Consider the following 113,419-nt stretch of genomic DNA (forward strand, 5'->3'; position numbering starts at 1 on the left):
ATTTGCTACACTGTCAGTCTTAGCCAGTGTGATTAAAGGTTCAATTACACGGCGTAACTCTTTCGCTTTAGGCAAAGTAGTTTTGATGATTTCATGTTTCACCAAAGAACCTGCCATATTGCTGAACATCGCTTTACGATGGCTACTGTTACGGTTTAATTGACGACCACTCTTACGATGGCGCATGACCCTATCCTTCTAACTAAACTAATATAGTGATTTAGATTATTCAGCTAGGCTTGCAGGCGGCCAATTTTCTAGGCGCATGCCTAGAGAAAGACCACGTGAAGCTAGCACGTCTTTTATTTCAGTTAGAGACTTCTTACCTAGATTAGGCGTTTTAAGAAGCTCAACTTCAGTGCGCTGAACTAAATCACCGATATATTGAATTTGCTCGGCTTTCAAACAGTTTGCTGAACGTACTGTTAGTTCAAGATCATCAACTGGACGAAGTAGAATAGGATCGAATTCTGGCTTCTCTTCTTTCTCTTCTGGCTCAGTTACATCACGTAAATCTACGAATGCATCTAATTGCTCAGCTAAGATAGTAGACGCACGGCGGATCGCTTCTTCAGGATCTAAAGTGCCGTTTGTTTCCATATCAATGATTAACTTGTCTAAGTCTGTACGTTGCTCAACACGGGCTGATTCAACCGAGTACGCAATACGTTCAACTGGGCTGAATGATGCATCAAGCAGCAATCGACCAATTGGACGCTCATCGTCATCAGAGGATAAACGACTAGATGCCGGCACATAACCACGACCACGTTCAACACGAATACGCATGCTGATCTCGCTGTTATCTGTCGTTAAATGACAAATAACGTGATCTGGATTAGCAATTGTTACATCGCCATCGTGCTGAATATCAGCCGCAGTCACAGGGCCTACACCAGATTTTGTCAGGGTCAGAAAAACTTCATCTTTGCCTTCTAACGTTACTGCTAGACCTTTAAGGTTTAGTAGTATTTCAATGATGTCTTCTTGTACGCCTTCTTTCGCGCTGTACTCATGCAATACACCGTCGATTTCAACTTCAGTTACTGCACATCCAGGCATAGATGATAACAGTATACGGCGTAAGGCATTACCCAGAGTATGACCGAAGCCACGCTCTAGTGGTTCTAAAACTACTTTAGAACGCGTTGGGTTGATAGCGTCGATATCGACTAACCTTGGTTTTAGAAATTCTGTAACAGAACCCTGCATTTTATCCTCTCTTAACTCTTAACTTTACTTAGAGTAAAGTTCGACGATTAGTTGTTCATTAATGTCCGCAGACAGATCTGAACGCTCAGGTAGACGCTTAAAGCTGCCTTCCAATTTCTTACCGTCAACTTCAACCCAAGTCGGCTTTTCACGTTGCTCAGCCAACTCTAGAGCAGCGATGATACGTGCTTGTGTTTTAGACTTCTCACGGATTACTACAGTATCTTCTGGAGCAATTACGTATGAAGGAATATTCACAACACGACCATTAACTAAAATCGCTTTGTGGCTTACTAACTGACGTGCTTCAGCGCGTGTGCTAGCAAAACCCATGCGATATACAACATTGTCTAAACGTTGCTCTAAAAGCTGTAACAAGTTTTCACCTGTATTACCTTTAAGGCGAGCAGCTTCTTTGTAGTAGTTACGGAATTGCTTTTCTAATACACCGTAGATACGACGTACTTTTTGCTTTTCACGTAATTGTAAACCGTAATCAGATAAGCGACCTTTACGAGCGCCGTGCTGACCAGGTGCAGTCTCAAGTTTACACTTAGAGTCGATAGCTCTTACGCCGCTCTTAAGGAACAGGTCAGTACCTTCACGACGACTCAGCTTGAGCTTAGGGCCCAAATATCTTGCCATGTTATTTCTCCTAACCTATTGTTAAACGCGACGTTTCTTCGGTGGACGACAACCATTGTGTGGTATAGGCGTCACGTCAGTAATGTTGGTGATACGGTAACCAGCAGCATTCAAAGCACGTACAGCAGATTCACGACCTGGACCTGGACCTTTAATGAAAACTTCTAGATTTTTTAAACCGTATTCTTGAGCAGCAGTACCTGCACGCTCTGCAGCAACCTGAGCAGCAAATGGTGTAGATTTACGTGAACCACGGAAACCTGAACCACCGGCAGTAGCCCATGATAGTGCATTACCTTGACGGTCGGTAATCGTTACAATAGTGTTGTTGAAAGACGCATGAACATGAGCCATACCATCAGCAACTTGCTTTTTAACCTTTTTACGACGAATTGGTGTCTTAGCCATAATACTATCCCCTTATCGCTTAATAGGCTTACGAGGACCCTTACGGGTACGCGCGTTAGTCTTTGTTCTTTGACCACGTAGTGGTAAAGAGCGACGGTGACGTAGGCCACGGAAACAACCAAGGTCCATAAGGCGCTTGATATTTAGAGTAACTTCACGACGAAGGTCACCTTCTACAGTGTACTTGCCAACTGCATCACGCAGTACGTCAAGTGTTTCGTCTGAAAGTTCACCGATTTTTGTGGTTTCGGCGATACCAGTCGCTTCTAAGATAGCCTTAGAGCGAGTCTTACCTATGCCATAAATAGCTGTTAAACCAATAACTGCATGTTTATGATCAGGGACGTTAATGCCAGCGATACGGGCCACTAACACATCTCCTATATTTGAATTTGGTAATCATAAGTTTGAAAAGCCCGTAAGGATACTCAAACGAAGACCAAATCACAACTAAAAACACAGGCCGAGAAATCTCAGCCTGCACGACTGTTTACTTAGCCTTGCCTTTGCTTATGCTTAGGCTCACTGCAAATTACGCGTACTACACCAGCACGTTTAATAACTTTACAGTTACGGCATATTTTCTTAACGGAAGCACGTACTTTCATTGCTCAACTCCGTAAACTGACCTTATCGACCGTAGCCTTTAAGGTTCGCTTTTTTCAGCACAGAATCATACTGATGAGACATCAGGTGAGTCTGTACTTGTGCCATAAAGTCCATGATTACTACAACGATAATCAAAATTGATGTACCGCCGAAATAGAATGGCGTTTGCCATGCCATAGTCATGAATTCGGGCACCAGACAGATAAAGGTTATATACAAAGCACCTGCCAATGTCAGGCGTGTCATCACTTTATCAATGTATTTAGATGTCTGCTCACCTGGACGAATACCTGGGATAAATGCGCCAGATTTCTTCAGGTTGTCTGCTGTTTCACGTGGGTTAAACACCAACGCTGTGTAGAAAAAGCAGAAGAAGATGATAGCTGCAGCTAGAACCATCGCATACAAAGGCTGACCTGGAGTCAACGTTGTTGCGATTGCTTGTAGCACATCAGCGACCGGACCTTCACCCTGGCCGAACCAGCTTGCAATTGTACCAGGGAACAGAATTATACTACTAGCGAAGATTGGTGGAATAACACCCGCCATGTTTACTTTTAGTGGTAAATGCGTGCTTTGAGCAGCAAATACTTGACGACCTTGTTGGCGTTTAGCGTAGTTAACAACGATACGACGTTGTCCACGTTCAAAAAACACTACAAGATAAGTAACAGCGAATACAATTACCGCAACCATCAACAGTACAAAAACATTCAAATCACCTTGGCGCGCCATTTCGGCTGTCGAACCAATAGCAGACGGCAGGTTAGCTACAATACCAACAAATATTAGAACTGAGATACCGTTACCGATACCACGTTCTGTTATTTGCTCGCCCAACCACATTAGGAACATAGTACCAGTTACTAAACTCACCACTGCGGTGAAATAGAAACCAAGACCTGGGTTAACAACTAACCCGTCCATCATGCCCGGTAAGCTTGTGGCAATACCGATTGATTGGATAGTAGCAAGCACAAGCGTGCCGTAGCGTGTGTACTGGCTAATTTTTTTACGCCCTTGCTCACCTTCTTTCTTAAGCTCTATAAACGGAGGATACATATGCGTTAATAGTTGCGTAATAATCGAAGCCGAGATGTACGGCATAATACCCAGTGCTAACACTGAAGCTCGCTCAAGCGCACCACCGCTAAACATGTTGAACATCTCAACAATGGTGCCCTTTTGTTGCTCGAAGAAATCGGCAAGTACAGCGGCGTCAATCCCAGGGATTGGCACAAATGAACCTAGACGGTAAATAATGATAGCACCTAAAACAAATAGTAATCGACGCTTCAATTCCGAAAGTCCACTTTGTGCACTTTGTGTATCTTGACCTGGTTTAGCCATTAGTACTTCCTTAGTCTTCTACCTTGCCTCCGGCAGCTTCAATAGCTTCGCGAGCACCTTTAGAAGCCTTAAGGCCTTTAACGGTAACAGCGCGTGAAACTTCGCCAGATTTAACAACTTTAACGAACAGAACGTTCTTTTTAACTAGACCAGCTGCTTGTAACGCGTTTAGGTCTACCACATCGCCTTCAACTTTAGCGATTTCAAAAAGGTTTATTTCTGCAGATACTAACGATTTGCGAGAAGTGAAACCAAATTTTGGTAGACGACGTTGCATAGGCATTTGACCGCCTTCAAAACCAACGCGTACTTTACCGCCAGAACGTGATTTTTGACCTTTGTGACCACGGCCACCAGTCTTACCAAGACCAGAACCGATACCACGACCAACACGTTTTGGAGCAGTTTTAGAACCTGCAGCAGGTGAAAGTGTATTCAAATGCATGAAATTAACCCTCTACCTTAACCATGTAAGAAACTCGGTTGATCATACCACGTACACATGCTGTGTCTTCTAACTCAACAGTGTGGTTGATACGACGTAAACCAAGACCGCGTAATGTAGCTTTATGTTTCGGTAAACGACCGATAGAGCTTTTTACTTGTGTTACTTTTACAGTTTGATTTGCCATGGTTACCCCAGAATTTCGTCTACGCGCAGACCACGTTTAGCAGCGATTGACTCTGGAGAATTCATGTTCTCTAGAGCTTGAATCGTTGCACGTACTACGTTGATCGGGTTGGTAGAACCGTAACATTTAGAAAGTACGTTCTGCACACCAGTAACTTCTAGTACTGCACGCATAGCACCACCTGCGATGATACCAGTACCTTCAGATGCTGGTTTCATGAACACTTGTGAGCCAGCATGACGTCCTTTAACAGGATGCTGTAATGTGTTGCCATTTAGGTCTACATTGATCATGTTGCGACGTGCTTTTTCCATTGCTTTTTGAATAGCAGCTGGAACTTCACGTGCTTTACCATAACCAAAACCTACTTTACCTGCGCCATCACCAACTACAGTTAGTGCAGTGAAGCTAAAGATACGACCACCTTTAACTACTTTAGACACACGGTTTACCGCGATTAGCTTTTCAGCTAAATCAGGCTGTTGTTGCTTTGCTTCTACGTTAGCCATTGTCTACTCCTAGAATTGCAAACCGGCTTCACGCGCAGCATCAGCTAGCGCCTTCACACGGCCGTGATATTTAAAGCCACTGCGATCAAAAGCAATCTTTTCGATGCCTTTGTCAGCCGCACGTTCTGCAACCGCTTTACCAACTGCTTGTGCAGCTGAAACGTTGCCTGTGCCTTTAACTGTTTCGCTAATAGCTTTCTCAACAGTAGAAGCAGCAGCCAGTACAGTACCCTCAGCATTAACTACTTGAGCGTAAATGTGACGTGGCGTGCGGTGGATAACAAGACGCGTTGTGCCTTGTTCAATATAATTTCTACGAGTGCGTTTAGCACGACGTAGACGAGCTGTTTTTTTATCCATCGTCTTACCTTACTTCTTCTTAGCCTCTTTACGGCGTACATTCTCATCTGAATAACGAACACCTTTACCTTTATAAGGCTCAGGTTTACGGTATGCACGAATGTTAGCAGCTGTTTGACCAACTAACTGCTTATCTACGCCCTTAACTAGAACTTCTGTTTGGCTTGGAGTTTCAATCGTAATTCCCTCAGGAACTTCGAAATTAACTGGGTGCGAGAAACCAAGTGTTAAGTCTAAAACTTTACCCTTAGCTGCAGCACGGTAACCAACACCTACTAACTGAAGTTTCTTCTCGTAACCTTCATGCGTACCAACAACCATGTTGTTGATTAGAGCGCGAGCAGTACCTGCTTGAGCCCATGCATTAGCTACGCCTTCACGAGGTAAAGTTGTAATAACGTTGTCATTAAGTTGTACTTCAACTGCATCGTTGATAGTACGCGTTAATTCACCGTTTTTGCCTTTAACTGTGATGTCCTGGCCTTTTAATGTAACTTCTACACCGGCAGGAACATTGATTGGTGCCTTTGCTATGCGAGACATAGTTCCCCTCCGATTAAGCTACAAAGCCAATGATTTCACCACCAACACCAGCACTACGTGCTGCGCGGTCTGTCATTAGGCCTTTAGAAGTTGATACGATAGCGATACCAAGACCACCCATTACCTTCGGTAATTCGTCACGTTTCTTATAGATACGTAGACCAGGGCGGCTAACACGCTGGATATTTTCAATTACAGCTTTGCCTTCGAAGTATTTCAACTCGATAGAAAGCTCAGGTTTCGCTTCGCTGTTTACAGCGAAATCTGCGATGTAACCTTCGTCTTTTAATACTTTAGCTACTGCTACTTTCAGCTTTGAAGTTGGCATCGTTACAGATACTTTCTTCGCTGATTGACCGTTACGGATACGTGTAAACAAATCCGCGATAGGATCTTGCAAGCTCATAGTCTTACTCCCGTGATACTATTACCAGCTAGCCTTTTTAAGGCCAGGAATTTCACCGCGCATAGCTGCTTCGCGAACTTTAATACGGCTCATGCCGAATTTGCGAAGGAAACCATGTGGGCGGCCCGTAATGTTACAACGATTACGTTGACGTGCAGGGCTAGAATCACGTGGTAAAGCTTGAAGCTTAAGTACCGCGTCCCAACGTTCATCTTCAGATGCGTTAACATCGCTGATGATAGCTTTTAGTGCTGCACGCTTTTCAGCGTACTGAGCAACTAGTTTAGTGCGCTTTGCTTCGCGCGCTTTCATAGAATTCTTTGCCATAACCCTACCCTTATTTCTTGAATGGGAAGTTAAACGCTTCTAACAACGCACGGCCTTCCTCATCAGATTTCGCAGAAGTTGTGATTGTGATATCCATACCGCGTACACGGTCTACTTTATCGTAATCAATTTCTGGGAAGATGATTTGTTCACGTACGCCCATGCTGTAGTTACCACGTCCATCAAAAGACTTAGCACTCACACCACGGAAGTCACGGATACGTGGGATAGCGATTGATACCAAACGCTCAAAAAAGTCCCACATACGCTCGCCGCGTAAGGTTACTTTACAGCCAATTGGGTAGCCTTCACGCACTTTAAAGCCAGCAACAGATTTGCGTGCTTTAGTGATTAAAGGTTTCTGACCAGAGATAGCTTCTAGATCCGCAACAGCGTTATCTAAAATCTTCTTGTCAGCTAGGGCTTCGCCCACGCCCATATTTAATGTGATCTTTTCGATCTGAGGGACTTGCATGACAGAGCTGAAACCAAACTTCTCTTGAAGCTCAGCAACTACTTTGTCTTTATATACTTCATGCAGTTTCGCCATCATTCTACTCCAACTATTAGATAGTTTTACCAGTAGATTTAAAGATACGTAATTTCTTACCATCTTCAATCTTGAAACCTACACGATCTGCTTTACTCGTTTCCGAGTTGAAGATCGCAACGTTTGATACGTCGATAGACGCTTCTTTCTCAACAATGCCGCCAGCTTGGTTCAATTGTGGAACCGGCTTTTGGTGTTTCTTGATTAAGTTAATGCCTTCGACAAATACTCGACCAGACTCGGTAACAACTGAAAGCACTTTGCCGCGCTTACCTTTGTCTTTACCTGCTAGTACGATTACTTCGTCATCACGACGGATTTTTGCTGCCATGATAGACTCCTTACAGTACTTCTGGGGCTAGTGAAACAATTTTCATGAACTTATCATTACGAAGTTCACGAGTCACAGGGCCGAAGATACGAGTACCAATTGGCTGCAAGTTATCATTTAAGATAACAGCCGCATTGCTATCGAAACGGATCAAAGAACCGTCTGGACGACGAACGCCTTTTTTGGTACGCACAACTACCGCGTTTTTAACATCACCTTTCTTCACTTGACCGCGAGGAATAGCTTCTTTTACAGAAACTTTAATGATATCGCCAACAGCCGCATAGCGACGGTGTGAACCACCAAGGACTTTTATACACTGCACTTTGCGAGCGCCGCTGTTATCAGCAACTTCCAGCTGAGTTTGCATTTGGATCATGTTAATGACCTCCGGTGTAGTAATTACAACTTGCCTTAAATTTGTTTAAAATCAAGGCACTTCGATTGATTCCCACTCAAAAAACAACAGAGTTGTCTCTTAAGGGCGGGCAATTGTACCAGCATTGGCTAGGGAGTGGTAGGTTATTTTTTAATTAATTTAAGAGAAGGGCAGATTAAAACTGAGTAAAAACCGCTATGTAGCTATTTTACAAGTGGTTATAAAACAAACAAGGCTCAATTAGCGCCCTGTTTATTTTTTTCTGGCGTAAATGGCTTTAGCCAAATAGTCCTTTTAGTTTATCTTTTACTTTGTCTTTGGCTTTCTCTTTTGCCTTTTCTTTGGCGTCATCGAGTTTTTGCTTGGCTTCATCTTTAAGTGCATTGCTAACATCGAGCTTAAAGCCAACGTCATGGAATGGGCCTTTTATTCGCAGTGGGATTTTAAAGCCCGTGCTATCATCTGTGGTACCTTGCCCTTCAATTGAGTCAACTATCCCCGTCACTAAACGATAATCAACCTTCGTTTGCGGCAAATCTACATCACCTTCTCCAGAGATACGTATTAACGGACTAATAAGTGAAAGGTCTGTATTGTTGCCTACACCATTGGTGAAGTTAAAGCTCCCTGTAAGCGCTGAAAAGTCTGTTTGCTCTGATTCTTCAAAGCCAGTATCTAATCCCTCACTTACTGCACCAAAGTTACCGGTAATAAGCTCTTTACCTTTACGAACCATTTCAGCTACGTTTGCGCCTTTTACGGCTCCATCTGCAAACTCAAATGCCAATTTGCCATTTAACGCATCGATAAATGTCTTTTGACTTTGCCCTGTAGTGGTTAGATTCCAATTTAATGACCCCTTACCCATTAGTTTATCGAAGCCTGCCGCATCAGTTAATAATGGCTGTGCGTCTATACCTGACAAATCAAAGTTAGTGGTTATTTTATAAGGTGTGTTTTGGGCGTTAATGTTAATAACCCCTTTACCAGTACCTTCATACGCTGAGAAACTATCAAGACTCAATTTCGCAACACTATTTTTAAGCGCGACAGTAAACTGATTTGCACCTAGCTCAATATCATTCGCTTTTAAACCGCTTGATCGAATAACTACATTGGCATCTAGTGTATTTAACGCACTTAAATCAATTTTTGTGTCATCCCAAACAATAGGCTGGGCTTCACTAGGTTCTTCACTCTGTGGCTCTTCCTGCTTCGCTACTGTCTCTGGTAAGTATGGATTTAAATCGAGCATACCTAAGTCAATATCGGCGTTTACGGCTAAGCGGTTACCTAGGTTAAGCTCACTTTTACCTTTTATCTCTAGCTCATCTAACGTAGCAATTAACTCATCAAAATTAAATTTTTCACCCGCTAGGTGCATTTTACCGTTAACACTAAAGGCATTAAACGCGTTTTGTTTAGCGTTTAAGTCTACGCCCTGCCAAGCTGCAAGCTCTTTGACCGAGTCACCGCTGAGTGCCAACTCACCCTTTATATCTTTTCCTTGCTGGGCAATACTGCCCTTAAAGGTAAGATCAACTAAGCGAGAGTCAAGGCTTTGCGTAACATCAAATGTTGCGCCTTCTATCGCTTTTGCAGGTGTATCTAGTGTTATATCAAGCTCAAAACGCTCCTGCATATAAGTAATACCACCCTTTACTTCTAATGTTTTACGAAGTGAAGGAAGTAAAATAGCCAGCTCTAAATCGCTAATTTGCTGCTTAGCGCCTGTTTGCCCATCTAGGTAAGTAAACGTACCGCCATAAATAGCGACCTCACCTAGCTCTATATCAAAGTTCTCTGGTAGTTTAACAGCCTCACCTGATTGAGTTTGCTCTGTGGGCTGCTCTGCTACAGCATCAAATAATTGCCAATTAGCTTTACCGTTTTTATCGGTTTCTAATAAAATGTTGGGTTCATTAATTACAAATTTATCAAGCTTAAACTCACCACCAAATAACGACATCCAAGGTATATGAACTGCTAGCTGCTGCATACTTGCCATGTCATCTCGCGAACCAGACTTCATGTTTGCAAAGTGCACGTCGTTAAGTTCTAACTTTAACGCAGGAAATACGCTAAGCGTTTTATCGCCATTTATAGTGAGCGTGCGGCCAGTTGTGCTTTCAACCTGCTGCGAAACTTTGTTAAAAATGGTATCAGTAGGAATTAAAAATGGCGCGGCAACAATTAATGCAATACAAAGTAGGAGTATTACACCAACAATTTTAAGTAAGGTCTTCATGATCATCCTTTCAAACGTGCAAATAATGTTCTTATCATAGCGAGTGTTAGCTTTAAAATCATTGTAGTTACAATAAAAAAGCTGTTTATTGTAATTTATTTAATTTGAAATGAATTTATGCTTAAAAGTAAACTTGGCGAAATTGGTGACTGAAAGTAAAGCTCATCAAGTTTAAATCTAGCCAAGTATTGAACCATACAACGTTGCATCCCTTGAATTGTTAGGTATGATGCACGGCCCTGTTGCTATTGGCGTATTTGCGCTAAAATAAAGCAGCTAAAAAATGTATCTACTCGGAGACTCTACAAGGCATGAAAAAACTGCTAATTTCACCGTCAAAAATGGCGCTAGGCGAACAAGAAAGTCAAATTTACCAAAATATTTTGAAGCAAGCTTCAGAACTAAGCCTAAACCTAATGGCCGTGAAAGTAGAAAACCACCCAGAGGACTTTTTAGGTTGGTGTTACGAGCTACTCAGCGCAAGTAAAGACCGTATAAATTACGACTTATTAGAGCCACAGCAATTACCAGTGCTAAAAAAGCTACATGATCAACTCATATCTGCAATTAGCTTTTTACAGCTTAAAACGCTACGAGTAGCCCCTTGGCCTGTAATTAGTATGTTTGTAGAGCAACACAAAGATATAATTGCATTAGAAGAGCAACTACGCCTTACTACGTATGTGCAAAATATTCGTAAGCAAGCGTTAAAAGATATGATCCCTGAGGACTTGTTGGCATTTAGTGGTAAACATACTGCCACGCTTGACCCAAGTACGTATAACTTCGACGTTGAGTGGTTTGCATCAACTAAAAGCGCTAAAGGTTTTCATCAAATGTTAGCCGACTTACCTGGTGCGTTTGACGATGCACTTGCCAACATCCCACTTGAAGGTGATGTAAGCCAAGGTGATTACCAACAATTTGTTGTTACTTATTTACTTGCCTTTAACGGCAGTGATGAAAAACCAACACTTGCCCCTGCTACACGTTTATTAGCAATGCGCCGCCCTGATGTATTTACACCTATTAGTAATAGCCGCCTTGATGCATTATGCGCAGCATTAGGTATTACAAAGTTAAATAATCGCGACTTTGAACGTTACTGGCAAGATGTGGTACAAAGCATTCATGCCATGTCGTGGTTTAAAATGGCAACCGGCAGCAATGAGCTAGAAGCGCAGCTTGTTAATATAAAAGCGTTGCTACCGTGCTTTTTTTATTACGCAGATAAAAACACAGCCGATAACTCAAATTATATTAAGCTTTTAAATAAACCGAAGCGCAGCACAACAAGTGCCGGAAAACCGCAGCGTAGAGGTAAAGAGTCAGCCGAAATACTTGTAGACCGCGCACTTGCAGCCGATGACATACCAGAGCACATTCGCAGTAAACGAGACTCTATTATTAGCGAAGTACAAAAAGGTCGCGGCGTAAACGAAACAATTAGTCTTATGCGCACTATATTTGGCTAAACATACCTAACCTAACTGTATTTTTCTGGTGCAGTTAGGTTAAATTATGCACCAGCAGCGTGCGTTTTTTAATTAACCACAACAACCCTCTTCCCTCCTAAAAACTCTCAACACATTGTTTTATAAAAGTAAAAAACTAGTTTTATACAAATCATTTTAAGCTGGCACATACAGTGCAATTGCATTCCCTGTTAAACAATAAAACACCGCCAGTCAAAGGGTTGCCAATAAGAGAATAAAAACCTAGGCGATAAAAATCATATAACGGGAAATGGACATGCTAAGACTAAAAAAAACCATCGCAATTAGCGCAATTGCATTAATGGGTGCTACATCTTTAACATCAACAGCCGTACATGCAGAAGTAACAGCAAACGCAGCGGCTACGTCTAACTACTTATGGCGTGGTCAAGAGCAAACTGGGGGCGATGCTGCTATTTCTGGCGGTATTGATTACGCTGATGAGTCAGGCTTTTATGTAGGTACATGGGCATCAAATGCTTCATGGGCCGACGAGATGACTTACGAGCTTGATGTTTACGCTGGCTTTGGTGGCGATATCAACGACACTTTTAGTTACGATGTAGGCTACATTTATTACGCTTACCCAGATGCAGCTTCTGAAGCTGATGCTGATTTTTCTGAGATTTACGGTAGCATTAGCGCCGAAGGTTTTACCTTTGGTGCAGCATTACTTGCTACTTCAGCGGCTGATGGCGATGGCACCGACTTTGGTGACTCATTATACCTAAATGCTGATTACAGCTTTGCTGTTGGCAGCAATGGTACTGAAGTTGCCCTGCACTTAGGTCACTATTCTGGCGACTTTATTGGTGACGATAACATTATTGATTACGGTATTTCTGTATCAAAAGATGGTTTTACTTTTGGCGTGTCTGACACCGACATGGATGAGTCAGATGTTAAAGTTTACGTAGGTTATGCGGTAGACTTTACGCTTTAAAACAGAATGTGTTACTTGCTGCAACACTAAGGGCCTTTTGGCCCTTTTCTCGTTTTTAGGGCAGCCTAAATACTCATAACGCCCTCTAAAGTTAGCAGCTAATACGCTCTATCATACGCCTCAGTTAATCAATCACGACCTCCTTGCTGTTAAATCATTTACCTATAATGCCAACTCGCTTAATTGACTAAACTATTTTTAGGCAAGAGAAACGTGGCGAAACCTAGCCGAAGTTCGCTATTTAATTGTTCTAAACAGAGGCTTTAACGCAGCCAGCTACTACGTTTAGACCTGAAGTGATTAAGTATTATTGAGGGTTAGAGTTATACACATTAGCTAAAACAAAAAAGGCCGCACTAAATGCGGCCCTTAAGTTAGTCGCTAATCATTAAAACTTAGCTAGATTGTTTTTACTGTCTTTATCTACAAGCTTAATGAACGGGTCTACCCCTGCGTACACGGGCTTTTCTTTTACTTTTAGCTCAATAGTATTAGTACCAGACACTATTTGATGCTTTTGCGAGTAAATAACAAAGTCTTCAGCGAGTAGGTTTTCAGGGTCATCGCTAAATAATGCAATATCAATTAGCTGATCGAGCGGCTGCTCGGTTTCTTCACCTTGTCCATCGGCATGCTGCTTAGTTGCTTCAACGCTCAGTGTTACTGTGTAAAAGCCTTCGCTATCAACATCATCTGTAACCGACACTTCTTTCATTTCAAGCTCATAAAGCGTTATATATTTAAACTGATCGTCAATAAAACGCTGTTCAGCTTGTGTTGCATCTCGCTTTAAATAACTAAGTAAATCAAGTGTGGTTGGGTATGGCGTTGATTGGTATTTAAACTCATTCAAAAACGCTTTAAGTGCGGCATTTAAGCGCTCTTCACCTAATCGGTCATACAAAGCCATCATCACAACCGAGCCTTTATTGTAATGAAGATATTGTTGAGACTGCGTTTTATACAGCGGCATTTCTTCAAAGGCTTCGCCAGTACGGCCCATTAAGTATCTATCTAACTCGTACTTTAAGAATTTACGAAGCTTCTCGGCGCCAAAGCGTTTTTTTAGCACCATAAGTGCGCTGTATTGGGAAAGCGATTCAGAAATAACCGCACTACCTTCTACATTAGCCCCCGATACTTGATTCACCCACATTTGTAACAATAAATAAACACGCTAGGTAATAATACTTGCCTCGCATTTATTCAGTCGGTATAAAAACCACACACACCATTTATAAGAAGCGTAAAGCCATGCAAAAACATCAAAGCCAACCACTAAACGACTTTATAGAATACCCTCACGATGAAATGCTAAAGCGTGCAAACGAATTTTTACAAACTAGTCAGCGCCGCCATAGTATTCGCAGCTTTAGCGACCGACCAGTACCTAAAAATATAATTGAAGCATGTATTAAAGCAGCTGGTACTGCACCAAGTGGGGCCAATCACCAACCGTGGCATTTTGTGGCTATAAACAGTAGCGATGTAAAAAAACAAATAAGAGAGGCCGCCGAAAAACTAGAGCGCTCTTTTTATGAAGGCAGAGCAGGAGAAGAATGGCTCGATGCGCTAAAGCCGTTAGGCACCGATGCTAGTAAACCTTATTTAGAACACGCACCTTGGCTTATTGCCGTATTTAGTCAAAAAAAGGGCGGCGTAAACACCGATGATATAAACACCAATTATTATGTGCATGAGTCTGTTGGCTTAGCTACCGGCTTTTTAATTCAAGCTCTACACCGTAGTGGTTTAGCAACACTTACCCATACCCCAAAACCAATGAGCTTTTTAACCGATATATGTAAGCGCGACAAAGACAACGAACGCCCTTACATGTTACTTATTGCAGGCTACCCAAGCGATGATGCAACAGTACCTGCCCATGCACTTGATAAAAAATCGCTTAATGAAATTGCGACCTTTATTTAAAAACACATTATTTAGCCGTACTTTGCTTGCAAAACCACTCGTAAAGTAACGTAATAATCGACTCAACTTTTGGGTCGATTAGCGAATAATAAATAGTGTGCCCATCGCGGCGAGTCGCTACTAGCTGCGCTTTGCGTAAACTCGCTAAATGCTGAGACAAAGCAGACTGGGCCAAAGGAATATTTTTATTTAACTCACCCACACTTTGCTCACCTTGCAACAAACTACATAAAATCATTAAGCGACTTTTATTAGCCATAAGTTTTAAAAATTGCTCTGCCTGCTGAGCGTTTTCGGCAAGTTGTTCAATATTCATTGTGATACTTAGTTATTTTGCGTGCTTTAATTATAGACTTTTACATTAGTAAGTTCTAATATAATTAACATTAGTGGTTACTAATGTTAATACCAATAGATGTAAATCATCGGTAATACAGTTTTTATTAGTGGCTGTGCCGTTACAATTTCGATGCTTTTAAACTACTTTGTTGAGAGTAGCTTTCAATTTTTAACACATTTATTGGCATTAACTTAGTGCAATCAAATTACACCGAGCGACGCCCGTAAGTGTCTTTTTCGCAAAAGAGGATTTACCTACTCATGCTTACTTCAATTCCTGATTTACTAAAAATTATCACACCTAACCAACGCCGTATTGATGCAGCGCAAGCAAAGCAAGAGCTTGAACAAAATAAAGGGCTGCTTATTGATGTACGCGAACCTGCTGAGCATGCCAATGTAGCTACGGTTGGGGCAATTAATATTCCTCGCGGATTACTTGAAATGAAGCTAATGGAAATAGAAAAAGACCCAGCCCGCCCTATTTACTTACATTGTGCCAGCGGCGCTCGCGCCACATTAAGCGCAGAAGCGCTAACCCGCGTTGGCTACGAAAACGTAACGGTTATAACTTGTAACGCAACGCAAGTAAGTGAAGTTTTTTAACTGCTTCATAAAAAAGTAACCTAAATTGCCTACACTTTGCTTTTTACACTTAACAGGTACAAAGCAATGGCATTTACACGGAGAAGTTTTTTAAAAGCATCGGCAGCAGGATTTGGCGCTGCCGTATTATCACTTGGTTTAACAGGTTGTAGGTTTGATGACGATGACGACACACCTGTTAGCTTTGATCACGGTGTCGCCAGCGGCGACCCGCTAAGCGATAGCTTAATTATTTGGACCCGTGTAACCCCACTTAATATAACAACTAAAACATTAAACGTGCAGTGGCAAGCCGCCACAGATAAAAGCTTTACTAATATTGTTCACGATGGTGAAGCACGCATAAGTGATACCACCGATTTTACGCTTAAAGTTGATTTACAAGGGCTCGATGCCAACACCGTTTATTACTACCGCTTTAACGCACACGGAAAAACCTCCCCTATCGGGCAAGGAAAAACACTACCTGTAGGTAACGTAGATAAAGTAAAACTAGCAGTTGTATCATGCGCAAATTACCCTGCCGGGTATTTCCATGTGTATGGTGAAATTGCTAAGCAAAGCGATTTAGATGCCGTATTACATTTAGGTGATTACATTTACGAGTACAGCAATACTGGCTATGCAACCGAAGACGCTGCGCAATTAGACCGACTTCTCCCCCTTGATAACAGCAGTGAAATTATCGCGCTTACCGATTACAGAAAACGCTATGCAAATTATCGCCTCGATGCCGACTTACAAGCAGCCCATAGCCACTGTGCATTTATAACGGTATGGGACGACCACGAAATTACCAACGACACATGGCGCGAAGGCGCAGAAAACCATAACGAAGGTGAAGGCGAATTTAGCCAACGTAAACTCAATGCACTCCAAGCTTACTTTGAGTGGATGCCAATTCGTAATGTAGCCGATAAAGAGCGTATTTATCGTCGCTTTGAATTTGGTAACTTAGTTTCTTTATACATGCTAGATACCCGCGTATTGGCCCGTGATGAACAGCTTAGCTATAGCGATTTTGATCTCACAACCCCTGCGGGACAAAGTGCATTTGCCGCAGCAATTGGTGCGAGTGATCGCGCATTATTAGGCAGTGAACAACTTACTTGGCTTAGCGATGCAATAACGACCTCAAGTACACAATGGCAAGTATTAGGGCAGCAAGTGCTAATGACCAAAATGCATTTACCTGTAGAAGTAATGCTGCTACTAGCTAGCTTACAAAGTACGCAAGCAAGTGGTGGCGATCCTAGTGTTTTACTCGCACAGGCAAATATTTTATTTGCAGAGCTGGCGCAAATTAAAGGCCGAGTATTAGCGGGTGACCCAAGCGTTACAGCCGCTGAGCTTGCACGGGTAGAAACTACCATACCGTATAATCTTGATGCATGGGATGGCTACGCCTACGAGCGAGAAGTGTTATTAGGCACCGCTATTGCTGCACAAAAAAACTTAGTGGTTTTAGCCGGTGATACCCATAATGGTTGGGCAGGAGAGCTTAAAACTGATGCCAATAACCCTATTGCAGCATCACAAAATGCAGGAGTTGAGTTTGCAACTGCCTCGGTTTCATCGCCAGGGCTTGAAAAGTATTTAGCGCTAAACACACAAGATGCGCAAACCGTGGCGCAAATAGAGCAAGTGATTGCTTTGTTAGTTGACGACCTTGCTTATAATAATTTAGTAGAGCGCGGCTACTTAACCGTTACTTTTACACCCACACAAGCCAGTGCTAACTGGAACTATATAAGCACAATTAAAGCACGTGAGTATCAGGTTGTTGAAAGCCGTACCAAAGAGCTTAGTATGCTTGCGGGGCAAGCTCAATTACAAAGCGTTTAACGCTTCGCCTCTAAAGCAGCCAAGCGCGTATCTATTCGTTCTACCACCTCAACTAAGCGGGCAAGTAATGCTTGGTTGAGGTGATCTTCAGCAAACTCTTCCATTTTAGGTGCTTGCGCAGCTAAGTTATCTTTTTGCTCAAGTATGGCTTCTCTAAACTCACTTGCCTTTACAACACCAAGTAATGACACCAATGCACCATGGCCAGATTGCCCGGCGGTTTCAAAGCTTAAGCGGTATAAGCCAAATAAACGCATCAACGGTCCTTGGCTCAGCCCAACATCGGTTATTTTTTCAAGTGGTATCGATTTTTCTTCTTTAAATAAAATACCGCGTTTAACAACCAGTTTTTGCGTGAGTAATTGCGCCGACATAGCCGCTAAAATTTTACCTGCCACCAGCCAAACAATAATTAACACCACAGGTATGAGCGGAATAGTCACCAGCGCTAAGGCGCTAAAAAGGCATGCCGTAGTCATCCAGTATTGCTTCACTTTGGGATCAAAGCTGGCACTTTTTAAAACAGGGTTGCTCATTGGTTTATCCTCATACCCATTTTATTAATCTAATCAAATGTGTGTCTTTATTTATTGAGATAGTTAAACACGCTTACTGTATTTAACTTACGTGATCAATGACTTCAATGCAATTTACCCACTTACATTCAAATATACTTTCACACACTCTCTTACAAACACCAACAGTAAAAATAGCTACACTAAAGCCTATTAGTTTTGAGATGCACTTAAATTGTCTCAAGCAATTTACCGTTTTTACTTATTTAACACCTAAGGCTTTTGATGAACACTTATATGAAAAACTCAATACGGATATTAGTTGGCACTCTAACGCTTTGCAGTATTACTGCTCAGGCTGAGTCGCAGTTTTCATTAGGGGGCGGCGTTATTTCTACCAGTTCCCCTTATGCGGGAACCGACAGTGAAACACTATTTTTACCTATCATTACCTACGAAGGTGAAAGACTTAGTTTTAGAGGTTTGTCACTTGATTATAAATTAGTGGAGGAGCAAGGTTTTAACTGGTCATTAGTTTTAGAGCCAGGCGATAATTTTGATACCTCAGATTCAGACCTTGCAGCTATTAAAGCCTTAGACGACAGAAAACTGTCTCTTTATGCTGGCACTAAGGTTAGCTACTCTGCGGGTTTTGGTAAAATAAGTGCAAGTGCTACTCATGATGTAATAGGCCACGGTGATGGCGCTAAATTTAAAACCAATTACAGTTACCCTATTAAGCTATCTAAGCAATTAATGCTTATTCCTTCTGTGGGTGTTGAGCTAAATAGCAGTGATGTATCTAACTATTATTATGGTGTCGCACCCGGTGAATCAACCACCTATGCGCCTTACGAACTTGGTTCTACAGTTAACTACAATGCGGGTTTATTTTTAATGTATTACATTAATAAAAACTGGAACGTAAACGCAATGGTTAACTATCAACAGCTTGATTCTGACATTGAAGACTCACCCATTATTGATACCGATAGCACCACTACCGTTATGATGTCGGTTAACTATCGTTTTTAATATTATTAGCGTGTGACAAATTGTCACACGCTAATAATTACTCGTATCGCCAGGGCAATAAATATAATCCCCAATATTTTATCAAGCCATGGGTTTTGCTTGGTAAAACCAAAGCGGTTTTTTGAAACCTCTGTCAGTAACGCCACTAGTAAATACCAGCCGGTATCAATTACAAATACCGTTAAGCACATAATAATACCAATGCTTAAAGTAAGGTTTTGCGGGTCAATAAACTGTGAGAACAAAGCTAAAAAGAAAATAGCGAGTTTTGGGTTTAAAAATGCAATGGCAAAGCCATCTTGTAATGCTTTAGCTGCACTTCCCTCACTTTTTTGTACTTCAAGTTCGTTATTACTTGGTTTTGCTAGCAATATTTTTATGCCTAAATACGCCAAATAGGCCGCACCTAAGTAAACAAGTATTTGATAAACAGTTGGAAACTGCGTCATTAAAGCGCCTAACCCTAATAACGATGCGCCGGCATACAAGCCAACGCCTGTACCATGGCTGAGTGCGGCAAGCATACCATTTTTCATACTGCCGTTAAGTGAGTGCTTTAAAACCACCGCCAAACTTGGCCCTGGCGACATTGCGCCCATCATGCAAATAGCCGCTAGGCTTAACCATACTGAAAATGTCATTTAAAGCTCGTCAGTTTCAATAAATAAAGTATAGCCATGCACTTGCCCATAAAAGCCTGTCAATGGCACTGCGTTTATTACTTTCCAGCCATCTTGATTTAATTCCTGTATGCGATCATTCAGCGCGGCTATATCTACGCTACCCAAAAAACGAGTCTTTCTAAATTCGATTACTTTTTGCATTTTAATCCTTGTGTATCTTATAACGTGTATTCAAAATCGTAGTGGTGAATCCCTTGCTCAATACGTATTTTCATACTGCCCGTTAACCCTTCTAGCTCATGAGTGCCTGAATCGGGAATTACGTTTAAAATTAGGCTATCTTGGCCTTTATCCATTGTACCAAAATGCTGCAATACAAAGCTGCCTTTTTTGCCTTCAAGCTCGCCTATTACTTGCTCCATAGCAACATAACCGGCACTGCCTTGAGTGGGTGTCATGGCGCTTAGCATTTCGCCTTGGCTGGTGGCAATTAAGCTACCTTTAAAAGTTTTATCTATCGACATACGCCCTAAATTAATACCATTTTGGCCGCTTGCGTAGCCTTCTATGGGGGCTAGATTTACATTAAATTCTCCACTTATGGTTGTAGTAGTCATAACGTTTCCTTATTGATGATTTAAACTGTACTTATATTTGAGCGTATTGATTTTTCTTATCTTAGTGCCATATCTATACCTTAACCTTTAAAAAGAATCCACTATGTCAAAAACAACACCTAAGCCCGAAAAAGCCGCCTTTAGTAGTTTATTACCTATTTTTGCGTTTATTAAACCGTATAAATGGATGGTCGTAGCGGCGCTTGCTGCCCTTTTAGTCACAGCCGGTGTTAACTTATCGTTAGGGCAAGGCGTTAAATTTGTTATAGATCATGGGTTTATTGCAGGCTCCCAAGCCCAGTTGCAACAAGCTGTATTGGTACTTATTGGTTTGATTAGCTTATTAGCCGTGGGCACGTTTAGCCGCTTTTATTTAATGTCGTGGATTGGCGAACGCGTTAGTAACGATATTCGCAAAGCGGTGTTTAATCGCATTGTTACCTTGCACCCAAGCTACTTTGAAGAAAACCGCAGCGGCGAGCTTATGTCGCGTTTAACAACCGACACCACTTTATTGCAATCGATTATTGGCTCATCGTTTTCTATGGCACTGCGTAGCGCATTAATGTTGGTGGGCGGCTTAGTAATGCTGTTAGTGACTAACTTAAAGCTTACCCTTGTCGTTGTTGCTTGTGTGCCACTTGTATTAGTTCCCATGATGGTATTTGGTAAAAAGGTGCGAAAACTTGCAAGTTCTAGCCAAGATGCAATAGCCGACATAAGCACCTATGCCGGCGAGATAATTCAAAACATTAAAGTAGTACAAAGCTATAGCCATGAAGCACAAGAGCAGCACGCTTTTGCACTTGAAACCGAAAAAGCCTTTAGTGTGGCCAAAAGCCGTATTAAGCAACGCTCGTTTTTAATTGCAGCGGTCATATTTTTAACTTTTAGTGCCATAAGCGCAATGCTTTGGGTAGGCGGTAGTGACGTATTAGCAGGTACTATGACTGGCGGTGAACTAGGAGCCTTTGTGTTTTACGCTATTATGGTGGCTATGTCGGTGGCAACCGTTGCAGAGGTTTACGGCGAGCTGCAACGTGCAGCAGGTGCTGCGGCGCGCTTACTAGAGCTACTTGCCGTTAAAAGCGAAATAGAAAACCCAATCACTTCACAAGACGATGAGCTATTAGTAAACACTAATAGCCCCGCTATCGAACTTGAAAACATTAGCTTTAACTACCCATCTCGTCCCGATGTAAGCGCGCTTAACAAAATAAGCTTAACTATAGAGCAAGGCAAAACCGTTGCCATTGTTGGCCCCTCTGGCGCAGGTAAAACGACGTTATTTGAATTACTACAGCGCTTTTACGACCCTGCTCACGGCGCGATTAGATTTCATGATGTAAATATTAAAGACTTATCGCTTAATGTCCTCAGAGGTAAAATGGGCATGGTGGCACAAAACCCTATTTTGTTTAGCTCAGACGTAATGCATAACATTCGTTACGGCAACCCTAATGCCACTGACGAGCAAGTATACGCCGCTGCAAAACATGCCCACGCTGATGAATTTATTAAACATTTACCGCAAGGTTATAACAGCTTTTTAGGTGAGCAAGGGGTAAGGCTTTCGGGCGGGCAAAAGCAGCGTATTGTATTGGCACGCGCTATTTTAAAAGACCCTGAAATACTACTTTTAGATGAAGCAACCAGTGCACTCGATGCGCAAAGTGAGCACCATGTTCAAGCCGCGCTTGAGCACTTAATGCAAAATCGCACCACGTTAATTATTGCCCATAGACTGGCAACGGTTAAACATGCAGATGTAATTGTGGTAATGGAAAATGGGGAAATAAAAGCGACAGGGAGCCACCAGCAATTGCTAGCAAGCTCCCCTTTGTATCAGCGTCTTTGTGAATTGCAGTTCAACAAAAACTAATCTTCAGTGTTTGGTACTATTTGAATTTCTACACGGCGGTTTTGAGCACGGCCATTTGCGCTATCGTTAGTCGCAATTGGACGTGTTTCGCCATAACCCATAGTACTTACACGCTCAGCCATAATTTGCTGATTAACTAAGTAGTTTTTAACGCTTTGAGCACGCTCACGCGATAGGTTCATGTTGTAGCTATTTTTACCTGTGCTATCTGTGTGGCCTTCAATACTCAGGTAGGTTTTTTCGTATTTGTTCATCACTTTAGCAATCGCATCTAAGGTGTCGTTAAAGCCAGACGAAATATAAGATTGGTCGGTCGCAAAGGTAATATTAGATGGCATAACTAAACGTAAGTTATCGCCTTCGCGTACAACTTCCACACCAGAGCCTGCAAGCTCATCACGAAATGCTTCTTCTTGCTTATCCATGTAGTTACCAACTGCTGCGCCTGCTAGTGCGCCAATGGCAGCGCCTATAAAAATACGTTTATCTTTGTGGTTACTTGTTGCTTTGCCTAATACGCCACCCGCTGCTGCGCCAATAGCCGCGCCTTTGCCGGTGTTATTCATTTCACAGCCGCTAAGTAATACTGCAATAACTGATGCACTTATTAGTGATTTAGTTAATGTCATGATGATGTCCTGTTCGTTCTAGAAATACCAAGAGTATGCAAACACATCTATGAACAAACTATGAAGTGTCTGTTAATTTTTAAGTAAAATTAACTTTAGCAACGCATAAAACGGTAAACTCACCAGTGTGTTTTTAATAAAAATGTCATACTAGTTTGTGACAATTTAATGAATTTTAAAAAAGGACTCTAGCTCAATGTTATTAGCTATTTTTAGGCAGTTTTTTTTACTTGGCTGCATGAGTTTTGGTGGCCCCGCCGCACATTTAGGGTATTTTAAACGTCACTTTGTAGATACATTAAATTGGCTAACCGATACTCGCTATGCCCAATTAATTAGTTTAAGCCAAGCATTGCCAGGGCCGGGCTCTAGCCAAGTTGGGTTTGCTATAGGAGTAGAACGAGCTGGCCTATTAGGGGGTATTACCGCATTTATTGCATTTACTCTCCCTTCCTTTTTAATCATGTTATTACTAGCTGTAAGTGCACATCAGTTTGACGCTGTTTATTTTGCGGTTATTGCGGGGTTAAAGTTATTTGCAGTAGTTATTGTGGCCGATGCCACGTTGAGCATGGCTAAAAGCTTTTGTACTAATTATGTTTTAAAGCTATTAGCAGTACTAAGTACATTGGCGCTAATATTTATGCCTATGCTGGGCACGCAAATAGCTATTTTAGTTATTGCAGCCACCGTTGGCGCTATTTGGCCTATGCTCAAACTTGCTCAATCAAGTCCCCCTGACAGTAATAAAAGTAAGGTAAATTGGATTGCTTTAAGCCTATTTGTACTCTTACTGGCTATTAGCTTTATACCCTTAGGTCAAAATGCCAATGTGTTTGCTGCTTTTTATCAGGCTGGTGCAATGGTGTTTGGTGGCGGACACGTTGTATTACCAATACTACAAGCAGGCTTACCCGCACTAAGCGACGATCCATTTTTAAGTGCTTATGCCAGTGCACAGGCAGTGCCTGGGCCTATGTTTACCATTGCGACCTATTTAGGCGCGCAGTTAACCACAGAGCAGCCATTAGTGGGCGCTATTATTGCTACGCTTCTTATATTTACGCCGGGCTTTTTATTAATGCTCGCGTTTCAAAAAAGCTGGTTAAACTTGGCTAATAAGCCGCGTTTTGCAAGCTCTATTGCTGCACTTAATGCTTCGGTAGTGGGGTTTTTAGCGGCTGCACTGTATTCGCCAATTTGGACATCGGCAGTACATAACTTATGGCAAGTAGGGTTAGTTATTGCTGCATTTGCTTGGCTACGATTTAAAAAGCCACCTATTTGGTGGCTTTTAATTACATTTATTATTGTGGGTCTTGCCCAGCACTATTTGCCATTACTTTAAACGTTGGCTTATCGGTTTGCTGCGTATTTGGCGGGCTTAACTGCCCGCTAACACTTTGGTACGCTCTTAGGCCAAACACTGGCAGTACTGCAAGCAAATGGTCCATAATTTCGGCTTGTAAGTGCTCGTAAGAAATCCAGCGTTTGTCTTCACTAAAGCAATAAAACTCAATAGGTAAGCCATGGTTCATTGGCTGAAGCTCACGCACCATCAGGGTAAGTGAGGTATTTATTCTGTTGTGCTGCTTTAAATAGCCCTCGGCGTAACGACGAAACAGCCCTAAGTTAGAAACCGGATCAGGCAGTGAGGCAACACGTATATATTCGTGCAGCGGAATAGCCGCATCAATTTGTTTTCTAAATTCATCGCTCACTAAGCAAATGCTGTGCATGTCTATGTTAAGAGAGCGCTTAATACGTCGGCCGCCTGATTCTTGCATTCCGCGCCAGTTTTTAAACGAGCCAGCTACCAGCATATAAGTAGGTATAGTAGTTATGGTGTTATCCCAGTTACGTACTTTTACCGTATTTAGGCCTAAATCTATTACTTCGCCATCTGCGCCGTAGTTTTCTACTTGGATCCAATCGCCGTAAGTAACCAGCCTGTTTGCCGCAATTTGAATACTCGCTACAAAGCCTAAAATGGTGTCTTTAAATACTAATAAGGTAACGGCGGCTATGGCACCAAAACCAGAGAGAATATAAGTAGGAGACTTTTCAAGCACTATGCTCACAATTAATATTGCACACACAATAAAAGTAATAAGCTTAACTACCTGCAATAGCCCCTGTATTGGTACTTCGCGGGCAAAATCTAATTGGTTATAAATAGCACCTGCAATGCTCACAATACTACTAAAAATAAAGCCTACATGAATAATAAGTATGCCTTGGCCTATTGTTTTTAGTATTTCGGCAGTAAGCTCATTAACCGGATACACGCTATCAAATGTTGCTAAAAAAAGTACACTACACAGCATGCCTGCAATGCGCTTATTCAGTTTGGTAAGTAAAGGCGAGAGTAAACCAATACGCTCTGGAGATAAGCGGGTTACAGCCTTTTGAATACCAGGAAGCATTAAACGGCGGGTAAATAAATACACCACTAACAGCGTAAAAATACCAATAGCGGCAGCTGCTAATGCGCTAAATAAATTAGCATCGGGGACTTTTTCAAACCAAGGAGCTATTAACTCCTGTAAATGCGTGTTGGTCATGGTGTTTCTATTTCCTTGCTGAGTAAGGGTTCTGGTGTGCTTTGTTGGGCATAAATAGCAGTAAGTTGCTGATCCTTACTTACCCATAGTTGATTAACATATTGCTGAAAAGACGCTTTAAATGCTGGGTCTGTTTGGTAACTGCCAATCATTTGCTCATTAATTGGGTGCACATCAACCGATACATAAATAGATTCTAACTCACCTTTTAAAATATTACGGCATACATGGCTTGTTTTACCCTGATACACCAAGCTGGTATTTAGCATGGCGTCAAATTGTGAGCTTAATACTTCTAGCGCAAAGGCAATGCCGCCAGCTTTGGGCTTTAATAAATGATTAAACGGGCTTTGCTGCTCAGTATGCTTTTGTGCGGTGTAGCGTGTACCTTCAACAAAGTTGATAATGGTGGTGGGATTAGCGCGAAAGTGACGGCAACTATTTTTGGTACGCTCTACATCAAGGCCTTTTAATTTAGGATTTTTTGCAAGCTGCGCCTTAGTTACACGCTTCATAAAAGGCATGCCCATGGCCCATGCGCCGGTGCCAATAAAAGGCACATATTTTAATTCATCTTTTAAAAAAAACTTTGGTGCTGGTAAAACATTAATAGAGCTAAGTACAACTATATCTAACCAGCTCATGTGGTTACTTATAAGTAAGTACCAGCTTTGCGCGTTTATATCGCCTTTTATATTAATGCTTATGTTAGGGCAGCCAAGCCACAACCCTAGCCGGTTGCCATTACACCAGCCACGATATGCTGTATGTAATAAAGTATTTGTTAGTTTAAAAGGCAGTACCAGCTTTACTAAACCCAGTAGTAAAACTAAGGAGCCAAAAATAATTACATTAAAAAATAATACGCAGCCTACAATTAAGCCATTTAGCCAATTTGGTAACCACTTTTTTAGCATAATTGTAAGCCCATTATATTTTCCTTATTACTTATTATTTTGTTCAAGCTGCTGAAGAGTTTGCTCTTTTTCTTCCCATAAACGGTTTAGCTCACTTTGAAAGCCCACTCTAAATTCAGAGTCGCCAGTGTAATCACCAATAAGCTCTTTGCTTACAGGGCGTATATCTACATGCACGTTAATTTGCTTTACTTTACCGCCTGCAAAATCCATAAATGTAGGAATGCTATCAGGGTAGTGAATAGTCACATTAACTACTTTAGAAATTTGCTCACCCATGGCTTGCATTACAAACGCAATACCACCGGCTTTTGGCTTAAGTAAATGAGGAAAAGGACTGTTTTGGCGTGCATGTTTTTGCTCTGTAAAGCGTGTGCCTTCTACAAAGTTAACAATACTTACCGGCATTTCTTTAAATTTTTCGCAGGCTTTACGAGTTGTCTCTATATCTTTACCGCGTAATTTAGGGTTCTTTTTAAGCTGCGCCTTGCTAGTGCGGGTCATAAATGGGAAGTCGAGCGCCCACCAGCATAAGCCTAAAATTGGCACGTAAATCAGCTCTTTTTTCAAAAAGAAGTTTAAAAATGGAATTTTACGATTAAATACGCGTTGCAGTACTAATATATCTACCCAGCTTTGATGGTTAGCAATAACTAAGTACCAGTCTTTTAATTTGGTTTCTTCAAGGCCGGTAACATTAATTTTTGTTGGCGTAAATAAACGTTGGTTAAGGCTATTAACCGACACCCAAATAGTGGCACACTGCTTAGCAACCCAGCTTAAAAGCTTTTGCATAGGCTGAATAGGAATTAACTTTAATAACCCACAAACAAAAATAGGCACAAACCAAATTAGTGTGTTTATTGTGTAAAGAATAATACTTAATACACTGCGAATAACTGACATTTATTTCTATTCCTTTAAACAATGCGCAACAAGCAGCCGCGCTTTTAATACTGAGTGTGTAAATTTAGTCTTCGAAGTAGGTGTAACCTTCAAGTCCGGCATTAAGCTCTGCTAAATAGCCCGCTTTACACTGCTCAGACACTGCTAGTTTGTTAATCAATAATTCAAAGTTTTGTGCCAAAATGGCGCTATCATAGTCAACAAACTTTAATACATCCTTAACGCTATCACCTTTAATGGCATTGGTTAATACATAACCGTCATCGTTTAGCTCAACATGTACTGAATCGGTGTCACCAAATAGGTTATGTAGGTCACCTAAAATCTCTTGGTAAGCCCCTACCATAAACATAGCTATATGGTATTGCTCACCATGTTGATACTCAGGTATAGGTAAGCTGGTTTCTATGCCCGCACCTTCTACGTATTCACGAATTTGCCCGTCAGAATCACAGGTAATATCTTGAATAATTGCACGCTGGGTAAGTGGCTTATCAAGGTTTTCGATTGGCATAACCGGAAATAATTGCTCAATACCCCATACATCAGGTAACGACTGAAATAGTGAAAAGTTAACAAATAGCTTATCGGCTAACTTTTCGTGAAGGTCGTCGAGCACTTCGCGATGAGCGCGCGCATTGTTACTTAATGAAGCACGCACACGGTGTAAAATAGTAAAATATAGCTGCTCAATTTTGGCCCACTCTAACATGCTCACTAAACCATGTACGTACTGGTCGTGCGCTTCGCTAAATAGGTGCATTGCATCATGGTAAATTTCCAGTGCCATGCGTGGGTTTAAGCGCTGCAAGCATTGCCACATTTCATCAAGCACTAACGCGCTATTTTTAAGTGGTGGCTCTGGGTTTGGATGATTTGGCGCTTTTTCTACATCTATTACATCGGTAATTAAAACCGCATGATGCGCCGTTAAAGCACGCCCAGATTCAGTAATAATAGCGGGATGCGTTAAGCTATGCTGATCGCACACCTCAGCAAAGGCATTGACTACGTTACGTGCGTATTCTTCTACGGTGTAGTTCATCGAGCACGCACTACGAGAGCCTGACCCTTCGTAATCAACGCCTAAACCACCGCCTACATCAACCGTATTAAGCGGCACACCTAACTGAGTAAGCTCAGCAAAGTGGCGCGCACATTCGCGCAGGGCACGGTGTATGTCACGTATGTTGGCAATTTGAGAACCTATATGAAAATGCACCATTTGCATTAAATGCAATTTGTTATGCTTTTTAAGCACCTCAACGGCACTTAGCACTTGGCCTGCGGTTAAGCCAAATTTGCCTTTTTCACCACCAGTATTTTGCCATTTACCTTTGCCTACCGAGTTTAAGCGAATACGAATACCAATAGCAGGCTCTATGCCTAGGTTATCTATTTCTTCAAGTAAGGTGGTAAGTTCTGATAGTTTTTCGACCACTATTTTTACGCTGTGCCCCATGGCTTGGCCTATACAAGCTAAGCGTAAAAATTCACTGTCTTTGTAGCCATTACATACAATCGTAATGGGTTTATCGGCAACGCCTAAAATAGCCATAAGCTCTGGTTTAGAGCCAGCCTCAAGGCCTACCAGCCCACTTGGGTGGGCAAGTAATTTACTTACAACAGAGCGCTGCTGATTTACTTTTATTGGGTAAACACAAGTATATTTACCTTGGTATTCACGGCTACTTTGCGCAAGTGTAAAAGCATTGGTAAGTGTATCAACGCGGTTTTTTAAAATATCGGTAAAGCGTACCAATACCGGCAAAGTTAAGCCTTGTTGCTTAAACTGCTCTGTTAGCTGCGTTAAAGAAATCGCATTTTTAGATTGGTCGCCATCTGGGTAGGCTACCAACTCGCCTTGTGCGTTAATATCAAAATAGCCATCGCTCCAATGAGCAACATTATATGTAGCGCGTGCTGTTTCTAAACCCCAAGTCATGGCAACTCTTCTTTAATCAATTAGCTATAAAGGCGCATTTTAATACGTCACTACCCCCTACGCTAACAAAAATTGAACTTTAACTCGATAGTGGCTAACTTTATTGCCAAAGCAGTTAAAATTTCATTGAGCAAAACGCCAAGCACTGGCAGAATTGCCCCTTTTTCATACTCAACTTAAAAAGTGTAAAAGCAACTATGGCAAATTTAGATCAAAGTAAGTGGTTTACAGAAATTAGCGACCGCGATGGCAGCGCATTTTCATTACGTATTAACAAAAAGTTAGATGAAAAACAGTCTCCTTTTCAAAAGGTAGAAATGTTCGAAACCACAGACTTTGGCAATTTAATGATCATCGACGGGTGTACTATGGTGACCACTCGCGAAAACTTTTTTTATCATGAGATGATCAGCCACCCTGCACTTTTAGCGCACCCAAATCCTAAAAACGTAGTTATTATTGGCGGCGGCGACTGCGGTACATTACGCGAAGTATTAAAACACCCAGGCGTAGAAACCGTAACGCAAATAGATATAGACGAAGTAGTAACGCAAATGTCGTTAAAATACTTCCCGGAGCTTTGCGAGTCTAATAACGATGCACGCGCAACCGTTATGTTTGATGATGGCATTAAATACATGCGCGAAGCCGCTGGTGAGTCTATCGATGTGGTTATTGTTGATGGCACAGACCCAGTAGGCCCAGGTGAAGGCTTATTTAACCATGCATTTTACACAAGCTGTTTAAATGCACTTCGCCCTGGCGGTATTTTAGTACAGCAAAGTGAATCGCCACTAATGCATATGCCATTACTAGTTGAAATGCGTGAAGCCATGCTAACTGTAGGCTTTAACGATTTACAAACACTGCCATTCCCACAACCTATTTACCCAAGTGGTTTATGGTCAGTAACACTTGCTCGTAAATCAGAGGCATTTAACGGCTTTAGAGAAGATGGCGCTGCACAAATTGCTGAGCAAAGCGAATATTACAACAGCGGTATACATCACGGTGCGCTAGCAACACCAAACTTTATGAATCGCGCTTTTGTTAAAAAATAATTTGCACTTTTAAAATCAAAAGGGAGCTTTTAAAGCTCCCTTTTTTAATGCCTGCTTAGCTCAGTTATATCAATTGGTTTAATTAAGTCATCTCTTTTGCGGATTGGTATTACACCTTAAAGCGATTTACTAACCTGTTTAGCTCATCGGTTAGCTGCTCCATTTTTCTAGATACATCTTCTGTAGAGCGAGCAAGCTGCGCACCTTGTACTGTTTGATCGTTTAACGATGATAAGTTTTGGCTAATTTCATCGGCAACAGTCGTTTGCTCCTCTGTGGCTTGCGCAGTTTGCATAGCCATATCGTTTACTTTGGTTGATGAGTTCTGCATTGCATTAAGTACATCATTCGTTTGAGTAAACGAGCCAACAGCATCATCCGCAAAATGCTTACCTTCATCTATTGCTTTAATTGACTGTTCAACGCTTGTGGCAAAATGCTCAATCATCTGCTGAATATCGTTGGTACTCTCTTGTGTACGTGTTGCTAAGGTTCTTACTTCATCTGCAACCACCGCAAAGCCTCGACCATATTCCCCCGCCCGAGCGGCTTCAATGGCTGCATTTAATGCTAATAGATTCGTTTGCTCAGCAATGGCTCTAATAACCTCTAGCACTTTAGCAATATTATCTGAGCTTTGCTGTAACTCAGTAGATCGCGCCATGGCTTGATCCATATTTTGCGAAAGCGACACGATACGTGAACTTGAATGCGCAACTGCTGTTAAACCTTGCTCTGCTAGGCTTAATGAATTGTCAGCTTCGCTAGAGGATTGCTGTGCTACGCCCGCAACCTCTCTGCTTGCTACACTCATTTCGTGTACAGCACTTACAATTGATTCCGAAGCTTGACCTAATGACTGGTTAACTACATTGTTTTTATTAGCAACTTGGCTGAGCTCGCCACCTAAGTCACTTAATTCTTTTGATTGCTCTAAAATGTCGCGAATAAGCTGCTGAAGATTATCTAAAAAGCGATTAAACTCCCTCGCCAAATCAGAAAATTCATCGTTAGACCTTACATTAATACGCCCAGTTAAATCACCATCGCCCGATGCAATGTCGTTAATTCTGCTCGTCAGGTAATTAATTTGATTAGTTAATTGTTTAGGTATTCGGTAACTAAACCAGCTTGCTATAAGCAAAATAACAATAACAAAGCTAATAACAGTAAACCTGGTGGTTGCAATAGTTTGCGAAAGGCGTGCTATTTCTTGTTCAGAGATTTGCTCTGCTAGCTCCCCTGCTTTATCAAGCGTGGTTCTTAATTCGCTAAAAGCTTGCTCTGAAAGCGATTGTTTAGACTCATTATTTTTATCTGCCATATAGGCTTTAGAGGCAGAGAACCACTCATTATAAGCACTGTCAAAACGCTCTAATTTAGTAGTTACCTCGGGGTAGTCACTGAGTACAGATTTATATTGCGCCAATCGCTGAGTTACTTGTTCAGCATTTTCAGTGTGCTCTTGTTGATACTTTTTAACATTTTTTGTGTGCGTAACTAGGTTTAACTCAGCCACTTTAGCTTGGTATAAATCACGGTCTGCACTTAACGCCAGTGATACAGCCTTAATAAACTTAGTTGATTGCACATCTAAAGCATTTTTTTGTAAATTAATTAAATAGCTATAGCCAATAATTAACGATAAAACGGCAATACCTAATATAACAATAGGAAAAGAAACCTTAACGCGGATGCTGTGCAAATTCATTTTTTACCTCAAGTAAGTTGCTTAACTAATTAAACAAACGCAAGTAAGCGTATTTTCTAAAATTTCCATTGCATATTAAGCATTATTTGCTGCTGCGAAATTCGCTTTTTAACGCCAATGGCTGCTCTATTTTTTACAAAGCTTTTAAGTGCAGACCCTTCAACGCCAATTTGTAACTGATTACTATATTGATAACGCCAAGTGGCAGTAGCCCCCTCACCGTTACTGGCATTGGGGTCAAACGCTGTGGTGTCATCATCGTCTACTTTAAAGTAATCATACCTTAGCGATAACCTGTACTTACCTTCTTTATGGCTGAGCATTAAGTAATGACTATAGAAAGAATTATAAATTAGCTTATTGGCTCCCATTTCGGTTTTACCGCTAAGTGCTTGAGCTATAAAACGGGTATTTCCTGTGAGTTTATATAACCACGCGGCACTGCCAAAACGGGTATGCCATGCGTATTGACCTGTTGCTACATTAAATACCGTTGGGTCTGCATTGTTATTATAGTAATAAATTCTAAATTGCGATTTTTTTAGGTAATCCCAATGTACGCCTGCGTAGTAGCCAAAACGTCCGTCAACTTCCTCAAAAGGCAGCACCTGATTAGCTTGCCAGCGAAGTTCGTATTCGTTCAGTGCTGCAATGAGAGCAAATTGTACACTTTCGTTAAAGGTAGTTTGCCTATCGTGTAATGCAAAACCCCGCCAAGAAAGCAGCGTTCCGGTAGGGTCATTACCTTTGTATAGCGCTGCGCTAACGCTAAAACTGTGTTTTGAATTAAAACGTTTTCCGGGGCGCTTAATCGTCAGCTCACTACCGACAGTGCGAAGCTCTTCGCCTATCCAGCTATTAATTGCCGAGTTTGTATAGTTATAGGGTGAGGTCCAGCCAATATCAGGGTTTTCGAGCGACATACTTGGGTAAAAACCACCTACCTTTACATGCCATTTATAGCGACTATTAACTAAAGGCTGGTACTGCAAATAGGCTTGAGTTAAACCCAGCGTTGTTTTTGGCTCTTGGTTTGCATTAAGCACAGCATGGGCGCTCCAGGCACTACTTAAATCGGCTTTAAAATCTATAATACCTTGTGATAGCAACAAATTATTACTGTTATCACCATGGCGATACAAACCGGTCCCGCCATCCTGAAAACTTTGCGTATCGTCACTTGCAACCGCTCGCACTTGAATAAGCCCCTTTACCTGCGCAAAGGTAGGAAAACTAATAAAAAAAGCTGCGAGTATTAAAGTAAATAGGGACTTAGTAGTCATCAAATTCATCCGTAGCAAAATCTATTTGCTCGGCTATAGGTTGCTTTACGTTGTAATTTATAGATGCTTCACTCACGTTTACAGTGTGTGTTTCTACTTGGCTTATATCACTAAATCCTGAATGCCACACGCTCATAGTGTATTGCCCATGTGGAGCTGATAAATTAACCCTACCGTTTTCGTCAGTAATTGCAAAAACAGCGCTATCAACCACCACAATATAACCCAGCATCCAGTCGTGAATATTACAGCCAAGCTCCACTACACCCGTTTGATCAAATATTATTGGCGCTTTAGGTTGTTCTTTATAAAGCTTAAGCTCAAATGTTTTGGCCTTAGAAAATGAATATACGTGATGCATAATTGAATCAGCATTTGGAAACTCCACCTTGGCGTTTTTTGGCACAACTAAAATACGCGGTGTGAATTCGCGGTCTTTTTGGCTCATTGCGTAGGTTTTGCTCATTTGCGCTTTAGGCACAGTTTGCGCACCACTTAACCATACAACAGCATTGGCTACAGGTTGGTTATCGGTATTTTTTAGGATTATTTGTGTAGCAAACGCCTGGGCGCTAACGCTTAGCAACAAAATACACAATAGTTTTTTAATCATAAAGCTTTTGCCATTTTCAATTTGTTTACATTATAGACCGATTAAACCGTTAAATTCTTTCTATTTTTTAAAACATTGAATACGTATGTAATAAGTCGTATTAACAAGTCAGTGTCATTATCCTTAAGGGTCACCACCGACTCATCTAAGGACACACAATGAGAATACCAGCACTTATGCTTTTAGCCTTTGCTAGCAACAGCTACGCACAAACGGTAGAGCTAAAATCGCCAGACACACACATAACGGTTACCATTTCTGATGAAAAAACCACTCCCAGCTACGCTATTAGCTTTAAAGACAAACCGGCTATAAACACATCGCGCCTAGGTTTTGAGTTTAAAACCCAAGCCGCATTTAACGATGGTTTTAAAATCACACATATAGAAAAGCAAAGCGTTAACACTCAGTGGCAACAGCCTTGGGGCGAACGCAAAACAATTAATGATAACCATAATGAAGTAGCGGTCACGTTTACAAAAAACGAGCCCCAAGGTGCAAAATACACAGTGCGCTTTAGAGCTTTTGATAGTGGCGTTGGGTTTAGATACGAAGTACCAAACCAAGCAGGCTTTGAGCAAACACACATCACCAAAGAGCTTACCGAGTTTGCAATTAGTAATAGTAACGATGCCACAGCATGGTGGATCCCCGCACGCGGCTGGAACCGATACGAATACGTTTATAACACCACCGCATTGAATGACGTACCGCTTGCGCACACTCCGTTTACTTTAAAAACCAATAATGGCACTCACATCAGCATTCACGAAGCTGCCCTTGTTGATTACGCAGGTATGGTGCTTAATCAGCGCCGCCCAGGTACATTTAATGCAGATTTAACCCCTTGGTCAGACGGCATTGCCGTGAAAAAACAAGGCGCGTTTAATACCCCTTGGCGTACTATTCAAATTGCCGACAGCGCCGTTGGCTTAGTCAATTCAGACATAATATTAAATTTAAACGAGCCTAATAAGCTCGGTGATGTGTCGTGGGTAAAGCCAGGCAAATACGTAGGTATTTGGTGGGGCATGCACATAAACACACAAACCTGGGGCAGCGGTAAAAAACACGGCGCTACAACACAAACCACTAAATACTACATGGACTTTGCCGCAGAGTATGGCTTTGATGGCGTATTAGTTGAAGGTTGGAACATTGGTTGGGATGGCGACTGGTTTTTTAATGGCGATGTATTTAGCTTTACACAACCTTATGACGACTTTGATATAGCCGCCCTCACTCAATACGGCAAGCAAAAAGGCGTACAGTTAATAGGCCACCACGAAACATCGGGTAATGTAAGTAACTACCGCGACCAAATGGAAGATGCCTTTGCCCTTTACGAAAAATCAAACGTAAGCCAAGTTAAAACAGGCTATGTAGCTGATGGCGGAAATATAAAACGCATAGATAAAAACGGCATTGCCCGTCATGAATGGCACGACGGCCAATTTATGGTTAATGAGTACCTTTACAACGTAAAACTGGCTGCTAAACATAAAATTAGCATTAACACTCACGAGCCTATTAAAGACACAGGCTTGCGCCGTACTTACCCAAACTGGATTGCGCGCGAAGGGGCACGCGGACAAGAATTTAACGCATGGGGCACACCACCTAACCCACCAGAGCATATTCCTATGCTGGCATTTACCCGTATGCTGGCAGGGCCTATGGACTTTACCCCTGGTATTTTTGATATGAGCTTTAATGGCTTAGGCGATGACACAAACCGCCCACAAACTACGCTTGCCAAACAACTTGCGCTGTATGTTGTGCTATATAGCCCGATTCAAATGGCTGCCGATTTACCTAAAAACTATTTAGCTAAGCCCGATGCATTTCAATTTATTCAAGATGTACCAACCGATTGGCAGCAAAGTATTGCGCTAGATGGCGAAGTGGGCGATTTTATTGTATTTGCCCGTAAAGAGCGCAAACGCGACAGCTACTCAGGAAACGATTGGTACCTAGGCGCCGTGACCGACGAAAAAGAGCGCACTATTGAGGTAAAACTCGACTTTTTAGAAAAGGGTAAAAAGTTTGAAGCCCACATATACCAAGACGGTAAAAATGCAGAGTGGAAAAACAACCCATACGATTTAAATATCGAAAAGCGCGTAGTTAGCGCAAACGACAAGCTAACTTTAAAACTAGCAACAAGCGGCGGCACAGCAATCCGCTTTAAAGCACTTTAAGGTTATTAGAGCGTCCCGTCTGTGTTTTACATTACAGACGGGGTTACTTTTATCGGCAAATAAATTTGTGCACTTAAGCCGCCCTCTGGGCGGTTTTCAAGTTTAACTTTACCATCGTGCATATCAATAATGCGCTTAATAATGGCGAGCCCTAACCCACTGCCTTCGCTGCCACGGGCTGCATCACCTTGCTTAAAAGGCTCAAACACCGACTCAAGCTCGCTTTCAGGAATACCAGGGCCATTATCGTTCACCGCTATCACAACGTATTTTTTGTTTGAATTAAAGTAGCTTAAAACTTCTATGTCGCCGTCAGAATAACGCAGGGCATTTTCAATCATATTCGTTACTACACGTTTTATAGCCACACTGCTTAACGGAATACGCCCTACGCTTGGGTTTTCTTTAAATGTAATAACACGTTGATGCTGCAACTCACAATTAACCACTTCAGCAACTAAGGCATTAATATCTTCGCAGGCGAGTTCGTCTGTTTTATGGTGACGTAAATACTCAATAAACTGATCAATAATGCCGTTCATATCTTCAATATCGTAAATGATGCCTTCACGAAGGTATTCGTCTTCATCGTTCATCATTTCGGTAGCCAAGCGAATACGAGTAAGCGGTGTACGTAAGTCATGTGAAACGCCAGCCATCAATAAACGGCGGTCGTTTTCAAGTGCAGCAATGCCTCGCGACATTTGGTTAAATGCACGGGTTACTTCTATTACTTCTGTAGAGCCTTCCTCGTCAAGCTTAGAACTAAAATCGCCCTTACCTACTTTTACAGCGGCTTGTTGTAAAGCCTTTAAGGGCCGGTTTAAGTGCCTCGCAAACAGCCAGCCACCTAATACACTTAAAAAACCAATACTTGATAAGTAAAACGTTAAAAATTCGAGGTTGTTTTCTTGGTAGCCGGTAAGCGGCACCTTTACCCAGTACCCTGGGGCTTGCGGCGCTTCTACCCAATATATTAAAGGGTCTGTTTGGCTAATACGCACCCGCGCCGAGCCGTTTAGCTGTTCAGACATACTGCGCGAAAGCATCGAATACTCGCGCGTTTGGCCAAGCCCTTGGCGCATTGCTTCGCGCTGGGTCATAACCTCTATACCGGTAATTTCAAAAAATTTTTCAGATACTTCGTCGTTTATTTCTACGCCGTCTTCCCAGTCTATAAAAACGGTTTTAATTTGCTTAGCGAGCATTAAGTTCACTTGCTCAATAGTCGGCTTTACCACATAAAAGCTAACCGTTACATACGACACTATTTGGTTTATTAGCAATAAAGCGGCAACTAAAAAAACGGTTTGCCCAAACGCACTACGCGGAAAAAATCCCATATAAATTACTTTTCACCGTCAGGAACAAACACATAACCTAAACCCCAAACCGTTTGAATATAACGCGGGTTGGCGGCATCTACTTCAATCATGCGGCGAAGTCGCGAAACCTGCACATCAATACTGCGCTCAAGAGCGCTATAATCTCGCCCTCGAGCAAGGTTCATTAATTTATCGCGGCTAAGTGGTTCGCGCGGGTGCGAAACAAGTGCTTTAAGTACCGCAAATTCGCCACTGGTAAGCGAAATAGTTTTATCACCCTCGCTCATTTCACGGGTGGCTAAATTAAGTGTAAATTGACCAAATGCAATGAGATTTTCTTCTGCAGCTGGAGCACCAGGCACTTCTTTAGCGCGGCGGCGTAAAATAGCTTTAATGCGAGCCAGTAACTCACGCGGGTTAAATGGTTTGGGAATGTAATCGTCTGCGCCAAGTTCAAGGCCAATAATACGGTCGACTTCATCGCCTTTTGCTGTAAGCATAACAATAGGAATTTCGTTTTCTTTTTGGCGTAACCGGCGGCAAATTGATAAGCCATCTTCGCCTGGCAGCATTAGATCTAGCACCATTAAGTGAAAGTTTTCTCGCTCAATGAGTCTATCCATTTGCTCTGAATTTGCGGCAGTTCTAACAATAAACCCCTGCTCTACTAAATAACGCTCTAGTAGACTGCGCAGGCGCATATCGTCATCAACAACTAATACTTTTGTGGTTTCGTGTCCCATTGTTTGTTTCTTATTTTTATCTCCAATTAATAGTTAATATAAATGAAAAACTTAATAATCAAAATCTAATTGCGCGCTTAGATTGTTACTGAACATTTCAAAGCTTAATTTTAATAAATTTTACACTCGACAAATTTTGGCAAGTTTAATAACGTGCACACCATTAGAGTTAATAAATAAACGCCGATGAAAACAAATTTAATTACCCGCGAAGGCTATTTGCAACTACAACAAGAGCACGACCACTTATGGAATGTTAAGCGCCCCGAAGTAACTAAAATAGTAAGTTGGGCTGCAAGCCTTGGCGATCGCTCTGAAAACGCCGATTACCAATATAACAAACGCTTATTGCGCCAAATTGACCGCCGCGTACGCTATTTACGTAAACGCTTACCCGATTTAAAAATTATTGATTACTCGCCGCAGCAAGCCGGCAAAGTATTTTTTGGTGCTTGGGTAGAAATAGAAAACGAGCAAGGTGAAATTAAAAAATTTAGAATTGTGGGCCCCGATGAAATTTATGACCGCAAAGATTATATTTCAATTGACTCACCTATGGCACGGGCATTAATTAAAAAGCAAGTAGATGACGATTTTGAAGTGCCCACCCCACAAGGAAATAAAGAATGGTACGTAAACAGTATTGAATACCAAAAATAACACCCCATTACATTAATAAGAGATAAAAACCTTGATTCAGATCATATTAACTTTTTATTGTGTAATCTAATTGAGTACGATATAAGAGAGTAAGCCAGGTTACTTGGTTAACCTGAATTTTTTAAGGTAGTGGTTATGTCAAACTTAGTACAGCGCATATTTAGTAATGCCGTATTGTTTGCACTTGTAATGAGTGTAAGTTTGTCTCTGCATGCCAATACCACTCAAGTAAGCTTAGATAACGCAACTGTATCTAATCATTTTATTGCTTGTGAATTTCCTGACCAAGCAACCCCCGACATTGACTTAGACTCCCACGTTAATGCCATTACTATTAGGCTGTTTCAACTGCTTCCTAATACCACTTTATCTTTTTACCAAAGCACAAACTTAGACCGCCCTTTTAGCACGGCGTACCAACGTGGACCACCTAGCTATTTAATTTAATTCACAATTTTTGCTTTTTGATTAAATTTTATAACGAATAAGGTGACTACTATGTCTAACTTTAAAGAATTACGTACCCAAAATATTTCTCATGGCGTTATTGCAAGCACATTCGAAGACGAACAACCATTAATTGATTTAACGTCTCCGGCGTTAAAAGTAGTTAATAACTTTACCCAAAAAACTCCTATTCGCGCACAGCACGAAACCACAATAGCACAAGCGCTTAAGCAAGTTATTGCTGAACATTCAGACTATGTGCTAGTAACCGACGACGAGAATAAGTTAATTGGTATTGTTTCAAGTGCTGACCTACAAAGCGCTAAAATTACGATTATTGCTCAGCGTTTAAATACAACGCGGGGTGAATTAAGCTTACGTCATATCATGACACCTATTAGCCAATTAACGGGTGTAAGCATGCAAAGTTTAAGCTATGCATGTATAGGCGATGCACTACAAACAATGGAACATCAAGGCAATATGTTTTTATTAGTGACTACAGCTAATAACGAAATTTGCGGGCTAGTGTCAGCGCGCCAAATAGCAAAAACGTTGCATATTCCGGTGCATATTACCCCTATTGCTCACTCGTTCAGTGATGTTTTAGAAAGCGTAGAACACCCGCACTAAAGGGTGCTTTTTACACGCCAGTTCCTAGCTCCAACCAACCATCTTAAAGCAAGAAAAATTGCTTGCTTTAAGAGCTTTTTATTACAACCTGCTGTGATATTATTCAACTAATAAATACCTGCCAACCTCATTAAATAACAACTTTAATAAGCTGGGTATAACAGTACCAGAGGGAACTTCTGGTTTTATTTTTTGTATTAAAAGGTTTTTGCATGAGCGATATCTCTGCACGTTTAGCCAGTGAGCTAAATGCACAACAGCAACAAGTTGTTGCTGCTACAAAGTTACTTGATGAAGGGGCAACCGTTCCTTTTATTGCGCGCTACCGTAAAGAAATTACCGGCGGTTTAGACGACACCCAATTACGTCTTTTAGAGCAGCGTTTATCGTACTTGCGTGAGCTTGAAGAGCGCCGTAGCTTTATTTTATCAACCATCGAATCGCAAAATAAATTAACACCAGAGCTTAGTGCCGACATTGCCAGTGCACAAAGCAAAACTGAGCTTGAAGATTTATACCTGCCTTACAAAGCTAAACGCCGCACTAAAGGCCAAATAGCCATTGAAGCAGGCTTAGAGCCACTTGCGGATGCACTTTTTAACGACGCAAACTTAGACCCTGAGCAACACGCGCAGCAGTTTATTAATGCCGATAAAGCCATTAACGATACCAAAGCAGCTCTTGATGGCGCTAAATTTATTTTAATGGAACGCTTTGCCGAAGATGCAAAGTTACTTGCTAAATTTAGAAGCCATATAAGCCAACACGGCGCGATTCAAAGCACATTAATTGACGGCCAAGAACAAGCGGGTAGTAAATACCGCGACTATTTTGATCATCAAGAACCACTTAAAAAAGTCCCTTCGCACCGCGCACTTGCTATGTTGCGCGCTCGTAATGAAGGCATTTTACAATTAAGCGTTAACCCAGAGCCAAGCAGCGAAAATGCAGCGCAGCTATGTGCACAAATGATTGCCGATCACTACCGCTTAGATGTTAAATACAAAGCAGCAAGTGCATGGTTATTAGGTGTAGTGCAGTGGGCATGGAAAATTAAATTAGGCCTTCACCTAGAAAACGAATTTTTAGCCGCTATGCGCGAAAAAGCCGAAACCGGCGCTATTGATGTATTTGCTAAAAACTTAAAAGATTTACTTATGGCCGCCCCAGCTGGGCCGCGCACTACACTTGGCCTCGATCCAGGTTTACGCACGGGGTGTAAAATAGCAGTAGTAGATAGCACAGGTAAATTGCTCACTACCCAAACTATTTTTCCGCATGCGCCACAAAATCATTGGGATAAGTCACTACGTACGTTAGAGCAACTTTGTCGCCAACATAAAGTAGAGCTTATTGCGATTGGTAACGGCACGGCATCACGCGAGTCTGATAAGCTTGTAAGTGAGCTAATTAAAGCTAATACAGAGCTTAAATTAAATAAAATAATGGTGAGCGAAGCCGGCGCATCTGTGTACTCAGCATCTGAGTTTGCAGCAAACGAATTCCCTAACTTAGATGTATCTTTACGCGGAGCTGTATCTATTGCCCGCCGCCTTCAAGACCCGCTTGCCGAGCTTGTAAAAATTGAACCTAAGTCGATTGGTGTAGGCCAATACCAACACGATGTATCTCAAAGTCAGCTAGGCCAAACACTTACTGCAGTAGTAGAAGACTGTGTAAACTCGGTAGGCGTAGACTTAAACATGGCATCGGTACCACTACTTACTCGTGTATCTGGTTTAAATAAAACCTTAGCGCAAAATATCGTTAATTACCGCGATACTAACGGCACATTTGCTAAACGTAGTGAACTTAAAAAGGTTGAGCGTTTAGGACCTAAAGCGTTTGAACAAGCTGCAGGCTTTTTACGTATTAATAACGGTAAAGACCCACTTGATAATTCTTCGGTTCACCCTGAGGCATACCCTGTAGTTAAATCTATTTGCGAGCGCAATAATCTTGACGTAAATAGCTTAATTGGAAACAGCGACTTTTTAAATAAACTTGCTGCAAATGACTACACTGACGAAAAATTTGGTTTACCAACTGTTACCGACATTATCAAAGAGCTTGATAAACCAGGCCGCGATCCGCGACCTGAGTTTAAAACAGCTGAGTTTAAGGCCGGTGTTGAAAAAATCAGTGACCTTAAACCAGGTATGATTTTAGAAGGTGTAGTCTCTAACGTAGCTAACTTTGGTGCGTTTGTAGATGTTGGCGTACACCAAGATGGCCTGGTGCATATTTCAGCTATTACTAATAAGTTTATATCTGATCCGCGCGAAGTTGTTAAAGCTGGCGACATTGTAAAAGTAAAAGTAGTTGAAGTAGACGCCGCGCGTAAACGCATTAGCTTTACTATGCGCTTAGACGATGAGATAGACACCAGCAATAAACCCGCAGCCGCACCACAAAAGCAACGTAATAATACGCAACAGCCTCGCGCAGCTAAGCCAAAGCGCGATAACGGTAATGCAATGATGGGCAACGCCTTTGCAGATGCATTTGCTAACGCAAAAACTAAAAAGTAGCCACGCTTACTAAACTAAAAAAGCCGCAATAGCGGCTTTTTTATTATTTAAATCTTTTAATACTCTCTGCTAGCTAATTATACCAATGCGCCTAATTGAGTGATGTATTTTCAGTGTAAAAAATTGTGTCGCAAAATAATTAACTATTACTGCAGATTGGTATTAGCCATATGCTGAAAAACCACTCTCATTTTGTGGTGAACTCGTCATTTGGTAAAAATTAGCAATACGCCCAGCTCGAGCGTCTACTTCTGGATCTCGATTTTGCTCGTTATTCACTTCATTTTCTGATTCTGCTGTACGCGTATCGTTTACAGATAAGGTATTTTGCGATTCATCGGCTTGCTCTTGTTCATCAACAGGTGTAGCAAGCTCAGCTTGTGCTGCGGCCATTTTTTGCGTTGCATCGGCTGCAATTGCTCTATCAGCACTTGAAGGTTCAGCAGGGGCAAGTGCGGCTGCGCGTACTGTTTGCATTTTATCTATAGTGGCTTGTGGGTCACCAGGGATTTCAGATACATCAATTTGCACCTCGCCACCTACGGCGTAATTAGTGCCATCTGGGCCGCGCTGATATTCATAGCTTGGTGAGCCTGCATATTGCCCGCCAACAGACGCATGAGCTTGTTCATGAACACGTACTTCTGTGTCACGTGCTTTAAGCTCTTTAATTTGCTGCTGTTCTATTTCAAGTTGTTGTTGCTCTTGCTCTTCCTCGGCGGTGTCTTCACTTGCTTGCTGATTTTGCTGCTCGGTATTTGAGTCATCAGCATTGCCTTCTTCGCGCTGCTCAACTGTTTGCTCGTCACTTAACTTACCAGTTGCATCGTATGTGGCTACCTCAGTGCTACTTGGTAATCTTGCTTTGTCTGCATCGCTTTGTGCTTTGGTTTCGGTATTGCTAGCGCTATTTGGCGCAGGGGCAGGAATAACTTCGCGCAGTTGGTTGTCACGCCGAGCGGTTTCCGTATAAACGTTCGCAGTGTTTATATTGATAGACGGAAATGGCGTGACAATATTCATAACAGCTTAAACTTTAATATCAACTAATGTGCCAAGCACTTCATCAGCAGTTTGGATAGATTGCGTGTTAGCCTTGGCATTAAACTCTTCAACTTTTAGGTTAACTAAGGCTTCATCAACTCGAGCTGGTTGTGACACCGGCGCTGTTACTGCTTCATCAGGGCTCGCTGCTGTTAACTGGCGTTGCTGTGCTAGTTGAGTATCGTCTTGCTCTTCAATGGTGGCACGGTTAATCTCAGCGCTTGCTCTTTCTATACCTTGGCTTGCACGATTAAACCCTTCTACACCACTATTAAATACAGAACCAATAGCCATGTTGTACCTCCAATAAATTTAATATTGTTTAATTATCGCTCACTTCATAGGCAAAATAAAGCTTTAAACCCCACGTTTATTAGCGCTATTTTAAAGCATTGATTTAACGGCAGATAAAAACTCTTTTTTATGAGATATAAATGGCGCATGCGAGGCTTTATCTAATACTGCGTATTCAAACTCAGTATTTAGTGCTGCCATTTTGCCTATTGCTTTATAAGGTACCAGTGCATCTAAACGGCCAAAGATGGCTTTTATAGGCACTGGGCAATGAGCAAATAAATTTCGTAAATCGTCGGTTTGTAAAATATCTAAACCGCCGCTCAATGCTTGCGTATTTGGTGGCTTATATTGATTTAATAATTGTTTTAGCTGCTTTATGTCGTCGCGGGCTGTCTCGCTGCCCATGGCTTGTATAGCCAAAAACCGTTCGATGGTTTTTTCTCGATGATTAATTAACTGCTCTTTAAATTGCTCAAGCACAGTGGCTTTTATACCAGGCCAATCATGCTGCTCAGCAAAAAATGGGGTTGAAGCTACTAAAATAACTTTTGAAACTTTTTCAGGCCAATGCTTAGCAATGTATAACGCAAATAAACCACCTAACGACCAACCCATTAATATAGAGCCTGTTTTAAGCTGCTCACTTAAATGCTTAGCTGCATCATGCAAGTTATAAGGGGTTGGGCAGCTACCGCTATTACCAAAACCTGGCAAGTCAATGCTGCGCACTACGCCGCTATACAAAAACTCTAACTCAGGCTGTACTAATTGCCACACACCTTGATTCATTCCCCAACCATGTAATAAAACTAACTCGCTTTGCATATTTGCCTAACCTTTACCAAACTTAGCCACATCATAACGCTTACATGAGCGAAAGCAACGCAAGGATTGCCAGTGCAACAGTCTATTATTAATTGGTTATTTCCCTCCTATTGCGTGCAGTGTCAGGAGGTTATTAATTCAGAAAATGGTTTATGCGAACATTGCTTATCTGATCTCACTGTATTTGATTTAAACAAACACACTAATTTATTACATCGACCAGATATTGTAGAAATGTTCCCAAACTGTGAGTTTGATAGATTATTTGCATGTGCTTTTTATCAGCCTCCTTTTGAGCACTGGTTAAAAAGGCTGAAGTTTAATAACCAAATACATTATAAAAAGGCGTTACAGCAAGTAATTACAAAGGAACTCGCCACCTTCTTTGAGCACTTATCTACTAAGCCTGACTTTTTTATTATTTTACCCCTACATAAAAAGCGATTTTTAAAACGCGGATTTAATCAAGTAAGCCAAGTATGGCAGCCCTGTATAGCAAAGCACGGTGATGTGAGTAATGCACTTGTTCGTAATAAAGCCACGCAAGCGCAGTCGCAATTATCTAAAGCAAAGCGCATTAAAAATTTAAAAAACGCCTTTATTTGCACCCAAGATATGAGCGGTAAAACAGTAGCGATTATAGATGATGTTATGACTACAGGCGCTACACTTAACGCCGCTACGCAGGTATTAAAGCAAGCTGGCGCTAAACAGGTATGGGCATTTACAACCTGTTTAACGCCACTTTAAGTGCTATTTAATTACCACTAACACGAAATGTATGACCGAAAAACAAAGCATTACTTAATAAGCGGCTTGTGCCATACCAGTAACCTCTAAATACAGGGTTATCAGTCATGGCAATGACACTTCCGCGCCCGTAAGAGTGTGCAATCATGGCTGCTGCACCTGCAATTTGCTGCTCATTTACGCCATCGGTAAAGCCTGCAAGCAGTGGCTTTTTGGGGTATGTGAGTATATTTACAAACGGCGCCTCTGATTTTTCTAATAACCAAGTGCTGTTTTTAAATACCGGTAACGTATCGCGATTTAGTGAAAACGTAAGCGGGTGCGTGGTATCAACATCGGTATTAAAAATGGCGCCGGCAATGCGTTGGCGTCCCGCTAAGTGATCTTTATCGGCGTAGCTCAAGCCCTTTGTTTTAAAAGCACTGGCTACGTCTTGTCTTGATAAATAATTCGCTTTAAGTAATTGTTGGTCGGCTAAAAACTTAGCGCCACCTTTGTGCCCCCAAATTACGCCGCCTTTTCTTACCCAACTTTTAATAGCGACTTTATCGCTATCGGGTAAACCTGAATAGTTGCCATTGGCCAATACAATATGACTGTAGTTTGCTAAATCAATACTGCCTAAGCGCTCCATTTCAACAATTGTTGGGGCAATACCTACAAAGCGATCTAGGTAGTACCAAACCTCGCCAGCTTCGTATTGGCTTACACCTTTACCGCCAACCAGTAGCACTTTAGGCTCTTTTAATACTGCCATAGTACGCGACCCTAAATCGGCACCTTTACTCGTTAGGCCTGTTGTAATGGGCTTAATCGCAATACCAAACTGCGACTGCGCTTTATTTAAAATAGCCACCCAATCGCTTTGGGTTTGTAGCCCTGCAGGTACAATAATGCTACCAGGCGCAAAGTTTATTTCTCCAGAGTGCGATTTAGCCGTTAAAGCACTGAGTGCAACTCGGGCTTTTACACCTTGCTTTAATAAGCTGTTTAACATTTTGGGGGCTAAATAATCATCCCATGCAAAGCCAAAAGCATATTCTGTTTTTAGCGTAGCAAATGAGGGCATTACCGCCTTTTGCCACGCCGTACTTGCCACTTCTAGGCCCCAACTGCTTTTTACTTGAGCAAACTCTAAGTTAAAGGCATGAGCAAGTGTCCAACCCGACACATCGTAAAATGTGTTGTCGGCAAAGCTTTTTTGCTCGCTAAAAATGGCTTTAACTAATCTAAACTGAGGTTGTGCCAGTGGAACAAAGTAACTATTTGTAGAAAAGTTTTTACCCTTGGCTTTAAGCGTTTTGGTAAGTGGGTAAGCATTTATTTGATGCTGCTTTAGTAGATTTAAAAATAGTTTAATTCGGGTGCTGTCTTTAGCGCCTTCCACTACGTAACCTTCAAAGCTTTCATCATGTGCTAAATCAATGACTTGGTTATAAAATTTAGCCTGATAAGTTAATAAGGCCTCGCGGTTATCAACAGCGGCTTTAAAGGTTGATAAGCTTGTTAGCAACTGATTTTTAATAGTAAAAGCAAAGGTGAGAGTACCATTTATGGTTTCTTGAACATGACCACGCGAGCTTGCTTGTTCAAATAAAATCCCAATACCGCCGTTTACATCAGGGTAGGTAGACCCCTTACCGTAGTAAAAGTCATCAAAGCTTTCTTCGGTAAAATAAAGTGCATTATTTTTATCTAACGTTTTTGCATGGTAGTTAGCAATAGCTTTAGTAAGCGTTACGTTTTCGTCAGGCGTAATTGGGTGTTTACGACTGGCAATACCGGGCTGAAAAAAGTAGCTGCTATTAGGCCCCATTTCATGAAAGTCAGTTAAAATATTTGGCTTCCAATGATGAAATTTAGCTATACGTGCACGCGACTCTGGGTGTTGTAGTAATAGCCAGTCGCGGTTTAAATCAAACCAATAATGGTTGGTTCGGCTACTTGGCCAGCTTTCTACATGTTCACGGGTTTTAGGATCGCTGGATAAGTTCATGCCTCGGTTGCTGTTTGCCCAGTTAGCAAAACGGGCAAGTCCGTCAGGGTTAAGTGATGGGTCGAGCAAAATAATGGTGTTGTTTAATAGCTCTTCTATTTCTGGGCCTTGCGCTGCAGCTAAATAATAAGCCACCAGCAAAGCTGCATTACTACCTGATGATTCGTTGCCATGCACACTATAACCCATCCAAACCACGGCCGGCTCATTTTGAATGCTTTTGGCTTGCTCATTATTGGCTAAACGCGCTAAATGTGTTTGGCGAATTTGCTCGAGATTAGCGAGCTTTTCTGCAGTACTAATGCTTAGCATAACCAGCGGGCGTTGTTCGTGGGTGCGCCCTATTATTTCAAAATTAATGCGGTCACTTTTTTGCGCTAATATTTCCATGTAACGTACAAGTTGGTCGTGCCTTACGTGCCACTCACCCACTTCAAAACCAAGTACCTCTTGGGGTGTAGGAATGGTTTTATCAAATTCTACATCTTGTTCAAAATAATACGAAAGTGGTTTTGCCATACTTGAAAAGCTAAGCATTGCCACCATTATAGTTACTATCCAGCGCATATAAATCACTCTAAAAATGTTTGTTATTTGCACGCTAGCATTGCTTAAAATAGATGCCAACTTTTTACGCTCAACACTAGCCGCAACACGATGAGCGGAGTATGATATGCAGTATCCGAGTAATTTAGTCAAGTATAGACGGTTTTATGATTTCAATTTCCGAAACAGCACAAGCGCATTTTGCTAAACTTTTAGCAGATCAAGCACAACAAACTAATATTCGTGTGTTTGTTGTAAACCCTGGTACATCACAAGCGGAGTGTGGTGTTTCTTATTGCCCAGAAGACGCTGTAGAAGACAGCGATATTCGCCTTAACTTTAATGGTTTTGACGCCGTAGTAGATACAGAAAGCGCACCATTTTTAGAAGACGCTGAAATCGATTTTGTTACCGACAAAATGGGGACTCAGCTAACGCTTAAAGCACCTAATGCAAAGGCTCGTAAAATTGGCGAAGACGCTACATTAAACGAGCGTGTACAGCACATGCTAGAAACTGAAGTAAACCCGCAACTTGCTAACCATGGCGGTCAAGTAAGCCTTGTGGAAGTAACAGCTGAGGGCATTGCTGTTCTTCAATTTGGTGGTGGTTGTAATGGTTGCTCTATGATCGATGTAACCCTTAAAGAAGGCATCGAAAAAGAGATGATTGCTAAATTTGAAGAAATCACCGGTGTTGCCGATATTACCGAGCACCAAGCGGGCGATCACTCTTATTATTAAGCAATAATGTTAAAGCCGCTTATATATCGCTTAGGGAGCAACCCTAAACTGAGCTTAAAGCGCTTTTTTCGCGGCTTAGCACTGTTTGTGCTAGCCGTGATATTTATTACCCTTGGTTATTACACCCACTTTAGTTTACAAATTATCGGCGTAGCTATTTTGATTCCGGCTTTGTTTTTTGCCGCATGGGGCTACAGCGGTATTTTTGCTAACCGATTTTCGCAAGTTTTAAAAGATATGGGCCTTAAAAATCACGACCCAGACTTGTGGAAATAACCTTTTAAAGCTTAATCTAGTAGCTGATTATTCGCTTTTAACTGCTGGTATTTAATAATTAACGTTACACCACGCATTAACATAAAGCAGCTCATCGCAAGCCATAACGCGTTATTTTGCCACTCTATAAACACCCAAAATACCCCAAAAAAGCCAACCCCCGCTGACAGTATCATGCTATTGCGCATATTTTTTGCCCGTGTAAGCCCTACAAATACACCGTCAAATAAAAAGCAGCTCATAGCTAACATAGGTAACACGATTACCCAAGGTAAGTAATGTGTGGCCTCTTGAATTACTTCTGGCACATTGGTTAAAAGCTTAATTATGGCACTACCAAACAAGGCAAAAAAGGCGCTATATAAAGCCCCAAAAAGCATGCCCCAAAACACACTTATTTTTACCCACATCCTTATTTTTTTGACGTTTTGCTGGCCTTTTGCTTGCCCTACTTTGGCTTCACTTGCGTAGGCTATACCATCTAAAGCAAAGCTCACTAGCATTAAAAAGTTCAGTAATACAGCATTAGCTGCAAGCGTTGTTTCGCCTATACGCGCGCCATAAAAAGTCATAAAGCTAAAACATAACTGCAGTATTAAAGAGCGAATAAATATATCGCGGTTTAAACTTAGTAACTCAGCCATTTTACTAATACTTAACCAGTTTGGAACACTTAGCTCAACCCCTTGCTTTTTAGCTAGTTTAACCACTAAAAATAAGGCAAATATTAAAGCGCTGTAATCTGCAATGAGTGAAGCCCAAGCAGCCCCTGCTACAGCCCAATCTAAATACACCACAAAATATATATCGAGCACTATATTGGTAATATTGGTCACAAGTAGTAAATAAAATGGCCCTCGACCATAATGCACACCTAACATCCAGCCTAATAGCACTAAATTACAAAGCGCTGCAGGCGCGCTAAAAATACGAATACTAAAATACTGATAGGCCTGAACAAGCACATCATTATTGGCGCCTGACAAAAATGCGATGGCCTGCTTTATGAGGGGGGAAAGTGCAATTAACGCCAAGGCCACACACACTGCTAACAATAAGCTGCGTTTTAAAAGTGCTGCTAACTGTGTTAAGTTATTTTGCCCGTATGCTTGGGCTACTAAGCCTGTAGTACTCATACGTAAAAAACCGGCAAGCCAGAACAAAATAGAAATAACAGCTGAGCCAAGTGCGATCCCCGCCAAGTAATGGGCACTGCCTAAATGGCCAATTACAGCGGTATCAACAATTCCTAACAGTGGGACAGTAATATTTGATAATATCATTGGACCCGCTAGCAACAGCAAGCTTTTATGGTGTGCCTTATTATGTTTAAGAAATTGTTTCATTTAGTTTTATTTACTCTCATTTGTGTATCTGTACGTGCTCATGCGGCTGTTATTTTACAGTATCATCATGTTAGCGAAACCCTGCCTGCCGTTACCAGTGTCAGTGCCAATACGTTTACAAAGCATATGAGCTATTTAAAAGAGCATAACTTTAACGTTATTCCTCTTAATGAGCTAATAACAGCACTTGAGCAAGGCAAAAATTTACCTGAAAAAACTGTCGCTATCACCTTTGATGATGGTTATAACAATAATTACGAGCAAGCTGCGCCGATTTTAGAAAAATTTGCTTACCCGTATACTATTTTTGTAAACCCAAGACTCATTGATGAAGGTAAAGGCTACGTAATGGGATGGGATAAATTAAAAGAACTTGCCGGCAAAGGCGCATTAATAGCGAACCATACCGCTCAACACGACTACCTACATATTAAGCTAGAAGGTGAGAGCGATGAACAATGGCATGCGCGTATAAAACAAGACATTCTAAACTCACATAAGCGTATTAAAGAAAAAGTAGGCCACGACTACAAGTACTTAGCCTACCCTTACGGAGAGTTTAATAAAAAGCTCCAAGCGCTAGTAAAAGAGCTTGGGTTTATTGGAATTGGTCAACATTCTGGTGCTGTAAATAAAGACTCTGATTTTACACGCTTACCGCGCTTTCCTGCCTCTGGCTTTTACAGCAAGTTAGATACCTTAATTACTAAGTTAAATTCACGTGCGTTTAATATTAAAAAACTTGATTACCAAGACAGCGTGACAGAGCAAAATCCACCTACGCTTAAAATTGAGTTTGAAATGGGGGATTTTCATAAAAGCCAGTTTGCGTGTTATGTATCGAGTGTGGGCCAAGCTAAACTAACTTGGATAAACGATTCTACCGTACAAATAGATTCACCAAAGGCGCTTAATAAAGGACGCTCACGCTTTAACTGTACAGCGCCTTCAATTGCGCATGCTGGCAGCTACTACTGGTTTTCGCAGCCTTGGGTTATTCAGTAGTTACCGCTTTGTAGCTATAAAAATCACACTTTTATAGCTTGATGCAACAAACGCTGCGTTACTTTATCTAGTGCAACTATTTCGTTAGCTGCACCTAAATCAACTGCCGCTTTTGGCATACCCCATACCACAGATGAAAACTCATCTTGCGCTAGGGTATAACCGCCCGCTTGTTTTATTGATAATAAGCCTTTTGCACCGTCGCTTCCCATGCCGGTGAGGAGCGCGGCAATTAAGTTTTTAGGTCCGCATTCTAATAACGAATTAAACAACACATCAACCGCGGGTTTATGCCGATTAACGGGCTCTGAGTCTTCGAGTTCGCAATACAAGCTAGCGCCTCTTTTTTTAATGCTCAAATGTAGTCCGCCTGGCGCTATATACGCACACCCAGCTATAAGTTTGTCGCCATGTTCGGCTTCTTTTACATTAATTGCGCATGTGCGATCCATCCGCTGTGCAAATGAAGTACTAAAAACAGGCGGTATATGCTGAGTAATAACGATAGGAGGGCAATTAGTCGGCATTTTTATAAGCACCTCTTTGATAGCCTCAGTACCACCAGTAGACGCCCCAATAGCAATAACTTTATTTAATAAAAATTGAGCGTTTGTAGGTAAAACCTCAGTGGCCGCTGTCGATTTTTTAAAGCTTCTTACTCGTGCACCTGCCGCAACCCGCACTTTTTGCTGAACCACAAAAGCATATTGGCTCATTTGCTCTTTAACATTCACGGTGGGTTTTGCAATAAAGTCAACAGCACCTAACTCTAGCGCTTCTAAGGTAATAGGTGAGCCTTGCTGTGTTAATGTTGAAATCATAACCACAGGCATAGGCCGCAGTCGCATTAAGTTTCTTAAAAAGCTAATGCCATCCATTTTTGGCATTTCAACATCTAAGGTAAGTACGTCGGGGTTAAGTAGCTTAATCATTTCGCGCGCTTGGTAAGGGTCTTCAGCGCAGCCGACTACTTCAATATCATTAGCCTGAGATAAAATTTCGCTAAGCAAACGCCTTATGAGTGGTGAATCATCAATTATCAGGACTTTAACCATTATGACTCCTAAAACAACTCTATATTGGTTTCGGTTGCTTTATCTTGTTGTTTAAGATTTTGTAGATAACGCACTTCACGTTTTTCGATCGTGTTGTTATGCAAGTTTTTAAGTTTTTTTACGTGTACTTTGCCCGTATGCGGATGAAAAAATATTTTTCGAGGCCATGGGCCTCCCATATCTTGAGCGACTACATTGAGCGCTTCTTCTTGAATGTAAGCATTTACAAAACTGATGTTGCCCAGCCCAATATCGGTCATGGCGCTAATAATTTTACCGCCACCAAACAGCTTTATTTTTAAGTTTTTCCGAGATCCGCCACCCTTTAAAACTTCATTGATTAAATATTCCATAGCCCAGTTACCATAACGACAACTTAAACTATGAGCACTATTAAGCTCTATCCCTTTTTTTACGGGCAACATAAAGTGATTAATGCCACCAATACCTGCTTTTTCGTCATAAATACACGCTGCAATGCATGACCCTAAAACAGTAGAGATGAGTTCATCATTTTTTGATACGTAAAATTCACCGGGTAGTATTTTAGCAACAACACTTGTGCGCCCCGCATCCCAATATCGCTTAATGTGCTCAAACCCGGGGATGACCGGCCTAAACTGTGCGTGCATTATGTTGCTTTTGGTACATAGTTTTTCCTAAATTTTTAAATTCAGAATGCTCTTTTCCCATACTTTCAGAGTGTCCTAAAAATAAATATCCACTGTTATTTAATGCGTTGGCGTACCGCTTAAATAACGTATCTTTAGTTTCTTTATCAAAATAAATAACAACATTACGACATAAAATTAAATCAAACTGGCCCTGCATAGGCCAATCTTGCAAAAGGTTAAGGCGTTTAAAAAAAATGTTTTTATTTAATTTTGGTTTTATTTTGTAGGTGTGGCCGTCTTTACTTTTTAGAAACCACTTTTTAAGGGTTTTATCCTCTAAACCGTTCACGTTAGCCGCGGTATATATGCCTGCTTGTGCTTTAGCTAGTACATTAGAATCAAGATCAGTGGCTAAAATTTTTACATCCCAAGAACTAGGAAATAAGTCGGCAAGCGTTATGGCTAAACTGTATGGCTCTTCGCCAGTTGAACACCCTGCAGACCAAACACGAACGCGTTTTGCGACTTTATTGCTGTTTAGCAGCTGCGGGACAATCGTGTGTTTTAAAAACTCAAAATGGTGAGGCTCTCTAAAAAAAGAAGTTAAATTAGTGGTAATTGCATTAATAAAGGCATCAAACTCTTTGTCTTTATTGCTGTTTAAGTAAGCTAAATATTCAGAAAAATTTTTTAATCTATGCTCTCTAACCCTTCTTGCTAGGCGAGAATAAACCATTTCGCGTTTATGCTCTCCAAGCACAATACCGCACGCGTTATAAACTAATGCTGCAATATCCTTAAAATCTTTATCGGTACATAAAAACTCTTTCATTGTTATACCATCCCTTGTAATGCAAGCTTGCTAGCGTATTAACTAGCAAGCTTATAGTGACTAAAACTCTTCCCACTCATCTGCAGAGTCGATAAAGTTTTCGCCTTTAGGTTGGGTATTTTTTAAATAGCCACTCGGTTTACGCGCTGGAGCTTGCTGGTGTTCAAAATGCGCACTTGGCAACGCTCCCATGCTTTGTTGCCCTAATGAGAAAAAGTGCAATAAGCGACGCATTTCATTTGCTTGTTCAGCCATTGACTCGCCCGCAGCAGATGCCTCTTCTACAAGCGCTGCATTTTGCTGGGTCATTTCGTCCATTTGCGCCACGGCTTTATTCACTTGTTCAATGCCTGCACTTTGCTCTTCAGAGGCCTCTGTTATATCTGAAATCATTTGTGTAACGCGCTGTACAGAAAGTACAATTTCTTTAAGTGTTTCACCTGACTCATTCACCAACACAGTGCCATCAGTTACTTTAGCTACGCTGTCTCTGATAAGCTCTTTAATCTCTTTTGCAGCACCCGCCGAGCGCTGCGCTAAGTTACGCACTTCACCTGCAACAACGGCAAAGCCACGCCCTTGCTCACCCGCACGAGCGGCTTCCACTGCAGCATTTAGGGCTAATAGATTGGTTTGAAAAGCTATTTCATCAATAACACCAATAATGTCGGCAATTTTTTTACTTGATTCATTAATGGCCGACATACTCGTTACAGCTCTATTAACTACCTCACCACCTTGGATTGCTTTATCGCAGGTTTCTTCTGCTAAATCGTTGGCAACTTTTGCGTTATCTGCATTTTGCCTAACGGTGCTGGTCATCTCTTCCATGCTTGAGGCTGTTTCTTCAAGCGATGAAGCTTGCTCTTCTGTACGTTGGCTTAAATCAGCATTACCTTGCGATATTTCCTCTGCACCACTGGCGACAAGCGTTGCTGATGAGTTTATGCGGTTTATAACATCTGTTAGTTTGTCTGCTGTGGTATTAGCATCCTGTTTAAGCTTATCAAACGAGCCTTGATACTCTTTTTCAATGCGTTTTGATAAATCGCCATTGGCCATAGCATCTAGCATTTGTGCTGTATCGCTTACAGCATCATCGACAATTTTAACAAAGCTATTTAAGCCTTGAGCCAGTCGTAAAAAGAAGCCTTCTTTGCCTTGCTCATCTACTCGAGTTTCTAAGTCGCCATTGCCTGCGGCGCTGACAAGTTGCGCTATTTCTTTTTCAATAGCCACTTCAGCTGTTCTGTCTTCCCACTCTACAACCGTACCAATTCGTTCTTGTTCAGGTGTGAAAATTGGGTTTGCAACAAGGCCAAAAGTACGCCCCCCGACTTTAATTTCTGCTTTGTAAGTAGTTGTTAACCTAGCCAGCAAGTTTTGTTGATGCGCTGGGTTTTTATGAAATATATCGATATTTTGTTTCATCAAGTTGGTGCTATCAAAATTTGGTAGCTCTTTTCTTAAATCATCTTGCGCAATACTCATCATCGATTTAACAGCGTTATTCATATACACAATAACGTTTGATGAATCAGCAATCATGGTATTTGTCGCTACCGTATCAAGCGCTTGTTTAACACGTAAGTTTTCTTGCGCTTCTGCGCGCTCTTGATCAGCTTTAGCTACACTTTCGGTAATATCTTCCCACTCAACAATCGTACCTAGGTGTTTTCCTTCGTGGTTAATCCAAGGCGATGCTATTAAGCTAAAAATAAGCCCTGCTAAACGCAGCTCGGCTTTGTGAGGCTGCTGTAAATTTTTTAATAATTCACGTTGGTGGGCAGGGTGTTTATGAAAATCATCGACACAGGTGCCAATTAGGTTATCAACCGAAAAATTAGGTAAAACACTTTGCAAAGCCGTTTCGCGTGCTTTAAGCATTAATTTAACCTGCTCATTCACAAACACGATATTAAGGTCTTTATCGGCAATCATTACATTCGCTTGGCAAACAGTTAACGCACTTGCAAGATCGGCTGCTTTTTTAGACTCTCGTTCAAGCTCTTTTTGCGCAGTAATATCTGTCGCGTACTTAATCACTTTATAAGGCTTACCATTTAAGTCATAAATTGGATTATAAGACGCTTGAATCCATATCTCTTGGCCTTGTTTACCTATGCGCAGGTATTCACCTGAGTCAAATTCGCCACGGCCTAATTTTTCCCAAAATTGCTTATACTCTTCTGATTTAGCATATTGCGGCTCTACAAATAATCTATGGTGCTGGCCTTTAATTTCATTAAGCTGATAACCCAAACCGTTTAAAAAGTTATCGTTTGCAGTAATAATTGTGCCATCTAAATTAAACTCTATCACCGCTTGCGACTTACCAATTGCTTCTAATTGGCCTTGTGCTTCGGCGGTACTTTTTTTCTGTGCGGTAACATCGGTTGCAAATTTTATAACCTTTAATACTTGCCCTTGGCTATCAATAATTGGGTTATAGGTTGCTTGGATCCATACCTCATGGCCACCATTGGCAAGGCGTTTAAATTCATCCGAAATAAACTCGCCATTGCGTAACCGCTGCCAAAAGTTTTTGTATTCATTACTTTGTGCTTCATCTGGCTCAACAAACATAGAGTGATGCTGGCCTTGTACTTCTTCTAGCCGGTATCCCATCGCATTTAAAAAGTTTGAGTTTGCGGTAATAATTCTGCCACTTGGCTCAAACTCAATAACCGCTAATGATTTATTTAATGCATTAACAATTAAATCGTTACTTGATTCTGACTGCTTCGGGTTACTAAACCATCCCATGCCCATCACCACCTTTATGTTTGTTTTTGTTGCTATATAGCCCGCGGGCTATATATCCATTGTTTTTTGTAAATCGATTAACGCGACCATTTTCTCGCCTACGTTGACCAATCCAGCTACATATTCACAATTATTTGAATCTGACAGGCTCGGTACCGGCTTCGCATCTTGTTCTGCGATACTGTAAACATCAGACACCGCATCCACCGCTATTCCTATTATTTTTGCGTCATTTTCAAACGTCACTTTAACTACAATAACCACTGTTAAAGGGCCATACTCAGTACTTGGTAAGCCAAAGCGTAAACGCAAATCTATAATGGGTACTATTGTGCCGCGCAGATTAATAACCCCTTTTACAAAGTCAGGGGCGTTTGGCAGTACAGTTATTTCTTCCCAACTGCGAATTTCTTGTACAGTTAATATGTCTACGCCGTACTCTTCTTCAGCCATAATGAAGGTTAAAAACTGTGTAACACCTTGCTCTTGCTGCAAGTTAATATTGGTATTTAGCTCACTTTGTTCAGAAATCATGAAGCCTCCAATGAAGTTTTAGACTCAATGATAAGCTCTTGGCTGCCAGGTTTTTTAAGCCCTGATAATTTAATTAAACCGCTAATATCTACAATCAACGAAACCCGACCATCACCCAAAATAGTCGCGCCCGACACCCCATCTACTTTTTGGTAATTAGCCTCTAAACTTTTTATTACCACTTGCTGCTGTGAAAGCAGATCATCAACTAACAACCCCACTTTTTGGTTATCGGTTTCGACCACCACAAGTAGGGTTTTATCAAGCGACTCTATGGCATTGTTATGATTAAAAATTTGATATAAACGTAAAATAGGAATGTATTCATCACGCAGCCTTAATACATCTAGGTCTTTACCTACTCGGCTTACTTTGGTGATGTCTATTTGAAGTGATTCAACAATCGAAATTAGCGGAATAATATAGGTATGCTGGGCCACTTTAACGAGCTGACCATCTAAAATGGCAAGCGTAAGTGGCAGCCTTATCGTAAAGGTAGAACCCACACCTGGCGCAGACGATACTTCAACTGAGCCATTTAACGACTGAATATTCCGCTTTACCACGTCCATGCCCACACCACGCCCAGATAGGTCGCTTACTGCATCGGCAGTTGAAAAACCGGGCATAAAAATAAGCTCATTAATTTCATCATCCGTTAGGTTACTATCAGCGGGGATGAGCTCGTTAGCAATCGCCTTTTCTTTTATTTTTTGAGTGTTTAAGCCTTGGCCATCGTCCATTATTTCGATGACAATATTACCGCCTTGATGAAATGCATTTAACGTAACGGTTCCTACTGGATCTTTTCCTGCTGCTACTCTTTGTTCAATAGTTTCTAATCCATGATCGAGGGAGTTTCTAACTAAGTGCACCATAGGGTCAGATATTTTTTCCATCACCGTTTTATCAAGCTCTGTTTGCTCTCCAATTAGTTTAAGCTCTACCTGTTTGTTGAGCTTTTGTGCAATATCGCGCACTAAGCGCGGAAATCGGCTAAACACAAAGTTAATAGGGAGCATGCGAATACGCATGACATTTTCTTGTAGGTCTCGCGTGTTGTGCGCAAGCTGTGCAAGCCCTTCTTGCAAAGATGTAATGGTTGACTCAGTAATATCTTGCTCGCTTAGTTGGTTTAACATCGCTTGAGTAATAACCAGTTCGCCAACCATATTTATTAATGAGTCAACTTTATCAATGCCGACCCTAATTGATGTAGACTCAGGCGTGGAGGTTGGCTTTTTATCAGTTGCAGGTTTAGCTTTAGGTTTGTCAGCAGCCTTTTTAGTGTCTGTACTTGGGACTGTTTCTGTAGAGCTTGCTTTGCTTTGCTCTAGCGGCTTTTCGGCTGTTGTTGTCTCATCTTCAAATAGGCCACCACATAGCTCTATTTTTATATCGGCATCATCCTCTACCCACTCAAAAACCTCTTTAATAGCAGCTTCTTTTTCACTGGTAATAAGGAAAAAGCGCCAATGTAAATAACACTCATCGCTGCTTAAATCTTTTATATCTGGGATATCATCTAAAAAAACCTGCTTTTCAAGCTCGCCCATTTCAGCCAATTCGCTGATCATAAATAATGGTTCGTTACCTGTTTTAAATAGGTGATGATGCGGTTTGAAATCAATTTGAAAGGTCGTTAACTCTGCCGTTTTTGTCGCTTCTTGAGGTTCGCTTTGAGGTGAACCAGATTGCATTTCTAGCACAACTTCAAATTGCTGTTTAAGTGTATTTGCCTCGGTTAAGTCGGGTTCTTGCTCTGATTGCAATGCAGCAAGTAAACCTCGTAAGCAGTCAACCGCTTTAAGAAGCAAATTAATATGCTCTGTTGTGAGCTCTCGCTCCCCTTGGCGTATTTGATCTAGCAAGGTTTCGAGCACGTGAGTAAAGTCAGCTACAGAATTAAAACCAAATGTTCCACTGCCACCTTTAATAGAGTGGGCAGCCCTAAAAATAGTGTTAATTGTTTCTAAGTCTTCTTCGCCAGGCTCTAAATTTAAAAGCTCGGCTTCCATGGTGTCGAGGCCTTCAAAACTCTCTTCAAAGAAAACTTCAAAAAATTGGCTTAAGTCTATACTCACGCGGCACTCCTCAGTTAACGAATTACTTTTTTAAGTACCGCTAATAACTGATCCGGGTTGAAAGGTTTTACTATCCAGCCTGTTGCACCAGCTGCTTTACCTTCTACTTTTTTATCTAATCCCGATTCGGTAGTAAGCATAAGTAGGGGAGTAAATTTGTAATCAGGCAGTCCTCTAAGCTCTCTAATTAAGGTAATGCCGTCCATAATCGGCATATTTACATCTGAGATTACAGCATCAAAGCTCTGCTGCTTGGCAATAGCTAATGCCTCACTGCCATCTTTTGCTTCGGTTACATCAAAGCCTGCGGTTTTTAGCGTAAAGCTCACCATTTGACGCATTGACGCAGAATCATCAACCGCGAGAATTTTTTTCATATAAACCTCTAACCTTTACTTTCGAGTGTTAAATATTGATTTAAGCCAAGTTGATTAATGGCGTTTTGCAGTGCATCACTACTGCCTACCCATACAATTTTATGATGTATGGTAAGGAGGTGTTTTTGTAGCGCACATAAAAGTTGAATTGAAGCGGTGTCGGCTGAAACAACATCACTTATATCTAAGCAAATATCATTGTTGCTATTGAGTTCTTGTAATAAATCTTGGTGAAGAGTCTCTACTTGCATAATGGCAAGTTCGCTAGGAAGTTTTAGCATTTTTTCAGGACTTTCCCTGTCAATTCAATTCATAACAAAAGCTTAGCCTTAGTTATTAAAATTGCCATAAAAGGGCCAAAAAAATTAATAAAACTTTTTAAAGTGGTGCTAAAAAGCAAAAAAGGAGCCTAAGCTCCTTTTAAAATTCATGAAATGTATAAAACTAGTTTTTATAGTAATCGGCTATTTGCTTAAACTCGTCTGCAAGCGTTGTAGCATTAATTAAAGGTACATTGCCTTGTTTAAATTCAGGTTTAAAAACAGCCCTTACAGAGCCTGTTGAGTCAACCAACGCAACCGAAGCGCTGTGATCAACAGCGTATTCCGCCTCTGAAGAATCGCTAATTGCGTAAATTAAACCAAGCTCTCTAACTAATGGAAACAAGTCTTTGTGCGGCCCTGAAACGGCTAAAAAATCTGGATTAAAATAATCAATGTAAGCTTTTCTTTTTTGTGCCGTATCGCGTTTTGGATCTACCGACATAAACCAAATTTGTAATGGGTACTCATTTTGCAGCTTTTTATAAACGCTATTTAATTTAGCTAATGTAAGTGGGCAAATATCAGGGCAACTTGTGTAGCCTAAAAATACTAAATTCCATTGCCCCATAAATTGCTGCTTTGTGACTAATTCACCGTTTTGATCGTTTAATTTAAAGTCAGATAGCGGCTTAGCCTGCTCATAAACCAATGCATCTACATCTGGTGCGCTATTTTGCTCAGAACATGCCGATATTAAAAGTGTAAAAACAACAATTAAGCTAATCCATAACTGCTTCATAAAGGGAGCCATTTATCTATAAATAAGATCACAAAGAGTACCATTAAATGAATAATTGAAAAGCGAAATAAGTCCATCGCAGTATCATCATTAGGGGCCAATTTTAGCTTAACTGCTTTATATAAAAATAGCGCATTAAGCACGCTCGCACCTACTAAATAAATTGCGCCCGACATACCTATTAAGTAAGGTAATACACACACTATAGTAAGCAAAATAGTGTAAGCAACAACACACGTTTTACAAAAATCAATACCATGAGTTACCGGCAACATAGGGATTTTAGCGCGCTCATAATCGCTTTTACGCGCAATGGCGAGCGCCCAAAAATGCGGTGGCGTCCATGTAAAAATAATCATAACCAGCAACCATGGTGCCGCTGCCATTTGATTTGTTTCTGACACCCAGCCAAGTAATGGCGGCATCGCGCCAGCTAAGCCACCAATTACAATATTTTGCGGGGTAGCGCGTTTTAAAAACGAAGTATAAATAAACGCATAACCAACGAGTGCGAATAAGGTCAGTATGGCTGTTAATGTATTGGCCCACACCATTAGCATCATAAACCCAGCTACACCTATCACAGCAGCAAAACTAAGCGCATGAGTTTTAGTTAATCGGCCCTTAGCAACTGGGCGATGGCGCGTACGTGCCATTTTTGAGTCAATTTCGCTATCTACAACATGATTAATTACCGCTGCTGCAGCGGAAAGTAACCCGATTCCTAATAAACTAATAAATTGCACGACGATACCACGGCCAACATCGGGAGCGAGCGCTAAACCAACCCACGCAGTAAGTACAAGCATTGCGACTACTTTAAACTTACTAATCGCTAAGTAATCTTGTAGTAAATTGTAAGCCTGATTAAGTAAAGGTGACGTACTTATAACTGGTAGTGCTTTTTTATCGATTGTAAGTGCCATAATAATTCTCCCTTATGTACGTACTTTTAGGTAGTAACAAAGCCTAACCATAGTTAATAACAATATGGCTGCCATTAAATTATGCGCCAGCGCAACGCCAAGCGGAAAATGCCAATGCACTACCGCAAGCCCTAAACTTATTTGACAAAGCAGCGCCACAAGTACGCTTACAGTGCAGTGTTTAATTTTATTTGATGTGGCTTGGCTATATATTCGCCACATAATTAGCGCGAGTACTATGCAAGTTACAAGTGCCCATATTCGATGCAGTAAGTGAATAGACATTCGTGCTTGTTGAGATAACACACCAAACTCATAATTACTGTGCTCAAGTGGTAACTGAAATACGCTACTGAGCGAAAATGGTTGTGCGTAACTACAAAGAGGTAAGCCATTACAGTGTGGCGCTGCATAATTTGCAGCAAGCCAACCACCCAGCGCTATTTGTATTACCAGTACTACCAATGCCACTATGCTTAAACTAAAGTAACGCTTTGCGCTGCTATCACCACCCACTATAGGCTTAGCCGTTAAGCGTAAATATAAAAGTGTAATCAGCGATAAAATACTAAAACCACCTAATAAATGACCCATTACAATAAGTGGCTGCAGGTTCATGGTAACGGTCCACATGCCAAGCGCAGCTTGAAATACAACTAATAACAACAGCGCTAAGGGAAGTTTAACGGGAGTAGTTGGTGATTGGCGTTTTATAAATGCCAATACAAATAAAGCTAATATGAGTATTCCTAAAGCGCCTGCAAAGTAACGATGAATCATTTCTTTCCATGCTTTTGCGGTTTCAAACATCATGTCTGGGTAGCTTTGTGTAGCAAGTGCTATATCAGCCTCGTGTTTTGGTACGGTTAAAAAACCATAACAGCCAGGCCAATCGGGGCAACCTAAGCCTGCATCACTTAAACGTGTATATGCGCCCAGACCAACCACTAACAAGGCTAATAATCCTGTTGCAAGTACCCAGTTTTTATAATTTTTATACATGGCAATCTCCCATTAAAGTGAGCTGTTAGCTCGAACGAGAATAGTTAAGTAATTTTTTTAGATCTTTTAATAAACCCTTTTGAATTAGCCTATTTTCTTGCGGTTGTTCTTTAAATGGATACTCAAGTACAACCAGTCCCATATGGTCAATTAAATATAAACTTGCGGGCTGTAAATTTTGCTGCGCATTAAAGGTTTTCCAGGGTAGGTTTTGAGCTTTAGGTGCACCCATTACCGCCATATCGACCTTGCCTTGGTTTTTACCGAGTGCCACATATAAGTTATTTAGCGCACTCAGTTGTTCACTGCATGAGCTTTTACATTCGTTAGAATAGTTAAGCGCAATAGTCCACTGTTTTGGATTATGTTGCTGCCAATTTTCAAGCTTGATCTCTTGCTGTAAAAATTCGCCATTATTCGTAATGGCTGTAGGTAACCAATCTAACTTTAAAGCTGTGTAGGCTAATATCAGCGGTACTGAACAGCACACTATAAAAAGTACTAAGGGATTATTTTTCATTGCGGTTCCTCTTTTTATTGGCAAAAAAAGCCACCAAAACGCACGCAAGCGCAATTAAAAACCATTGCACAGCATAAGCTTGGTGTTTTTGCGGGCTCATTACCACGGCTTTGTAGTGCGGAGTAGCAAGTGTATCTCCAGCGCCTTGGCGATAAGCCATAAACTTAAATAAGGGATGCTGGCTTTGCTTGCTCAGCGTTGTTAAATCGATTGTTTGAATTCGCTTTGGGAGGTCTTGAGGGTCGTTGTTGGTTTCTAAACTAAACCCACTTAAGTTCTGCTCTTTTATTTGCGCATTAAAAGTTATAAAGCCTTTAGGGAGCTGAATAGTTGGTAATTCGCTGCGCGATATAGGCGCCTTAACCCATCCCAAATTAACTAATAATGTTCGGCTTCCTTGGTTGGGTTTAAACAACACGAGTAAATCGTAACCTACTTGCCCTTGGTAAACTTGATTGTCTAATAGCCAGTACTGCTGATTTACTATTTTTCCGGTTAATTCAACTAGCACACCTGTTTTATTCCAGTTTGCAGGTAACGTAGTTAATTGCTGCCAGCTCATAACACCTTGAGTTTTCATTTTGGCTATAGCTGTTAACTGCTGTTCTTTTTGGGCGGCTCGCTCTAATTGCCAATACCCTAAACGCACACACACCAACACAACAATTGCCACCACACAAAGTGCAATATATGAGCTAAGCTTTTGTTTACGCCTTAAAATTAACTGCATAAAGGGTCAACCCAGTGATTATTAAAATTATTATTGTGCTGCTGTTATTGTTTATACTTTTTAACTTGTTTAGAGCGCTATTTATTATGGTGTCGGGTAAAACGGGCGAACGACCTATGTCACACTTTTTAGGCCGCCGCGTGTTATTTTCAGTCGTGGTGTTAATACTCGTGATAACCGCTGTAAAACTCGGCTTTATACAAACCAATCACTCGCCTTTAACTGCTACAGCACGTATACAAATACGAATAAACACAGCCACACCACATCTACAAAATGCCAATACCAAGCAGCAGCTTGAAATGCAAAGTGCTTATCTTTAGTGAAGTGGCCTTTTAAAATTCGTAAAAACACCACCAATAAAATCACAGTGCCAAGCGTTACATGCATGCCATGAAAACCGGTTAGCAAAAAGAAGGTATTACCATAAATTCCGGCATCAAGCGTTAAGTTTAAATCGTTGTAGGCATGAACATATTCCTCTACTTGCAGAGCCAAAAAGCAAACACCTAATAAAATAGTTGCCCCTAGAAATACTTTAAGTGGCGTACGTTTGTTGTTTTCTATTGCTACGTGAGCAAAATGCAAAGTAACCGATGAAGCGAGTAATATAAGCGTATTAATAAGCGGTAAGCCTTGCCAACCCATAGCTTGAGTTGTATCCCCTGCTGGCGTTGTCACCAGCGGCCAAACCGCTTCAAAGGTGGGCCACAAAACTTCATTAGTCATCGCATTGTTGCCAGCTCCACCTAACCAAGGCACAGAAAGCATTCGCGCGTAAAATAAAGCGCCAAAAAAGGCCATAAAAAACATTACTTCAGAAAAAATAAACCAGCTCATACCCTGTCGGAACGAGCGATCCATTTGCGCTGAATACAAGCCTTGAGCAGACTCGTTTATGACATTTTTAAACCAACTAAACAGCATATATAAAAGTACAGCTATGCCTGCATATAATAAATAAACCCCACTACCGCCTTCTTTTCCTACGTTCATTACGGTAAGAGCCGCCCCTACCGCAATAAAAAATAATGCCACAGCGCCTACTATTGGCCACGGGCTTTGCTCTGGTACGTAGTAATTTTCATATTCTTGATTCATGTTACTTGCTCCTAGTTTTACACTAGACATGCAGGCTAGTTATTACTCGCTACTAGCTGCTCACTAATATCAAATACGGTGTAAGATAAAGTTAGCTCTTCTATATCGCTTGGTAGAGCGGTATCAACGTAAAACAGCAACTTAAACTCAAGTTCTTCACCTGCTTTTAAAGGTTGTTGGTCAAAACAAAAACAGGCAATTTTATGTAAATATTTAGCCGCTTTACCTGGTGAAACTGAAGGTACAGCTTGCATTACTTTATCGAGGTTGCTGTTGTTTTTAGCGCTAAACATTACCTCGCGCATAGCGCCAGGTTTTACATCCACACTGTACTCTTTTGACTTAACAACAAATGGCGCGCCGCTTTGCGCATGGGTTGTAAAACTCACGCCAATTTCGCGGTTTTGAGTTACTTTTGTACTTTGCTCTGCTTGCTCAAGCGACGGCTTGCCATTTAACCCCGTTATGTCGCAAAACACGTCATAAAGGGGCACTAAGGCAAACGCAAAAGCAAACATACCTATACAAATAAGTACTAAGCGTTTAAGTAATGGCGCGTGAGTCATTACTTAATTTCCGGTGGGGTAGAAAAGGTATGATACGGCGCTGGCGATTCAACTTCCCACTCTAAACCTTCAGCTCCATCCCACACTTTTGCTGGTACTTTATCGCCACCACGGGCGCATTTAATTACCACGGCTACAAATAAAAGCTGTGATAAACCAAAGGCAAACCCACCAATACTTATAATGGCGTTAAAATCAGCAAACTGCAGCGCATAATCGGGAATACGCCTAGGCATACCTGCAAGCCCTACAAAATGCATAGGAAAAAACAATACGTTTACACTGACAAGCGATAGCCAAAAATGCCATTTGGCCAAAGTAATATTAAACATATTGCCGGTCCATTTAGGCAGCCAATAATAAGCCCCCGCCATTATCGAAAAAATGGCTCCGGTTACTAATACATAGTGAAAATGCGCCACCACAAAATAGGTATCGTGATACTGAAAATCAGCCGGTGTAATGGCTAACATCAATCCAGAGAACCCACCCAACGTAAACAGCACAATAAAGGCAATACTAAATAGCATGGGTACTTCAAAGCTTATTGAGCCTCGCCACATGGTAGCCACCCAATTAAATACCTTTACCCCAGTTGGCACCGATATAAGCATGGTTGCGTACATAAAAAACAGCTCGCCAGCCACCGGCATACCTGTAGTAAACATATGGTGCGCCCAAACAATAAAGCTTAGTAAAGCAATAGAAGAAGTGGCGTAAACCATAGAGGCATAACCAAATAGCTTTTTACGTGAGAAGGTAGGCACTATGGTCGATATAATGCCAAAGGCAGGCAAAATCATAATGTACACTTCGGGGTGACCAAAAAACCAAAATATGTGCTGAAGCATCACCGGATCGCCGCCTCCGGCAGCATCAAAAAAGCTGGTTCCAAAATATTTATCGGTCAATACCATGGTTACTGCACCTGCAAGTACGGGCATAACAGCAATTAGCAAAAACGCAGTTATTAGCCATGTCCAAACAAATAATGGTAGCTTCATCCATGTCATGCCAGGGGCACGCAAATTAACTATGGTCACAATAACGTTTATTGCCCCCATAATTGAGCTAATCCCCATAATATGCACGGCAAACACAAACATCGCGGTGTTGTCGTTACTGTAGGTTGTAGAAAGTGGGGCGTAAAAAGTCCAGCCAAATGCTGGGCCACCGCCTGGCATAAGTAATGATGCAAGCAAAATTAAAAATGCGAACGGTAAAATCCAAAAGCTCCAGTTATTCATTCTTGGCAGTGCCATATCGGGCGCACCAATCATCAGTGGTACCATCCAGTTAGCCAGCCCTGTAAAAGCAGGCATAACGGCTCCAAACACCATGATTAGCCCATGCACTGTAGTCATTTGGTTAAAAAAGTGAGGATCGACAAGCTGTAATCCGGGTTGAAATAATTCAGCCCTAATTACCATGGCCATTGCGCCACCAATTAAGAACATCGTCAGTGAAAAAATTAAATATAAACTGCCAATGTCTTTATGGTTGGTTGTGTAAAGCCAGCGCTTAAAGCCTTTTGCAGGGTGGTGGCCGTGGTGAGCTTCATTGGCGTTTGGTTGTTCTGCTATGCTACTCATTAGTTCGCCTCCCCATCAGCATCAAGTGCTGCCTGAATTTCACTAGGTTGAATTACATCACCCGTATCGTTACCCCACGCATTGCGTTTGTAGGTAATGACTGCCGCAAGTTGCTTTATTGATAGTTGTTTAGCAAAAGCTTGCATAGCAGTGCCAGGACGGCCATGAATTACAATATCTATATGATCTTTTATATCACCAAGCACAATGGGGCTGCCTTTAAGCGCAGGAAATACGCCCGGTAAGCCCATACCTGTTGGCTGATGGCACGCAGCGCAACTTGCCATATATACTTGCTCGCCCAAGGTCATTAACTCTTCTTTAGGAATTGTTTGATCAAGCAATGCTGCATCGGCTAATGCCGCTTTTTGCTTTGCTTGCTTGGCATCGGCAAGCCAAGCATTAAAATCTTCCTCTGATTTTGCCTCAACCACCACTGGCATAAAGCCATGATCTTTACCGCACAGCTCAGCGCACTGTCCGCGGTAAATGCCTTCTTCGTTAATGTTGGTCCACGTTTCGTTTATAAATCCGGGGTTGGCATCTTTTTTAACTGCAAAATCGGGTACCCACCAAGAGTGAATAACGTCATCTGAGGTCATTAAAAAACGTACTTTTTGATTTATTGGCAGCACTAAAGGTTTATCAACCTCAAGTAAATAATTAGGATTTTTATTGGCAAGGTTGGCTATTTCATCTTGGGGGGTAGACAAAATAGAGTAAAACTCTACATCTTCGCCCATATATTCGTAATGCCATTTCCACTGCGAACCGGTAATTTTAATGGTTAAATCGGCCTTGCTAGCATCTTCCATTGCAATAAGTGTTTTAGTGGCAGGGATTGCCATGGCAATTAAAATAACAAATGGAATGGCAGTCCAAAGTATTTCTACTTTAGTACTTTCATGAAACTGGGCAGGTACTGCCCCTTTAGATTTACGATGATGAATCAGTGCCCAAAACATAATTGCGAACACTATCACCCCAATCACACAACATATTAAAAATATGGTCATGTGCAGCTGATATACATTATTGCTTATATCGGTTACGCCCTTGCGCATATTGTATTGGCTATTGGCCATTACATGCTGTGGAAACACAATCAATATAAGCCACAAGGTAGAGGTCAGTTTACCCATGTGACGGCTCCTTTGATGCTATTGCTAATGCAAAGCGAAGAGGCATACGGCTTAAACGCCTATTCGTTATTTTTATTATTTAACCAACCTAATTTGTTTTGATTGGTATAGCTGCGCCAACAAAGAATGTGTATTTGTGTGTTCTCAAAACCGAAAAGCTGTGAGTTATTGTTAGCCCAGCAAATTAATAATTAGCTAAAAAACATACAACAAGCAAGTTTTAGTATAAAAAACAAACAAGTTATATTTTAAAATAAGTTTTAATTACGCCAGCTTAAACACAAGTTAATTGCTAAATAGCGAGTAAAACTAGGGGGTGTATCATATAAAAGAGGAGTTAAGTGCGAGTGCAAAAAAGTTTACAGCTTAAATAACTTTATGGCTGCTTTAGTATTACTAAAAGGTGGGTTTTAAAACAAAAATGCACACTAACAAGTGTGCATTTGTAAATTTATTGCTTAATGTGGCCTAAATTACATCCAATCGGCGTTTCTTATTACGCCTACGGCTAAGCCTTCAATATTAAACGACTCATTTTCAAGGTCTACTTCTATTGGCGTAAACTCTTCATTTTCGGCGTGTAATAATACTTTGCGACCTGCTTTTTCTAGGCGTTTTACGGTTACATCTTCATCAACTCGTGCAACCACAACTTGGCCGTTTTCAGCCGTTTGAGTACGGTGTACAGCTAGTAAGTCGCCGTCCATAATGCCTATGTCTTTCATGCTCATACCGTTTACACGCAGTAAAAAATCGGCTGCTGGTTTAAACATTAAAGGGTCAATTTTACAATGGCTCTCCACGTGTTCTTGCGCCAAAATAGGAGAACCCGCCGCAACACGGCCTATAAGTGGTAAGCCTAATTGCTCAGGCTCTTCTTCTTCAATTAACTGAATCCCACGGCTTGCGCCAGGTTTCATTTTAATTACGCCCTTTTTAGCAAGCGCTTTGAGATGCTCTTCGGCAGCATTGGCACTTTTAAAGCCTAGTGTTTGTGCGATTTCGGCACGTGTAGGAGGCATACCAGTATCTTTAATAAAAACTTTTATTAGTTCGAGTATTTGAGCTTGGCGTTTCGTTAATGGTCGCATACAACTGGTTTTCCATACAGTACATTTAACTGTGAGTATATACAGTTAAATAAAAATCGCAAATTTAAATTGTGTTTTAAATAGCTAAACTAAATACATATGTGTACATTTTAGGTAATTATAAAATTTGCATATTTAAAATGCTATAAACAAGGTTTTAATTCAAAGGAGTAGTTATGAGTATTTGGCACCAACCCATTACATTAGAGCTTTGCAAACAATTAGATGAAGGAATAAGCGGTCAAGGCACTTTAATGAAAACCATGGGGATAGAAATAACCGAAATAGGCGACGATTACCTAGTTGCCACTATGCCTGCAATTCCTGAGCACCATAACCCAATGGGAATGGTACACGGCGGCGCTAATGTAGTACTTGCCGAAACGGTTGCTAGTTATGCTGCCAATTTTGTCATTGATTTTACAAAGTTTTACTGTGTAGGGCAGGAAATTAGTGCAAGCCATTTAAAAGCGTCACGCAATGGGACGTTAACAGCAACGGCTCGTGCATTTCATATTGGTAAACGCAGTTCGGTTTGGGAAATAAAAATTACTAATAGCCGCAACGAGCTTTGCTGCGTATCAAAAATGACCGCAGCAGTGGTTGAGCGAAAGTAATAGCTTACTTATCAATCGGGTAAATTGTAATTTCCATACCTGCGCCAATTGCAGATATACGTAGTAATGTATCTGCATGTAGGGCTTGGTTAAAACACTTTGGTGATGTGCCCGACTCAAAGCCAATATCAAACGTTCTTCGCGAGCAACTAAGCCACTGTTTTAGCGCATTGCGCGAGCACGATTCTATTAGTTCACATAAGTGGTTAATTGCTTTATCTGGCGTGCTTATATCGCCCGCAGCTTCAATACGCGCCAATTGACGATATTCGTCTTTGTCATAATGCAAAACCATCGCGTTTTTCTTTAAGTCAGCCACTAAAACACTAATATCTTGTTTAGACTCAAGCTCCAGATCTACATTTAAAAATTGAATTTCTGACATTGTCTGCTTTTTACCCTCTTATAGTTTCACCGCAAACTTTAACGCAGTTTTACTTTTATACCAAATCAACTAAGCAGTAATCCTTACTTAATCCTCATAAACTCACTTTTTAATGCTTTTGGCACCTAACTTGCTCTTTTTAACAGAGCGAGCTTAAACGCTTAATAATGCGAATCAATAATGAAATTTATACACACTTTGTGTAAGTAACGGTTTTTAAGGAGAGCTAAAATGGTAGATCATGGTCCGCAAATTAAAAACGACGATCAGTACGATGCACTTCGCGATGAGGGCATGAGCAAACAAAAAGCCGCACGTATTGCCAATAGTAATACTCATAAAACAGCGGTAAAGGGCGGCAAAGCCTCTCAGTATGAGCAACGCACAAAAAAGCAGTTATACGATAAAGCAAAAGAAGTGGGTATTAGCGGGCGCTCTAAAATGAGCAAACAAGAGCTAATAAATGCCCTGCGTGAAAGCTAACATTAGCTAAAATCTATTGATGTAATTAAAGCCTCATATTTATAAACTTATGAAAAACTGCGACAAAATGCCGCAGTAAAAGCGTGGGAAGCTATAATAAACTAACGCTAAAAATAATAAGAAGATAAATATGAGCAAAAAAATATTTAAGCGTGCACGCAAATTACATAAGTGGCTAGGCTATTTACTTGCCTTACAAATTTTGGCTTGGCTTTTAGGCGGCCTAGTTATGAGCGCTATTCCACTTGAATATGTGCATGGTAAACACCTTGCTAAGCGCACACTTACAAACCCATTTACACAAGCCGACTACCCCACATCACTCGATAATATTACTGCCCAAGTGGCTAACCCCACTCAAATACTATTTGAAAACTTTTTAACTACCCCGCTTATTACTGTTATCAATAATACCGAGCAGCAAAGCTTTAATGGTTTAACGGGTCGCCCTTTTGAACCACCCACTAAAATACAAATTACCGCTAATGCGCAGGCTCATTTACTTATCGACGCTAAACCAATTAGCACCACACTTTTAGCACAAGGCACTCGAGAGGTCGGATACAAAGCAAATGTGTGGCAAGTACAATTTAACGACACCTTTAATACTACGCTGTATTTAAACGCAATTAACGGCAAAGTTATAACTGTTCGTAGCACACTATGGCGCATATTCGACTTTTTTTGGATGCTGCACATAATGGATTACGACGAGCGAGAAGATTTTAACAACCCGTTACTCATCAGCTTTGCAGCCACCAGCGTGCTATTTTGTTTATGCGGTATCATTTTATTAATACAAAACGTTAGGCTAAAAAAGCTTAAACATGTTGGTCTATCAAAATAGGATTGCCGTCTGGGTCGGTAATAATAAAGCTTTTATCACCCACGGGCTCAACGCTTATATGAGCGCTTTGAAAGTATTCGCTTAGCGCATCAACATCTTTAAAGTCTGTAACGGTTTGTGCATGCTGATCCCAACCAGGGTTGAAGGTCAGCATATTTTTATCAAACATACCCGAAAACAATCCAATTAAATGCTCACCATTTTCATTACTAGCCAGTTTTGTTCTACCTCACCTGCAAACTCGCTAAAACCCAGTTTTTCGTAAAACGCTTTTGAGACTTTAATATCTTTCACCGTTAAACTTATTGAAAAAGCACCTAGCATGGTCATCTCCTCTCTATTTTTTATATAAGTATAGAGTGTACTGAGCGTTGCAGATTAAAATTTACGCAGGCTTTATCTTTTAGCAGCAAAACTTTAGACTAGCGCCTCCTGTAGTTCACGTATGTGATGGATATGCTTAAATTTATTTTGGCCTTTGTGGCTTGTTGTATTTGTTTTTCTGCATCGAGTGAAGAGTTTACCCGTTTTTCAACGGCTAAAAGGCACTTAATTAAAACCCTACCCGATAACGCTAAAAGCCTTTACTGCGGTTGTGACATTAAAAAGCAGGGTAAAAAACTAATTCCCGACCCTAGCAACTGTGGCTATATTCCGCGTAATACTTTAACTTCCTCTGGCAAAGTTAATGTACGTGCTCTGCGTATTGAGTGGGAGCACATAGTGCCCGCGTGGGAGTTTGGCCACCAGCTACAATGCTGGCAAGACGGCGGGCGTAAAAACTGTCGAAAGATCAGTGCTAAGTTTAGAAAAATGGAAGCCGACATAAACAACTTAGCCCCCGCTATTGGCGAAATTAACGCAGACAGATCTAACTATCGCTTTGGTATGCTTAGCCAAAACGCCACACAATATGGCCGCTGCCAAGTAAAAGTTAACTTTAAACAACGCGTAGTAGAGCCACCATTTTATGCACGTAAGCGCATTGCCGACACCTACGCTTATATGCAAAAAACATACGGTTTAAAAATATCAGACAAACAACAAAAGCTATTTGATGCGTGGCAAAGGCAAGCGTTTGCTAATAAAAGTAGCGCAAGCAAACTTTAAAAACCGTGTTTTGTACACTCATTTACATAAAGCAGGGCCAAATACGTTGAATAAATAGGCGGGTGTTGTAGTATTTTAAACAACTTATTTACAAAAAGTAGTTTTGTATGTTTAAAAATAATAAAGCATCACTCGCTATTGTTGCTGCACTTTCAGGCCTAACGCTTGCTGGTTGTGGTGGCGGTAGCAGCATGAATGAAACGCCAGATCCAGTAATAACCCCTCCAACAAGCTCAGCACCAACGTGGACTGCCGGAGTATTTGAGCCATCGGATGATTTAAAAAACTTTTGCGAAACACCGCGCACAGGTAACGACCCGTTTAATAATAATGAGCCTTACCCAGACCAAGCAGGCTCAGCACTTTACGAAAAACTTTGGCTTCGCTCGTGGAGTGACGAAACCTACCTTTGGTATGACGAAATTGCCGATAACGACCCTGAGTCATTCGATACGGTAGCTGAGTACTTTGCTCAGCTAAAAACCGAAGAACTGACCGATTCAGGTGCTAAAAAAGATAACTTTCATTTTTCTGAGCCTTCTGAGGACTACTTTCAAGAAGCGCAATCAGGTGTTACCTCAGGTTATGGCATAAATTGGGCATTTATAGGCGACTCAGCCGATAGAATTTTACGCGTTGCCTACCTTGAAGATGACTCACCAGCAAGCCAAATTGGCTTTCAACGAGGCGATACCGTACTTGAAGTTGATGGCGTTAGTATAAACACCAACACACAAGCTGGCGTAGATACCCTAAACGAAGGTCTATTTAGCCCAACTAATGGCGATTCGCACACCATTGTTGTGCGCAGTAACGATGGCGCTGAAAAAACCTTTAACGTCACTGCTGGCAACATAGAGCAAACACCTGTTCAAAACGTTAAAACCATTACCACAGCAAATGGCACTAGCGTAGGGTACATGCAGTTTAATAGCCATATAGGGATTGCCCAAGAAGGCCTTATTGCTGCCGTAAATAAATTTAAAACCGATAACGTAGACGAGTTAGTAATAGACTTTAGATACAACGGGGGCGGTTTATTAGCGCTTTCTTCGCAGCTTGCCTACATGGTAGCTGGCAGTGCAAATGTGCAAAATCGTATTTATTACCAAACACAGCAAAACGATAAACAACCCGTTGAATCACCTTTCCCATTTATAGATGAAGAGATTGATTACTCAACCTTTTTTAGCACTGGTGAAAGCCTTCCTGATTTGAACCTATCTAAGGTGTATGTACTTAGTACATCGAGCACTTGTTCGGCATCAGAAGCCTTTATTAATGGTTTAAAAGGTATAGACGCAGAGGTTGTACTCATTGGCGATACCACCTGTGGCAAACCATATGGTTTTACCCCAACACATAACTGCGGCACCACTTATTACACCATTCAATTTAGCGGGATTAATAGTAAAGGCTTTGGTGAATATGCAGCAGGCTTTACGCCTACGCCTTCGCCGCAATTTGATGCTGATGTAAAAGGCTGTGTAGTGAGTGACGACTTTGACAGCCCATTAGGCGACCCAAGCGAAGGGATACTCTCTACTGCGCTTTACCATATTGATAATAACGGCACGTGCCCTATTAGCACTACCTCTGCGAGTAATAAAACGCAAGTACAAAGCGCTGCGGGCGATAGTAAGCAACTACTACCTTTAAACGCACCTGATAACTTTAACCGTGGCAATATGGATTTAACATGGCCTACGTTAAATAAGGATAAGTAATGACAAAGCTAGTGGCAGTATTAACATTATTATTTATTGGAGGCTGTAACAGTATGAATAATGCCACTGCAAAGCCTGCGCTACTAACAGAGGTAAACCCAGGCGTTATAGCTACGCTGCAACAAGCGATTATAAAAGCTAAAGGTGGCAAGCTAGTTACATTGGCCGACACTGTTTTTACCAAACGCAGTGAGCTGTTACTAAGCCATGGTACAAGTAAAGATCCAAATGGCATGCCCATAATGGGCGCGCATAATATAAAGTCTGAAAAATTTGTTTTACAAATAATCGGCGATCAGTGCGTGCTTTATTACCCTAAAAAAGATATGTCTATTGAGCTTAAAAACGTAAGTTGTAAATCGCAATAAAACGCTAAATAAGGCGCTAGGTATTTATATTAGCGCCTTATTTATTAAGGGCTATTAAGCGTTTGGCATTTTACTAAAATACGCTTTTAATAACCCAGCAAAAGCTTGCACTTTAGCCGTGCGGTGAACCAAATGATGAGTAACCAACCAAGAGTCAAACTCCCAATGCAGTTGATCATGAAGTATAGGGATTAGATCTGGGTTACCCTCAACAGCGCTTTTGTGCAAGCCACCAATGCCTAAACCTTTTATAACTGCGCGCGCTGCTTCTGAGGTTTCTGATACGCGTAACTTTATTTGCGACTGCGGAATAAACTCATCAACCCAACCAAAGTAAGGCACTCGCGCATTAAACCCCGCCAAACCCGATACAAAATTATGCTGCTTTAAGTCATCTAAGGTTTTAGGCATACCGTGTTTAGCAATATAACGTTTATGTGCATACAGCCCTGCCGATAATGTGGCTAAGTGCTGCGCTATATAATCACCCTCGTCGGGTTTAGGGCCAACTCGTAAAGCAATATGTGCTTGTCCGTGGTCAAGCCTTAAGCGCTTTTGCTCTAAAATCACCTCTAATTGCACTTGCGGATGCAGCGTTTGAAATTGCTCACACACATTACTAAGCATATCCATAAAACCGCTTACCGTGGTAAGTAGTAAACTGCCTCTTAGTTCGCTGTCGGCAGCAGCTATTGCGTTGTGTAAACCTTCTAATGAGTTATCAATTGCTTGTGCGGTTTCAAATAGCTTATCGCCACTTTCAGTTACTTTATAACCACGCGCATGACGATGAAATAGCCTTACATTTAAGTTTTTTTCAAGGTTATTAATACGTCTGAGCACTGTGCTATGGTGCACATTTAATGCCTCAGCAGCAGCTGTAAGCGTGCCAAGACGCGCCACCTCAAAGGCAACTTTTACATCTTGCCAATCATCAAATTTTATTGCCATGCTATCCGCCTTCTACTTATGTGCATATACGCACACAAGTGTTGCGTTAATTCGGGTTTTCTACAAGCAAAAATTTGCTACATTAGTTACGTCATCAAAAACTTTAAAAGGCCATTACCATGTCAGCACCAAAAATTATCGCGCTCGCGGGTAGCTTGCGTAAAGACAGCTTTAATCAAAAACTAATTAACGAAGCAGCTCGCTTTGCTCTGCAAACAGGTGCCGAAGTAGAAGTAATTAAACTCACTGATTTAGATTTACCCATTTTTAGCGAAGATATTGAAGCGCAAGGAACACCAGCCGACGCCCAACTTTTAAAAGATAAGTTACGCACTGCTGATGGTATTTTATTAGCAAGCCCTGAGTACAATGGCTCTATTACTGCGGCGCTTAAAAATGCAATTGATTGGGCGTCACGTACTGAGCAAGGCGCTGTGCCTGCGTTTCGCAATAAAGTAGTGGCGTTATTTGCTACATCGCCTGGTGGGCTTGGTGGCTTGCGCGGCTTAAACCATGTACGCGACATTTTAAGTGGGATTGGCTCATTAGTACTGGCTGATCAACTTGCTGTGCCTTCGGCATTTACTGTATTTGACGAAAACGGCCAAATCAGTGACCCAGCCACCGCAGAAAAAGTCACAGTGCTAACGCAGCAGCTCGTTTCTGTTGCTAGTAAATTAAGCTAACTTTTATGATGGTGTCGCCGCTATTTTAGCGGCGATGAAATCGGTATGCGCTACATATAAAAGCCCTGCTACTTTACGTATAACGTACTCTTCTTGTGGGTCTAACTCTCCATCGGCATACGCTAATTGCCATAATAGTTCAATTATTTCAATGCGCTGAGCTGCACTGCAATGATCGTTTATTTGCTTTGAAAACTGAAAGTAGTCAATCGCCCCATCTAAACTGCTCGCAGCATTTGTTGTTAGCTCATCTACTTCTGTATCAGTTAAATTAAAGTATTTTTTTAAGGTTACAGTCAGGGTGTGTTGTTCATTATGGTCGAGTTTAGTATCAGCACGCATCACTTCAATAAGCAGCGCTGCAACCGCTGTTTTTAAGTCATGTTGCTCTATACTTGGCTGTTGCTCGTCAAAAGCGGCAAACAGTTGTTTTATTTGTTTGAACATCACATATTCTCTTTTTGGGTGTTAGACTTAACTTAAATACATCGTGCTTAATGTTTTATTAATGGGTATTAAGTTCGCAAATTAAAGGATACATTTTTATGAAAGGCTTATACACACCGCATTTAATTGCTGGCGCTGCATTGCTAGCCTTTTCTGGTATAGGGACCGCCTTTGCAGAAGTGGGCGAAAAAGAAAAGTCATACGACTTTGACAATAAAGTGCATTATTACCAAACAAAAATTGGCGAAGACAACTATAAAATAGAAATACAATCAGACGATTACAAACACTTTGCTAATCAAAGTATGTTTTTACTGCGCCACGCAGACAGGCTATGCCGCGGCAGAACCTTTATGTTAAAAGTGCTTGAAGGCGTGCAAGAGTACGAACGCTTTCCTACTAAACCACGCGCTTATCAACCACCATTAAACGTTTTACTACAATGTGACGCACCCGAAAAAAAAGAGAAATAGTTTATTTTTCGTAGCCCCAAGGCGCTGCTGGTGGAGTAATTGGTTTAGTTAAATCAAAATCCACCTTAAACTCGCGCCCTTGGCGAATTAGCCTATAAGTAAATACCTCAGGGTAAATATACATTTGCCATGTATTACCTGCCGACTGTGCAATACCTTGCTCTACAAATAATTCTTTAGAGTATTGATCGGCTGGAAACGACTGCATTTGTGCAAAACCGGCATCAAGTGTATGACCGCCATACATAGTTGAGGCATCGTCAGTACCATCTTCATGGCGATGATCGTGCTTTAAGCTCAAACCACTGCCCGTTTTAGTAATAATCCACGTACGTGATGCATCATCTCCCACATGAAATGGCACTTGTAGCTCGCTATCAGTACATTTGCGTACATGCATAACTAGCTTTTTATTATCAAATGAGCTTGGGCCTTTTGCGTTATCTACGCTTACTTTGCCCTCAAACGCTTTACCACAATGCGCGGTAATATTATTAAAAAACGCATCATGTGTTGGTATAGATACCAAAGGCGCTGGGCGCGCGATAGCCGCTGATGAGGCAAGTAATAACGTTGCTGCCGTTAATAATTTCATAAAGTGCTCTTATAATAGTTTTTTAATACCATAGCGGTTTAAGCTAAAAATGGGAAATAGCTGCGACAAGTGGCTTTTCTGATCTATTTTTCATTAATGTTAAAAGTGAATGATGGAAGTCTTGAAAAATTACCTCACCCCATATTCGCGAATAAACACCAAAATTTGTATTATCTTGCACAGTCGTTTTTAAAGTTAAAATGGTATTGCCGCTTTTATCTTCACTTAACTCATACCCACCGTAAAGAGGTGAAAAGTATTCGCCGCCTAGTTTTACATGTTTATCGAGTGCATCATCGGGAATAGCATCAGGGTCTATCTCAAATCTATAAAGCATCTGTTTATTTGGCTGCCAATCCGTAATCACTTCTTTAAATATAACCCCTTTTTGCCATTTACTGGTTCTAATTGCACCAACACCCGTAGCATTCATATTTGCCTCTAAGGGTTTAGGTACACCTATTAACTGGGTAAGCGAAAATGGCAATTCTTGTGGCTCTATGGTGTTTACATTTGCAAGCTGCTGCCACACACGGTTTATAGGCGCTTCAATAATTATAGAGTTGGTGACTTCGTACGTTTTTGATAAGTGTAAATAATTTACCTCAATAGGTGAGAGCAATACAGGAAGTAAAGCTATTGAAAGTAAAGAACGGTTAGCGTTTTTTGTTTTGCGATTTTTGATAAAGCCTGCCAGTAAACCACCCATACTTGCAAAGAGCATAAAGGCAGGCAAAGCCATTACCACACAAATACTGCCTTCAAGTAACGTAATAACACTTACAAGTAAAAAAACAAAAATTGGCTGCCAAGCAATAGTTACCATTTGCCTTTTAGTTAATGTTTTTGAGCTTTTAAGTTCAAAATGAATACGAATATAGCCAATTGCAATCGGCACTAAAAACATAAAGGAAATAGACACAAGGCTACTTAAATTATAAGTATCGAATAGCTCTACAAACAGCCGCATAAATATGCCGTAAAGCGTACCGAGTAAAATACCAATTGATTTAGGGGATTGAATTTGCATTATATTTCTTATTATTTGAGTAACCATTGAACCTAGCAGATGCGCTATTTCAGTTCAATTAAAATACACAGACCACTACTTAGACTAAAGGATAACAGCCCTGCTTTTATAATGCTTCATCTAATTAGAACAAGCGAAAAACATATAAACACCTGATTTATAATAAAATAAAATTAAATTCATTTTATAACTAAAACTACCAACTCGCAGGTTTAGCATTAAATAAAGCCATACACGACCTTTTGCCTATACATTCCTGAGTAAAAGCTGATCTACCCTGCTCCTTCACTATTCATTTGCTTTAACAAAAGCCGTATTAATAAATAAGCAACGAGTAACAGGAGGGACTATGTCAGTAACCCCAAAGGGTAACGAGCCAGAAAAAACAAGCGCATCGCACGTAGATGATGCCAACAGCTATCAAAATAAGCATAAACCAAGTTCAGAGTTTAATACCCGTGACGAATATTTAGAGCACGAGCTGCAAATTATGCAGCCAAAGCGTTGGCGGCCTAATTTACCATTTAGAGACTACCGCTTTGAATTTGAAGACACGATTCCAGCTATGGCGGGCACCATCGGTAAAGTCGTTATGGTGGGGGCTATTGCCGCTACTTTTGCAGCGCCACTAGGTTTAAGTGATGCGTTTGTTTTAGAAAACGTACGCTATGAGTTACTCATTGTTTCTATTTTTATTATTTTGTTTTCGGGCTTTATTTTACCCACGGCTAACTTAGCCGGTACTCATGGCCCACTTATTCCTCTTATTCCTATTGTGGTTGCCGCTGGCGGCCACCCTATGGCGTTTGGCTTACTCATTGGTGCCTTTGGCTTTATTTTAGCGATAACCAAAGGAGGGAGTTTGCTGGCACGCTTAACCAGTAAAGGAGTGTGCGGGGGTTTACTCATATACTTAGGCTTTATTGGTACTATTTCGCAGGTTAAAAAGCTATTTGCATGGGCTGAGGCCATTGATATGGCGCACATTGCATTTATTGTTATTTTGGCCACCATTTTATTGTATGCGTTACTTGAGCATTTTAAAAAGCGCTGGCTAGCGGTGCCGCTTAGCTGCCTAATTGGCGGTGTGGTTGCATTTGCACTCGGTGCCCCATTTGAATTTCATACTGCACCAGGCTTACCAAATATGAACCCAGCTTATTGGTGGGGCGAAAACACGGGTTGGATGCTTGGCCTACCAACGCTTGAAAGCTTTGTGGTTGTACTGCCATTTGCGGTATTGGCTGTTGCTATGTGGTCACCGGATTTTTTAGGGCATCAAGTTTTTCAAAAAATTAGTTACCCACAACGTACTGAAAAAGTACAAATGAACATAGACGATACCATGCTAAGCGCATCAGTTAGACAAACCTTTGGCTCACTGGCCGGTGGTGCTAACTTTACCTCATCGTGGGGGACTTACATCGTCCCTGCCGCTATAGCTAAACGCCCTATTCCGGCGGGCGCCATTTTAACAGCCGTATTTTGTATTATTGCGGGTTTATGGGGCTACCCAATGGATTTAGCCATTTGGCAACCCGTGCTATGTGTTGCACTTATTGTTGGTGTGTTTATTCCGCTGCTTGAGGCGGGTATGGAAATGACACGCGAAGGTAAAACAACGCAATCGGCCGCAATAGTCGTATTTGCATCAAGCTTGGTTAACCCTGCTTTTGGTTGGTCACTAACTATGTTGCTTGATAACTTAGGCTTAATTGGCTGTAAAGAACGTAGTGCTAATTTAACTAAAATGAGCCGCTGGGTTATTCCGCTCATTATGTTTGTGGTTTTAACTACCGTTATGGCTATTGTTGGTATGCTGCCAGGTATACCTGCGCTAATGGCTGATTTTAGACATTAATAACTAAAAGCTTTTAGGATATAAAAAAGCGCGGCTTATTAACTAAGTCGCGCTTTGTTTTCATATGTAATTTTGCCTTACTGCCAAGGGCGCTCAGCAGCAAGTTGTTTTTCAAACGTATCAATTTGTGGATTTAGCGTTTCGGTCACACCAATAAAATCTAAGCCACTTAATAAACGCTCTTTTACGTCTTTACGAATATCAAAACTAATTGGCGCAAATTTATCGCTTGTTAGTGTTTGGTTTTCAAGATCAATTTGAATGTGTATATCGTCGTGCTGCTCGCTAAGTACAAACAATTGCTCAAGCGTGTCGGCAGGTAGCGCAATGGCTAACATTTGGTTGTTACCGCAGTTATTAAAGAAAATATCAGCAAAGCTTTCCGCTAAAATTACTTCAAAACCATATTGCTTAAGCGCCCACGGTGCATGCTCACGTGATGAGCCACAACCAAAGTTGTCGCGCGTTAATAATATTTGCGCGCCTTGGTAGCACGGGCGGTTTAAAATAAAATCAGGGTTTGGTTCGCCGTTTTCTAGGTAACGCCAATCGTAAAACAGTGCCGCATCAAAGCCATCACGGCTAGTAGATGTTAAAAACTGCTTAGGAATGATTTGGTCTGTATCTACATTGTTTTTATCAAGTGGGGCCATTAAGCCACTAAAAAATACGCTCATTAGGCTTCTCCTCTAATATCAACAAAGTGGCCATGTATTGCAGCAGCCGCCGCCATTGCAGGGCTTACTAAATGCGTGCGCCCGCCACGACCTTGGCGGCCTTCAAAGTTACGGTTAGACGTAGATGCACAGCGCTTACCCGCTTCTAAGCGGTCGTCGTTCATTGCTAAACACATTGAGCAGCCCGGCTCGCGCCATTCAAAGCCTGCCGCTTTAAAAATATCGGCTAAACCCTCGTCTTCTGCTTGCTTTTTAACTAAGCCAGAGCCCGGTACAATAAGTGCTTCAATGCCAGCTACAACTTGCTTACCTTCAACAATTTTTGCCGCTGCACGTAAATCTTCAATACGGCTATTAGTGCACGAACCAATAAATACCGTATCTACTTTTGCGCTTGATAATTTATCGCCCGCTTTTAAGTCCATGTATCTAAGTGCACTGCGTATAGCATCGGCTTTAATTAAATCAGGTTCTTGGTCAGGATCTGGAATGCATTCATCAACGCCAATGACTTGCTCTGGGCTTGTGCCCCAGGTAATTTGCGGCTGAATGTCGTTAGCTTCAAGCTCAACACTCAAGTCAAACTCAGCGCCGTCATCTGTTTTTAAGGTTTCCCAGTACTTAACTGCGGCGTCAAAATCAGCGCCTTTAGGCGCAAATGGGCGGCCTTTTAAATAATCATAGGTAATTTGATCTGATGCTATTAAACCCGCTTTAGCACCCATTTCAATGCTCATATTACATAGCGTCATACGGGCTTCCATTGAAAGTGCTTCAATGCCTTCACCACAAAATTCAGCAACATAACCTGTGCCACCAGCAGTACCTAATTTACCAATAACCGCCATTATTAAATCTTTAGAGGTTACCGTTGGGCGAAGCACACCGTTAATTTGAATTTTTAACGACTTTGCCTTTTTTTGCTGTAGTGTTTGCGTAGCTAATACGTGCTCAACCTCAGACGTACCAATACCATGTGCTAAGGCGCCAAACGCACCATGCGTAGAGGTATGGCTATCGCCACATACAATGGTAGTGCCAGGCAGGGTAATACCTTGCTCTGGTCCCATTACATGCACTATGCCTTGGTTAATTGAGTTTAAATCGTATAGTACAATGCCAAACTCTTTACAGTTTTTATCTAGTGCCATTAACTGGTTTTTAGATACTTCGCTTGCGGCGTCAAGTGATCGGCTTTTAGTCGATACGTTATGATCCATCGTTGCAAAGGTTTTTTCTGGGCAACGTACTTTACGGTTTTTTTCACGTAGGCCTGCAAAGGCCTGTGGTGATGTCACCTCATGCACTAAATGGCGGTCAATATAAAGTAAATCAGTTTGCTCATTTATGCTGGCAACAGTATGTGCTTGCCAAATTTTGTCGTATAACGTTTGGGCCACTTGCTAATTCCCTACTCTGTTAAGTCGCAGCATAACGGTGCTGCGCCTTTAATAATTAAATACGTGAAACGATGGCAGCTGCCACATCGCTTGTGCTGTATCCACCTTGTGGGTAGATATCTGGCGTACCAACGCCTGCTTCTACGGCTTCGGCTACGGCTTTTTCAATGGTGCGCGCTGCTTCGTCTTGCCCTAATGAGTAACGTAGCATAAGTGCAGCACTTAAAATTTGCGCAATCGGGTTTGCAACGCCTTTGCCTGCAATATCAGGAGCTGAGCCACCAGCAGGCTCATACAAACCAAAGCCCGACTGATTCAAGCTTGCCGATGGTAATAAGCCCATAGAGCCTGTGATCATCGCACACTCATCTGACAAAATATCACCAAATAAGTTATCGCAAAGTAGCACGTCAAACTGGCTAGGCTGTTTAACTAACTGCATCGCTGCGTTATCTACGTATATGTAATCTAGGCTTACTTCTGGGTAGTCTTTGCTTACTTCGGTAACGACTTCACGCCATAAAACGCTTGATGCAAGTACGTTGGCTTTATCTACCGAGGTTACATGGTTACTACGTAATTTTGCCGCTTCAAAGGCAAAGCGGGCAATGCGTTCAATTTCTTTACGTGAGTATGTTTGTGTATCGAATGCGGCCTCTTCAGCGCCCTCTCCACTTCGGCCTTTTTCACCAAAGTAAATGCCGCCTGTAAGCTCGCGCACACATAAAATATCAAAGCCTTTTTCGCTAATATCTGCACGTAATGGCGATGCTGCACTAAGTGCGGGTAAAAGTTGTGCTGGGCGTAAGTTACAAAACAAACCAAAATGCTTACGAAGCGGTAAAAGCGATGCACGCTCAGGCTGCTCGTTAGGTGGTAGGTTTTCCCATTTTGGGCCACCTACTGAGCCAAATAAAATGGCATCGGCGTTTTCACATGCGCTTAGCGTTTTTGGTGGTAATGCTTCACCAAATTCGTCAATGGCTGCGCCACCAATAGCATGATGCTGACGGTTCAGGGTAAAACCAAACTTATTGCTTACAGCATCAAGCACTTGCTCTGCTGCTGCCATTACTTCTGGGCCAATACCGTCGCCAGCTAATACTGCAACGCTGTAGTTTGTTTTACTCATCCTGCTTTCCTTTGTTGTTTTAAATCAGACACTTTTTGTGCACGATAAATTAAGTTGTAAACACGGATCATGGCGCGCACCGACGCCTCTACCACATCCGCAGCAATACCCGCACCGTGATAAGGGCGGCCATCGTATTTAGCAATAATGTTTACTTGACCAAGCGAGCTTGCGCCTTGGCCAGTGGCTTCTAAGTTGTATTCAATCATTTCAACGCTCATACCAGTTAAGCGCTCAATTGCCGCAAACGAGGCTTCAACAGGGCCATTACCTGTGGCAGCTTCTTGTTTTGCTTCGCCATCAATTAACATCCCAATGGTAGAGCTTGCTACCGACTGCGAGTTAGACGCTGAGTTTACAAACTCTAATTGGTATTTTTCGTCTTTGTCGTTAATTTGATTAAAGTAAATCATGGCTTCAAGGTCGTAATCGTATACGGTGCCTTTTTGATCAGCTAACGCTAAAAAGCTCTCGTATAAGCTGTCCATGTCGTAATCAGCTTTTTGGTAACCTAACTCTTCTAAACGGTGCTCAATAACATGACGACCCGAACGCGAGGTCATATTTAATTGGTTATTTGGCACACCTACGCTTTCTGGCGACATAATTTCGTACGTATTTTGCGCTTTTAATACGCCATCTTGGTGAATGCCCGAGCTATGTGCAAAGGCGTTTTCGCCCACAATGGCTTTATTTGGCTGTACCGGCATATTACAAATTTTTGCCACTTGGCGAGATGCGCGATAAATTTCTTCGCTTTTAATATCGGTATGTACGTTTAAGTGGTCTTTGCGCATTTTCATGATCATCGCCACTTCTTCAAGCGAGCAGTTACCCGCACGCTCACCAATACCGTTTATTGTACATTCAATTTGGCGAGCTCCTGCTTGTACAGCGGCTACCGAGTTAGCTACAGCTAAACCTAAATCGTTATGACAATGTACGCTTAAGCGTGCTTTATCAATATTTGGCACGTTATTCATTAAGTGGCGGATCATTGCAGCGTATTCGTCTGGTGTTACAAAGCCAACGGTATCTGGCAAGTTAATAGTAGAGGCACCCGCATTAATTGCCTGCTCAACAATTTTACATAAATCCCAATGCGGCGTACGCCCTGCATCTTCACACGAAAACTCAACATCATCAGTGTAGTTACGTGCTAATTTAATTGATTTAACCGCCATGGCCGTTGCATCATCTAGGCTCATGCGTAATTTGTGTTCAAGGTGCAAAGGGCTTGTGGCAATAAAAGTATGAATACGGCTTTGCTGTGCTGTGCGAAGTGCTTCGCCACAGGCTTCAATGTCTTTAGCAACAGAGCGTGCTAAACCACAAATAATCGGGCCTTTTACTTCGGTTGCTATACGTTGCACCGAGCGAAAATCAGCAGGGCTTGAAACCGGAAAACCCACTTCCATCACATCAACATTCAAGCGGCTAATAGTATGCGCTAACTGAATTTTATCGTCTTCTGTAAGGCTTGCTTTAAGTGCCTGCTCGCCATCACGTAAGGTGGTATCAAAAATCCATACTTTATCTTTGTCTTGCATAACTGCCCCTCATTCCTCTATTACCCAAATTTCAATTTATCCCAGCCGCGAGATAAAAAAAACCCCGCAATTGCGGGGTTTTTAATGTTCAACTCGATGCAAACACACTAATCCCCGCTCACTGACCATAGCAGTAAGAGGTTAAGTTTTAGTGTAATTAAACGAATATTTTGCATCTTGTTTCTTGTGTGTGTTCAGTGAGGCCTATTTTTAACATTACAGCGCAGTGGGTGCAAGCATAAATATTCTACACAACATATTTAAAACCGAATCAAATAGAAATTTAAATCTAACAAAAACCAATTTTAAGAATAAAAAAAGCAAGAATAAGTGAGCTTATGCTTAATTTAATAAGCGCTTTAGAATACTCTGCTTATATTAACTTTTTGCTATTTTTTTAAGCTACGCTTCTTTATTTGTTTCTCTGATGTAATGCCCTGCACCGCGAGTAATATAACGCAGCTGCCAAATAACACGCTCAATTAATTCATCACGTTGCTGGCCTTCAATGTCGAGTGCTTCAGCACCGGCATTAAATACCAGCGTAACCATGGCTTCGGCCTGAATATAAGCGTGGATTGAATCGCACTTGGTTTCACTTTCTAAATAATGCGCAAGTTCTAAAATAAAGTGTTTTACTTCGCGTGCTACAGCGGCTCTAAAGGCTTTTGAGGTGCCAGAACGCTCGCGCAGTAGTAATCTAAATTGGTTGCTTGAGTTATCAATAAACTCCATAAAGGTAACAACCGAAGTATTTATTACGCTGCCGCCACTGGCTATGCGTCTGCGGGCTTGGCGCATAAGCTGGCGAAGCGTTAAACCGGCTTCGTCGACCATGGTTAAGCCTAGCTCGTTCATGTCTTTAAAATGGCGATAAAAAGAGGTGGGGGCAATGCCTGCTTCACGGGCAACTTCGCGTAAGCTTAAATTAGAAAAACTATGATCAGCACTTAGCTGATTAAATGCCGCCTCAATTAAGGCTTGTCGTGTTTTTTGTTTCTGTTGCGCTCTAACACCCGACATCCACAGCTCCCTGAGTAATTTTATATGAAGTTTTAATGATAATTAGCCTAATTGTCTAGTCTAATACTTGACGACGAGAGATTGAAACACTATTTTAGCTTACAGTTGTACGCTGAGAGTAAATACGATGAATAAACCACCGATTATTTGGACAAACGTCCTATTTTTTAGCCTAACCTTTTTGGCGGCTGTCACACTTGTACCTTGGTACGGCATTAGTTACGGATTTACCAGCGCGCATTGGATTGCATTTATAGGCTGTATGTTTTACGCAGGCCTATCTATCACTGCCGGATACCACAGATTATGGGCGCATAAGGCCTATAACGTTCACCCTGCAATAGAATTTATTTTTGCACTTGGTGGCGCATTTGCTTTGCAAAACAGTGCACTACACTGGAGTAGCGATCACCGTATACACCACGGCCAAGTAGATGACCCAGTAAAAGACCCTTACGCCGCTACCAATGGCTTTTGGTACAGCCACATTGGCTGGATGCTGCGCGATTACCAAGGCGATAGTTATAACGATTACAGTAATTGTCGCGATTTACAACGCAATAAAATTGTTATGTGGCAACATAAACACTACTTAAAGCTTGCTATAGCCATGAATGTAGGTTTACCACTTGTACTTGGTTTATTAGTAGGCGATGTGTGGGGAATGCTTCTACTTGCAGGTTTACTACGTTTAGTATTAAGCCAGCACTTTACCTTTTTTATAAATTCACTGGCGCACATTTGGGGCTCACGTCCATACACTGAAAAAAATACCGCGCGCGATAATGGCTTTTTAGCATTATTTACTTATGGCGAGGGTTACCATAACTTCCACCATATTTTTGCAAGCGACTACCGTAACGGTATTAAGTGGTTTCATTACGACCCAACTAAATGGATGATTCGCTCTTTAGCTGCACTCGGTTTAGCCAGCAAATTAAAGCGCACGCCAGTTGAACGTATAGAAAAAGCCAAAGCCGAAACGCTGATGAGTAAAACGCAAACACGCCTTTCAAAATTGCCTTTAGCGCAAGATAAGCTTACATTATTACAACAAGAGTACGATTTACTGCTGAAAAAACTGCAAAATTACTGTTCATTACAAAAACAAGTGTTAGAAGCTAAAAAAAATAACATGGCAAAGCAGTGTGAACAATCAGCATTAATGACACAATACCATGAGCTGGAAGCCGCCTGGGAAAATCAAAAACAGGCATGGCTAGCACTTAATGCGAGGTTATTAAAAGCCTCTTTTAATTAATTTAGGAGTGGCTGTGGCCAAACAACCAGAACAAAAAAAAGCACCCGTAGTTTACCAATATGACGCAATAATTATTGGTACGGGCCCTGGCGGTGAAGGTACCGCCATGAACCTTTCAAAAAACGATAAAAAAGTAGCGGTAATTGAGCGCCAACAAGCTGTTGGCGGTGGCTGTGTACATTGGGGAACAATTCCTTCAAAAGCATTACGCCACTCGGTTAGCCGTTACATTGAATACAAAGCTAACCCTTTATTTAATGTAGGCGAGCGCCCTAGCCGCTTAACGTTTCCTGATATTTTAAGTCATGCTAGTTCTGTTATTTCTAAGCAGTCAAACTTACGTAGCAGCTTTTACGACCGTAATCGCATTCATATGTACCAAGGCGATGCGAGCTTTGTAGATAAGCACACGGTTGAAGTAAAACGCCTTGATGGCTCAGCAGAGCGTATAACAGCAAAAACGATTGTGATTGCTACCGGCTCGCGCCCATATCGCCCACCTGAGGTAGACTTTAGCCATTCACGTATTTACGACAGCGACACTATTTTAGGCCTAGAGCACGACCCACAACGCGTACTTATATATGGTGCAGGTGTTATTGGCTGTGAATACGCTTCTATATTTAAAGGCTTAGGTGCCAAGGTAGATTTAGTAAATACCCGCGACCGCTTATTGGCCTTTATGGATGCAGAAATCTCTGACGCGCTTAGCTATCACTTTTGGAATAGCGGCATTGTTATTCGCCACAATGAAGAGTTCGACCGTATAGAAACGCGCTCAGATTGCGTGGTAATGCATTTAAAATCGGGCAAGCGTGTAAAAGCCGACTGTATTTTGTTTGCTAACGGCCGTACAGGTAATACCGATACGCTAAACCTTGAAGCCATTGGCTTAAAAGCCGATGGTCGTGGCCAGCTTAAAGTAAACGAAATGTACCAAACTGAGGTAGATAACGTTTACGCAGTAGGTGATGTAATTGGCTACCCTAGCCTTGCCAGTGCTGCGTTTGATCAGGGCCGTATAGCTGCCGATGCAATTGCCTGTGGTAATTGCGAAGATAAGCTGATTATAGATATTCCAGCAGGTATTTATACCATTCCTGAAATGAGCTCAGTAGGTAAAACAGAGCAACAGCTAACCGCAGCGAAAGTACCGTATGAAGTTGGCCGTGCGCAGTTTAAACACCTTGCACGTGCGCAAATTGCAGGTACCGAAGTAGGTAGCTTAAAAATATTGTTTCACAGCGAAACCAAAGAAGTACTTGGCGTGCATTGTTTTGGCGAGCGTGCCTCTGAAATTGTTCATATTGGCCAAGCCATTATGGAACAAAAAGGCGCTGGTAATACCGTTGATTACTTTGTAAATACCACATTTAACTACCCAACTATGGCAGAAGCCTACCGAGTTGCGGCGTTAAATGGTTTGAATAGGTTATTTACATAAGCCTATAACCGCGCAGCAAAAAGCCCGCTAATTAGCGGGCTTTTTAGTAGCTACAATATCGCTATCATTATTTATGGTACTGCGCGCTTAGCTCATGTACTGCATTAATAAATACGCCAGCGTTTTCTGGGTCTACATCTGGTGTAATACCGTGGCCTAAGTTGAACACGTGGCCATTACCTGTGCCAAAGTCTTCTAAAATAGTGCCTACTTCTTGGCGGATACGATCAGGCGTACCGTGAAGCATTGACGGGTCCATATTACCTTGTAGTGCAACTTTATCGCCTACACGACGTTTAGCGTCGCCAATATTAATGGTCCAATCTAGGCCTACTGCATCACAGCCTGTTGCTGCAATTGCTTCAATCCACTGGCCACCATTTTTAGTAAATAGCGTTACCGGCACTTTACGTCCGTCGTATTCACGAATTAAGCCATCTACAATTTTATGCATGTATTGCAATGAAAACTCGTTGTAATCGCGCGGACTTAATACACCGCCCCACGAGTCAAATACCATTAGTGATTGTGCACCAGCTTTTACTTGCGCGTTTAAGTAATCAATAACCGAATCAGCAAGTTTATCTAGTAATAAATGAAGTGTTTGCGGCTCTGCAAACGCCATTTTTTTAATTTTACCAAATACTTTACTGCTACCGCCTTCAACCATGTAGGTAGCAAGTGTCCACGGTGAACCAGAAAAACCAATAAGCGGTACTTCGCCTTTTAGCTCACGACGAATAGTGCTTACTGCGTTCATTACGTAGCCAAGCTCGTCAGTTGGGTCTAGCTTTGGAATTTTTTTAACATCAGCAAGTGACGAAATAGGGTTTTCGAACTTAGGGCCTTCGCCTGTTTCAAAGTAAAGACCTAACCCCATTGCATCTGGAATAGTTAAAATATCGCTAAATAGAATAGCGGCATCTAATGGGTAGCGACGAAGTGGTTGTAGTGTTACTTCACACGCTAGCTCAGCATTACGGCACAGGCTCATAAAATCGCCCGCTTGTGCACGTGTAGCACGGTACTCTGGTAAATAGCGTCCTGCTTGGCGCATCATCCATACCGGTGTTACATCAACGGGTTGTTTTGCAAGTGCACGTAAATAACGGTCGTTTTTTAATTCACTCATAGCGTAATAATCCTGAGGCTTATAGAAATTGTTCAAGATTGTACCACCATATTCATTGCCTCTCTATCGATAAGCACGCAAAACCTAAGTTACGACTAGTCAAAGGCTTTTTGTTGCTTTTTTAGCCTCTTTTGACTACTAAATAACCAAAAAGAACTAACAATAAAAACTTTTTGTTAATATGTTTGCAACATAACAAAAACCTTGTTATTGTTTGTCCCGCGTTAACAAGAACAATAATAAAAATCTTAAACAACAATAATAAAAATATTTATAATAAAAATAACAAAAATCTTCTATAACAATAAGAAAGCTTGTATTAACAGGCCTAAACAAGAAATTAAGCCACCTTAACCGGTGGTTTTTTCTTGCCTGCCATAAAATAATAATTACCCACAATATATACAAACTTGTGTCAGCTCATACCTTTTACTTGTTGATATACACTTAAATTAAATATATCTTGATGCATAAGATAAATATTTATATTTAACCATAAAGAGTGACCCAGCTTAGGAGAACAGTAATGCTGACGCGCGTAGAAAAAGCTCAACAAAAATGGGGTGGTAGCCATACTGTCATTGATAAATGGTTAAACGAGCGCCAAGAGTTAATTGTACTTTATTGTAAAATGGCTGGGTTTTCGCCATACGATAACAAAGATCACGCTTTACCAGAGCCTGAGCAAATTCAAGCATTTTGCCAAATTTTGATGGATTACTTATCGGCAGGCCATTTTGAAGTGTACGATGACATTGCTAAAGCATGTGAAAATAAAGGCCCTGAAAGCCAGCAGCTAGCAAGTAACATTTATCCACGAATCTCAAGCACCACAGATATTGCTTTAGACTTTAACGATAAGTACGCTGAAGTAGACAAAGAAGATTTACTTAAAGAGTTTGATAACGACCTATCTGTACTAGGTGAAACACTCGAAGTACGTTTTGAGTTAGAAGATGAGCTAATTGATAACTTATTTGCCAATCACGCCGATTAGTAAAAAGTAACACATACTAAAAAGGGACCTTAAGGGTCCCTTTTTGCTTCATAAGCTAATGCTTATTGAGCTGGTGCTTCGTCATCTTGAATTTCAAGTAATTCTACTTCAAAAACAAGTGTTGAGTTAGCTGGAATTTTACCTAGGTCACGGTCGCCGTAAGCAAGCTCAGATGGAATAGTGAACTTGTACTTAGAGCCTACAGACATAAGCTGTAAACCTTCAGTCCAACCGGCAATAACGCGGTTAAGAGGGAATGTAGTTGGTTCGTTGCGTGCGTATGAGCTATCAAACTCAGTACCGTCTAATAAAGTACCTTTGTAATGTACTTTAACTACGTCTGTGGCTGCTGGCTTTTTGCCTTCGCCTTCGCTAAGTACTTCGTACTGTAGGCCAGACTCAGTTACTGTTACGCCTTCTTTTTTAGCGTTGTCAGCTAGGTATTGCTTACCTGCTTCTTTGCTTTTTTCAGACTCAACTTTTGCTTTAGCTTCTTGCTTAGCGCGTACAGATGTATCTAGCTCAGTAAGTACTTCACGAATTTTTTCTTCGTCAATTTTTGCATTACCAGCAAGCGCATCTTCAAAACCACGAATTAATAGTGCCTGGTCTAACTCAATACCAATCTCTGATTTGTCTGCTAGGTCTTTATTTAAAAAGTTACCTACAGATGCACCAATACCGTATGCTTGTTGCTGCTCTACAGTGTCTAGTTTAACTTCAGCTTTTTCTTGTTTTGCTTCTTGATTACAAGCTGTAAGCGCTAAAACCGACGCTGCAATCAGTGACAATCTAATCGTCTTTTTCATTTTAAATCTCCGACACACTTTGCAGTTGTCATTTATTGTATTATTACTAGTTAAAGATTAACGGCCTACATGATAGGCTGCTTGTTTAATAACTAACTAAATTAAAATTAACCTATATAGTGATTAGACAAATAACCTAGGCCTTCAACGTGACCTAGTCTAACCTCTCAGTCACTAAGAGTTAAGAGGAAATACCTGTAATATGTCGATATTTCGTACTTTTTTAGTCGCTTTTAGCTGTTTATTAGCCATAGCTTGTAGCGATCAAAAACAGCAAGCTGCACAGCGCTTTGAACACGCAGCACAAGGTGCGTTTTCATCGGCAGTATCTAACGATGGTAAATACAGCCTGATCTCCTCTATCCACCATGGGGTCGCCCTGTGGGATAATCAACAGCAGGTGTTAAAATATCAATGGTTTCAACAACAATCGCAAGAAAGCCTAGTGTACGCTGTAGCTATTGCTTTTGATAACAGCGTGGCCGTTACCGCTGAAAAAACCACGTTTGCCGTGTGGGACATAACCACCGGCGAAAACCGCGGCTATTATAAAATTCAACAAGCAACTATTCGCGATATAGCCATAAGCAATCAAGGTCGCAGTGTGCTATACGGCAGAAGCGATGGCGTAGTGGTATTTATAAACCTTGAAACCGGACGCCGCATTGAATTTTTAGGCCACCAAGACAAAGTAAATACCGTTGATTTATCGCCTAACGGGCGCTATGCCCTTAGCGGCTCTAACGATTACGTTGCCTATTTTTGGGATACGCGTACAGGACAAGTTATTCACCGCTTTAACCACCCTACTCGCGTAACTCAAGTAACCCTAGACCCACAAGGTCGTTATGCATTTACCGCCGATAGTATGAAGCAAGCACATGTATGGAAGCTGACTACAGGTGATCTTGTGAGTAAACTGGCGTATATTGCGCGTCAGAAAATTTTTACTGCGGTACGTTTTAACGAACAAGGTACACTGCTTGCAACGGGTTCGCCCAATAAACGCGTTGATTTATGGCAACTACCCAGCGGCGAAAAAATTCAAACTTGGCAAGTCACACCACGCGAAGGCAGTAAGCCTAAATCGGCAGTGGTGTTAGATGTAACGTTTATAGAAAACGGCAAGTCATTGTTAACCGAGAGCTCAAGCGGAATCGCAGAGCACTTTACAATACGAGAAGCAAATGAACACAATTGAACACCGCTTAATGGAGCTTGAAGCTAAAGTCGCTTTTCAAGACGAAACAATTGATATATTAAATGACGAGCTAAAAGCGCACCAACAGCAGCTTGCAAAAATGAAGCGCCAAACGGAGCTACTAGCAGAAAAGCTTAAAGAATCGCAGCAACCTTCGTTAATGTCGCAGCTACAAGAGCCGCCTCCGCCACATTATTAAAACGAGCTCAAAATAAAACCGGGTTAATCGCCCGGTTTAAATACACCAATCACTTGTTCAAATTGGCGAGTAGATGCCTGAACTGCGTTATCGGGCTGTGCCATTTTATGGCCGCACTCTACACACTCTACTTTTTCAACATCATGTTCTCTGTATAGCATCATGGTGTCCATGGCTTTGCACTCAGGGCACGATGCACCAGCAATAAATCGCTTCTTTTGTCTCACAACATTTTTCCTGTGGTTTGAACTGCACATATTTTATCGTATAACTTCCTAGGTTGATACGCTTGATAAGAGCAATACGTTCTATGGTATGATAGCGCCAACTTAACAAGGGCATAGCAAAGTAACGTATTCATGATCCAAATCTCAGAAATAGAACTACTTCGTGGCGGAAAAGCCTTATTAAAAAATGCCTCGGCTACTTTATTTCCACAACACAAAGTAGGCCTTGTAGGCGCTAATGGCTGTGGTAAATCTACGTTATTTAGTTTATTAAAGTCTGAGCTACAGTTGGATGCCGGTGATTGCAGCATTCCTAAAGATTGGTCTATTGCCTCTGTAAAACAAGAAACTCCCGCCCTTGAAATAAGCGCTATTGATTACGTACTGCAAGGTCACCCTGAGTATTACGCACTGCGTATTGCCCTGCGTGAAGCTGAGCAAACCAACGATGGCGACACACAGGCCAAAGTACATATTCAGCTTGAAAATATTAAAGGCTACAGCATAGAGTCAAAAGCGGGCGAGTTGCTCCACGGCTTAGGCTTTGCCAATCACCAAATAGAAAACCCAGTAAGCGCCTTTTCGGGTGGTTGGCGTATGCGCCTAAACCTAGCTCAAGCACTTATTCGCGATGCCGATTTACTGCTACTTGATGAACCAACAAACCACCTTGATTTAGACGCAGTGTATTGGCTTGAGCGTTTTTTACGTGCCTATACAGGTACACTAGTGCTTATATCGCATGACCGTGAGTTTTTAGATGCAGTGGTTGATCAAATTTGGCATGTAGATAAACAGCTTATTAATGTTTATAAAGGTAACTACTCGCAGTTTGAGCGCCAAAAAGCAGAGCGCCTATTACAACAGCAAGCTATGTTTGAAAAACAACAAGAGCAAATTGCTCATCTTGAGCAATTTATTACTCGCTTTAAAGCTAAAGCCAGTAAAGCTAAGCAAGCACAAAGCCGTGTTAAAGCCCTTGAGCGCATGGAAAAGCTAGCGCCAGCCCACGCCGACTCACCGTTCGATTTTGAATTTGCAGAACCCACAGCACTGCCAAACCCACTTATGAGCTTAGACAAAGCCAAGGCGGGTTACGGCGATGTCACTATTTTAAATAATATAGAGCTAAACCTAGTCCCTGGCAGCCGAATTGCGTTGCTTGGGCGCAATGGTGCGGGTAAATCAACGCTTATAAAGCTTTTAGCCGGGGAGCTTGAGCCGCAAGCGGGTAAAGTGGTGCAGCACCATGGGTTAAACATTGGTTACTTTGCACAGCATCAATTAGAGTCGCTAGACTTAAAAGCCAGCGCAGTGACTCATATTCAGCGCTTAAACCCACAAGCAAGCGAGCAATCACTACGTGACTTTTTAGGTGGCTTTGCCTTTATTGGCGATAAAGCACTTGAGCCAGTAGCGCCGTTTTCGGGCGGTGAAAAAGCCCGCTTAGTGCTTGCTATGCTGGTATATCAAAAGCCTAACTTACTACTGCTTGATGAGCCAACTAACCACCTTGATTTAGAAATGCGCCACGCGCTAGTAATGGCACTGCAAGGCTTTGAAGGCGCTATGGTTACCGTATCGCACGACCGCCACATGCTTAAAAACACCGCTGATGAATTTTATTTAGTAGATGATGGCAAAGTGACTCAGTTTGGTTACGATTTAGATGCCTATTATCAATGGCTACTAAACGCCAATAAAGAAGCTGCTAAAAGCCAGCAACCTGACGAGCCAAAAGCAAACCCGGGCGTTAACCGTAAAGAGCAAAAGCGCCTAGAAGCCGAATTTAGAAAAGCGATTCAACCGCTTAAAAAGCAAATTGAAAAACTTGAAAAGCAACTAGATAAGTACTCTGCAGAGCTTAGCGAGGTAGAAGTGGCACTTGGCGATAACGAACTCTACAACGACGAAAACAAAGCGCAGTTAAAAGAGTTAATTACCAAACAGGCTACACTCACGCCTAAACTTAACGACATTGAAGAAGCGCTACTGATGGCGCTTGAAGAAATGGAAGAAAAAGAACAGGCTTTTGCTGATGAACTTGCTTAATAGCGATAACTTTTGGCAATTTGCGTGCACCTTATACGCAAAGCCAGAGCAACAACACATCTTGCTGGCACTACAAAACCAGCAAGGTAAAAACGTTAATTTGTGTTTGTTATTGCTTTATTTAGACTCACTCAAGCTAAGCATTAACACCGACCAGCTCAGTGCTTTGATAGAGTCAATTGACGAATTTGATACGCAGGCACTTAATCCACTGCGCTCTGCCCGTAGCTATTTAAAAGAACATCAGCATACGATTAGTGACTACGCAGCAATACGTAAAGAGCTATTAAGCGCCGAGTTAAAGCTTGAAAAACAACAACAGCAAATACTGATTGATACTGCGAATAAATTTGAATTTTTAGAAGCTGTAAAACCAAACAACATTGAGCTGTATGTGAAAGCCACTTAGGCAGTCAGTTTTTATACTCTCTTCTAATGCTCATTCTATTTTCTTTGTACAAAAACCTTTAAGTAATTTATTCACAAAGAGGTTAAGAGACGCTGCACTTTTAGAGGGAAAATATAAGTATTGAGCAATTAGCTGGCTCAAGGAGTTTATTGCCTTCCCCCTAATTTATTTCTCATTCTTTTCTCTTTGTGCAAAAAACCTTTAAGTAAATTATTCACAAAGAGATTATGAAACGCTGCGCTTTTAGAGGAAAAAACTAGATTACTTAGACAAAATACAAATATTGAGCAATTATTTGGCTCAATAAGTTTATTGCTCCCCCCTAATTTAATCCCCATTCTTTTCTCTTTGTGTAAAAGGTTTTTAAGCCGATTGATTATAAAAAGCCTATAGGTGCTGCAGTAACTAACTAGCCCCTAAAACATGATCTACATCAACTTTACTTGGTTACTTTTTCCACTTAGGAAAATTGTTTGATCTCGATCACGTTACACCTTGCAAACTCGCTCTATGATTAATCCATCAACTGAACGAGGAGATTAATCATGAACGTATTCTTTAGAGACTTTTTTAGCGACCCTGTTTTATTTATGTCTTTTGGGATTTTAGGCGTAGTGATTTCTCTTTGCCTATTTTACGCTTTTTACTTTATTAAAAAGATTAGCGAGGCTGAAGTTCCCGAGCATCATTAAGCACGACGCACAAAGCGCCTACTCAGGTTACTGATTAGGCGCTTTTTATTTTATAAAGTGAAAAATTTGATACACTAACGTTTCGTTTTTTACATAGTGCGTAGTAAACACATGATCCATAAGTTCAAACCCGCATGGTGGATGACTAATCGTCACGTTCAAACCATAATGCCGCGTTTTTTCCGCCCATTTCACAATACGTCCTACGAACTAGCGCAACTTGATACACCCGACGGTGATTTTATTGAACTTGCATGGTCGCTACCACATAACGAAACCGCTCCACTTGCTATTGTTTTACATGGTCTAGAAGGCAACATTAATAGCTTTTATGCCAAAGGCATGATGAAAGCGCTAAAAAAGCAAGGCTATGCAGTGGTGCTTATGCACTTTAGAAACTGCTCTAGCGAAGTAAACCGGCTGCCGCGTGCTTATCACAGCGGCGATACTGCAGACTTAGCGTTTTTTATAAATCATTTAAGGGAGCAATTCCCCAGCCGCGCGATTATGGCTGTTGGTTTTTCACTTGGCGGTAATGTGTTAGCTAAATACTTAGGTGAAGAAGGTAAAAACTGCCCATTAAGTGCCGCTGCTGTTGTTTCTGCGCCTTATGATTTATCGTCATCGAGTGAAGTTATTCGTAAAAGTTTGGGCAAAATTTATCAAAAGTATTTACTCGATAGAATGAAAAAATCGATGCAGCGCAAATTGCCGCAAATTAAGCAGCAAATACCTATTACCACCGAGCAGCTCATGCAGATTGATGATTTGCTTGAATTTGACAACCAACTCACCGCGCCTCTGCATGGCTTTGAAAACGCACACGATTACTATCGCCAAGCCAGTGCGATGCCATATTTGAAACATATTGCGATTCCTACGCTTATTATTCACGCTAAAGACGATCCTATGCTGTCTATTAAAGCCGTACCGAGTAGGCAAGATGTAAGTGAGCATGTTACGCTGAGTGTCTCTGAAAAAGGTGGTCATGTAGGGTTTATTAGCGGAAACAATCCGCTTAGGCCGGTGTTTTGGTTAGAAAAAGCCGTGCCCCACTATTTTGGCCAATATGTCCCAAGTAAAGCGAGTAGTAAGCAGTAATGATAATCCCTTTTGAACAGCTCGATAAAGACACGCTATATAATTTAATTGAAAGTTACGTACTGCGTGAGGGCACTGATTACGGTGCGCAAGAAGTAAGTATTGAAAATAAAGTAGCACAAGTTAACCAGCAACTTAAAAGCGGTGAAGCTATGGTGTTTTTTTCAGAGTTACATGAGTCGGTCACTATTATTTCAAAAAGCGAATTTAAAGCCCTTCAAAGTGAAGAACACCAAGCGCAGTCATTTGATTAGCACTTGTAACTTTTTACGAGTACGTACACAATATCTTTTTACCCAAAGAGCCAAAACATGATAAAACTCAGCACTCTAGTGGTAGCCATATCACTAGCTTTAACACCCCAAGCCTTTGCAGAGCAAGTAAAAAGCCCATCAGACAAAGCCGTTAAACTCGCTAAAGATACTATTTTAATCGACACCCATATTGATGTGCCTTATCGAATTCACGAAAAGTGGGTTGATGTAACCAAAGCAACCAAGGGTGGCGATTTTGACTACCCTCGCGCTATTGAAGGCGGATTAAATGCGCCATTTATGTCGATTTATATTCCTGCTAATTTAGAATTTGAAGGTAAAGGTAAAAGCTACCAGCTTGCCAATCAAATGATTGATAGTATGGAATCAATCGCATTACGTGCGCCTAATAAATTTGCTATTGCCAGCTCTACCGCTGATATAGAAGAGCAGTTTAAACAAGGTAAACTTTCAATTGCGATGGGCATGGAAAATGGCTCACCAATTGAAGGCGATATGAAAAACCTTCAGCACTTTTTTGACCGTGGTGTTCGCTACATCACGCTTGCACACTCGCAAAGTAACCATATTTCTGACTCATCTTACGATATACGTCGTAAGTGGAAAGGGTTAAGCCCATTTGGTAAAAAGCTAATCACTGAAATGAACAACGTAGGCATGCTGATTGATGTGTCGCATATATCAGATGATGCGTTTTATCAGGTCATGGAGCTTTCTAATACGCCAGTTATTGCATCGCACTCATCTCTTCGTAAGTACACACCAGGTTTTGAGCGTAATATGAATGACGATATGCTACAGGCGCTTAAAAAGAACGGTGGGGTTATCCAAATAAACTTTGGCTCAAGCTTTGTAACCTCTCAAGCAGGGGCTTGGTACAAAGACCTTAAAAGCACTAAAGAAACCGTTAAAAAAGAAGGCACTAAGCCTAGTAAAGACTTTGACGCAGCGTATCGTGCTAAAAACCCATTCCCATTTGCAAGCCTTGAGCAAGTGCTTGATCACATTGACCACGTAGTTGAGCTAATTGGTATTGATTACGTGGGTATTGGCTCAGACTACGACGGTGTAGGCGACTCTTTACCTATTGGCTTAAAAGATGTGTCGAGCTACCCTAACCTAGTGCAAGGCTTAATGGATAGAGGCTACAGCGATACAGACATTAAAAAGATTTTAAGTGGCAATACACTAAGAGTGTGGAAGCAAGCTGAGGCATATGCGAAAAAACACTAGCGTGTAAGCTTTCAAAACTTAATTAATAGCACGGCATAGAGCCGTGCTTTTTTATGCCTGAATTATACCTAAGTCACTTAAACTTAAGCCAAGCGTAACCCTCTAGATTTAATACCGAGCAACTGATAGCTAACCACTTTCCTTCAGACATTAAAAAAGGCCACCTAAGTGACCTTTTTCTAATAATTAACTTAAACGTTAATTATTTCTCATTGAACGTTGCTACAAAGCACCTACGCCTAAGGTAAGAGCGCCACCTTCACATGACAGAAATTGCAGGCATTAAAAAACCCGAGGCTAAGCTCGGGCTTTTTTAGTATTAATTAGCTAGGCTAATTATTACTCATTGAACGTTGCTACAAAGCACCTATGCCTAAGGTAAGAGCGCCACCTTCATGTAAGCTAAATTTCAGGCATTAAAAAAGGCCACCTAAGTGACCTTTTTCTAATAATTAACTTAAACGTTAATTATTTCTCATTGAACGTTGCTACAAAGCACCTATGCCTAAGGTAAGAGCGCCACCTTCATGTAAGCTAAATTTCAGGCATTAAAAAAGGCCACCTAAGTGACCTTTTTCTAATAATTAACTTAAACGTTAATTATTTCTCATTGAACGTTGCTACAAAGCACCTATGCCTAAGGTAAGAGCGCCACCTTCATGTAAGCTAAATTTCAGGCATTAAAAAAGGCCACCTAAGTGACCTTTTTCTAATAATTAACTTAAAAGTTAACTATTACTCTACGATAGTTGCTACAACACCAGCACCTACAGTACGGCCACCTTCACGGATAGCGAAACGAAGACCTTCGTCCATCGCGATTGGCGCGATTAGAGTTACTGTCATCTTAACGTTATCACCAGGCATTACCATTTCTACGCCTTCTGGTAACTGTACGTCACCAGTTACGTCAGTTGTACGGAAGTAGAACTGTGGACGGTAACCTTTAAAGAATGGAGTATGACGACCACCTTCATCTTTAGAAAGTACGTATACTTCTGAAGTGAATGTAGTGTGTGGGTTGATTGAACCAGGCTTAGCTAGTACTTGACCACGTTCAACGTCTTCACGCTTAGTACCACGTAAAAGTGCACCAATGTTCTCACCAGCACGACCTTCGTCAAGAAGCTTACGGAACATTTCAACACCAGTACAAGTAGACTTAGTAGTCTCTTTGATACCAACGATTTCAACTTCGTCATTTACGTTGATGATACCAGCTTCAACACGACCAGTTACAACTGTACCACGGCCTTGGATTGAGAAAACATCTTCGATAGGCATGATGAATGGCTTATCGATGTCACGCTCTGGCTCTGGAATGTAAGAATCTAGTGCTTCTGCAAGCTCAACGATCTTGTCTTCCCACTGCTTTTCGCCTTCAAGTGCTTTAAGAGCAGAACCTTGAATTAGTGGTAAGTCATCACCTGGGAAGTCGTACTCAGAAAGAAGTTCACGAACTTCCATTTCTACTAGCTCAAGTAGCTCTTCGTCGTCAACCATGTCACATTTGTTCATGAATACAACGATGTAAGGTACGCCAACCTGACGAGAAAGTAGGATGTGCTCACGAGTTTGTGGCATAGGGCCGTCAGTCGCAGCTACTACTAAGATAGCGCCGTCCATTTGAGCAGCACCAGTGATCATGTTTTTAACATAATCGGCGTGACCAGGACAATCTACGTGTGCGTAGTGACGAGTTGGAGTATCGTACTCAACGTGAGAAGTTGAGATTGTGATACCACGCTCGCGCTCTTCTGGAGCGTTATCGATTGATGCGAAATCTTTAGCAACACCGCCGTATACTTTTGCAAGTACGTTAGTGATTGCTGCAGTTAGTGTAGTTTTACCGTGGTCAACGTGGCCGATTGTACCAACGTTTACGTGCGGTTTTACGCGTTCAAACTTTTCTTTTGCCATGACGGAACCTATCAGTTTTGTGTATCTAGATTACATATGAAAATAATCCACCAGAGGTAGATTAATTTAATTTTTTCAAATTTCAAATAGTTTTTTCTGACAGATAAAGGAAGTATTCAAGGAGATTCTAATGACTGGTGCTGATAGGCAGATTTGAACTGCCGACCTCACCCTTACCAAGGGTGCGCTCTACCAACTGAGCTATATCAGCAACACCATAATTGGAGCGGGCAGCGGGAATCGAACCCGCATCATCAGCTTGGAAGGCTGAGGTAATAGCCATTATACGATGCCCGCTTTAGGAACCTGTTCTTAAACTACCTCTAACCGTCAAGAATAAAGTGGTGGAGGGAGCTGGATTCGAACCAGCGAAGGCTGAGCCGTCAGATTTACAGTCTGATCCCTTTGGCCGCTCGGGAACCCCTCCACGATAATTCTTTACTAATTCACTTTCGGTAAAAGGAAAGTGGTGCCGACTAACCGAGTCGAACGGTTGACCTACTGATTACAAGTCAGTTGCTCTACCAGCTGAGCTAAGTCGGCACTGCTTTAGTACGGGGCGAGATATTAGAGTAAGGTTTATTGTGATGCAACAATAAAATTAAAAAAAATGTAATTTTTTAGCTTAAATGCTCACAATTCATGCAAAAGTGCTTAATTTTATAGTTTTTCGTCGTTTTTACTTAACTCATGCCAGTAATTTAATCCTTTCATAACCAGTAAAGAATCAAAAATACTGCCACTTATTTGTTGTTGTAACAGCAAACCATAGCCACCGGCACATATTATTTGTGGATTATGTGAGCCGGTTACTTGGTTTAAGTGAATTTTTGCCTGTTCAATAGCACCAAGCGTTGCCACCAGCGCGCCATTTTTTAATCCATTAGGGGTGTTTTTACCTAATTCATTTAAAAAGGGAGTGTTGGCATCGTCAAATACGCGCTGTGTATTTTGTGTCAGCGAGCGCGTCATTAAATCAAGGCCGGGTAATATCCATCCCCCTAAATGCTCTCCTTTTGCACTGAGCACATCGATGGTAGTTGCGGTGCCAGCATCAACAACAATACAGGGGGTGTTTGGGTAAAGCGTATAGGCAGCTATTATCGCAAGCCATCTATCTATACCTAAGTTGCTAACCTGCTCGTAAGCACAGGTAATTGCGCCAAGTTGTTTTGTAACGCTTGCCTCAAAACACGGTATGCTTTTTTGAGAAGCCACTGCAAGAACACTGTTTAATTGCTCGCTTTTCCCTACGCAGGCATATACAACTTCAGTTACTGACTGCCAAGGTAGCTCACTCAAATCAGTAGGCTGTATCTGTTGGTTATGCCACAACGCTGCTTTTAAAGAAGTATTACCTACATCTATCAGTAATTTCATAGTGCGGCCTTTCTGAGTGATATTTCGCCGCCATAATAGCTTTTTACTTCGCCGTCTTGGCGAATACGAATACCACCATGCTGATCTATTCCTTCACATATACCGCGCCAACTTCTGTGCCCAGTATTTAGCTCCACGCACTCTCCCGCAAAGGCATTAAGCGCGTTCCATTGTGCATACATGGTTTGCAAGCCATCTTGCTGGTACTGCGCTAAGCGTTGCTCTAGGTGATAGGTAAGCGATGCCACTAGCTGATTTTTATCAAGCGCGGTGGTGTGTTGGCTAAGGTCGGTCCAAGCTTGGTCAATATGTTGGCTGGTGTTTTGCGGCATATGTAAATTAATACCAATACCTATTACTAATTGGCACGGGCCTTGTGGCTGGCCATCTAACTCAACTAATACGCCAGCTAATTTTTGCTTGTTAATGTATATGTCGTTTGGCCATTTAAGCTCTATATTAATACCGTAAAGGGCTTTAATGGCATCGTATACTGCAAGCCCTACGGCAATTGATACGCCCATAGCGGCTTGTAGGCCATCATCTAAACGCCAAAAATAACTGTAATACAAGTTAGCCCCAAACGGAGATTGCCACACTCGTCCTCGCCTGCCGCGCCCTGCTTGCTGCATTTCAGCTACAACAACAGTGCCCGACTCTAGCTCAGATTTACTTTGAACGCGGCGCATAAGCTCGCTATTGGTAGAATCTATAATAGGATGTACTTCTACCTGCGCTGTATTAGCACCCAGTGCTTGGTAATGCTTGCTAATACTTGCTTGATTAAGTAAACCAACTTGATTATTTAAGCTGTAACCTTTGCCGGTTACTTTAAAAATATCTAGCCCCATATATTGCAAGGTTTGAATATGCTTACTCACTGCCGCACGGCTTATACCTAACTGCTCACCTAATGCTTGCCCAGATACAAAGCCACCTTGGTTAAGTGCATTTAATATAGCGAGTTTATTTCCATCAGGTGCTTTCATTACACATTCTCCGCAGTAATGTGGCATTCGCTTTTGCTATTTATTAGCCTTACCTCATGCTCAAGCTTTATATTGTAACGGTTTAGCACAACAGCTTGAATATGCTTAATCATCGCTATTAAATCAGGGCCTTGGCTTTGACCATGGTTTACCAGTACTAGAGCTTGTTGTTGATGCACCTCAATACCCGCCACTTTATGACCTTTTAAGCCTGCTTGATCAATTAACCAACCTGCGGCCACTTTGTGATGATTATCACCGTATTTGTAATGCGGTAAATCTACAAAGCGGCCAAGTAATGCAGCCAAGCTCTTATTTGTGATAATCGGGTTTTTAAAAAAGCTGCCCGCATTAGGTAATGTGTAAGGATTAGGAAGCTTGCTATTGCGCGTAGCGATAACATGTTCAAAAACCATTGTAGGTGTTGGATTTTTTAACGATTGCAATGGCCCATAATTTAAAACTGGCTGCCATTGCTTAGGTACTGCTAGGTTTACCCGAGTGATTACCGCTTTGTTTTTTAACGCATGCTTAAAAACAGAATCACGATAAGCAAACTCACATTGCTCATTAGTAAGTGTAACCATACTTTGCGTAGCTATATCAAAATACTCAACCGACTCAACAAATTTAGCCAGCTCTACGCCGTACGCCCCAATATTTTGAACAGGCGCAGCACCAACAGTGCCCGGTATTAATGCTAAGTTTTCAAGCCCTGCAATATTTTTCTCTAGTAAATAACGCACTAGGTTATGCCAATTTTCCCCTGCAGCTGCGGTTATTAAGCAATCACTTTCACGTTCTGTAATAGTTATGCCTTTGGTGGCCATTTTAATAACAGTACCTGCGTAGTCATCTAAAAAAATTGTATTACTACCCTCACCTAATAAGCAAAATGGGGCATTAAAGCCCTGGGCTTTAAGTTGCTCAAGTGAGGTTATTTCAACAAAGTTTTGGCATTGGCTATTTAGAGCAAAGGTATGTAAAGATTTTAATGAGTGCGCCACAAAGCTCTCTGAGTGTACTGGTAACTAATCGCAGTAGTTTACCTTATTGTCGCAAAGAATGTAAAAATCACTCAACCCACTGTGGCAATCATGATATAAAACCTGCACTTATTTATATGTGTTCAGGGTATTTATGAAAATCAAACCTCTTTTTTTAAGCCTCGCTATGGCAGGTATGTGCTCACAAGCAATGGCAAACGCGATTGACCAAAACTCATACGCCAACCTAGACGATGTAGTTACAACGCACTTAAACCTTGATTTAGATGTCGACTTTGCCGACAAGCAATTAGAAGGTTTTGTTGAGCACACGCTAAAGTGGAACAATACCAATAGCAAAAAGCTGGTACTTGATACGCGCGACTTAGACATTGATAAAGTAATGTACCAAGACACCTCGGGTGATTGGCATAAAGCTAAATTTACACTTGCCGAGCGCGATGATGTAAAAGGTTCAAAACTAACAATTACGCTGAAAAGCCAAGCACCTAAAGTACGTATTTACTATAACAGCCGCCCAGAAGCGTCTGGCCTTCAATGGTTAACACCAGAGCAAACAGCGAGTAAAACACACCCATTTATGTATAGCCAATCGCAAGCTATTCATGCGCGTAGTTGGTTACCTGTACAAGATACACCTGCAATGCGCGTAACATACTCGGCGCGTATTCATACACCAAAAGATATTCGTGCGGTTATGAGTGCCGACAATAAAGATGCACTTTACAAAGATGGTGATTACCACTTCGATATGCCACAGGCAATTTCTCCATACCTTATTGCCATTGGCGCAGGTAATTTAGAATTTAAAGCCATGTCTCATCAAACCGGTATTTTTGCAGAGCCTGAAATTTTAGACGCCTCTGTAGCTGAATTTAACGACACCCAAGCCATGATCGACAAAACCAACGAAATGTATGGTGAATACGCATGGGGCCGTTACGATTTATTAATGTTACCGCCTAGCTTTCCGTTTGGTGGCATGGAAAATCCGCGCCTTTCGTTTATTACCCCTACCGTAGTTGCAGGTGATAAAAGCTTAGTAAACCTTATTGCACATGAGCTTGCACACTCTTGGTCTGGTAACTTAGTTACCAACGCAACGTGGGAAGATTTATGGTTAAACGAAGGTTTTACCTCGTACGTTGAAAACCGCATTATGGAAGAGGTATTTGGCCGCGACCGTGCAGTAATGGAACAAGCACTTGATGCAGCAGGCTTACGCGCACAGCTTAAAACAATTGACGCGCCAGACACTCGCCTTAACTTAAAACTTAATGGCCGCGATCCAGATGATGCGTTTAGCTCAGTACCATACACAAAAGGTCAGCTATTTTTAATCTACTTAGAAGAAAAGTACGGCCGCGATAAGTTTGACCCGTTTGTAAAAACGTACTTTAAAGAGTTTTCGTTTAAATCACTGACTACAGCACAGTTTGTAACTTACATAAAAGCAAACTTAATCGATAAGTACCCTGGTGTTGTAAGCATGGATAAAGTAAACGAGTGGATTTTTGAACCTGGTTTACCAAGCGATGCACCAAACCCAACATCAGATGCGTTTGATAAAGTTGATACAGCTAGCGCCGCTTGGTTAAAAGGCGAAGCCACAGCAGCACAACTACCAACAACTCAGTGGACAGTGCACGAATGGTTACACTTTTTAAATAACCTACCACGTGATTTAAGCTTAGATAAAATGAGCGAGCTAGATAGCGAGTTTAACTTAACACAGTCAACCAATGCTGAACGTGCATTTGCATGGTTTATGCTTGCGGTAGGTAATGGTTATCAGCCAATTTATCCAGCGCTTGATAAGCATTTGTCGGGTATTGGCCGTCGTAAGTTAATAGTGCCGCTTTACAAAGCACTTATTACAAATGGTAAAAAAGAATGGGCACAAAGCGTGTACTTAAAAGCACGCCCAGGCTACCACCCTCTTGCACAAGGGACTATTGACGCGTTATTTGAAAAATAAGCAGTGTTAATAAACAAAAAAGGCCGATTTATCGGCCTTTTTTATTTTTAAACTCACTTACTTAACCTTTTCTAAAAAGGCTTTTCGCTCAGCGGGTGTTGCTTGTTGCCACCAAAACTCCAGCATTTGCGGCACACTAGGCATACCTTTACCATTAATTGGTGCAATAGGCTTAATAGGCTGACTTGGACGCGTAGGCCCAGCCGGCACACTATTTTGCATTGCAGGTTTTTGGCTGGCTAGCTGAGTCTCAGAAATAACACTCAAAGGCTGTGCAACAGATGCACCTTTAGGCATTAAGCTAACCTGCGGCGCTTCGGCAAATATTTTAGCTGATACCGCATTATCGGCGCGGTTAAACACCATGTCGTAATCTTTATTTTCATCAAGAGTAATATCAACCCAAAAAGGCTCTGACTCAATTACCTCATGATCGTCAAAACCGTGTTCGTACAAATCCGTGTACTTTAACTTTAATTGGTAAGACCCCGGTGCTAGTTCTATATCATCTACACGGCTAAATATAGAGCTTTCAATTACTCTATCGCCCACTTGTAAAGGAACTAACTCTTCAGGAAAGTGAATATTTCCTGCGCTTGCCGACATACTAAATAATAGTGCTGCAGCACTTGCTATTAACATTGATTTACGCATAAAAACTCCTTTGGTTGATTTCAGTTTGACACTGCTAGCAAAATTTGTCATTAGTGACTTTAAATTCAAATTGTTAAATTGAAACCACTATGAGCTCAGAGACTATTTTTACAAAAATTATTAACCGTGAAATTCCTGCCGATATAATTTACGAAGACGAAAACACCCTTGCGTTTAAAGATATAAACCCACAAGCCCCTTTTCATGTGTTAATTATTCCAAAAAAAGCAATTGCCACTATAAATGAAATAAATAGTGAAAATTCACATTTAGTTGGAAATTTATACGTTGTAGCTGCTAAATTAGCCAAGCAATTTAACTTCAGTGAAGACGGCTATAGGGTGGTAATGAACTGCAACGAACATGGCGGACAAACCGTATATCATATTCATTTACATATGCTTGCAGGCAAAGAAATGGGCTGGCCACCGTACCAAAACACAAAAAAATAAATAATTTAAAATAATTATTTACAAAAAAAATCAACATTTCACTGATTACAAATGTTATGGTTTATCATGTATATAAAGTGAAAAATAATTACTTAATTGCAACATTTTATGTTTAAATAATCGTAAAATCGTACTTGTAACCAAGGCGAAACCCGACTTTCTAATACAAAAGGTGTGGAAGTCGTGATAAACTTAACCAGTCAGCTTTATAAAAGAGTATAAAAACATGAGCAGTTCAGCCTTTTTGTTATTAGATCAAGAGCCAATTAACACCATTGGCATTAACGTTTTAGAACCTTTGTTAAAAACGCAAGGCCTTGACGTAACTACGGGTACAAACATTTTAGATGTACCAGAAGGGACTCGACTACTGTTCATTGAAACATCAAGCCAAGACGCATGGGGAAAACTAAAAGAACAACTTGTAAACCTGCGTACTAAGTGCGATATCGTGTTATTTAATTTAGACGAAAACCCAGAGCTTGCTAACCGCGCGCTTTTAAGCGGTATTCGCGGGGTATTTTATACAACAGATAACGCCGATGTTTTAATGAAAGGTATTCGCTTACTTTTAGAGGATCAGCTTTGGTATAGACGCGACATCATGTGTAATGCATTAAACCGAATGTTGCAGTTTAATAAAGACGCACTGCATAAGCTGACCGAAGGCGATATTGAACCAATCAAACTCACTAAACGAGAAAAAGCAATAATCTCGTTAATGAGTAAGGGTTCTAAAAACAAAGAAATTGCTGAAGACCTAAGCATCAGCCCACACACAGTTAAAACACATTTATACAGCGCATTTAGAAAAACTAAATGTCGTAACCGTATTGAGCTCTTATCATGGGCTCAGCAGAACATTCCTGACGAAATTCGATAAATTTAATTTCGTACATTAAAAACAGACACTTAGGTGTCTGTTTTTGTTTGTACTGGCCACTTGTTAAAGTTTTCACTTTTTATTACTCTAGTTAAAGTACCTATTGCTGGAACCTAGTATGCTCGATTCATTTACCCTCTTTTTTGCCAGCATTGCGGTTATTATTGTAATGACCCTCCTTAACTTTTTAACTTGGCGTACTAATAAAAACACACCCGGTACTTTGCTCTATATTTTTTATCCAGTTTTATTACTAGGTGCCGTGATTGGATTTACCCTTATTGGTAAAACCCACAACTTAATAGTAATAAGCATAGCAAGCAGCATGATGTTTGGTGCTTCCATTGTGCACAGCCTAGCAATATGCCAGTTTTTAAATTATAAAGGCATTGGCTTTAAGCTACTTTGCTCTTTTACAGCGTTTAGCGCGGTCATGCTTGGTTATTACTCGTTTTTTGACCCCTCTTTAAGAGAGCGCATTTACGTCTCCGATGTACAGCATATTGCTGAGGCCGCTTTTTTACTTTTTCTATTTATTAAATACGCCCGAAAGCCCTACCCTAACGGTACTATTGTTTATATTTTAATATTAACTTTAGTAGCGCTGAGCTTTATTAGTCGCTCATTATTTATGGTTAATATTGACCAACCAAGCCTACTGCAAAGTCCATGGTTTAGTAGTTTATTATTTTTAAATGGCATTATTGCACCTATGTTTTATGCCGCGGGTATGGCACTACTATGTAACGAACGACGAGAAAAAAACCTCAATAAACTCGCCGACAAAGCACAAAAAGATTTAGAAATAAGAGGGTTATTTTTATCGACTATTAGCCACGAAATTCGCACCCCCTTAAATGGTATTTTAGGTAGCGCACAACTGGTTATGAACCAAAGCACCAACAATCACAATAAAGCCTATTGCGAGGCTATTATTAATTCAGCCGAGTCATTAAATTTACTCGTAGATAAGGTGCTTGATTACGCGAGCTTAGATCAAAGCGACGAAGCGCTTTACGAAGAAGACATTGAATTTAAAACGTGGTTAAACAACTTATGTTTATTGCTTAGCCCGCTTGCAGAGCAAAAACAGCTTAAATTTGAGTTAATGTGTAATATTCCAGAGCAAGCTTGTTACTACTGCGATCAGCAAAAATTACGACAAATAATTATTAACCTTGTAGGTAATGCCATTAAATTTACTGACCACGGTACGGTAAAAATTCAGGTTGATTTAATTAGCGATAAACAGCTTGAGCACACTATAAAAATTAGCGTTAAAGACTCAGGCCCAGGTATAGAAAAAGACGAAATAGCCTACCTAACCGAGCCTTATGTGCAAAGTAGCGCTGGTAAAGAAAAAGGCGGCACAGGGCTTGGCCTTGCAATAACCAGTCGCTTGCTCGAAAAGCTAGGCAGCCGATTAGAAATAACCAGCCAGTTAGGCACAGGTAGCGTGTTTAGCTTTACGACCACCTTTACTTTAGGGGAGCTTAGCCTAGTAGAGCAGCGCCACCAAAATAAAGATTACTTAACAGGGCTTGATGTGCTGTTAGTTGAGGATTTAGATTTAAACCAAAAGATAGCCATAGAATTTATGGCCGATGATGAGCATAAGGTTAAACTTGCTAAAGATGGAAAAAGTGCCATTGAGTTGATGCAAGCTCACCATTTTGACGTTATTTTGCTTGATATGAATTTACCCGACTTAACAGGTCAAGAAGTGCTAAAAAGCTTGCAGCGCATGGAGCATAAAAACCAGCGCACACCTGTACTAGCCTTTACAGCGAGCTTGAGCCCTGATGAAGTTAAAGAGTATTTATCACTTGGTATAAAAGATATTGTTGGCAAACCGATTAAGCAACAAAAGCTTCGCCAAGCTTTAAGCGACTCGCAATCTAATCAATCAGCTAATATAGCTGTAGAGCTTATTGATACCTTATATGATGAAACCGCAGCCGAAACGCTCACCAGCTCCTTTAGTGAAGACGAAGTATCATCTATTTATAATGAATTTGTGCTCTCAGCACGTACTAAACTCACCCGCTGCCAAGAGCTTATTGATCATCAGCCTGAGCAATGCATTAAATTATTGCACCGCCAAGCAAGCACCGCTTTGCAACTCGGGTTTAACCGCTACGGCATTGAACTGAAAAAGATAGAGCGCCGATTGCTTGATAATAAACCTCACAATAACCTGCTTGATGAAGCGTTAGAATTATGGCAACGCAGTTTAGAGCAATACTTAAAATTTGTGCGTGGGCAGTTGGGGTAGCTAAGTTTTAGCTAGGGCTGCTTTACTCCCTTCCATACTTATCATCAAATCGCTCTATATCGCTTTCATCTAATACAGTGCCGGTTTGTACTTCAATGACTATTAAGGGCGCTTGTTGATTGTTAGCTAAACTGTGTATTTGCTTAGCGGCAATATAGCAAGATTGGTCGTGGTTTAGTGTTAGCAACTGCTCATCAATACGAACATCTGCAATACCCGATACCACTACCCAATGCTCTGCACGATGCTGATGGCGCTGCGTTGAAAGTTTAGCACCACTATTAACGGTTATTTTTTTAACTTTAAAACCACTACCTTCAACCAAAGTGCGATAGTTACCCCATGGACGATACACAACCTGATGGTGACTGAGTTTATCGCTTTGGCTCTGTGCTAATTGTTTAAGTAATAAAGGTAAACCATCGAGCTTATTTTTATCGGCAACCAGTGTGGCGTCGTGGGTGTGAATAATGGCTAAATCACTTACCCCAAGCGTTGCGATACTATGGTCGTGTTCGCTAATAACAAAATTATTAGTACTGTTTTGCGCTGTATGGTTTTGGTTTTCGTTATTACCGTGCGCATCTTGCTTAGTAAGGCTTGCAAGAGCACTAAAGCTACCTACATCACTCCACTTAAGCGCAACAGGCATAACCGCTACATTATTGCTGCGCTCTAAAATAGCATAATCAATAGAGTCACTTGGGCAGCTTTTAAGTGGTTCTATGTTTGGCCTTGTAAAGCCTAAGTCGTGTGAAAACTGAGATGCCGCTTTCACACTGTGCGCTATTTTTGGCGCAAAACGTTCAAGCTCATTTAAATAAGCACGTGGCGTAAATAAAAACATGCCGCTATTCCAACTATAACCGCCTTCAGCTAAGTATTTTTGCGCCGTAGCTAAGTTTGGCTTTTCTTTAAATTCAGCGACTTCAAAACAATTTGAGCCTGATATTTTACTGCCTTGCTTTATATAGCCAAATCCGGTGTGCGCCTTGGTGGGTGTAATTGAAAATGTAACTAGCATGCCTTGCTCAGCTAACTTAACCGCATCATTTAACTGAAGTGTTAGCTCATCAAAATTTTCAATATGATGATCGGCTGGCATCACCAACATTGGCTCTTCAATACCCTGCTGTAGCGCGTAATGCGCAGCTAACGCAATGGCAGGCGCCGTATTTTTACCCTGCGGCTCTAGTAAAAGCGCTTGAGGGTTAGCAATGGTGCTTTGTTCGGCGGCAATAAAACGGTGTTGTTCGTTACAAACAAGTATTGGCTTTGCAAACTGATCACCTGATACACGCGCTAACGTGCTTTGTAATAACGAGTGTGTGTTATCAAGCAAGGGTAAAAATTGCTTAGGCATCGCTTGGCGAGAAAGCGGCCATAACCGAGTACCAATGCCGCCTGCTAAAATTACCGGTGTAATAAAGGATGTATGCATAAAGCCGCCAATAAAAATATCAGCGGCTATTTTAGCACTTTATGGGCCAGGCGCTAATTTATACCAATGTAAAAGCGTCGGCATCTAAATAAGCGGGGAACGCGGCTTTAAAATCTTCCAGTGGCGCTTTTTCAAGCGTTACAGTGAGTAACTCTTGCGTATTATCTTTTGCTTTTGCGAGCGTATCGCCTTTAAAATCATATACGGCCGTGCCACCATTGTGCGCTACACCATTACCGTCATCGCCAATACGGTTTACAGCCACTACGTAACATAGGTTTTCCATTGCGCGTGCCATTAATAACGTATCCCAAATGTGGCGACGAACTGCAGGCCAATTGGCTACGTTTATCATTACATCGTAGTCGTTATTATTACGCTGAAACACCGGAAAGCGTAGGTCGTAACACACCTGTGGAAGTAGCTTAAAGCCATTAATTTCAAATGTTTTACGCGCTTGCCCTGCTACAACGTAATCGCCTTCACTTCCTAATCTAAATAAATGGCGTTTGTCATAATAATTCACCTCACCATCGGGTTTTACCCAATAAAAGCGATTGGCTTTTTTGTCGCCTTGCGCAACTAATACCGACCCTGCAATAACTGCGTTATGTTTATGTGCTTGCACTTTTAGCCAAGTAAGTACTTTGCCGTTTTCAGGCTCTGCACAATCAAGGTTAATTGCAAAACCAGTGGCAAAGGTTTCGGGTAAT

The 113,419-nt window shown here is 41.3% G+C and carries 121 protein-coding genes, 4 tRNA genes and 1 pseudogene (2 of these 126 only partly in view); 43 read left to right on the top strand and 83 right to left on the bottom strand.

Going from position 1 to position 113,419, the window contains the following annotated elements; all coding sequences use genetic code 11:
* The 18 genes from rplQ to PESP_RS15710 form a co-directional block, all read right to left on the bottom strand.
* Positions 1-186: the beginning of a 50S ribosomal protein L17 gene (rplQ, locus tag PESP_RS15625; RefSeq protein ID WP_004589197.1), read on the bottom strand. Its footprint begins 216 nt before the window's first position; only the first 186 of its 402 coding nucleotides appear in the window; it begins with the start codon at positions 184-186; its stop codon lies beyond the left edge, outside the window.
* A gap of 39 nt (positions 187-225) precedes the next feature.
* Positions 226-1,212, bottom strand: coding sequence for a DNA-directed RNA polymerase subunit alpha (locus PESP_RS15630; protein WP_089348850.1), 987 nt, complete (start codon positions 1,210-1,212; stop codon positions 226-228).
* Positions 1,213-1,236: 24 nt separating this feature from the next.
* A complete protein-coding gene (rpsD, locus tag PESP_RS15635) occupies positions 1,237-1,857 on the bottom strand; it encodes a 30S ribosomal protein S4 (protein ID WP_004589199.1) in 621 nt (206 codons plus the stop codon).
* Between the two features lie 21 nt (positions 1,858-1,878).
* A complete protein-coding gene (rpsK, locus tag PESP_RS15640; RefSeq protein ID WP_002959471.1) occupies positions 1,879-2,265 on the bottom strand; it encodes a 30S ribosomal protein S11 in 387 nt (128 codons plus the stop codon).
* 12 nt (positions 2,266-2,277) lie between these two features.
* Positions 2,278-2,634: a 30S ribosomal protein S13 gene (gene rpsM / locus PESP_RS15645; protein ID WP_004589200.1), complete on the bottom strand. Its 357-nt coding sequence runs from the start codon at positions 2,632-2,634 to the stop codon at positions 2,278-2,280.
* Positions 2,635-2,759: 125 nt separating this feature from the next.
* Positions 2,760-2,873: a 50S ribosomal protein L36 gene (rpmJ, locus tag PESP_RS15650; protein WP_002959476.1), complete on the bottom strand. Its 114-nt coding sequence runs from the start codon at positions 2,871-2,873 to the stop codon at positions 2,760-2,762.
* 22 nt (positions 2,874-2,895) lie between these two features.
* Positions 2,896-4,224: a preprotein translocase subunit SecY gene (gene secY / locus PESP_RS15655; RefSeq protein WP_089348851.1), complete on the bottom strand. Its 1,329-nt coding sequence runs from the start codon at positions 4,222-4,224 to the stop codon at positions 2,896-2,898.
* A 10-nt stretch (positions 4,225-4,234) separates the two neighbouring features.
* The gene (rplO, locus tag PESP_RS15660; protein WP_089348852.1) at positions 4,235-4,669 is read right to left on the bottom strand and encodes a 50S ribosomal protein L15; all 435 of its coding nucleotides are present in this window, start codon (positions 4,667-4,669) and stop codon (positions 4,235-4,237) included.
* Positions 4,670-4,673: 4 nt separating this feature from the next.
* Positions 4,674-4,856, bottom strand: coding sequence for a 50S ribosomal protein L30 (gene rpmD, locus PESP_RS15665; RefSeq protein ID WP_089348853.1), 183 nt, complete (start codon positions 4,854-4,856; stop codon positions 4,674-4,676).
* 2 nt (positions 4,857-4,858) lie between these two features.
* Complete coding sequence (gene rpsE, locus PESP_RS15670) at positions 4,859-5,365, bottom strand: 30S ribosomal protein S5 (protein WP_004589204.1); 507 nt, start codon at positions 5,363-5,365, stop codon at positions 4,859-4,861.
* Positions 5,366-5,374: 9 nt separating this feature from the next.
* Positions 5,375-5,725, bottom strand: coding sequence for a 50S ribosomal protein L18 (rplR, locus tag PESP_RS15675; protein WP_004589205.1), 351 nt, complete (start codon positions 5,723-5,725; stop codon positions 5,375-5,377).
* A 9-nt stretch (positions 5,726-5,734) separates the two neighbouring features.
* Positions 5,735-6,268: a 50S ribosomal protein L6 gene (gene rplF, locus PESP_RS15680; RefSeq protein WP_089348854.1), complete on the bottom strand. Its 534-nt coding sequence runs from the start codon at positions 6,266-6,268 to the stop codon at positions 5,735-5,737.
* A gap of 13 nt (positions 6,269-6,281) precedes the next feature.
* On the bottom strand, positions 6,282-6,674 hold the full coding sequence (rpsH, locus tag PESP_RS15685; RefSeq protein WP_004589207.1) for a 30S ribosomal protein S8: 393 nt from the start codon (positions 6,672-6,674) through the stop codon (positions 6,282-6,284).
* 21 nt (positions 6,675-6,695) lie between these two features.
* A complete protein-coding gene (rpsN, locus tag PESP_RS15690) occupies positions 6,696-7,001 on the bottom strand; it encodes a 30S ribosomal protein S14 (protein ID WP_089348855.1) in 306 nt (101 codons plus the stop codon).
* Between the two features lie 10 nt (positions 7,002-7,011).
* Positions 7,012-7,551, bottom strand: coding sequence for a 50S ribosomal protein L5 (gene rplE, locus PESP_RS15695; RefSeq protein ID WP_010392500.1), 540 nt, complete (start codon positions 7,549-7,551; stop codon positions 7,012-7,014).
* A gap of 16 nt (positions 7,552-7,567) precedes the next feature.
* Positions 7,568-7,882 carry a 50S ribosomal protein L24 gene (rplX, locus tag PESP_RS15700; protein WP_087532491.1) on the bottom strand — a complete coding sequence of 105 codons (315 nt, stop codon included), beginning with the start codon at positions 7,880-7,882 and terminating at the stop codon, positions 7,568-7,570.
* A gap of 10 nt (positions 7,883-7,892) precedes the next feature.
* Complete coding sequence (gene rplN, locus PESP_RS15705) at positions 7,893-8,261, bottom strand: 50S ribosomal protein L14 (protein ID WP_089348856.1); 369 nt, start codon at positions 8,259-8,261, stop codon at positions 7,893-7,895.
* 277 nt (positions 8,262-8,538) lie between these two features.
* On the bottom strand, positions 8,539-10,509 hold the full coding sequence (locus PESP_RS15710) for an AsmA family protein (RefSeq protein ID WP_089348857.1): 1,971 nt from the start codon (positions 10,507-10,509) through the stop codon (positions 8,539-8,541).
* A gap of 311 nt (positions 10,510-10,820) precedes the next feature.
* Between PESP_RS15710 and PESP_RS15715 the strand changes: the two genes are divergently transcribed.
* Positions 10,821-11,984 carry a hypothetical protein gene (locus tag PESP_RS15715; RefSeq protein ID WP_089348858.1) on the top strand — a complete coding sequence of 388 codons (1,164 nt, stop codon included), beginning with the start codon at positions 10,821-10,823 and terminating at the stop codon, positions 11,982-11,984.
* 277 nt (positions 11,985-12,261) lie between these two features.
* Positions 12,262-12,948, top strand: a complete 687-nt coding sequence (locus tag PESP_RS15720) for a TorF family putative porin (protein WP_089348859.1) — start codon at positions 12,262-12,264, stop codon at positions 12,946-12,948.
* 388 nt (positions 12,949-13,336) lie between these two features.
* Here PESP_RS15720 and PESP_RS15725 read toward each other — a convergent pair.
* Positions 13,337-14,107 (bottom strand): annotated as a pseudogene (locus PESP_RS15725) (hypothetical protein); the annotation flags it as partial.
* 95 nt (positions 14,108-14,202) lie between these two features.
* Here PESP_RS15725 and PESP_RS15730 point away from each other — a divergent pair.
* The gene (locus tag PESP_RS15730) at positions 14,203-14,880 is read left to right on the top strand and encodes a nitroreductase family protein (protein ID WP_089348860.1); all 678 of its coding nucleotides are present in this window, start codon (positions 14,203-14,205) and stop codon (positions 14,878-14,880) included.
* A 7-nt stretch (positions 14,881-14,887) separates the two neighbouring features.
* Here the strand turns inward: PESP_RS15730 and PESP_RS15735 are convergent, their stop codons facing one another.
* The gene (locus PESP_RS15735) at positions 14,888-15,196 is read right to left on the bottom strand and encodes an ArsR/SmtB family transcription factor (protein ID WP_089348861.1); all 309 of its coding nucleotides are present in this window, start codon (positions 15,194-15,196) and stop codon (positions 14,888-14,890) included.
* A gap of 284 nt (positions 15,197-15,480) precedes the next feature.
* On the opposite strand from PESP_RS15735, the gene PESP_RS15740 reads away from it, so the two are divergent.
* A complete protein-coding gene (locus PESP_RS15740; RefSeq protein WP_089348862.1) occupies positions 15,481-15,825 on the top strand; it encodes a rhodanese-like domain-containing protein in 345 nt (114 codons plus the stop codon).
* A gap of 66 nt (positions 15,826-15,891) precedes the next feature.
* The gene (locus PESP_RS15745) at positions 15,892-17,670 is read left to right on the top strand and encodes an alkaline phosphatase D family protein (protein WP_089348863.1); all 1,779 of its coding nucleotides are present in this window, start codon (positions 15,892-15,894) and stop codon (positions 17,668-17,670) included.
* Here PESP_RS15745 and PESP_RS15750 read toward each other — a convergent pair.
* On the bottom strand, positions 17,667-18,206 hold the full coding sequence (locus PESP_RS15750) for a PH domain-containing protein (RefSeq protein WP_089348864.1): 540 nt from the start codon (positions 18,204-18,206) through the stop codon (positions 17,667-17,669). The two genes, PESP_RS15745 and PESP_RS15750, sit on opposite strands and share 4 nt — an antisense overlap.
* Before the next feature lie 276 nt (positions 18,207-18,482).
* Here PESP_RS15750 and PESP_RS15755 point away from each other — a divergent pair, with 276 nt between their 5' ends.
* Positions 18,483-19,220 (top strand): MipA/OmpV family protein, encoded by a 738-nt coding sequence (locus tag PESP_RS15755; RefSeq protein WP_245852102.1) that lies wholly within the window; start codon positions 18,483-18,485, stop codon positions 19,218-19,220.
* A gap of 23 nt (positions 19,221-19,243) precedes the next feature.
* Here PESP_RS15755 and PESP_RS15760 read toward each other — a convergent pair whose 3' ends face one another.
* The 3 genes from PESP_RS15760 to PESP_RS15770 are packed head-to-tail and all read right to left on the bottom strand — an operon-like array spanning position 19,244 to position 20,460.
* Complete coding sequence (locus tag PESP_RS15760; RefSeq protein WP_089348866.1) at positions 19,244-19,861, bottom strand: LysE family translocator; 618 nt, start codon at positions 19,859-19,861, stop codon at positions 19,244-19,246.
* Positions 19,862-20,044 (bottom strand): hypothetical protein, encoded by a 183-nt coding sequence (locus tag PESP_RS15765; RefSeq protein WP_089348867.1) that lies wholly within the window; start codon positions 20,042-20,044, stop codon positions 19,862-19,864.
* Positions 20,045-20,061: 17 nt separating this feature from the next.
* Entirely contained in the window at positions 20,062-20,460 is a 399-nt protein-coding gene (locus PESP_RS15770; RefSeq protein WP_089348868.1) for a DUF3224 domain-containing protein, read from the bottom strand.
* Positions 20,461-20,563: 103 nt separating this feature from the next.
* Between PESP_RS15770 and PESP_RS15775 the strand changes: the two genes are divergently transcribed.
* On the top strand, positions 20,564-22,342 hold the full coding sequence (locus PESP_RS15775) for an ABC transporter transmembrane domain-containing protein (RefSeq protein ID WP_089348869.1): 1,779 nt from the start codon (positions 20,564-20,566) through the stop codon (positions 22,340-22,342).
* On the opposite strand, the gene PESP_RS15780 is transcribed toward PESP_RS15775, so the two are convergent.
* A complete protein-coding gene (locus tag PESP_RS15780; RefSeq protein ID WP_089348870.1) occupies positions 22,339-22,971 on the bottom strand; it encodes a YiaD family glycine zipper/OmpA-like lipoprotein in 633 nt (210 codons plus the stop codon). The two genes, PESP_RS15775 and PESP_RS15780, sit on opposite strands and share 4 nt — an antisense overlap.
* Positions 22,972-23,167: 196 nt before the next feature.
* Here PESP_RS15780 and chrA point away from each other — a divergent pair, with 196 nt between their 5' ends.
* A complete protein-coding gene (gene chrA / locus PESP_RS15785; protein ID WP_089348871.1) occupies positions 23,168-24,319 on the top strand; it encodes a chromate efflux transporter in 1,152 nt (383 codons plus the stop codon).
* Here the strand turns inward: chrA and PESP_RS15790 are convergent.
* The 4 genes from PESP_RS15790 to speA form a co-directional block, all read right to left on the bottom strand.
* Positions 24,279-25,535 carry a mechanosensitive ion channel family protein gene (locus PESP_RS15790; protein ID WP_089348872.1) on the bottom strand — a complete coding sequence of 419 codons (1,257 nt, stop codon included), beginning with the start codon at positions 25,533-25,535 and terminating at the stop codon, positions 24,279-24,281. The two genes, chrA and PESP_RS15790, sit on opposite strands and share 41 nt — an antisense overlap.
* Positions 25,532-26,452: an acetyltransferase gene (locus PESP_RS15795; RefSeq protein ID WP_089348873.1), complete on the bottom strand. Its 921-nt coding sequence runs from the start codon at positions 26,450-26,452 to the stop codon at positions 25,532-25,534. The genes PESP_RS15790 and PESP_RS15795 overlap by 4 nt, the downstream gene beginning before the upstream one ends.
* Positions 26,453-26,479: 27 nt before the next feature.
* Positions 26,480-27,358 carry an acyltransferase gene (locus PESP_RS15800; RefSeq protein ID WP_089348874.1) on the bottom strand — a complete coding sequence of 293 codons (879 nt, stop codon included), beginning with the start codon at positions 27,356-27,358 and terminating at the stop codon, positions 26,480-26,482.
* Between the two features lie 64 nt (positions 27,359-27,422).
* The gene (gene speA, locus PESP_RS15805; RefSeq protein ID WP_089348875.1) at positions 27,423-29,303 is read right to left on the bottom strand and encodes a biosynthetic arginine decarboxylase; all 1,881 of its coding nucleotides are present in this window, start codon (positions 29,301-29,303) and stop codon (positions 27,423-27,425) included.
* A gap of 197 nt (positions 29,304-29,500) precedes the next feature.
* Here speA and speE point away from each other — a divergent pair, with 197 nt between their 5' ends.
* Positions 29,501-30,364: a polyamine aminopropyltransferase gene (speE, locus tag PESP_RS15810; protein ID WP_089348876.1), complete on the top strand. Its 864-nt coding sequence runs from the start codon at positions 29,501-29,503 to the stop codon at positions 30,362-30,364.
* A gap of 109 nt (positions 30,365-30,473) precedes the next feature.
* Here speE and PESP_RS15815 read toward each other — a convergent pair whose 3' ends face one another.
* From PESP_RS15815 to PESP_RS15825, 3 genes are read right to left on the bottom strand one after another with little or no spacing between them, the layout of a single operon-like run.
* Entirely contained in the window at positions 30,474-32,075 is a 1,602-nt protein-coding gene (locus PESP_RS15815) for a methyl-accepting chemotaxis protein (RefSeq protein WP_089348877.1), read from the bottom strand.
* 56 nt (positions 32,076-32,131) lie between these two features.
* A complete protein-coding gene (locus PESP_RS15820) occupies positions 32,132-33,358 on the bottom strand; it encodes a hypothetical protein (protein ID WP_089348878.1) in 1,227 nt (408 codons plus the stop codon).
* On the bottom strand, positions 33,348-33,971 hold the full coding sequence (locus PESP_RS15825; protein WP_089348879.1) for a methylamine utilization protein: 624 nt from the start codon (positions 33,969-33,971) through the stop codon (positions 33,348-33,350). Before PESP_RS15825 ends, PESP_RS15820 begins: the two co-directional genes overlap by 11 nt.
* Positions 33,972-34,129: 158 nt before the next feature.
* Between PESP_RS15825 and PESP_RS15830 the strand changes: the two genes are divergently transcribed.
* Complete coding sequence (locus PESP_RS15830) at positions 34,130-36,172, top strand: glycoside hydrolase family 97 protein (RefSeq protein WP_089348880.1); 2,043 nt, start codon at positions 34,130-34,132, stop codon at positions 36,170-36,172.
* Between the two features lie 26 nt (positions 36,173-36,198).
* Here the strand turns inward: PESP_RS15830 and envZ are convergent, their stop codons facing one another.
* On the bottom strand, positions 36,199-37,515 hold the full coding sequence (gene envZ, locus PESP_RS15835) for a two-component system sensor histidine kinase EnvZ (protein WP_089348881.1): 1,317 nt from the start codon (positions 37,513-37,515) through the stop codon (positions 36,199-36,201).
* Positions 37,516-37,520: 5 nt separating this feature from the next.
* Entirely contained in the window at positions 37,521-38,240 is a 720-nt protein-coding gene (gene ompR, locus PESP_RS15840; RefSeq protein WP_089348882.1) for an osmolarity response regulator transcription factor OmpR, read from the bottom strand.
* Between the two features lie 186 nt (positions 38,241-38,426).
* Here ompR and greB point away from each other — a divergent pair, with 186 nt between their 5' ends.
* The 4 genes from greB to PESP_RS15860 all read left to right on the top strand — a co-directional run bounded on the left by greB (position 38,427) and on the right by PESP_RS15860 (position 42,511).
* The gene (greB, locus tag PESP_RS15845; RefSeq protein WP_089348883.1) at positions 38,427-38,900 is read left to right on the top strand and encodes a transcription elongation factor GreB; all 474 of its coding nucleotides are present in this window, start codon (positions 38,427-38,429) and stop codon (positions 38,898-38,900) included.
* A 135-nt stretch (positions 38,901-39,035) separates the two neighbouring features.
* Complete coding sequence (locus PESP_RS15850) at positions 39,036-39,347, top strand: hypothetical protein (RefSeq protein WP_089348884.1); 312 nt, start codon at positions 39,036-39,038, stop codon at positions 39,345-39,347.
* A gap of 51 nt (positions 39,348-39,398) precedes the next feature.
* Positions 39,399-39,980, top strand: coding sequence for a CBS domain-containing protein (locus PESP_RS15855; protein WP_089348885.1), 582 nt, complete (start codon positions 39,399-39,401; stop codon positions 39,978-39,980).
* 212 nt (positions 39,981-40,192) lie between these two features.
* Complete coding sequence (locus PESP_RS15860; RefSeq protein WP_089348886.1) at positions 40,193-42,511, top strand: Tex family protein; 2,319 nt, start codon at positions 40,193-40,195, stop codon at positions 42,509-42,511.
* A 162-nt stretch (positions 42,512-42,673) separates the two neighbouring features.
* Here PESP_RS15860 and PESP_RS15865 read toward each other — a convergent pair whose 3' ends face one another.
* The 3 genes from PESP_RS15865 to bioH all read right to left on the bottom strand — a co-directional run bounded on the left by PESP_RS15865 (position 42,674) and on the right by bioH (position 44,677).
* Positions 42,674-43,534: a putative metalloprotease CJM1_0395 family protein gene (locus tag PESP_RS15865; protein WP_089348887.1), complete on the bottom strand. Its 861-nt coding sequence runs from the start codon at positions 43,532-43,534 to the stop codon at positions 42,674-42,676.
* 6 nt (positions 43,535-43,540) lie between these two features.
* Positions 43,541-43,849: a hypothetical protein gene (locus PESP_RS15870; RefSeq protein ID WP_089348888.1), complete on the bottom strand. Its 309-nt coding sequence runs from the start codon at positions 43,847-43,849 to the stop codon at positions 43,541-43,543.
* 90 nt (positions 43,850-43,939) lie between these two features.
* Positions 43,940-44,677 carry a pimeloyl-ACP methyl ester esterase BioH gene (gene bioH / locus PESP_RS15875; protein ID WP_089348889.1) on the bottom strand — a complete coding sequence of 246 codons (738 nt, stop codon included), beginning with the start codon at positions 44,675-44,677 and terminating at the stop codon, positions 43,940-43,942.
* Positions 44,678-44,749: 72 nt separating this feature from the next.
* On the opposite strand from bioH, the gene PESP_RS15880 reads away from it, so the two are divergent.
* Positions 44,750-45,427: a ComF family protein gene (locus PESP_RS15880; protein WP_089348890.1), complete on the top strand. Its 678-nt coding sequence runs from the start codon at positions 44,750-44,752 to the stop codon at positions 45,425-45,427.
* A gap of 7 nt (positions 45,428-45,434) precedes the next feature.
* Here PESP_RS15880 and PESP_RS15885 read toward each other — a convergent pair whose 3' ends face one another.
* Entirely contained in the window at positions 45,435-47,990 is a 2,556-nt protein-coding gene (locus PESP_RS15885; RefSeq protein ID WP_089349192.1) for a M14 metallopeptidase family protein, read from the bottom strand.
* Positions 47,991-48,136: 146 nt separating this feature from the next.
* Between PESP_RS15885 and nfuA the strand changes: the two genes are divergently transcribed.
* Both nfuA and PESP_RS15895 read left to right on the top strand, forming a co-directional pair.
* On the top strand, positions 48,137-48,712 hold the full coding sequence (gene nfuA / locus PESP_RS15890; protein ID WP_089348891.1) for a Fe-S biogenesis protein NfuA: 576 nt from the start codon (positions 48,137-48,139) through the stop codon (positions 48,710-48,712).
* Positions 48,713-48,718: 6 nt separating this feature from the next.
* Positions 48,719-48,988 carry a hypothetical protein gene (locus PESP_RS15895; protein ID WP_089348892.1) on the top strand — a complete coding sequence of 90 codons (270 nt, stop codon included), beginning with the start codon at positions 48,719-48,721 and terminating at the stop codon, positions 48,986-48,988.
* Between the two features lie 11 nt (positions 48,989-48,999).
* Here the strand turns inward: PESP_RS15895 and dinF are convergent, their stop codons facing one another.
* Complete coding sequence (dinF, locus tag PESP_RS15900) at positions 49,000-50,334, bottom strand: MATE family efflux transporter DinF (RefSeq protein WP_089348893.1); 1,335 nt, start codon at positions 50,332-50,334, stop codon at positions 49,000-49,002.
* Here dinF and PESP_RS15905 point away from each other — a divergent pair.
* Positions 50,314-51,339 carry a polysaccharide deacetylase family protein gene (locus PESP_RS15905; RefSeq protein ID WP_089349193.1) on the top strand — a complete coding sequence of 342 codons (1,026 nt, stop codon included), beginning with the start codon at positions 50,314-50,316 and terminating at the stop codon, positions 51,337-51,339. The genes dinF and PESP_RS15905 overlap by 21 nt on opposite strands.
* 23 nt (positions 51,340-51,362) lie before the next feature.
* On the opposite strand, the gene PESP_RS15910 is transcribed toward PESP_RS15905, so the two are convergent.
* The 13 genes from PESP_RS15910 to PESP_RS15970 all read right to left on the bottom strand — a co-directional run bounded on the left by PESP_RS15910 (position 51,363) and on the right by PESP_RS15970 (position 63,841).
* Positions 51,363-52,394: a protein-glutamate methylesterase/protein-glutamine glutaminase gene (locus PESP_RS15910; protein WP_089348894.1), complete on the bottom strand. Its 1,032-nt coding sequence runs from the start codon at positions 52,392-52,394 to the stop codon at positions 51,363-51,365.
* Positions 52,395-52,402: 8 nt separating this feature from the next.
* Positions 52,403-53,026 carry a chemoreceptor glutamine deamidase CheD gene (gene cheD, locus PESP_RS15915; protein ID WP_089348895.1) on the bottom strand — a complete coding sequence of 208 codons (624 nt, stop codon included), beginning with the start codon at positions 53,024-53,026 and terminating at the stop codon, positions 52,403-52,405.
* Positions 53,010-53,840: a CheR family methyltransferase gene (locus tag PESP_RS15920; protein WP_089348896.1), complete on the bottom strand. Its 831-nt coding sequence runs from the start codon at positions 53,838-53,840 to the stop codon at positions 53,010-53,012. The genes cheD and PESP_RS15920 overlap by 17 nt, the downstream gene beginning before the upstream one ends.
* Before the next feature lie 60 nt (positions 53,841-53,900).
* Complete coding sequence (locus PESP_RS15925; protein ID WP_089349194.1) at positions 53,901-56,606, bottom strand: methyl-accepting chemotaxis protein; 2,706 nt, start codon at positions 56,604-56,606, stop codon at positions 53,901-53,903.
* Between the two features lie 48 nt (positions 56,607-56,654).
* On the bottom strand, positions 56,655-57,140 hold the full coding sequence (locus PESP_RS15930; protein ID WP_089348897.1) for a chemotaxis protein CheW: 486 nt from the start codon (positions 57,138-57,140) through the stop codon (positions 56,655-56,657).
* Entirely contained in the window at positions 57,137-59,224 is a 2,088-nt protein-coding gene (locus PESP_RS15935; RefSeq protein ID WP_089348898.1) for a chemotaxis protein CheA, read from the bottom strand. The genes PESP_RS15930 and PESP_RS15935 overlap by 4 nt, the downstream gene beginning before the upstream one ends.
* A gap of 14 nt (positions 59,225-59,238) precedes the next feature.
* Positions 59,239-59,601 carry a response regulator gene (locus PESP_RS15940; protein ID WP_029773320.1) on the bottom strand — a complete coding sequence of 121 codons (363 nt, stop codon included), beginning with the start codon at positions 59,599-59,601 and terminating at the stop codon, positions 59,239-59,241.
* Between the two features lie 8 nt (positions 59,602-59,609).
* Positions 59,610-59,882 carry an STAS domain-containing protein gene (locus tag PESP_RS15945; RefSeq protein WP_089348899.1) on the bottom strand — a complete coding sequence of 91 codons (273 nt, stop codon included), beginning with the start codon at positions 59,880-59,882 and terminating at the stop codon, positions 59,610-59,612.
* Positions 59,883-60,045: 163 nt separating this feature from the next.
* Positions 60,046-60,663, bottom strand: a complete 618-nt coding sequence (locus tag PESP_RS15950) for an SCO family protein (protein ID WP_089348900.1) — start codon at positions 60,661-60,663, stop codon at positions 60,046-60,048.
* Positions 60,660-61,589, bottom strand: a complete 930-nt coding sequence (gene cyoE, locus PESP_RS15955; protein WP_089348901.1) for a heme o synthase — start codon at positions 61,587-61,589, stop codon at positions 60,660-60,662. The genes PESP_RS15950 and cyoE overlap by 4 nt, the downstream gene beginning before the upstream one ends.
* 12 nt (positions 61,590-61,601) lie before the next feature.
* Positions 61,602-62,591 carry a COX15/CtaA family protein gene (locus PESP_RS15960; RefSeq protein WP_089348902.1) on the bottom strand — a complete coding sequence of 330 codons (990 nt, stop codon included), beginning with the start codon at positions 62,589-62,591 and terminating at the stop codon, positions 61,602-61,604.
* 25 nt (positions 62,592-62,616) lie between these two features.
* On the bottom strand, positions 62,617-63,111 hold the full coding sequence (locus PESP_RS15965; RefSeq protein ID WP_089348903.1) for a transmembrane cytochrome oxidase associated protein: 495 nt from the start codon (positions 63,109-63,111) through the stop codon (positions 62,617-62,619).
* Complete coding sequence (locus PESP_RS15970; protein ID WP_089348904.1) at positions 63,101-63,841, bottom strand: SURF1 family protein; 741 nt, start codon at positions 63,839-63,841, stop codon at positions 63,101-63,103. The genes PESP_RS15965 and PESP_RS15970 overlap by 11 nt, the downstream gene beginning before the upstream one ends.
* Positions 63,842-63,855: 14 nt before the next feature.
* On the opposite strand from PESP_RS15970, the gene PESP_RS20720 reads away from it, so the two are divergent.
* Positions 63,856-64,164, top strand: coding sequence for a DUF2909 domain-containing protein (locus PESP_RS20720; RefSeq protein WP_089348905.1), 309 nt, complete (start codon positions 63,856-63,858; stop codon positions 64,162-64,164).
* On the opposite strand, the gene PESP_RS15980 is transcribed toward PESP_RS20720, so the two are convergent.
* From PESP_RS15980 to lexA, 5 genes are all read right to left on the bottom strand, one after another.
* Positions 64,067-64,942 carry a cytochrome c oxidase subunit 3 gene (locus PESP_RS15980; protein WP_089348906.1) on the bottom strand — a complete coding sequence of 292 codons (876 nt, stop codon included), beginning with the start codon at positions 64,940-64,942 and terminating at the stop codon, positions 64,067-64,069. The two genes, PESP_RS20720 and PESP_RS15980, sit on opposite strands and share 98 nt — an antisense overlap.
* 35 nt (positions 64,943-64,977) lie before the next feature.
* Positions 64,978-65,508: a cytochrome c oxidase assembly protein gene (locus tag PESP_RS15985; RefSeq protein ID WP_089348907.1), complete on the bottom strand. Its 531-nt coding sequence runs from the start codon at positions 65,506-65,508 to the stop codon at positions 64,978-64,980.
* Positions 65,508-67,100, bottom strand: coding sequence for a cytochrome c oxidase subunit I (ctaD, locus tag PESP_RS15990; RefSeq protein WP_089348908.1), 1,593 nt, complete (start codon positions 67,098-67,100; stop codon positions 65,508-65,510). The genes PESP_RS15985 and ctaD overlap by 1 nt, the downstream gene beginning before the upstream one ends.
* Positions 67,100-68,242: a cytochrome c oxidase subunit II gene (gene coxB, locus PESP_RS15995; protein ID WP_089348909.1), complete on the bottom strand. Its 1,143-nt coding sequence runs from the start codon at positions 68,240-68,242 to the stop codon at positions 67,100-67,102. The genes ctaD and coxB overlap by 1 nt, the downstream gene beginning before the upstream one ends.
* 473 nt (positions 68,243-68,715) lie before the next feature.
* Positions 68,716-69,333, bottom strand: coding sequence for a transcriptional repressor LexA (gene lexA / locus PESP_RS16000; RefSeq protein WP_058547954.1), 618 nt, complete (start codon positions 69,331-69,333; stop codon positions 68,716-68,718).
* Positions 69,334-69,509: 176 nt separating this feature from the next.
* Between lexA and PESP_RS16005 the strand changes: the two genes are divergently transcribed.
* Entirely contained in the window at positions 69,510-69,950 is a 441-nt protein-coding gene (locus tag PESP_RS16005; protein WP_089348910.1) for a PaaI family thioesterase, read from the top strand.
* A gap of 4 nt (positions 69,951-69,954) precedes the next feature.
* Here PESP_RS16005 and PESP_RS16010 read toward each other — a convergent pair whose 3' ends face one another.
* Positions 69,955-70,335 carry a hypothetical protein gene (locus PESP_RS16010; protein WP_089348911.1) on the bottom strand — a complete coding sequence of 127 codons (381 nt, stop codon included), beginning with the start codon at positions 70,333-70,335 and terminating at the stop codon, positions 69,955-69,957.
* A gap of 231 nt (positions 70,336-70,566) precedes the next feature.
* Here PESP_RS16010 and PESP_RS16015 point away from each other — a divergent pair, with 231 nt between their 5' ends.
* Entirely contained in the window at positions 70,567-70,818 is a 252-nt protein-coding gene (locus PESP_RS16015; protein ID WP_089348912.1) for a DUF7218 family protein, read from the top strand.
* 130 nt (positions 70,819-70,948) lie between these two features.
* Positions 70,949-71,665 carry a hypothetical protein gene (locus tag PESP_RS16020; protein ID WP_089348913.1) on the top strand — a complete coding sequence of 239 codons (717 nt, stop codon included), beginning with the start codon at positions 70,949-70,951 and terminating at the stop codon, positions 71,663-71,665.
* Here PESP_RS16020 and PESP_RS20725 read toward each other — a convergent pair.
* Both PESP_RS20725 and PESP_RS20730 read right to left on the bottom strand, forming a co-directional pair.
* Positions 71,640-71,834 carry a VOC family protein gene (locus PESP_RS20725; RefSeq protein ID WP_307725820.1) on the bottom strand — a complete coding sequence of 65 codons (195 nt, stop codon included), beginning with the start codon at positions 71,832-71,834 and terminating at the stop codon, positions 71,640-71,642. The two genes, PESP_RS16020 and PESP_RS20725, sit on opposite strands and share 26 nt — an antisense overlap.
* 17 nt (positions 71,835-71,851) lie before the next feature.
* A complete protein-coding gene (locus PESP_RS20730; RefSeq protein ID WP_307725821.1) occupies positions 71,852-71,989 on the bottom strand; it encodes a hypothetical protein in 138 nt (45 codons plus the stop codon).
* A gap of 126 nt (positions 71,990-72,115) precedes the next feature.
* Between PESP_RS20730 and PESP_RS16030 the strand changes: the two genes are divergently transcribed.
* The 3 genes from PESP_RS16030 to PESP_RS16040 all read left to right on the top strand — a co-directional run bounded on the left by PESP_RS16030 (position 72,116) and on the right by PESP_RS16040 (position 74,870).
* On the top strand, positions 72,116-72,775 hold the full coding sequence (locus tag PESP_RS16030; RefSeq protein ID WP_089348914.1) for an endonuclease: 660 nt from the start codon (positions 72,116-72,118) through the stop codon (positions 72,773-72,775).
* A gap of 107 nt (positions 72,776-72,882) precedes the next feature.
* Positions 72,883-74,502 carry a S41 family peptidase gene (locus tag PESP_RS16035; RefSeq protein ID WP_089348915.1) on the top strand — a complete coding sequence of 540 codons (1,620 nt, stop codon included), beginning with the start codon at positions 72,883-72,885 and terminating at the stop codon, positions 74,500-74,502.
* Positions 74,502-74,870 carry a hypothetical protein gene (locus tag PESP_RS16040; protein WP_089348916.1) on the top strand — a complete coding sequence of 123 codons (369 nt, stop codon included), beginning with the start codon at positions 74,502-74,504 and terminating at the stop codon, positions 74,868-74,870. Before PESP_RS16035 ends, PESP_RS16040 begins: the two co-directional genes overlap by 1 nt.
* Before the next feature lie 54 nt (positions 74,871-74,924).
* Here the strand turns inward: PESP_RS16040 and PESP_RS16045 are convergent, their stop codons facing one another.
* On the bottom strand, positions 74,925-75,821 hold the full coding sequence (locus tag PESP_RS16045; protein WP_089348917.1) for a LysR family transcriptional regulator: 897 nt from the start codon (positions 75,819-75,821) through the stop codon (positions 74,925-74,927).
* Between the two features lie 119 nt (positions 75,822-75,940).
* Between PESP_RS16045 and PESP_RS16050 the strand changes: the two genes are divergently transcribed.
* Positions 75,941-76,507, top strand: a complete 567-nt coding sequence (locus PESP_RS16050; RefSeq protein ID WP_089348918.1) for an NADPH-dependent FMN reductase — start codon at positions 75,941-75,943, stop codon at positions 76,505-76,507.
* A 3-nt stretch (positions 76,508-76,510) separates the two neighbouring features.
* On the opposite strand, the gene PESP_RS16055 is transcribed toward PESP_RS16050, so the two are convergent.
* On the bottom strand, positions 76,511-76,954 hold the full coding sequence (locus PESP_RS16055) for a tellurite resistance TerB family protein (protein ID WP_089348919.1): 444 nt from the start codon (positions 76,952-76,954) through the stop codon (positions 76,511-76,513).
* Between the two features lie 98 nt (positions 76,955-77,052).
* On the opposite strand from PESP_RS16055, the gene PESP_RS16060 reads away from it, so the two are divergent.
* On the top strand, positions 77,053-77,427 hold the full coding sequence (locus PESP_RS16060) for a hypothetical protein (protein WP_089348920.1): 375 nt from the start codon (positions 77,053-77,055) through the stop codon (positions 77,425-77,427).
* A 1-nt stretch (position 77,428) separates the two neighbouring features.
* On the opposite strand, the gene PESP_RS16065 is transcribed toward PESP_RS16060, so the two are convergent.
* Together PESP_RS16065 and PESP_RS16070 are read right to left on the bottom strand one after the other, a co-directional pair.
* A complete protein-coding gene (locus PESP_RS16065; protein WP_089348921.1) occupies positions 77,429-78,022 on the bottom strand; it encodes a hypothetical protein in 594 nt (197 codons plus the stop codon).
* Positions 78,023-78,065: 43 nt separating this feature from the next.
* Positions 78,066-79,052, bottom strand: a complete 987-nt coding sequence (locus PESP_RS16070; RefSeq protein ID WP_089348922.1) for an SRPBCC family protein — start codon at positions 79,050-79,052, stop codon at positions 78,066-78,068.
* A 349-nt stretch (positions 79,053-79,401) separates the two neighbouring features.
* Here PESP_RS16070 and PESP_RS16075 point away from each other — a divergent pair, with 349 nt between their 5' ends.
* Positions 79,402-80,913 (top strand): DUF3360 family protein, encoded by a 1,512-nt coding sequence (locus PESP_RS16075; RefSeq protein ID WP_089348923.1) that lies wholly within the window; start codon positions 79,402-79,404, stop codon positions 80,911-80,913.
* A gap of 77 nt (positions 80,914-80,990) precedes the next feature.
* Here PESP_RS16075 and leuD read toward each other — a convergent pair whose 3' ends face one another.
* The 5 genes from leuD to fabR all read right to left on the bottom strand — a co-directional run bounded on the left by leuD (position 80,991) and on the right by fabR (position 86,695).
* A complete protein-coding gene (leuD, locus tag PESP_RS16080; protein WP_089348924.1) occupies positions 80,991-81,590 on the bottom strand; it encodes a 3-isopropylmalate dehydratase small subunit in 600 nt (199 codons plus the stop codon).
* Positions 81,590-82,990: a 3-isopropylmalate dehydratase large subunit gene (gene leuC, locus PESP_RS16085; protein WP_089348925.1), complete on the bottom strand. Its 1,401-nt coding sequence runs from the start codon at positions 82,988-82,990 to the stop codon at positions 81,590-81,592. Before leuC ends, leuD begins: the two co-directional genes overlap by 1 nt.
* 55 nt (positions 82,991-83,045) lie before the next feature.
* Positions 83,046-84,122, bottom strand: coding sequence for a 3-isopropylmalate dehydrogenase (gene leuB / locus PESP_RS16090; RefSeq protein ID WP_004589388.1), 1,077 nt, complete (start codon positions 84,120-84,122; stop codon positions 83,046-83,048).
* On the bottom strand, positions 84,119-85,672 hold the full coding sequence (gene leuA / locus PESP_RS16095; protein ID WP_004589389.1) for a 2-isopropylmalate synthase: 1,554 nt from the start codon (positions 85,670-85,672) through the stop codon (positions 84,119-84,121). The genes leuB and leuA overlap by 4 nt, the downstream gene beginning before the upstream one ends.
* 402 nt (positions 85,673-86,074) lie before the next feature.
* Complete coding sequence (gene fabR, locus PESP_RS16100) at positions 86,075-86,695, bottom strand: HTH-type transcriptional repressor FabR (RefSeq protein ID WP_058547975.1); 621 nt, start codon at positions 86,693-86,695, stop codon at positions 86,075-86,077.
* A 127-nt stretch (positions 86,696-86,822) separates the two neighbouring features.
* Between fabR and PESP_RS16105 the strand changes: the two genes are divergently transcribed.
* A complete protein-coding gene (locus tag PESP_RS16105; protein WP_089348926.1) occupies positions 86,823-87,956 on the top strand; it encodes an acyl-CoA desaturase in 1,134 nt (377 codons plus the stop codon).
* Positions 87,957-87,969: 13 nt separating this feature from the next.
* Positions 87,970-89,400 (top strand): Si-specific NAD(P)(+) transhydrogenase, encoded by a 1,431-nt coding sequence (gene sthA, locus PESP_RS16110; RefSeq protein ID WP_089348927.1) that lies wholly within the window; start codon positions 87,970-87,972, stop codon positions 89,398-89,400.
* Between the two features lie 67 nt (positions 89,401-89,467).
* Here the strand turns inward: sthA and hemE are convergent, their stop codons facing one another.
* On the bottom strand, positions 89,468-90,532 hold the full coding sequence (hemE, locus tag PESP_RS16115; RefSeq protein ID WP_055015496.1) for a uroporphyrinogen decarboxylase: 1,065 nt from the start codon (positions 90,530-90,532) through the stop codon (positions 89,468-89,470).
* Between the two features lie 526 nt (positions 90,533-91,058).
* On the opposite strand from hemE, the gene rsd reads away from it, so the two are divergent.
* On the top strand, positions 91,059-91,529 hold the full coding sequence (gene rsd, locus PESP_RS16120) for a sigma D regulator (RefSeq protein WP_089348928.1): 471 nt from the start codon (positions 91,059-91,061) through the stop codon (positions 91,527-91,529).
* 62 nt (positions 91,530-91,591) lie between these two features.
* Here the strand turns inward: rsd and fkpA are convergent, their stop codons facing one another.
* Positions 91,592-92,338 carry an FKBP-type peptidyl-prolyl cis-trans isomerase gene (gene fkpA, locus PESP_RS16125; protein ID WP_089348929.1) on the bottom strand — a complete coding sequence of 249 codons (747 nt, stop codon included), beginning with the start codon at positions 92,336-92,338 and terminating at the stop codon, positions 91,592-91,594.
* A 202-nt stretch (positions 92,339-92,540) separates the two neighbouring features.
* Between fkpA and PESP_RS16130 the strand changes: the two genes are divergently transcribed.
* Together PESP_RS16130 and PESP_RS16135 are read left to right on the top strand one after the other, a co-directional pair.
* Positions 92,541-93,539, top strand: coding sequence for a WD40 repeat domain-containing protein (locus tag PESP_RS16130; RefSeq protein ID WP_089348930.1), 999 nt, complete (start codon positions 92,541-92,543; stop codon positions 93,537-93,539).
* Positions 93,526-93,738: a SlyX family protein gene (locus PESP_RS16135; protein WP_089348931.1), complete on the top strand. Its 213-nt coding sequence runs from the start codon at positions 93,526-93,528 to the stop codon at positions 93,736-93,738. Before PESP_RS16130 ends, PESP_RS16135 begins: the two co-directional genes overlap by 14 nt.
* Before the next feature lie 23 nt (positions 93,739-93,761).
* Here the strand turns inward: PESP_RS16135 and PESP_RS16140 are convergent, their stop codons facing one another.
* Entirely contained in the window at positions 93,762-93,965 is a 204-nt protein-coding gene (locus PESP_RS16140) for a YheV family putative zinc ribbon protein (protein WP_004589620.1), read from the bottom strand.
* Between the two features lie 132 nt (positions 93,966-94,097).
* On the opposite strand from PESP_RS16140, the gene PESP_RS16145 reads away from it, so the two are divergent.
* The 6 genes from PESP_RS16145 to PESP_RS16165 all read left to right on the top strand — a co-directional run bounded on the left by PESP_RS16145 (position 94,098) and on the right by PESP_RS16165 (position 99,727).
* On the top strand, positions 94,098-96,017 hold the full coding sequence (locus PESP_RS16145) for an ATP-binding cassette domain-containing protein (RefSeq protein ID WP_089348932.1): 1,920 nt from the start codon (positions 94,098-94,100) through the stop codon (positions 96,015-96,017).
* Entirely contained in the window at positions 96,004-96,426 is a 423-nt protein-coding gene (locus PESP_RS16150) for a TIGR02444 family protein (RefSeq protein ID WP_089348933.1), read from the top strand. The genes PESP_RS16145 and PESP_RS16150 overlap by 14 nt, the downstream gene beginning before the upstream one ends.
* 545 nt (positions 96,427-96,971) lie before the next feature.
* On the top strand, positions 96,972-97,118 hold the full coding sequence (locus tag PESP_RS20480) for a hypothetical protein (protein ID WP_004589623.1): 147 nt from the start codon (positions 96,972-96,974) through the stop codon (positions 97,116-97,118).
* A 111-nt stretch (positions 97,119-97,229) separates the two neighbouring features.
* Positions 97,230-98,219, top strand: a complete 990-nt coding sequence (locus PESP_RS16155) for a hydrolase (RefSeq protein WP_089348934.1) — start codon at positions 97,230-97,232, stop codon at positions 98,217-98,219.
* Positions 98,219-98,473 (top strand): YheU family protein, encoded by a 255-nt coding sequence (locus tag PESP_RS16160; protein ID WP_089348935.1) that lies wholly within the window; start codon positions 98,219-98,221, stop codon positions 98,471-98,473. Before PESP_RS16155 ends, PESP_RS16160 begins: the two co-directional genes overlap by 1 nt.
* 57 nt (positions 98,474-98,530) lie before the next feature.
* The gene (locus tag PESP_RS16165; RefSeq protein ID WP_089348936.1) at positions 98,531-99,727 is read left to right on the top strand and encodes a dipeptidase; all 1,197 of its coding nucleotides are present in this window, start codon (positions 98,531-98,533) and stop codon (positions 99,725-99,727) included.
* Positions 99,728-100,462: 735 nt separating this feature from the next.
* On the opposite strand, the gene tuf is transcribed toward PESP_RS16165, so the two are convergent.
* The 8 genes from tuf to murB form a co-directional block, all read right to left on the bottom strand.
* Complete coding sequence (tuf, locus tag PESP_RS16170; protein WP_004589660.1) at positions 100,463-101,647, bottom strand: elongation factor Tu; 1,185 nt, start codon at positions 101,645-101,647, stop codon at positions 100,463-100,465.
* A gap of 135 nt (positions 101,648-101,782) precedes the next feature.
* Positions 101,783-101,858, bottom strand: a tRNA-Thr gene (locus PESP_RS16175).
* An 11-nt stretch (positions 101,859-101,869) separates the two neighbouring features.
* A tRNA-Gly gene (locus PESP_RS16180) sits at positions 101,870-101,944 on the bottom strand.
* 45 nt (positions 101,945-101,989) lie between these two features.
* A tRNA-Tyr gene (locus PESP_RS16185) sits at positions 101,990-102,074 on the bottom strand.
* A gap of 40 nt (positions 102,075-102,114) precedes the next feature.
* A tRNA-Thr gene (locus tag PESP_RS16190) sits at positions 102,115-102,190 on the bottom strand.
* 117 nt (positions 102,191-102,307) lie between these two features.
* Positions 102,308-103,027: a type III pantothenate kinase gene (locus tag PESP_RS16195; RefSeq protein WP_089348937.1), complete on the bottom strand. Its 720-nt coding sequence runs from the start codon at positions 103,025-103,027 to the stop codon at positions 102,308-102,310.
* Entirely contained in the window at positions 103,024-104,016 is a 993-nt protein-coding gene (gene birA / locus PESP_RS16200; RefSeq protein WP_089348938.1) for a bifunctional biotin--[acetyl-CoA-carboxylase] ligase/biotin operon repressor BirA, read from the bottom strand. The genes PESP_RS16195 and birA overlap by 4 nt, the downstream gene beginning before the upstream one ends.
* Entirely contained in the window at positions 104,016-105,023 is a 1,008-nt protein-coding gene (gene murB, locus PESP_RS16205; RefSeq protein WP_089348939.1) for a UDP-N-acetylmuramate dehydrogenase, read from the bottom strand. The genes birA and murB overlap by 1 nt, the downstream gene beginning before the upstream one ends.
* A gap of 133 nt (positions 105,024-105,156) precedes the next feature.
* Between murB and PESP_RS16210 the strand changes: the two genes are divergently transcribed.
* Positions 105,157-107,001, top strand: a complete 1,845-nt coding sequence (locus PESP_RS16210) for a M1 family metallopeptidase (RefSeq protein WP_089348940.1) — start codon at positions 105,157-105,159, stop codon at positions 106,999-107,001.
* A gap of 57 nt (positions 107,002-107,058) precedes the next feature.
* Here the strand turns inward: PESP_RS16210 and PESP_RS16215 are convergent, their stop codons facing one another.
* Positions 107,059-107,655: a DUF2057 domain-containing protein gene (locus PESP_RS16215; RefSeq protein ID WP_089348941.1), complete on the bottom strand. Its 597-nt coding sequence runs from the start codon at positions 107,653-107,655 to the stop codon at positions 107,059-107,061.
* A gap of 89 nt (positions 107,656-107,744) precedes the next feature.
* On the opposite strand from PESP_RS16215, the gene PESP_RS16220 reads away from it, so the two are divergent.
* From PESP_RS16220 to PESP_RS16230, 3 genes are all read left to right on the top strand, one after another.
* Entirely contained in the window at positions 107,745-108,107 is a 363-nt protein-coding gene (locus PESP_RS16220) for a histidine triad nucleotide-binding protein (RefSeq protein ID WP_089348942.1), read from the top strand.
* A gap of 226 nt (positions 108,108-108,333) precedes the next feature.
* Positions 108,334-108,990 carry a helix-turn-helix transcriptional regulator gene (locus PESP_RS16225; protein WP_089348943.1) on the top strand — a complete coding sequence of 219 codons (657 nt, stop codon included), beginning with the start codon at positions 108,334-108,336 and terminating at the stop codon, positions 108,988-108,990.
* 118 nt (positions 108,991-109,108) lie between these two features.
* Positions 109,109-111,265, top strand: coding sequence for an ATP-binding protein (locus PESP_RS16230; protein ID WP_089348944.1), 2,157 nt, complete (start codon positions 109,109-109,111; stop codon positions 111,263-111,265).
* Positions 111,266-111,287: 22 nt separating this feature from the next.
* Here PESP_RS16230 and PESP_RS16235 read toward each other — a convergent pair whose 3' ends face one another.
* Both PESP_RS16235 and PESP_RS16240 read right to left on the bottom strand, forming a co-directional pair.
* Positions 111,288-112,706: a mannose-1-phosphate guanylyltransferase/mannose-6-phosphate isomerase gene (locus PESP_RS16235; protein ID WP_089348945.1), complete on the bottom strand. Its 1,419-nt coding sequence runs from the start codon at positions 112,704-112,706 to the stop codon at positions 111,288-111,290.
* 58 nt (positions 112,707-112,764) lie between these two features.
* On the bottom strand, positions 112,765-113,419 hold the 3' portion of the coding sequence (locus PESP_RS16240; protein ID WP_089348946.1) for an amidohydrolase. It continues 119 nt past the right edge of the window; the window shows 655 of its 774 coding nt (coding positions 120-774); its start codon lies beyond the right edge, outside the window; the stop codon is at positions 112,765-112,767.

This window comes from Pseudoalteromonas espejiana DSM 9414 (assembly GCF_002221525.1).
GTDB lineage: Bacteria > Pseudomonadota > Gammaproteobacteria > Enterobacterales > Alteromonadaceae > Pseudoalteromonas > Pseudoalteromonas espejiana.

What these genes read in the sequence shown, in the direction of transcription:
- PESP_RS15630 (WP_089348850.1), bottom strand. Translation starts at nt 1,212, where the DNA reads ATGCAGGGTTCTGTTACAGAATTTCTAAAACCAAGGTTAGTCGATATC.
- rpsD (WP_004589199.1), bottom strand. Translation starts at nt 1,857, where the DNA reads ATGGCAAGATATTTGGGCCCTAAGCTCAAGCTGAGTCGTCGTGAAGGT.
- rpsK (WP_002959471.1), bottom strand. Translation starts at nt 2,265, where the DNA reads ATGGCTAAGACACCAATTCGTCGTAAAAAGGTTAAAAAGCAAGTTGCT.
- rpmJ (WP_002959476.1), bottom strand. Translation starts at nt 2,873, where the DNA reads ATGAAAGTACGTGCTTCCGTTAAGAAAATATGCCGTAACTGTAAAGTT.
- secY (WP_089348851.1), bottom strand. Translation starts at nt 4,224, where the DNA reads ATGGCTAAACCAGGTCAAGATACACAAAGTGCACAAAGTGGACTTTCG.
- rplO (WP_089348852.1), bottom strand. Translation starts at nt 4,669, where the DNA reads ATGCATTTGAATACACTTTCACCTGCTGCAGGTTCTAAAACTGCTCCA.
- rpmD (WP_089348853.1), bottom strand. Translation starts at nt 4,856, where the DNA reads ATGGCAAATCAAACTGTAAAAGTAACACAAGTAAAAAGCTCTATCGGT.
- rpsE (WP_004589204.1), bottom strand. Translation starts at nt 5,365, where the DNA reads ATGGCTAACGTAGAAGCAAAGCAACAACAGCCTGATTTAGCTGAAAAG.
- rplR (WP_004589205.1), bottom strand. Translation starts at nt 5,725, where the DNA reads ATGGATAAAAAAACAGCTCGTCTACGTCGTGCTAAACGCACTCGTAGA.
- rplF (WP_089348854.1), bottom strand. Translation starts at nt 6,268, where the DNA reads ATGTCTCGCATAGCAAAGGCACCAATCAATGTTCCTGCCGGTGTAGAA.
- rpsH (WP_004589207.1), bottom strand. Translation starts at nt 6,674, where the DNA reads ATGAGCTTGCAAGATCCTATCGCGGATTTGTTTACACGTATCCGTAAC.
- rpsN (WP_089348855.1), bottom strand. Translation starts at nt 7,001, where the DNA reads ATGGCAAAGAATTCTATGAAAGCGCGCGAAGCAAAGCGCACTAAACTA.
- rplE (WP_010392500.1), bottom strand. Translation starts at nt 7,551, where the DNA reads ATGGCGAAACTGCATGAAGTATATAAAGACAAAGTAGTTGCTGAGCTT.
- rplX (WP_087532491.1), bottom strand. Translation starts at nt 7,882, where the DNA reads ATGGCAGCAAAAATCCGTCGTGATGACGAAGTAATCGTACTAGCAGGT.
- rplN (WP_089348856.1), bottom strand. Translation starts at nt 8,261, where the DNA reads ATGATCCAAATGCAAACTCAGCTGGAAGTTGCTGATAACAGCGGCGCT.
- PESP_RS15710 (WP_089348857.1), bottom strand. Translation starts at nt 10,509, where the DNA reads ATGAAGACCTTACTTAAAATTGTTGGTGTAATACTCCTACTTTGTATT.
- PESP_RS15715 (WP_089348858.1), top strand. Translation starts at nt 10,821, where the DNA reads ATGAAAAAACTGCTAATTTCACCGTCAAAAATGGCGCTAGGCGAACAA.
- PESP_RS15720 (WP_089348859.1), top strand. Translation starts at nt 12,262, where the DNA reads ATGCTAAGACTAAAAAAAACCATCGCAATTAGCGCAATTGCATTAATG.
- PESP_RS15730 (WP_089348860.1), top strand. Translation starts at nt 14,203, where the DNA reads ATGCAAAAACATCAAAGCCAACCACTAAACGACTTTATAGAATACCCT.
- PESP_RS15735 (WP_089348861.1), bottom strand. Translation starts at nt 15,196, where the DNA reads ATGAATATTGAACAACTTGCCGAAAACGCTCAGCAGGCAGAGCAATTT.
- PESP_RS15740 (WP_089348862.1), top strand. Translation starts at nt 15,481, where the DNA reads ATGCTTACTTCAATTCCTGATTTACTAAAAATTATCACACCTAACCAA.
- PESP_RS15745 (WP_089348863.1), top strand. Translation starts at nt 15,892, where the DNA reads ATGGCATTTACACGGAGAAGTTTTTTAAAAGCATCGGCAGCAGGATTT.
- PESP_RS15750 (WP_089348864.1), bottom strand. Translation starts at nt 18,206, where the DNA reads ATGAGCAACCCTGTTTTAAAAAGTGCCAGCTTTGATCCCAAAGTGAAG.
- PESP_RS15755 (WP_245852102.1), top strand. Translation starts at nt 18,483, where the DNA reads ATGAAAAACTCAATACGGATATTAGTTGGCACTCTAACGCTTTGCAGT.
- PESP_RS15760 (WP_089348866.1), bottom strand. Translation starts at nt 19,861, where the DNA reads ATGACATTTTCAGTATGGTTAAGCCTAGCGGCTATTTGCATGATGGGC.
- PESP_RS15765 (WP_089348867.1), bottom strand. Translation starts at nt 20,044, where the DNA reads ATGCAAAAAGTAATCGAATTTAGAAAGACTCGTTTTTTGGGTAGCGTA.
- PESP_RS15770 (WP_089348868.1), bottom strand. Translation starts at nt 20,460, where the DNA reads ATGACTACTACAACCATAAGTGGAGAATTTAATGTAAATCTAGCCCCC.
- PESP_RS15775 (WP_089348869.1), top strand. Translation starts at nt 20,564, where the DNA reads ATGTCAAAAACAACACCTAAGCCCGAAAAAGCCGCCTTTAGTAGTTTA.
- PESP_RS15780 (WP_089348870.1), bottom strand. Translation starts at nt 22,971, where the DNA reads ATGACATTAACTAAATCACTAATAAGTGCATCAGTTATTGCAGTATTA.
- chrA (WP_089348871.1), top strand. Translation starts at nt 23,168, where the DNA reads ATGTTATTAGCTATTTTTAGGCAGTTTTTTTTACTTGGCTGCATGAGT.
- PESP_RS15790 (WP_089348872.1), bottom strand. Translation starts at nt 25,535, where the DNA reads ATGACCAACACGCATTTACAGGAGTTAATAGCTCCTTGGTTTGAAAAA.
- PESP_RS15795 (WP_089348873.1), bottom strand. Translation starts at nt 26,452, where the DNA reads ATGCTAAAAAAGTGGTTACCAAATTGGCTAAATGGCTTAATTGTAGGC.
- PESP_RS15800 (WP_089348874.1), bottom strand. Translation starts at nt 27,358, where the DNA reads ATGTCAGTTATTCGCAGTGTATTAAGTATTATTCTTTACACAATAAAC.
- speA (WP_089348875.1), bottom strand. Translation starts at nt 29,303, where the DNA reads ATGACTTGGGGTTTAGAAACAGCACGCGCTACATATAATGTTGCTCAT.
- speE (WP_089348876.1), top strand. Translation starts at nt 29,501, where the DNA reads ATGGCAAATTTAGATCAAAGTAAGTGGTTTACAGAAATTAGCGACCGC.
- PESP_RS15815 (WP_089348877.1), bottom strand. Translation starts at nt 32,075, where the DNA reads ATGAATTTGCACAGCATCCGCGTTAAGGTTTCTTTTCCTATTGTTATA.
- PESP_RS15820 (WP_089348878.1), bottom strand. Translation starts at nt 33,358, where the DNA reads ATGACTACTAAGTCCCTATTTACTTTAATACTCGCAGCTTTTTTTATT.
- PESP_RS15825 (WP_089348879.1), bottom strand. Translation starts at nt 33,971, where the DNA reads ATGATTAAAAAACTATTGTGTATTTTGTTGCTAAGCGTTAGCGCCCAG.
- PESP_RS15830 (WP_089348880.1), top strand. Translation starts at nt 34,130, where the DNA reads ATGAGAATACCAGCACTTATGCTTTTAGCCTTTGCTAGCAACAGCTAC.
- envZ (WP_089348881.1), bottom strand. Translation starts at nt 37,515, where the DNA reads ATGGGATTTTTTCCGCGTAGTGCGTTTGGGCAAACCGTTTTTTTAGTT.
- ompR (WP_089348882.1), bottom strand. Translation starts at nt 38,240, where the DNA reads ATGGGACACGAAACCACAAAAGTATTAGTTGTTGATGACGATATGCGC.
- greB (WP_089348883.1), top strand. Translation starts at nt 38,427, where the DNA reads ATGAAAACAAATTTAATTACCCGCGAAGGCTATTTGCAACTACAACAA.
- PESP_RS15850 (WP_089348884.1), top strand. Translation starts at nt 39,036, where the DNA reads ATGTCAAACTTAGTACAGCGCATATTTAGTAATGCCGTATTGTTTGCA.
- PESP_RS15855 (WP_089348885.1), top strand. Translation starts at nt 39,399, where the DNA reads ATGTCTAACTTTAAAGAATTACGTACCCAAAATATTTCTCATGGCGTT.
- PESP_RS15860 (WP_089348886.1), top strand. Translation starts at nt 40,193, where the DNA reads ATGAGCGATATCTCTGCACGTTTAGCCAGTGAGCTAAATGCACAACAG.
- PESP_RS15865 (WP_089348887.1), bottom strand. Translation starts at nt 43,534, where the DNA reads ATGAATATTGTCACGCCATTTCCGTCTATCAATATAAACACTGCGAAC.
- PESP_RS15870 (WP_089348888.1), bottom strand. Translation starts at nt 43,849, where the DNA reads ATGGCTATTGGTTCTGTATTTAATAGTGGTGTAGAAGGGTTTAATCGT.
- bioH (WP_089348889.1), bottom strand. Translation starts at nt 44,677, where the DNA reads ATGCAAAGCGAGTTAGTTTTATTACATGGTTGGGGAATGAATCAAGGT.
- PESP_RS15885 (WP_089349192.1), bottom strand. Translation starts at nt 47,990, where the DNA reads ATGCGCTGGATAGTAACTATAATGGTGGCAATGCTTAGCTTTTCAAGT.
- nfuA (WP_089348891.1), top strand. Translation starts at nt 48,137, where the DNA reads ATGATTTCAATTTCCGAAACAGCACAAGCGCATTTTGCTAAACTTTTA.
- PESP_RS15895 (WP_089348892.1), top strand. Translation starts at nt 48,719, where the DNA reads ATGTTAAAGCCGCTTATATATCGCTTAGGGAGCAACCCTAAACTGAGC.
- PESP_RS15905 (WP_089349193.1), top strand. Translation starts at nt 50,314, where the DNA reads ATGTTTAAGAAATTGTTTCATTTAGTTTTATTTACTCTCATTTGTGTA.
- dinF (WP_089348893.1), bottom strand. Translation starts at nt 50,334, where the DNA reads ATGAAACAATTTCTTAAACATAATAAGGCACACCATAAAAGCTTGCTG.
- PESP_RS15910 (WP_089348894.1), bottom strand. Translation starts at nt 52,394, where the DNA reads ATGGTTAAAGTCCTGATAATTGATGATTCACCACTCATAAGGCGTTTG.
- cheD (WP_089348895.1), bottom strand. Translation starts at nt 53,026, where the DNA reads ATGCACGCACAGTTTAGGCCGGTCATCCCCGGGTTTGAGCACATTAAG.
- PESP_RS15920 (WP_089348896.1), bottom strand. Translation starts at nt 53,840, where the DNA reads ATGAAAGAGTTTTTATGTACCGATAAAGATTTTAAGGATATTGCAGCA.
- PESP_RS15925 (WP_089349194.1), bottom strand. Translation starts at nt 56,606, where the DNA reads ATGGGATGGTTTAGTAACCCGAAGCAGTCAGAATCAAGTAACGATTTA.
- PESP_RS15930 (WP_089348897.1), bottom strand. Translation starts at nt 57,140, where the DNA reads ATGATTTCTGAACAAAGTGAGCTAAATACCAATATTAACTTGCAGCAA.
- PESP_RS15940 (WP_029773320.1), bottom strand. Translation starts at nt 59,601, where the DNA reads ATGAAAAAAATTCTCGCGGTTGATGATTCTGCGTCAATGCGTCAAATG.
- PESP_RS15945 (WP_089348899.1), bottom strand. Translation starts at nt 59,882, where the DNA reads ATGCTAAAACTTCCTAGCGAACTTGCCATTATGCAAGTAGAGACTCTT.
- PESP_RS15950 (WP_089348900.1), bottom strand. Translation starts at nt 60,663, where the DNA reads ATGAAGCAGTTATGGATTAGCTTAATTGTTGTTTTTACACTTTTAATA.
- cyoE (WP_089348901.1), bottom strand. Translation starts at nt 61,589, where the DNA reads ATGGCACTTACAATCGATAAAAAAGCACTACCAGTTATAAGTACGTCA.
- PESP_RS15960 (WP_089348902.1), bottom strand. Translation starts at nt 62,591, where the DNA reads ATGTATAAAAATTATAAAAACTGGGTACTTGCAACAGGATTATTAGCC.
- PESP_RS15965 (WP_089348903.1), bottom strand. Translation starts at nt 63,111, where the DNA reads ATGAAAAATAATCCCTTAGTACTTTTTATAGTGTGCTGTTCAGTACCG.
- PESP_RS15970 (WP_089348904.1), bottom strand. Translation starts at nt 63,841, where the DNA reads ATGCAGTTAATTTTAAGGCGTAAACAAAAGCTTAGCTCATATATTGCA.
- PESP_RS15980 (WP_089348906.1), bottom strand. Translation starts at nt 64,942, where the DNA reads ATGAATCAAGAATATGAAAATTACTACGTACCAGAGCAAAGCCCGTGG.
- PESP_RS15985 (WP_089348907.1), bottom strand. Translation starts at nt 65,508, where the DNA reads ATGACTCACGCGCCATTACTTAAACGCTTAGTACTTATTTGTATAGGT.
- ctaD (WP_089348908.1), bottom strand. Translation starts at nt 67,100, where the DNA reads ATGAGTAGCATAGCAGAACAACCAAACGCCAATGAAGCTCACCACGGC.
- coxB (WP_089348909.1), bottom strand. Translation starts at nt 68,242, where the DNA reads ATGGGTAAACTGACCTCTACCTTGTGGCTTATATTGATTGTGTTTCCA.
- lexA (WP_058547954.1), bottom strand. Translation starts at nt 69,333, where the DNA reads ATGCGACCATTAACGAAACGCCAAGCTCAAATACTCGAACTAATAAAA.
- PESP_RS16005 (WP_089348910.1), top strand. Translation starts at nt 69,510, where the DNA reads ATGAGTATTTGGCACCAACCCATTACATTAGAGCTTTGCAAACAATTA.
- PESP_RS16010 (WP_089348911.1), bottom strand. Translation starts at nt 70,335, where the DNA reads ATGTCAGAAATTCAATTTTTAAATGTAGATCTGGAGCTTGAGTCTAAA.
- PESP_RS16015 (WP_089348912.1), top strand. Translation starts at nt 70,567, where the DNA reads ATGGTAGATCATGGTCCGCAAATTAAAAACGACGATCAGTACGATGCA.
- PESP_RS16020 (WP_089348913.1), top strand. Translation starts at nt 70,949, where the DNA reads ATGAGCAAAAAAATATTTAAGCGTGCACGCAAATTACATAAGTGGCTA.
- PESP_RS20725 (WP_307725820.1), bottom strand. Translation starts at nt 71,834, where the DNA reads ATGTTTGATAAAAATATGCTGACCTTCAACCCTGGTTGGGATCAGCAT.
- PESP_RS20730 (WP_307725821.1), bottom strand. Translation starts at nt 71,989, where the DNA reads ATGCTAGGTGCTTTTTCAATAAGTTTAACGGTGAAAGATATTAAAGTC.
- PESP_RS16030 (WP_089348914.1), top strand. Translation starts at nt 72,116, where the DNA reads ATGGATATGCTTAAATTTATTTTGGCCTTTGTGGCTTGTTGTATTTGT.
- PESP_RS16035 (WP_089348915.1), top strand. Translation starts at nt 72,883, where the DNA reads ATGTTTAAAAATAATAAAGCATCACTCGCTATTGTTGCTGCACTTTCA.
- PESP_RS16040 (WP_089348916.1), top strand. Translation starts at nt 74,502, where the DNA reads ATGACAAAGCTAGTGGCAGTATTAACATTATTATTTATTGGAGGCTGT.
- PESP_RS16045 (WP_089348917.1), bottom strand. Translation starts at nt 75,821, where the DNA reads ATGGCAATAAAATTTGATGATTGGCAAGATGTAAAAGTTGCCTTTGAG.
- PESP_RS16050 (WP_089348918.1), top strand. Translation starts at nt 75,941, where the DNA reads ATGTCAGCACCAAAAATTATCGCGCTCGCGGGTAGCTTGCGTAAAGAC.
- PESP_RS16055 (WP_089348919.1), bottom strand. Translation starts at nt 76,954, where the DNA reads ATGTTCAAACAAATAAAACAACTGTTTGCCGCTTTTGACGAGCAACAG.
- PESP_RS16060 (WP_089348920.1), top strand. Translation starts at nt 77,053, where the DNA reads ATGAAAGGCTTATACACACCGCATTTAATTGCTGGCGCTGCATTGCTA.
- PESP_RS16065 (WP_089348921.1), bottom strand. Translation starts at nt 78,022, where the DNA reads ATGAAATTATTAACGGCAGCAACGTTATTACTTGCCTCATCAGCGGCT.
- PESP_RS16070 (WP_089348922.1), bottom strand. Translation starts at nt 79,052, where the DNA reads ATGCAAATTCAATCCCCTAAATCAATTGGTATTTTACTCGGTACGCTT.
- PESP_RS16075 (WP_089348923.1), top strand. Translation starts at nt 79,402, where the DNA reads ATGTCAGTAACCCCAAAGGGTAACGAGCCAGAAAAAACAAGCGCATCG.
- leuD (WP_089348924.1), bottom strand. Translation starts at nt 81,590, where the DNA reads ATGAGCGTATTTTTTAGTGGCTTAATGGCCCCACTTGATAAAAACAAT.
- leuB (WP_004589388.1), bottom strand. Translation starts at nt 84,122, where the DNA reads ATGAGTAAAACAAACTACAGCGTTGCAGTATTAGCTGGCGACGGTATT.
- leuA (WP_004589389.1), bottom strand. Translation starts at nt 85,672, where the DNA reads ATGCAAGACAAAGATAAAGTATGGATTTTTGATACCACCTTACGTGAT.
- fabR (WP_058547975.1), bottom strand. Translation starts at nt 86,695, where the DNA reads ATGTCGGGTGTTAGAGCGCAACAGAAACAAAAAACACGACAAGCCTTA.
- PESP_RS16105 (WP_089348926.1), top strand. Translation starts at nt 86,823, where the DNA reads ATGAATAAACCACCGATTATTTGGACAAACGTCCTATTTTTTAGCCTA.
- hemE (WP_055015496.1), bottom strand. Translation starts at nt 90,532, where the DNA reads ATGAGTGAATTAAAAAACGACCGTTATTTACGTGCACTTGCAAAACAA.
- rsd (WP_089348928.1), top strand. Translation starts at nt 91,059, where the DNA reads ATGCTGACGCGCGTAGAAAAAGCTCAACAAAAATGGGGTGGTAGCCAT.
- fkpA (WP_089348929.1), bottom strand. Translation starts at nt 92,338, where the DNA reads ATGAAAAAGACGATTAGATTGTCACTGATTGCAGCGTCGGTTTTAGCG.
- PESP_RS16130 (WP_089348930.1), top strand. Translation starts at nt 92,541, where the DNA reads ATGTCGATATTTCGTACTTTTTTAGTCGCTTTTAGCTGTTTATTAGCC.
- PESP_RS16135 (WP_089348931.1), top strand. Translation starts at nt 93,526, where the DNA reads ATGAACACAATTGAACACCGCTTAATGGAGCTTGAAGCTAAAGTCGCT.
- PESP_RS16145 (WP_089348932.1), top strand. Translation starts at nt 94,098, where the DNA reads ATGATCCAAATCTCAGAAATAGAACTACTTCGTGGCGGAAAAGCCTTA.
- PESP_RS16150 (WP_089348933.1), top strand. Translation starts at nt 96,004, where the DNA reads ATGAACTTGCTTAATAGCGATAACTTTTGGCAATTTGCGTGCACCTTA.
- PESP_RS20480 (WP_004589623.1), top strand. Translation starts at nt 96,972, where the DNA reads ATGAACGTATTCTTTAGAGACTTTTTTAGCGACCCTGTTTTATTTATG.
- PESP_RS16155 (WP_089348934.1), top strand. Translation starts at nt 97,230, where the DNA reads ATGATCCATAAGTTCAAACCCGCATGGTGGATGACTAATCGTCACGTT.
- PESP_RS16160 (WP_089348935.1), top strand. Translation starts at nt 98,219, where the DNA reads ATGATAATCCCTTTTGAACAGCTCGATAAAGACACGCTATATAATTTA.
- PESP_RS16165 (WP_089348936.1), top strand. Translation starts at nt 98,531, where the DNA reads ATGATAAAACTCAGCACTCTAGTGGTAGCCATATCACTAGCTTTAACA.
- tuf (WP_004589660.1), bottom strand. Translation starts at nt 101,647, where the DNA reads ATGGCAAAAGAAAAGTTTGAACGCGTAAAACCGCACGTAAACGTTGGT.
- PESP_RS16195 (WP_089348937.1), bottom strand. Translation starts at nt 103,027, where the DNA reads ATGAAATTACTGATAGATGTAGGTAATACTTCTTTAAAAGCAGCGTTG.
- birA (WP_089348938.1), bottom strand. Translation starts at nt 104,016, where the DNA reads ATGAAAGCACCTGATGGAAATAAACTCGCTATATTAAATGCACTTAAC.
- PESP_RS16210 (WP_089348940.1), top strand. Translation starts at nt 105,157, where the DNA reads ATGAAAATCAAACCTCTTTTTTTAAGCCTCGCTATGGCAGGTATGTGC.
- PESP_RS16215 (WP_089348941.1), bottom strand. Translation starts at nt 107,655, where the DNA reads ATGCGTAAATCAATGTTAATAGCAAGTGCTGCAGCACTATTATTTAGT.
- PESP_RS16220 (WP_089348942.1), top strand. Translation starts at nt 107,745, where the DNA reads ATGAGCTCAGAGACTATTTTTACAAAAATTATTAACCGTGAAATTCCT.
- PESP_RS16225 (WP_089348943.1), top strand. Translation starts at nt 108,334, where the DNA reads ATGAGCAGTTCAGCCTTTTTGTTATTAGATCAAGAGCCAATTAACACC.
- PESP_RS16230 (WP_089348944.1), top strand. Translation starts at nt 109,109, where the DNA reads ATGCTCGATTCATTTACCCTCTTTTTTGCCAGCATTGCGGTTATTATT.
- PESP_RS16235 (WP_089348945.1), bottom strand. Translation starts at nt 112,706, where the DNA reads ATGCATACATCCTTTATTACACCGGTAATTTTAGCAGGCGGCATTGGT.